This is a genomic window from Marinomonas gallaica (assembly GCF_049821165.1).
Classification (GTDB): domain Bacteria; phylum Pseudomonadota; class Gammaproteobacteria; order Pseudomonadales; family Marinomonadaceae; genus Marinomonas; species Marinomonas gallaica.
The window spans coordinates 1-115,343 of record NZ_CP187511.1 but is presented as its reverse complement, the minus strand read 5'-3'; the positions used below and the strand labels follow the sequence as shown (position 1 = coordinate 115,343).

Here is a 115,343-nt window from a genome sequence, read left to right as displayed (position 1 = left end):
ATGTGGGCGGGCAAGAACATTTTTATTTAGAGGGACAAGTAGCATTGGTGATACCGGCGGAAGACGGCGGTATGTTGGTGTACAGCTCGACTCAACATCCGAGTGAAGTGCAAAAGTTGGTCGCAGAAGTGCTCGGTGTGCCAGCTAACCGTATTACCGTTGATATGCGCCGTATGGGCGGAGGGTTTGGCGGCAAAGAAAGCCAAGCGGCGGCGTGGGCGTGTATGGCGGCGGTGCTGGTAAGTAAAACCAAACGCCCAGTAAAGCTACGATTGCCTCGAACAGACGACATGACCATGACGGGTAAGCGCCACCCGTTTTATAACACCTATGATATTGGCTTTGATAAAGATGGCTTAATTCAAGCAGCGGACATTATGGTAGCCGGAAACTGTGGCCATTCTGCTGACTTATCAGACGCGATTGTGGATCGCGCGATGTTCCACGCTGACAACGCGTATTACTTAGCCAATGTCAGCATTGCGGGTCATCGCTGTATGACTAACACCGTCTCACACACCGCTTTTCGTGGTTTTGGTGGCCCACAAGGGATGATGATCATCGAGCGAGCGATGGACGATATCGCTCGCGCTGTAGGCAAAGATCCGCTTGATGTACGTAAGCTCAATTTATACGGTGATGCCGGCCGTGATACGACGCCGTATCATCAACTCGTTGAGCACAATGTGCTCAACGAGTTGATTGAACAATTAGAGCTCAGCAGTGATTATCGTGCGCGTCGATCAGACATCAATGAATGGAATAAAAACAGCCGGATTCTGAAACGCGGTTTGGCATTGACGCCAGTGAAATTCGGGATTTCTTTTACCTTACAGCATCTCAATCAAGCGGGCGCCCTGATTCATATTTACACCGATGGCAGTATTCAAGTGAATCATGGTGGTACTGAAATGGGCCAAGGCCTGCATACCAAGATTATTCAGATCGTTGCCGAAGCGCTAGCCATCGATGCAAACGAGATTCACATTACTGCGACGCGGACGGACAAAGTTCCCAATACGTCACCAACCGCCGCGTCCAGTGGCACCGATCTCAATGGACAAGCGGCTAAAAATGCGGCCTTGACCTTGAAGCAACGTATGTGTGAATGCGTTGCGGAGCATAAGCAATGTGATCTTGATACAGTGCACTTTGCTGACGGTCGCGTGTATTGGGGTGACCAAAGCGAATCCATGAGCTTTACCGATGCGGCATTATTTGCCTATGAAAACCGGGTTTCCCTCTCAGCAACAGGATACTACAAAACCCCAAAAATTTGGTATGACCGAGACAACGCGAAAGGTCGTCCATTTTTCTATTTTGCCAACGGCGCCGCGGTCTCGGAGGTTGTCGTCGATATCTTGACAGGCGAGTATCGCGTCATAGGCGTGGACATCTTGCACGATGTAGGACGCAGCTTAAATCCCGCAGTCGACCTAGGCCAGATTGAAGGCGGTTTTATTCAAGGCATGGGCTGGCTAACAACGGAAGAGTTGAAATGGAACCATCAGGGCGCGTTGATCAGCAATGGCCCAGCCACGTATAAAATCCCCGCTATCAGTGATACGCCAGAGCGTTTTAATGTAGCGTTGTTTGAGCGAGACAACGATGAAGAAACGGTCTATCACTCTAAGGCCGTAGGTGAGCCGCCGTTTATGTTAGCGATTTCGGTTTGGTCGGCTTTGCGCGATGCGATATCCTCACTGTCGGACTACGCCATCAGTCCACCATTAGACACCCCAGCAACGCCAGAGCGAATGCTTAATGCCATTGAAGCAACACGCCAGCAGGCGCAAGAGATAAAAGAGAGCGCCTTATGATGAAGTCTTGGACGGACGTTGTTGCAACGCTTCAGCGTACCGGAGAAGCGTATGTACTCGTCACGGTTATTGGCACGCGTGGATCATCCCCTAGAGAAACAGGTAGCAAAATGGTGGTCACCGCTGAGCACAGTGATGACACTATCGGCGGCGGGCACCTAGAGTATAAATCGATTGCCAAAGCCCGAGAGCTATTATTGACACAACAGGATTGTCAGCATATCGAAGAGTACCCGCTTGGGGCCACATTGGGCCAATGCTGTGGTGGAAAAGTGACGGTGTTATTCGAGCACTTTGCTGAGCGTGGTAAAGATGTTTGGGTATTTGGCGCTGGCCACGTATCCAAAGCGATGGTGCCATTATTAGCCGAGCTGCCTTTGCGTGTGCATTGGGTGGACAGCCGTGAAGAACAGTTTCCAGAGTACATTCCGAGTAATGTTGAGCGATGTCTTACCGATGACCCTGTTGGAGAATTAAAGCGCGCCACCGCAGGCAGCTACATGCTGGTGCTGACGCATAATCATCAACTGGACTATGAATTGACTGAAGCCGCGTTAAGACGCGGTGACTTAGGTTTTTTGGGGGTGATCGGATCTGACACGAAAGCGTTGCGTTTTCGTCAGCGTCTATCGCATCGTCAATTTGATGAGACAGCCATTGACAAAATGACCTGCCCAGTAGGTCTTGAGCAAGTGCCTGGCAAGCGTCCGATGGAAGTTGCCGTCTCTATCACAGGTCAGCTTATCGCTCTCTATCAGGCCGAACAACCAGCCTCTTTGGTGCAAAAAGCCATTGATTGGCAGCAACTTAAGCGCTCCTTAGAAACAGAAGAAGTATAGATTATGTCGGCTTTCACTAAGGTTGCGTCTTTCTTGCAGGAAATAGACAGGGCATGGTGGTTATTATTAAAGCCTATTAATTCATGACATAGACAGCTAATGACAGTGAAAAGGAGAGCTTTATGAAAATGCCAAATTTAGGTATGGGGACATTTCGTTTAGAAGGTGACGAAGGGTATCACTCTGTAAAAATGGCGCTTGAAGAAGGTTTTCGACACATTGATACGGCGCAAATGTATGGTAATGAAGCCGAAGTAGGCCGAGCAATCGCTGACAGTGGTATTCCTCGCGATGAATTATTTGTCACTACTAAAGTACATATGAAGAACTTTGCCCAGCCAGACTTTTTGCCAAGTGTTAAAGAAAGCTTAGATAAATTGCAATTAGAGTATGTCGACATGCTTTTAATCCATTGGCCGTCACCGGCTAATGGCGACAACATGGATGTCTATCTCGGTGAGCTAATGAAAGCGCAAGAACATGGTTTGACGAAAAGTATTGGCGTTTCTAACTTCACCATAGAGCTATTAGAAAAAGCACAAGCTTTATTACCTAATGGTATTTTGGCCAACAACCAAGTAGAGATTCATCCTTATTTACAGAACAATAAGTTGCGGTCTTACTGTAACCAAATGGGCATTCATGTGACGGCTTATATGCCATTTGCAGTAGGCAAAGTGCTTAAAGATGAATCGTTGCAAGCCATTGCTGATAAACATAATGCAAGTGTCGCTCAAGTCATCATTGCGTGGGCTTTGCAACAAGGTATCACGGTGATTCCATCTTCCACTAAACGTAAAAACCTGCAAGATAATCTGGCTGGACCGCTGCTTGCACTGGATACAGAGGACATCGCTAAGATTGCGACGTTAGATTGTGATGATCGTCAGGTCGACCCTGATTTTGCGCCGCAGTGGGACGAATAAGGAAGAAAAAAAAGAGCAGCCAATCAGGGCTGCTCAAAACAGAAAGAAAACGGTTTGCTAACCAGAGTGAATCTAGAAGCGGTAGTTTAGGCCTAGTTTGATATTTCGGCCTGTATTTAGGCTTGGCTCTGTTGTTTCGCCGTTGCTTAAATTCGTGCTGTATGAGCCTTTGCTGTAAGCTTTATCGGTAATGTTACCGATGCGAGCTTGGACATAAAAGTTCTCAGTGAAGGCGTATGAAGTGAATAGACCGTACACGGTGTAGCCTTTATATTCGGTACGGCTAGCGCCACCACGTCCTTGGGATTCGTAGCGGCGACCCTTACGGTGCTGCATATCAATCCCAACACGGCCTTTTTGATCATCAAAATAGGTACCCAAAGTTGTGCTGACAGAACGTGGTACGAGGTTGTTATTCTGTGATTTTGAACCATCGTCTTCGACAGAGTAGCCGGCCATGTCCTGCATAGAGAAATTAGCAAACAAGACATTACTGTTGTAAGACGCAGAGAGTTCCCAGCCATAGACTGCTGCCTCGTCGTTGTTGATGTATTGTTTAACAGGATGATTAATGTCGTCGACTTCGTTGTACCAAGTTCCCAAATCACTGTTGTAAAGTTGGTCTTTCAAATCGTTGTGAATGTAGTTCACTTTCGAGGTGAGGTGGTCGTTGGCGGTGAAAACATTGGCCCGCTCAAACACCACGCCGAGCTCGGTATTTAAAGAGGTTTCCCCCGTCAGATCTGTATTCGGAATCGTACACCAGCTGCCATGGCCGATCATACAGCCAGAGGCGTTGCCTGTTTCGTAGATGCCGTCGCCATTGGCATCGTTACCGCGAAAGACATCTTGTAGAAAGCCCTTACCATATACCTCATAAATGGCCGGTGAGCGATAGCCTGTGCCGACTAATGCGGTCAAGCCTAAACCTCGCGCTGCGGTGTTTTCAAAAGGTTTCCATAGGGCGGATACTTTCGAGTTGAATGAGTCTTCGGATTCAAAGTCATCGTCGCGCATTTTGGCTTCAAACGTATCGTAACGCAGGCTGCCAGAAAGCTGTAAATTGTCACCAATTTCAATGGTGTCGCTGGCATAGGCACCGATTGAGGTGCGTTCCGCTTTATTTGGGTTGCCTTGCTCATCTGTATAGGCTAGGCGAATGTCGTCAAATGTATAATCTGCGCCATAGCGGACAGAGTGGGTAGTATTAGAGGTTGGGAAGAAAACGCTGGTGTTTTCTATTTCGGCATACGTGGTGGTCACGCCGCCGGTATTGCGCCAATCCCCCGTCCCCTGATCGCTTTTTAAATCGCTTTTTGCTCGGCTAATACGTGCTTTCAAATCGACTAAATCATTGCTGGCTGGGTTGTAAGCGTACTCGGTCGCAAGTGTTTGATCTTTGAGTTTTTTGTTAGGGTAGGTGATTTCGCCGCTACCGCTGGTGCTCGTTTCGTCGAATTTCTTGTTGTTTTCCATGAAACTGGCTTCGATGCGCGTTGCTTCATTTGGGGTGGCTACGCCTTTGATTAAATAGCTCAGATCTTCCGCACCGGTGTCCGCTTCAGTGATGCCGTTGCCGTTTTCATAATTGTCCGTATCGCGCGCCGAAATTGTGGCATTGGCGGAGAACTTATCACTAAAACGGCGAGCCACGTCGGCGCTGATGCCATCCGATTGCCCATTCGTTTCGTGGCGGTAGCGTAGATTGGCGCCCCAATCACGACCGTCACGAATAATGCTTTCAGGGTCTTTGGTTTCTAGCAGAACAATACCGCCGGTTGAACCGTTACCATAGGTCGTGCCTGCCGCACCTGGGATAACCGTAACGGACTGATACATATCCATATTTAGCCAAATGGTGTCGCGGTCATTACTGGGCTTGTGCATGATTTGACTGCGGTTATTAGGCGCGCCTTCAACACGAACACTGACGTTGTTACCTGACTGACCGCGGATGGTAATGCTACTGCCTCGAGCCCCGTTTACTTCGTCTACGATAACACTTGCATCGCCCGCTAATGCCTCAGCCAATGTTGACGCTTGGCGTGCCTGAATATCCTCGGCTGTAATGGTACGAGCGCCTTCAACGGCTGTGACTCGTGGCGCAGCTGTCGTTTGAATTTCCGTATTCGCTTTACCTTCCACTATTAAGGTATCAAGCTTTTCATCCGCATAAATTGTGCCTGAAGCAAGCGCAACAGCGATGGCAACCAACGAGCGTTTCATGTTCGTTTTATCTCCATTATCAAGGTGGTTTGTAAGCTAAGTGCTTACAAATGTCATAATGCAGAGATAATGTCATATTGATAATGATATTTAAATGCTTTCGATAGTCATTATCATTTAATGCAAGGAACGCTTCGTTTACAAAACCGGAACACTGCCGTTTGCTTGATATAAAGCAGTGATGGCCTGTAAGACCGTAAGCTTATTGGCAACGAGAGATTCTTCGGCACTGTAGAGACTGCGTTGAGCACTGATTAGGTCGGATTTATCGCTGACACCTTCCTGCCATTCGAATTCAATAATGTCGGTTTGTTGCTCAAGGTTCTGGTAAGACGCCTGTTGGTAACGATAGCTGATCAGGCTTTGTTGATAGCTGCTTAGATTATCTTTTACCTCTTCAAGGGCTGTGCGCACAGTATTTTGGTAATTAAACCGAGCGATGATCTCATTAATGGCCGCACGCTGTTCGTTCAAAGAACGTGCGCCACCATCATACAAAGTCATACCGATGGATTCGGATAAGGCAACCGCCCATTGCTCTGCTAAATCATACAAATCCGACGGTCGTAGACTGAGGCTAATGGACAGATTCGGCCAGCGATCTAGCTCGGTAATGGTAGTGCTTAAAAACGCTTGGCGGACACTGGCCTCAGCCGCTTTTAGATCAGGCCGTTGACGAATCAGTTGTGCTGGTTGGTTCAGAGCCACTTGTGGTACGTTGATATCTGATAGCAATGTATTGGGGGCGTACTCAATCCATTGGTCGATGCCACTCAGCAGCGCTATGGTTCGAGCTTGATCCGCTTGCTGTAGCACTAAGGTTTCGGTGCGCTCTTCAAGACTTAGAATGGTACTCTGTTGGCGTAATAGGTCACTCTTGGATACGACGCCTGCATCGTGTTGTAGCGTGTACAGTTCTAAACTTTCCCGAGCTGAAGCGAGGTTTTTTTGCGCGATGGCCAAACGCTCTTTGGTGGCTAAGTAACTAAAATACTGACGAATAATGTTCGCTGTTAGACTGATCTGGGCGGCCTCCAAATCCCATTGGCTGACTTTGGCAGAGAGCGCGGTCTGATCTTCTTGGGCTTGTAGTTTGCCCCATAGATCCCACTCATAACGTGCCGAGAAGGACAGCCCTTCGGAGCTTTGATAGTGCGGTAAATCATCAGTAGATGTGGATTGGGATGCACTGAGGCTCCCACTGGCACTCACGCCTTGGTTAGCGCGTTCAAGGTCTAAGGCGAGTTGGGCGCTGCGTAAACGCTGTGTGGCGATCTTAAGATTCCAATTATTGGTAAACGCCTGTTCTAGTAAAAGGGCTAAGTCAGGGGAGCCAAAGCTCAGCCACTGATCTGGGGTAAACGCACTGTAGGCATATTGTGTATCTGCCATCGCGGGTGTTTCCGGCGTTTGATAGAGCTTTTGGCTGGCGCAGCCGGTTAATAGCAACGCGCAGCAGGTGCAGATTAAAAACTTCATTTACTCCTCCGCCAGAGCATCAATAGGATTGAGGCGTGACGCCTTGCGAGCTGGGGCGTGGCCAAAAATGAGGCCGACTAAAAATGCTGAGGCGAACGCTAACACTGCTGGCTGCCATGACAGTGCAATGGCAATATTAAAACGTGCGATCAGTAGGGCAGCACCAACACCCAGTAAAACGCCAATGATGCCGCCGCTGCAGCATACAACCAGTGCTTCAATATTGAACTGGCGCAAGATGTCTTTGGGCTTGGCGCCCGTCGCCAGTCGTAAGCCGATCTCACGCCGGCGTTCGGTAACGCTCACCAACATAATGTTCATGACCCCAATGCCACCGACTAACAAGGAGATCGCCGCGATGGAACCAAGTAGCATGGTCATGGTATTTTGTGTTTCTGACACCGCTTCGATTAGTGAGGCAGTATTAAAAATACCGAAATCTTCCTTGCCGTGGCGCTGGATTAATCGTTGACGAATGCTTTCCTCTACAGCAGAAAGGTCTTCACCGCTTTGCACTTTTATGGTTAAACCGCCAAGGTAGCGTCCGGAAAAAACACGGGTTAAACCTGTTTGGAGTGGAATCAAGACCACTTCATCGTTGTTCATCCCCCCGGAAGACGCCCCTTGTTCAGTGAGTATGCCAATGACTTGATAGAGCGAGTTTTTCATCATGACATAGCGACCGATGGCGGTTTCATTTGGGAACAAAGAGTCGGCAATGGTCGCGCCAATGACAATCACAGGCGCTTTTTCTTGATTGTCTTGTTCGTTGAACATGACGCCTTGAGCAATTTCCCAGTCTCGTACTTGTAGATAGTTGGGAGTGGTTGCCATGATTTTACTGCGATAGTCGCGATTGAGGTAACGAATGGTCGAGCGTCCTTCACGTTCTGGAGCAATACCGACCAGCTCTGGAAGCAACGCTAACGCGTCGACATCTGCCAATGTTAGGGTCGCAATGTCTCCCGAGTTGCGCATGTTTGCACCGCCAGGGCGTAGTAGTAATAAGTTAGTTCCCATTGATTCAATGCGGTCTATGACTTGCTGTTTACCGCCTTCACCTATAGCCATCATGGCAACGACAGCCGCGACGCCGATCACCACGCCTAGAAGCGTTAGTAGGGTACGAAACCAGTTGGCATACAAGGCTCGAAACGAAATGCTGACCGCTTCGCTGATCGCAATGGACGGCAGGTCGCTTAATGTTTCGTTGTTAGTCTGTGTACTGTATTCACGGCTGCAACCATTATCAGAAAGGATTTTGCCATCCTGAATGTGAATCTGACGCTTGGCTTTAGCAGCGACCTCGGCGTCATGGGTGATCAAGATAATAGTCACCCCCTGCTGGTTAAGGTCACCGAGCAGTTCTAATACCTGTTCACTGCTTTTTGAGTCCAGAGCGCCTGTTGGTTCGTCAGCTAAAATAACCTCGGCGCCATTAATGAGCGCTCGAGCAATAGAGACTCTTTGTTGTTGACCACCTGATAGCTCAGTAGGCTTATGATGTTCACGGCCTTCTAGCCCCAGTTTTTGCAGTAACGCTATAGCATTCTGATAACGCTCGGATCTTGATGTATTAGCATAAAGTGCAGGCAGAGCGACGTTTTCTTGGGCGCTGAGTGCGGGTAACAGTTGATAGCGTTGAAAGACGAAACCGAAAGTTTTCAAACGTAAGGCGGCTAGCTGATCGACGTTCAGCTGACTGACGTCGTGGCCATTGATGAAATAGCGCCCTTCGCTGGCGGTGTCCAGACAACCGATGATATTCATCAACGTGGATTTGCCAGAGCCGGACTGGCCCATAATAGCGACAAACTCTCCTTCCTCAATGGTAAGTGAGACGTCGTCTAGCGCTTTGATTTGCGCATCACCGTTGTGGTAGCTGCGATGGATGTGTTCAACAGCAAGTAATGGGTGTTTAGATGCCACGCGGACCTCCCATGCGTGGACGGTTGTTCGTTAATGACGAGGCAGACCCCTGGTGAGCTCTATTGCTCTTTCCGGCAATGACGTCATCACCTTCACGCAGGCCTGAAATGAGTTCGATATGGGTACGGTTTTGAATGCCAGTCTTGACGGCGACAGTCTGACGTTCCCCTTTGGGGCCTGGAACAAATGCCACGGCGCTGTGCGGGCGTTTTGCGATGCTGGCTAATGGTGCCATGAGAACATCGTTGGCGGCCGCTTCAATGAAAAACACCTGTGTACTCATGCCATCCATTAGCTTGCCTGTGCGATTATCGACGTCGACTAACACTTGGTATAACACCACATCGTTGTTTACCAGTGGGGTTGGTAAAATAGTATTAACGGTAGAGTGGAAGTAGCTATTAGGATTACCCAGTGTCGAAAAGCGTACAGGCATTTCTTCACTGAGTTTATGAATGTCCGCTTCAGATACCGCGGCTCTGAGTGTCATCTGTTTTAAATTCGAAATGGTCATGAGCGTTGGCGCACTTTGGTTAGCGTTCAGAGTTTGTCCAACGCGTACTTTAATGCTGGTCACCGTGCCATCAATGGGCGCATAAATACGGCTGTATGACAGTGTGGCAATATCGCCATCTAAAGCCGCTTTGCTGGCTTTTATTTGCGCCTCAATCGCGGCGATTCGTGCTTTTAAAATCACAATGTCGGTTTCAGCGGATTGCAAGGCATCATCACTGACGGCACCACGATTATGAAGGCGTCGGTCGCGCTCGATACGGGTATTGGACAGTGTTAATTGTGCTTCCAGCTGGGCCAACTGAGCTTTTTGGTTTTCCAAGCTGGCTTGAGAGCGATTGACATCAATTTCAAATACGGTGGCATCGATCTCGGCCAAGAGCTGTCCCTGCTTTACCTCGTCACCTTCTTTGACGTACAGCTTTTCAATCTGCCCTGATACCTGCGCGCCAACATCGACATAATTAGACGGCTCTAGTGTTCCTGTTCCTGCGACGCTGATTTCAATATTGCCTCGGGTGACTTGCTCTTTTAACCAGTTTTGATCCTCCCCTTGTTGGTCTTGGTAATACCACCAAGCCGTTGCGGCAGGGATGCTAAATGCAATGAGCAAAATGCACAGTTTTAGCAAAGGGCGAAGTCGTATCATAAGTATTCACTCACGTTTGATTAGGCAGATAGTAGGTGTTTGACGAGGAAGTAATAGCGCGAAGTATGGTTACAAAATATCAAGATTATGTAAATACAAATGATAATGGTTATTGGTAAATCTATGTAAATCTTGTACTTTACAGTGGGCTTTTATGAATAATGGGCGGCGTCTGGTGCGCTTGCTTATAAGATGACAAAAAAACGGACGCATTAGCGTCCGTAAAAGGCTTTTGTCTATCAGGAATCTCGCAGCAAAATGCTTAAGAGATGATGTGCTGTTTCAAACACAAGATCTATCGTAACGCTTTACAATTGATTTTGTAAATAGTAATTATTATCATCTATTGGCTTTGAGTTGCTTGTTTTGTGTGCAATCTGCTGTTTTGACAGTTCAGTTGAGCGTGCTTCATTTTATGGAAAATCATTATTAAGGCGACAGTGTTATGTCGAATTGGATGCATGGGCGTCTCCCATGGCCACGTTTATTAGTCGTGGCGCGCGTGGTGATTGCTTTAGTTGGCGGTTATAGTTTGGCGGCGATATTGAGTATGGTCGCAGCAAAGTACTCAAATTTAGAAGGACGTGAATTGCGCTCGTTGATCTACTTGGTGTTTTTCTTGCTTTATCCTATCGCTATCATTTGGTTGTTTTCGATTAACAGTCATCGAAAAGCTTTACTCACTACTTTGATTGCAAATGCTTGTGCTTGGATGAGCTTATATGCGTTGGATGGTTTATCGTGAAAGGTCCATTACGTAAAACCATGACGTGGCTGCATACTTGGAGCAGCATTTTATTAGGATGGTTGCTGTTTGCTATTTTTCTGACGGGCACCTTGTCTTATTTTCGCATGGAAATCAGCCACTGGATGACACCCGAAGCACATATGTCCGTGCCATCAGAACAGAGTATGAGTATTGCCGCCAAGCGTTTAGCAGAAGTCGCCCCTGACGCCGAGAGTTGGAACATTAGCCTACCGAGTGAACGCAGTAATACATTAGATTTAAGTTGGCGTAACCCTGGTGATAGTCAGCGTCGTCGTGGTCCGATGGAGGTGCTAGATGCAAGTACAGGGGAGCAGATCAACGTAAGAGAAACCCGCGGCGGTGACTTTCTCTATCGTTTTCACTTTGAACTGTATCACTTACCGCGAGGGGTCTCGCGAACACTCGTTGAAATCGCTACCTTGGCGATGTTCATTGCGCTGATCTCCGGCATTATTATGCACCGCAAGATTTTCAGTGATTTCTTTATGTTTCGGACCAAAAATCGTTCATTAGGTTGGTCGGATGCGCATGCGGTCACGGCAGTATTAGCACTACCATTTCACCTGATGATTACCTTCTCTGGTTTGATTTTGCTGGCGTCGACCTTGGTGTTTTGGGGTGGCGATATAAACCGAGGTGGCAACGGTGGAAATCAAGGGCGCACTACCGATGTTGTCGAAGCGATGCCTGTTGAGCGTTTGCCGCTGCCGGATTTAACTCGAATGTTAGATACCGTTGAGCATGAGCTAGGCGCTAAAGTAAGCTTTTTATTCGCGAACAATCCCATGACACGTGACGCTGAATATCTTTTCTACTCATCTGAGCGAACATCTCTTTTAGGCAATCGCTTTGGTCAAACCATTGCCTTGGATTACGATGGCAATGTTCGCGAGGCGACGGGGATGTTTGCTCCGACGGACGCAAACGTCAGTGCGGTTAGTGCCATCAATGGCGTGCTGAGAACACTTCACGAAGCGCGTTTTGCCGATACCTTTGTGCGCTGGCTATTTTTCATTGCGGGCGTGTCTGGCACTTTAATGGTCGGCACGGGCTCGATTCTTTGGGCAACCAAGCGCGCTAAACGCCAAGCAGGGCAGTTTGGATTTGAGCTGGTGCATACACTGAATATTGCCAGCATTGCTGGCCTTTGTGGCGCTGTCGCAAGTTATTTCTGGTTAAACCGTGTGCTACCGGCGGATATGTTGACGCGTCAAAGCTGGGAGATTAATGGCTTTTTTATTGTCTGGTTGATTGCTTTGTTGCACGCGGCGATTTTCCGTCATCGAAATGCTTGGCAATGGCAACTTTGGGTCTTTGGTGGGCTATTTGCTTTGCTGCCAGTGTTAGATCAATTTACCTCCCCTGTTGGGCTTTGGGGTGCCATTGTAGACGGTGATGTGTTGCGCTTGAGTTTTGATGGGATGTGCCTAGTAATTGGGGGGATCTTGTTGTCATCTGCGGCGTACTTGCGGAAAAAGAGTCAGTTAGTCATGGCACCTAACACGTCTTCATCTAAGACAATCACAGAGCAGAAGGCGAACACCTCATGATGATAGCGTTGTCATTTTTACTCAGCTTTTATGGCTTTCTGCATTTCGCTATGTCGGTTAAGAAGCATCATATGGACATTTATAAAGGCTGGTACCAAGCCAAACCTTTAAGTCAGCGCGAATATTGGGTCATGCAAGCCATTGCTTGGTTGGCGATGACGGCATCCTTTTATTGTGCCGTCGTCATATGGGGCATCGGCATTGGTTCGATGGCTTGGCTTATGTTGATCACGGTATCCGCTCTGTTAGTGGTTGCGCTGTTTGGCTATCGTTTACAATGGTTTAAATGGCTATGGCGCTATACCTGCTTAGGGCACAAGGTTGCACCGCCTGAGTTAAAGTCATCCATCGATCATCGGTCCCGTTAACAAGAGTTGTAGTATGAATCAAATTCCAACAGATGTGTGCTGCCTTGCTGATTACGAACGTCATGCGCAGACCATTTTGTCTGAGCCAACTTGGGCCTATCTATCTGGGTATTCGATGGATGGCTTCACTCATCAACGTAACCGGACAAAGTTAGACGAAGTGCTTGTGCAGCAACGTATTCTGACGGAAAGTCTAGGGCAAGGTGACTGTCGTCAGACCCTATTCGGCACCGAGCTGAGTATGCCACTGCTGATCGCACCATTAGCGTACCAAAAATTAGCCAGCTCGATGGGCGAGTTAGGTAGTGTGCAAGCAGCGGCAGCTCAAGAGGTAGGCTTTTGTTTATCGACTTTGGCAAGTTCGACGATTGAACAGGTTGCCGATGTGGCGCCGCAGTCAAAGCGATGGTTTCAGTTATACTGCCAACCCAGTTTAGACGACACGCTGACACTCATACGACGCGCAGAGTCGTCAGGTTATCAGGCCATTGTTGTGACGGCCGATGCGCCGATTAATGGTGTACGCAACGCGGAACAAAGGGCAGGATTTGAACTGCCCGATGGAGTGCGTGCGGTGAATCTTGATTGCTTACCGCAGGCAGCGCAAGGCGATTCAGTGTTTGCCTGTTGGATGGGGCAAGCACCGGACTGGCAAACGCTCGCTTGGCTGCGAGAACAAACAACCCTGCCGATTTTACTGAAAGGCGTCATGCATCCTGCAGACGCGAAACGTGCTGTAGAGCTTGGCATCGACGGTTTGATTGTGTCGAATCATGGTGGTCGAGTTCTGGACAGTCAGCCTGCGACCATTGAGGTGTTGCCCGCCATTCGTGCGGCTGTGGGGGCGACGCTTCCTGTGCTGCTCGACAGTGGAATTCGCCGTGGTAGTGATATTTTTAAAGCAATCGCGTTGGGGGCTGACGCTGTCTTATTAGGGCGTCCAGTATTTTATGCTCAAGCCGTTGCTGGGCCGTTGGGCGTTGCTCACTGTTTGCGTATTCTTCGAGATGAGCTAGAAGCAACCATGGCGTTGTGTGGTTGTGCGACCGTTCAGGACATCAACCAAGACTGTCTTTACACGCCTTTTTAGCCTACTTCTTTTCCTATGATGTGTGGTGTCAGACCCTAGTTGGTCTGGCTCCATTGACGCAGCAAATTGTGGTACACCCAGATCAAGTTTTGAATGCGTTCGTCGTCAGGCATGTCTGTTCTAAGTGATTGAATGGTTTGGTCTAACTGATGCAAGGTACGGCGCTGTTCGTTATCGCCAACCAGACTTTGTAACCAAAAGAACGAACTCACACGGGCGCCTTTTGTCACCGGGTTGACCCGATGGATACTGGTTGATGGATAAAGCACCATATCGCCTGCCGGAAGCTTTATTTGCTGTGCGCCAAACGTGTCTTCAATGATCAGTTCACCGCCTTCATATTCATCTGGATCGCTGAAAAACAAGGTCATTGAAAGATCTGTGCGAATCTTGACGGGCGTATTGGGCACCTGGCGAATGGCATTGTCCACATGAAAGCCAAACTGGCCGCCGCCTTCGTAGCGATTGAACATGGGCGGAAAAATTTTGGCCGGTAACGCGCTGCTCATAAAATCTTCCCGTTGGCCAAGCGTCTGTAAAATAAAATCTCCGAGCTTGCGTCCGAGCGGGTCCTCTTGGCTCAGTTGCAAGTTGGACTTTTGCTGGTGTGAAGCATTGCCAGCGGTCAACTTACCGTCTTGCCAATTGGCCTGGTCCAGCGCATGACGAATGTCTTTCACTTGCTCTGGTGTCAGAACATTTTTTAGGTGCAATAGCATGATGTCGAACTCATATTGAAGGCGTTATAAAGTGTAGAAACGGCAAAACAGCCGTGTAAAAGTAACACGACTGCTTTGCAAGAACGAAGAAAGGGGAGTGACTTCGCTCTTATTTGATGCCGAGAATGCGACTTAGAAGTCGTATTTCACAGACACTTTTACATTACGAGGATTGCCAGGTTTAAAGTGCCCTTTGGCGCTGTAATCGGTCGCGTAACGTTCGTCAGTTAAGTTGCTGACGTTTAGTTGAGCCGACAGGTTTTCTGTAAAGGCATAACCTGCCATAGCGTTCACTAGCGTGATATCACCGGTGGTGAAGTAAACTGTGTTACGACGCCAGAAATCGTTGCCAGATTGGTATTCTGCACCTGCACCGAGTGTCAGTGGGCCAGAGGCATAGGTCATCCATAGGGCCGCCGAGTCATCTGGTGCAGCCGTAAGACCGTTACCTTCGGCTTCTGGATTACTGTAGTTCTCCGTTACTTTTGCATCTTGGCGCGTGTAACTTGCAGTAATGGCCAGTGAGTCCGTGAGTTGACCGGTGGCGGACAGCTCGAAGCCTTTGCTTTCTTGCTCACCTGATGTAGCGAGCTGCTCGTCGATGGTGTCATAGACGTCTTTCGTTGTTCTGAACACAGCGGCGCTCAACAATAGGCGGTCGTCCAGTAGTTCCCATTTTGTACCCAGTTCAGTGGTCATCGACTCAAGTGGATCAAGCGATGTGTATTCGCTCACTTGTTCAGCGTTACGGCCATTTAATGATAGGTTGTTACCATTAGGTTCTTGGTTGTTAGCTACCGATAGGTAGATACTTCCATTGCGTGTCGGTTTGAAGTTGATCGATGTATTCCAGCTGAATAAGTTGGCATCAGACGACGCACTGACTGAGGTAGCGCTGTCACCACGACCAACGTTTTGCGTGCTGTCGACGTCGTAGTTTTCAAGACGCGCGCCAGCGGCAACTTGCCAATGTTCATTTAACGTAACGGTATCGTGGAGGTAGGCGGCTAGGCCATTGGCGGTCGCATCTTTTGAGTAGCCATCGATACTGTAGTTACCAGTCGCTGTAATCTCACCTGGATTCAGTGGGTTATACGACTCTTTTGAGTAGCTGTAACCGGATAAATCCACGTTCGGTGTCTTCTGGCTTTCGCGATACGCTTCAGCGCCAATGACGATGTCATGGCGCACATTCCCCATGTATTTTTCGCCAATGAAATCAAGTTGAGTCACTAACAGTTGGTTTTTGCTGAAATCTGTTTTTGGGAAAACTAAGCCGTAATTCCCCGTATAATCTGGGTTGTTACGGTCGCCTAAGTTCTCAGGCCAAGGGCGGTGAATGATGGATTTTGTTTCGGTCTCGCCAAAGCGTGTTTGACTGCGTAGGTTCCACTCTTGGCTCAACTTATGATTGATAATAGCGGTTACAACGGTGGCATCGAGCTCTTCAAAGTCACGACCTTTTACGCCGTAGTAGTTGCTCCAGTATTCTTCGGGCAACGTGCCTTCTGGAATACCCAGTGCTGCACTGGTTTGTTCGGTGATGAAAGGCAAGCCGATGACAGGCGTGTTGTCCTGTTTTGTGTGTAGAAAGTTAATCGTGAAATCCGTATCTTCACTCAGTCGTTCAAAGTAAGACGGTGCAATGGCGTAGCTTTTGTATTCTTCTTCGCCATTATCCCAGTAGTCGCCACCTTGTTCTGCCATGAGGTTTAAACGAATCGCACTGTCTTCAGACAAAACTTTGTTAAAGTCACCTGTTAAGCGTTTGGTATCACCTTCGTCGTATGAGGCGTTGATGCTGTTTTTGTCGCCTCGAAGATGCGCGGCTTTAGAAACTAGGTTTACCGAGCCCCCAGCAGAACCTTTGCCATAGATCGAGCCATTAGCGCCTTTTGCTACTTCAACTTGTTCGATGTTGAACGTATCGCGGCTGTAGCCCGCGACATCACGGATGCCATCAGAGTAAATGCTGCCGTTGGCATCGAAACCACGAATGGTGACATTGTCAGAGGTATTGACGTTACCGCCACCGCCTTCACCTGCACCAAAGGTTGAAACACCAGACACATTACGCAGTGCGTCTTCTAATGAAGTGACTCCTTGGTCTTCCAATACTTGCTCGTTCACAACGTTAATGGTTTTTGGTGTATTGACCATTTCTTGAGTGAACTTAGGGCTTGATGGCGCTTCTGCTTTGTAGCCTTTTTCAGAGCTATCAATGACTTGGATACGATCCAATGCAACTTGGTTATCGGCAGCAAATGCTGGCGCGCTCATTAATGCTAGAGCGGAACCTACAGCGATTGCGATCGGAGCCACTTTGAATGGCGTAGTATTGTAAGAGTTTGAGTTCTTCATCGAGTTATTCACACCAGTAATGTTTTAAAAATAGAGGCTATATATAATTGAGAAGCAAATGCTAAATGATAATTGTTATTATTGGTAGGTATTTCTTACAATTTCTTTGTGTAATCTGCATAAAAAAGACGATTTTGACAGAGGAAACGAGAGTAACCTCTGTCAAAGAGGGGGGAAGTAAGGTTAAGGAGTCGGTAGCTGAGTCAAATTGTCTTGCCAGCGACGGATAAAGTCGCGTTTGCTATAGCGACTAAAATCATCGATTTGCCAAGTATTTTCACCCGCTTTGGTATCGATGATAAGAGTTTTCAAGTTGTCTACTTCATCCAAATCAAGCGTTGGTAGCATCAAGCCTTGGCTAAACGGCGAGACGGACGCTTTAGCATCAATTAGCGCATCAAAGCCCGACATTAGTAGCGCGTCGTCGATATCCAACGCCAGTTGACGCAAAGCGGTGCTAGTGGCTCGGAAATTACGGTTAATTTGCTCGGCTTCATCTGGCCACAGAGCAATCAAGTCGCGCTTTAAAATCCCCAGCATAAGCAGGGCATTATTCGTGTTTAGCCAAAAGTACTCATCAGGCTGTTGAGTCGCCACGCGCTCGCCAGCGGGGATCAGAGCTTGGGCAATATCGATTGGCACAATGTGTATATTACGACTGCGTAAGGGCTTGTAGAACGCCAGTTCAGGTCGAAGTGAACTAATATTCACAATGGCATCGAAGTGGGGCATTGGCTCGGTCTCATTACGGTTGAGCCAGCTAGGGATACGGTTAATCGGCAGTCGTGTTGGCGGTAGGTAAGTGACTTCAATTTCCGTATTTTGCAATAATGCTTGGCTCATGCTGTGAGTGATGGGCGCTACCGTTGCGACGTTAGCGGCCACAGCCCAATGAGTCATTAACAGTAAAAAACTAGAGAGTATTACGCGCATGCGGTGGAGCCTCCTTTACGCAGAGAGTAAATAGAAATAGCGACGATGAACCAAACACAAGCGACTAAAATAATCGCAGGACCGGTGCCAATGGCCCATTTCATATGCATGGGCAGCAGCACACCGACTAACGCGCTGGTGGTGGCAATCAAAACAGAGAGTCCCACCATGCCGCGTAAATCCTGAGCAATGAGGCGAGCACTGGCCGCAGGTATCAACAGTAAGGCACCCACTAAAATCGCACCGATGATTTTTACAGCGGCAACCGTTACTAAGGCAATTAACAGAACAAAGCCGTAATCGTGCAGGGTGACTGATATACGTCGAGACTGGGCAATATCAGGGCTTAAGGCGTTTAAAAAAGCATGGTTGGCGCTAAACCATGCCAACCCCATGACGACCAGAGTAATGACGGATAAGATAATTAAGTCGTAAGCAGAAGCGGTCAAAATGGAGCCAAACAACACTTGCTCGACTAAGTGTGCATTGATTTTTTTCGCGACGAACATCAGCAGAGCGGCCCCCAGCGCTAACGCAAACGCCAAAAATACGCCGATGAGCGCATCATAAGGTACAGTCGTTCGGCCTCGCACCCATTGAAGAGTCAGTGCAAATAAAATCGAAAAAGCAAACAGGCTAATCCAAGGTTCGGTTACAGGCTCTCCCATTAAGATGCCAATAGAGACGCCAGTCAACGCGCTGTGGCCGACCGCTTCGGATAAAAAGGCAAGGCGCTTTACCACCACTAAAGTGCCTAATAACCCAAGCAACGGGCCGATCATCAGACAAGCTAGAAACGCATTGACCACGAAGCCATAGCCAAACATGCTTGGTAATAAACCACTGTCTACGAGATGGGAAAATGCCGAATGAATACTAGCTAGCATGACGAAGACCTATCATCGGCACTTGTAGGGACTGTAAAACGGAATTGGGTTCGCCGTGCGCCTGAAGTGTGCCATCTATCCAAGACAAGCTATCGCAGTATTGTTGTAAGATTTGCCAATCGTGTTCGATCATAATAATGGTGCCGCCGTCGGCTTTAAAATTCATCAGGATTTCTAAAATCTGCTCGCGACCGTATTTATCCACACCGGCGAGAGGTTCATCGAGCAGTAAAACATGGGGGCGATTAAGCAGAGCACAGGCCAATAAAACGCGTTGTCGTTCACCTGAAGATAAGGTGCCGAGACGCTTACCGAGTAACCCTTGAATGCGTACTTTTTCAACTACGGCCGCGATTTTTGGATCCCCTTTAAAGCGAAGCCACACTGGACGCTTGTCACAATGCATACGTAAAAAATCGAGAGCAGTCACGGGTAACGAGGCATCAAAGGGAGACAGTTGCGGCATATAGCCAATGGCATCACGACCTTCTGGCCAATGCAGCTCAATAGTGCCTGAATGATTGTGTAAACCTGCGATGGCTTTAAGTAACGTGCTTTTACCGCCGCCGTTGGGGCCCGCAATGCCATGCCAAAGTCCGCCTTCTAATGACAAGTCCATAGCGCTGAGTAATGTCATACCTTTTACGGCTACCGTTAGGTTAGCCAGATGTAAGCTTGGGCCTTTGATCATTGCAGTGCCTCGGCAAGCTTGGCGAGGTTGTTGCCCATCTCACGTTCGACTTGGTCTTTGCTGTAGTCGCCGTGTGTCATGTGGCTAAAGTAATAAACCTTTATGCCGGTTTCCCGTTCGATCAAATCGACATAGCGGTTTTCCATGTTCAGCTCGGTAAATAACACATCAATGTTTTGTTTACGGATGGTATCGATGGTGTCTTCTAACTGAGAGGCTGTCGGTGACACACCGTGTGCCGGTTCAATGACGGCCGATACCGTCAACCCGAACTCTTGCAGTAAATAGGCGTACGCCCCATGGGTACTGGCAATTCGAAGATTGCTAACGTCTTTATCCAGTAGGGCTTGTTGCACGGGCGTTTTCAGCGCACGCAGCGTCTTGGCGTAAGCCAATGCATTTTTGAGGAAGTAGGTTTTATTATCAGGGTCCAACTCACCTAAGGCTTTGGCAATGGTGTAGACCTGACGAATGCCGGCGTCGATAGAGACAAAAGAATGTGGGTTTACTTTTTCACCGTGACCAATCAAGGGCACATCTTTATTGGCATAGATTACGGTTAGATTGTCAGGTTGAAGACGGTCAACGGTATTGGTAGCAAATAGATCATGTCCAATGCCGTTCACGACCAGCGCATCAAGGCTGTTTAAGCGCTCGATATCGGCGGGACTGAGCTGATAATTATGTGGATTGAAACCAGCTTCAACTAACGGTAGCACATCGCCACGATCGCCAAGAATGTGGCTAACATAGGAATAGTAAGGGTGCAAAGTGATGCCCACTTGCAGTCGAGCGCTTGCGTGTGTGCTGATCAAGACAAGTAGGCTGAGCAGTAAATATCGCATGGAAAGTCCTATTGGTTAAGCGAGTGCCAAGTAAGCGGTGCATGACAGTCTGCGGGCTGGTCTGTTACGGCCCAATGAGCATCCCAAGTGTCGTCATGGCGTTCGATGATAAACAGGTATTGTCCCTGTAAAAGCGTGAAACAGCGCTCTTCTTGTTGCTGAAAACGTTGCCCGTTGAGTGCGGGCAGAGGCAGATCACCTAGCTGATAAGGCTCTGACAGCATGCCCGCTTCTTCAAGTAGGGTGATTTCTTCGATAGCATTACTGATTTGTGTGGCCATATTGCTTAGTGACGTGGGCAATTCAGGCACGGTTTGTCCGTCGACTTTTTGAATAAGCGACAATAGAGTCATTGCTGTCGCTATGATGGCCGCGCAGATCAGCAGAAAATTGCGCGTTTCCCCGCGGCCATTGGCAGGCAAAATTACTTCAATCTCAGAACTCGGCATAGTCAAACTCTGCCGGATCTTCGTGCCCTGGATCGAACATTAGATAATATTCGCCGTCAGGTTGTGGCAAGCGAATTTGTCCTGCTTTATCGGTTGTGAGTTGCGTCAGCAGCTCTTCATCGTAGCTGCGTACTTCAACGGTTTCACCGTAAGCAAGCGAACCATCGCTGTAGGCTGCGGTGCATTGCACTTCTTGCTGTAGCAGTACACAATCGAGTGTTGGGTAGTGGGCCATGGCTTTGCTCGAAAGCAAAGCCACTAGGCTACCCATGAGTAAGGTAGCTTTGGTCATTATTCGTATACCACTTCAAAGGTGTAAAACACGGTGTAAAAGGCTTTATCTGCGTTGTCGCCTGCTTCGTCACTTTGGTAACCAAAAGTAGCGGCGTAACGCCCGGCGTTTTCAAATTCGACACTGGCCATGCCTTTAGCGTCAGTTTTAAGTGTAATAGGCTCTAATTCACCATTATAGAGACCGGCTTCAGCTTTAATGGTGATGTCCACGCCCTCTACGGCTTTGCCATCTAACATGGCTTGAAACTCAATTTCTTCACCATTGATGTAATCGGCTGGATGCGTCACAGGAATGATTTCGAACCCTTCATTTGATGGCTCTAGTACTGCATTAGTAGGCATTTTTGCCGTTACGAATGACATGCCATAACGGTTCATTTTCACCGTTTCGATGTTTTTCGCATCCGCTGGAATTTGGTCTTGTACTTCCGCTCGAGTACCACGTAGGCGTTTGTGAGTGTCACGTTTACCAATGGTGTAGCTTGTCATGTACATCGGCTCAGTGCTGCCGTAGACGATTTTGTAAGTGCCATCGGTTTGCATCGGCAAATCAAAAGAGGTACGAGAAGCACTTTTGACGACGGTACCAATGTTGCGAATAGGTTTGCCATCTGCGCCGTATACATTGATGTTATCTACGCCAACAGGCTTATCAAAGCGAAACACACCGTGGGAAGCGGAGATATCGACTGCAACCGTCGCAGGTGCTTTTGTGATTATGGATTTTGATGGCATGATCATCAGTTCGTGAGCCATTGCACCGCTTGCTGCTAATAAACCTAGAGCGCATAAAGTCGCTTTAAACATAAGTATTCCTTAAATGTGTTTAGTTAATCGTAATGAGAATGTCGCCCAGCTCATCTTCGGCGGGAATGCGGTACTGTTGGTGGCCATCCGTTGTATCAATTTGGGTTTTCATTAAAGAGCGGCCTCCGTTTTCGCGGGCCGCTTCGAAATATAAGGTGAAAGTGTCCCATTCATCGTTGATCTCAAAGGTTTGGCTGTATTGTCCTGGCCCTTTTGTCGCGCCGGTTAAACCGTCCATTTGATGATCGTAGCGGCCGATCTTGCGCCACCAGCGGCGTAGGTCGGATAACCATTTGTCTTTCTCACCCTGTAGGTGCCAGACCAATAGGTGCTCAGCATTACGACCATTTTCGGCCCAGATCGCCACGTAAGGTTTGGCGTAACGCTCGGCATCAGGTTGTGGAATGTTGAAAGTCACATCCACTGTGGTGGCGTGCGTGATGCTCGCCATACCGAGTGTGGCCGCAAGCAGTGTTTTATTAACTAATGAGCGCATAAAGCTCTCCTTTAATGCATCAAATAAACAGCCATCACCATGACCACAGAACCCAAACTCACCCAACTAAGGGTGGTGGTTCGTTGCAAGGTGTTGGCCAATAAAAGCCACAGGCCAGACAGACAAAAGACCAGCATACACAGGCCGGCAATGTCGGATAACCAAAGCCAAAACCCATTAACATGTTTGCCGCGGTGCAAATTGTTGAGCATTTCCAAAAAGGGCAGGTGACGTATAAACACCTCTGCAACAGCCTCTTCGGGATACACTTCTACGGCATAGCTGCCTTGAGGTCCGTCTAAATGCAGTAGTAATAACTGCTCATCCAATGCCCACGTGATTTCTATGTCTACGCCATGAATCGCATATGTTTGATCTAGCCACGTCAACACGCTCAATGCGGTATAAGTAGATTCATGGTCCCACTCTAACTCTGACAACGTGCTCGGTAAGTCCAGAGTTTGGCTGGATTGATCTGTGGCGCCTAAATTCCAATTGCCGTGATTCAGTAGCACTCCCGTTAACGCAAAAAAAATCATCAGCAGTAATACAGGCGCTGCGCTGTAAATATGTAGCCAGCGAGCCCAGCGATTTAGTGCAATAAAAGGGCGTGTCATAAACGGAAGTAATCTTATTTGTAAATTATTCGCCAATGATAATCGCTACCATTAATAATATGCAATATAATACGAATAATTATCAGATAGATTTACATAGGTTTACGGAGAGAACGGTGTCTTGGTGGTTTACAAAACTTATTCAGCAGTTAAATCGCATGATGTATATGGCCGGTGGGGTAGCATTGTTTATCTTGCTGTATGTGTGGAGCGTGCTCAGTGCCAGCAAGACGGTTGAGGTTCCGCTAGAGGCTCGTATTCCCGAGCATCCGCTCTTTTCGTTAGCTGAGCACTCGGTCTATCGGTTTAGTCATGATTTGGTGGCACAAGTGGATCATGATGTATTGGGGTATGTTTTCTCGACGCAAGAGTGGTATTGGTTAAAAGGACTTTCGTTAATCAGTCAGTGCCTGTTATGGGGAGTGGTTGTCATAGGTCTGCTGGCATTAACGTCAGCCCCCATACGACGTTATGGCTTTTCCATGGTGCTTATGGCGGCTGTAGTATTGAATTCCCGTGTGTTTGACTTAGATAATCAGGCTTCCATTCACCCTTGGTGGGCATTATTTCTCATTATAATGCCGATGCTCGCCGTGTACGTTGATATTAAAAAGCAGTTGCCAATGCGGCCAGGTCAGCGACTGGCACTGATTGCCTATGCCAGCCAAACCGGCAGCGCGAAACGCTTGGCTGAGCAGTTGCATGAAACGGCTCAGTCTTTGTTGGACGTGCGTTGTGTGTCGCAGTTAACAACACAGCAGTTATTGAGTTATCAAAAAGTCTTCTTTGTGGTGAGCACTCAGGGCAATGGCGATGCGCCCGATACCGCACATAGCTTTTTACGAGACATAAAGAAACAGACAAAGAGCAACATCGACACCGAGTTCAGTGTATTGGCACTGGGTGATCGTACCTATAATACGTTTTGCGCCTTTGGTCACCAGCTCACTGACTTGTTGCGTCAAAAGGGTTTTAAATTAGCCTTGCCGACGCAAGAAGTGGATCGAATGGATGTGTCGGCTGTCGATCACTGGTGGCAGCAAATTTGTGGCCGATTTGGGATTGTGAGTGATACCGTTTCAATGCAGTACGACACGTTTACGGTGGTGAGCAATGAATGCTTGAACCCCATGCAGACACATCGTCATGTTCATCGAATTAGGCTGTATTGTTCAGGTGCTCGCTATCGCGCAGGAGATCTGCTGGCGGTACAGGCAGATGAGACGAATGAGCCTGAACGCCTCTATTCGATAGCCTCTTATGAAAAAGACTATGTGGAGTTATTAGTACGACGGCATTTGCGCCCAGATGGTCACGTTGGTCTAGTTTCCGGTAGATTGAGTGCCATGGAATCAGGCGATTTTGTTAAGGCCAGTATTCGGGAGCATGAAGCGTTTCATCTGGTGGATGATGTGCCCTTGATCATGATTGGTGCAGGAACAGGATTAGCGCCGTTCGTGGGCTTTTTAAAACAGAAACAAGCATGGCAAAGTCAGACGCCTAGTTGGTTGATCTTTGGTGAACAATACGCGCAATATGATGACTATTTTTCCCACGATCTTAAAGCACTGAAGCATTCTGGTGTTCTCACCCGAATGGACTCAGCGTGGTCTCGATCAGATGGCGACTATGTACAAACACTTTTGAAAAGGCATCAAGCAGAAGTTCGTCAATGGTTAGCGCAGGGGGCGCATATTTATGTCTGCGGCAGTCGTGAAGGGTTTGGTAATGAAGTCTGTCATACGTTACAGCAGATCCTTTCAGACACCTATTTTGAAACGCGTTTGCACACGGATTTGTATTGATCGACGAAGAAAGACTGACATATTGCAAAAAAAAGCGGATGACAAAGCATCCGCGCAAACTCGGTTTTGTATTACCTAATCGGTTACAGATCAAATCTCTTCATCGAACAGGTAAGATCGGAGCAATGCGTCCGACAAGCCAATTATAAACGATTATTTGAAAAAGTTAATGTAAAAACAAGAATTGTTCTCATTAGAATAATTTATAGGTCTAACTGAATTGATCCTAGACCTAAATCGGCAACAGGCTAATCCTGTTGCCAAGCCCCTTGATAGAATCGACTGATGCTTTGTTCATCCCACTGGAATACATAAAGCCACTGATTGTCGATCAGCTGCTGCAGTAATTCATGTTTGGCGACGATGGACTCGATGAACGGCTTGGGGGCACGGATGTACACGGCTAAGCGTTGCGGTGTATGCATCCATTGTTGGCCATCGTGCAACGACTGCATGGCAAGACCGACGCGTAGGTCGCCGCCATTGCCCTCAAACACACCAATATGATCGCCCACGGCGTTATGCAGAACTTTATTACCACTGCCAAACTTAAAGTTATCGGTGGTGGATAAGTTGTATTGCATATTAATCCAATGCGTCACCAGCATCGGTGCTGTCATAAGACGCTCTAAGATATCAGCGTCAGAGTCTTGTTCGAAATCATAATCATGCAAAAAGCTACGGCCGTTTAAATCCAGGTTTCGAGTGTACTGACGCGGTGCGATGATAAAGGCGTTGTTGTCCGCCAACCCCCATTCAGGGCGTGTTTGTGACCAGTCTTTGGCACGGCGCAAATACGCAGCATTACGCTCTTCTCTATCCATGTTGAGTAACGCTTGATCCACTTTTACCGCGCGTTCTTGTTGCGCTAAGTAAGTCGCTTGCATGAGCCAGTCAACGACCGTTGGATCGTTGACCTCGTTGTAGCAGGTAATATGATCTGTAATAGTATTGTGCAGCGCAGCCACAAACTGGGTTTGATCCGGAATGGAATAGCCCATCGGTTTCAGCGCCTCGCGCACTTTGAGATTGTTCAGTAACTGAGCCAAAACACGGACGTTGATTTCACCGGTTTGACCGCCACATGCGCCGCATTCCAAACCAGCACTTTGTAAGTTATTACAGCTGTGACTCCCGTGGCCCACAAGGAGAATTGTACTGGAAAAATGACGCAACCCCATGGTATCCAGCACACCTTTGGCGAGTTCGGCTTGGTCTTGAATGTCCAGTGTTCGACCTTGGCGAGTCAGGGTCCAATGGCTGCCGTGCGTCGGTGATAAAGCATGAGAGGTATCGCCTTTTAGGTTTTTCTTAAACAACTTAAAGGCGTACCACCAGCCCATGGACTCCACCATAGAGAACGTTCCAGCGGCGGCGTTGCCCCAACGGTTCCAGCTAGCAGACCGGTTGTCTTGGGCCAGTTTTTCTTCGTCTGCCTGGCTTTCAACGACTCGAATAGCAGGGGGTAAAAGTCCTGGCAACTGTGGGCGTGCGACTTGCGTGCCGGCTTGCTCGTATTCGATAGGCAGACCAAAAAAGCCAGCAAAACCATATGTTTCAATGCTGCTACTTTGTTGTTCCAGTGCTCGACGATACACTTCTGAGCGTACATCAATGCAAAAGATCGCCTGCATAGCTGGCGTATCAGGAAGGTTGGCATTGACGTCGATTAACTGCTGTTGAAGTGCTTGTTGCTCACTGAGTTCTAATGCTCGTGCCCAAATACGTGGGATCGCCAGCGCTTCGCTATGTTGTTCACGCAGTTCATTTAAATGGTGCGTTTGTTGTTTCCAACGTTCCGCTAGGAGGCCAAAGTCTACAGGGCTGCGTTTTTCTAAATAGCGCCAAACGACTAATTCCCATGCGAGTTTAATGGCTAGCAAGGAGCGTACATCATCCTGTTGTTGTCCTACTTTTTCTGCTTCAAAAGCGCGATACGCCAAATAAGAGCCCCAGCCATTAATGTCGAGCAATAAGGCTTGTCCGTATTCAGCTAAGGTACTTTGAGGAATATGGAGTGTAGTAATTGCTTCAAAAAAGAGTGCTTCTTGATCTTCTGGAAGTGCCGCGAATTCTTGTTCTAATTTGGCTTCCGACATAATAATCGCCAAACCACGATCCAAGCGCGATACCTGTAACCAATGCTGGTAAAGATTGAGTGACTGCTGGCGATATTGACGCTGTAGCATGGGGCGCTGCTGTTGGTAATGGGCGGCACAGAACTGACTGATTTGGTGCGTGATCTCATCGTGCCATGACATTTTATGATGGCTACGGGTCAAGTCGGCCCAATCAGCAATGTTACGCCAACTCTGAACACGAGCAGTCTCTTTACTCAAATACATGATCAGCGCTTCAGCCGACATGTGGACCCCGTATTCACTGGCTGCTTGCAGTAAACAATCATTTTGAATGCGACCTTGCTCATACCATTCTAAGTAGGTAGAGACAGGCATATGGCAGCGAATTCCTGCCAAAGTGGATACTTCGGTTGCCACCTTATCAAATGGCTGGCCAACGTTGTTCCACAGGGGATTAACCGCAATCATTCGATCCAGAGGCCAATTAGGTGCCAAGCATTGCGTCGCTTTTGTAATGGCTGCTTGTTGCGACTGAGTTAAAGAAGAGTGCGTCGTCATCATTATTTTTTCCAGCCTTTTGACAGATTAGGGAACAGCAACGCTACGCCATGGTGCTTGGCTTTAGAGTGTGCTGGGAGGGTCACAGGCCAGATTTTTAACGTGACTTTGGTAAACCACTCATCTAAATAAAGGCCTGCGAATAAGGTGATCGAGAAGCGACGTGTCCAACCTAAATGGGCGTAGTACCGAAGGCCGACGGCTAAGACGAACAATATGATAAACAAAGCGCATGCCCAGATATCTGCCAAGCTAAATGCCTGATTGGTGTGCTCAGCGACGTGACCAGATAGAAGCCAGCCAGTGGCTGTTTTTAATCCGCCATATAAGATCGACAGTGCTAACGCAATCCCCGCTAAGCGTAATAAAGACGAAGGCTGTGGTACGCTGCGCCATTGAGCAATCAGCAAGGTCAATGCTATTGCCATTAATAACCAAGGGCTAAAGGGGCCTTGATATTCCCAAAGCCAAATAGACAGGCCGACAGCGACCCCACTAAATACGAGCCCCGCTCCCCAAGCCAAGGCGTTAGGCGTTTCATCCGGCGCAATTTTGCGTAACAAATATTCGTGTACCGCGTTGCTTGAATTTAAAAAGGCATGAGCTTTATAGACCGAGTGCGTCATTAAATGTAGAACGGCTAATTCGTACAGGCCGAGAGCGCACTCTAAAAGCATCAAGCCCATTTGCGCACTGGTAGACCAAGCGAGACGCACTTTGACACTGATTCGGGTGGTCATGATCAAGGCACTAAATAAAGTCGTTAACCCCGCAACAATCAGTAATAACCAAATCGCAGCGTTGCTTAGATGAAGCAGTGGGTAAAATGCTAATACAAGGTAGCCGCCTAAATTAATGATGCCTGCGTGCAGCAAGGCGCTGACGGGCGTTGGGGCCTCAACGACTTGCATTAACCAGCCATGCACTGGTAACTGGGCACATTTCATCAGTGCCGCCATGGCAATTAAGCAGGCTGCGATCTGCTCTGTGAGTGACAGCGTTCCCTGCACCTGACTCATTAGTTGAGTTAAATACCAAGTGCCATGTTCAAGATAAAGTAGCGAAAAAGCCGTCAACAGGGACAGTTCAGCGATACGCGCAAGGATAAACTTCTTATGGGCAGCAAGAATGGCGCGAGGACGTTCTGGATAGAAGGTAAGTAGGAAGTGCAGCCCTAAACTAATGCCTACCCAGCCAGCCCAAAACGTTAATAAATGGTTACTGCTTAAGGTCAGCGTGACGGCCGATAACGTTAGCATCAGCCAGCGATAATATTGCGCCACACGGGGCTCACCGGCCATGTAATGTTGTGAAAACTGCACTAAAATCCACGCCATAAATACGACTAAAACCAGCATTAAGGCGCTTAATAGTGAACCATGAAATGGGGCGTCGGGGCTTGGTGTAATGAACAACCAGGAGGTAAGAATAGCGATGAGCAAACATGGCGCAAGACGAGCGCCCCAAAGTGCAATGCTTGCCGCATGATCACGTAGTTTGGGTAAACCACATAAAACCCCTGTTACAGCAAACAGAGCAGGCAGTAAAAAAGTCATGAAGGTCATTTTTTCGTCTTACCTAGCCAATAAATGAAAGTTGGCGTCAGTATGCAGAGAGTTTAAAGTTAATAAAAATACATATATTCTAATAAAACGTTCTTTTTTGGTTATGTATTTGCAACGCCTAAGAGGAAGCTTCATGGCGCGTCTTAATTATCATCACCTGTATTATTTTTGGCGTGTCGCCAGCATCGGCCATTTAACACAGGCCGCTGAGCAGTTACACGTTTCTCAATCCGCTTTGTCTGCTCAAATCAAACAGTTGGAAAGCAAAATAGGCCAACCGTTGTTTGAGCGCGAGGGACGTCGTTTAGTGCTAACGGATGTGGGAAAACGGGTGCAACTTTATGCCCAAGATATTTTCTCCACTGGTGAGGAACTAGAGCAGTTTTTGAAAAGTGGTAATACCCATCACACGCACCTGAATATCGGGGTTGAAACCCACTTGTCGCGTAACTTTATCGAAGCGTTTATAACGCCTTTATTTGATGACCCAACGGTGACGTTTTCATTGTATGCACGCACCATGGGGGATTTGATGGATGGCTTAATTAACCACGAGCTAGACATCGCTTTAACCAACCGCGCAATCGCTAACGATGTGCACGGCGTGCTGTGGCAAAATCAATTGGTGGCGCGCCAGTCTGTGGCCATTGTTGGACCTTATGGTGAGCAGCCCAAACAGTCTTTTCCCCAAGGCTATGAAGATAAGAAGTGGATCCTTCCTGGGCGCAATATGGGCATACGCTCGATGTTTGAGTCGTTTTGTGCCACTCAACAATACCGTGCAGACATCAAAGCGGAAGTGGACGATATGGCGATGATGCGTTTGTTGGCGCGCGATAGTGGTTTTTTATCCGTCATGCCACCTGTGGTGGTAAAAGATGAGATCGAAGCTAAAAAACTTCAAGTGTATCAGGCGCTTCCACAGGCCTATGAACATTTCTATGCGATCTTATTACCGCGTAAATTCATTCCGGAAGTGCTGCTGCATTTGCTACGCAGCCAACAATTAGAATGACAAACTCACTGATACTTTGATACGTGCACTGTATATTGCAAGAGTATGGCTGTGATAATGCGAGCCTGGTAAATTCGGAGAACGTGTATGGATACCTTGGTTGCTGTTTTTCCAGTGGTTTTCCTTGTCTGGAGTATGACAAAGAAGCACCCATTGGCGGCGCACGTGGCGTTGCCATTAACCGCGTTGATTGTTGCGCTACTGCAAGCGTTTTATTTTAATGCCGAGTTACTGACGCTTGCAGCCAATGCTGTGGCAGGCAGCATGGCGGTGCTAACGCCGATTTCAATTGTCGCAGGTGCGATTTTGTTAAACCGTGTATTGGTGCTGTCTGGGGCGGAAGATGTGTTGCGACAATGGCTTGAAAGCATCAGCCAAAATGCTGTGGCGCAGATTATGATCATCGGCTGGGCGTTTGCTTTTATGCTTGAAGGCGCCTCGGGTTTTGGAACGCCTGCCGCCATTGCAGCGCCGATTTTAGTCGGCTTGGGGTTTCCCGCCATGCCTGTGGCTTTGTTAGCACTGGTTATGAACAGTGTGCCAGTCTCTTTTGGTGCGGTTGGAACACCTGCGTGGTTTGGTTTTGCTGCGCTCAATCTGAGCGAGTCAGAGCTGCTGGAAACGTCCCAGTGGACAGCTTTGATTCATCTCGTAGCAAGTCTGTTTATTCCCGTTATTGCACTGCGTTTTCTAGTCAGTTGGCAAACCATTCGCGCTAATCTTCTGTTTGTTCTGATCAGTGCGTTGAGTTGTACACTGCCTTATTATTTATTGGCGCAGGTGAATTATGAGTTTCCGTCGTTAATTGGGGGCGCGATAGGGTTATGCGGTTCGATCATAGCGGCGAAATATCGTATTGGATTGCAGTCTGAACCCAATGAATCGACCCTAACTTCTGCCGAGCCTTTGGCTACAAGCGCCATTCTTAAAGCATTGTCACCGTTTTTGTTATTAATCGTGATTTTGGTGGTGACACGCATTCAGCAGCTGGGTTTGAAAGGCTGGTTAAACGTGGGCAGTCCATGGCTTACTTTCGGAGATGTTCAGATCAGCCAAGCGTTGATCGTCACTTGGTCTTCGATCCTTGGGACGGATGTGTCATGGTCTTATAAAACCCTATATGTGCCCGCCTTGATTCCATTTGTCCTGACGGTGCTGGTGTTAGTCCCCGTCTTATCGTTGAGCCAACGTCATCTATTTCAGGCCGTCGAAGAAACATGGCAGCGTATCAAGTTCCCCATTTTGGCACTGATGGGCGCGCTGATGATGGTGAACTTCATGATGCAAGGAGGAGATCAAGCACCGATTTTTATCATTGCCAATACGTTAGCCAGTACGATGGGGGCGAATTGGAGTTATGTTGCAGCGCTGCTGGGGGCATTGGGCTCGTTCTTTTCGGGCTCAGCAACGGTATCGAATCTTACCTTTGGTGGTATTCAATACAGCATTGCCGAGCAAACTCGTTTGCCGATTACACTGGTGCTGGCTTTACAGTCGGTGGGGGCATCCATGGGCAATATGATTTGTCTGAATAATATCATCGCGGTCTCGACGATCTTGGGTATTAAGAATCAAGAGGGCGCTATGATTAAACGCACCATCGTGCCGATGCTGGTGTATGCCGCTATTGCTGCGGTGATGGGTAAGCTGATTCTTATCTCTCTAATATAGAAAGCGAGTCGCTTTGTCGCTATGCTGTCGGCAAAGTACGTTGGGTACTGTTTCGTAGTAGGAAAGTGTTTGTCGTTATGGAATTTATTTGGATACTGTTTGCGTTCATATGTGGCTTAGCCGTTAAGCTGGTCAATTTACCACCGCTGATTGGTTTTTTGGCGGCCGGTTTTATTCTGAACTTTATGCAGGTGCAGCCTTCGAGTGTGTTGGAGCATTTGTCAGACCTAGGCATCACCTTGATGCTGTTTTGTATCGGTCTGAAGCTGCATGTTAAGGACTTGTTGAAGCGAGAAGTGTGGGCATCGACCTTAGGTCATATGGGCGCTTGGACAATTCTATTAATTGGCTTAGTGTCGCTACTGGGACTGGCTGGCTTACAAGCGTTTGAAGTGTTGTCATTGCGAACGGCAGCGCTGATCGGCTTTGCGCTTAGCTTCTCTAGTACGGTATGTATCGTTAAGTTGTTAGAAGACGCGGGTGAGATGAAAACACGCCATGGGCAACTGGCGCTGGGCATCTTGGTCATGCAAGACATCGTTGCGGTGGTGTTCCTCGTCTTGGCAACGGGTCAAGTGCCGTCTCTTTGGGCGATTCTGTTGTTCGCGCTGATTCCACTGCGTCCGGTATTGGGCCGCTTACTGGATCTATCTGGTCACGGAGAAATGCTGCCACTGACTGGGCTTTTCTTTGCATTAGGGGGTTATGAGCTATTTTACTTGGTGGGTGTCAAAGGTGACTTGGGTGCCTTAATTTTGGGGATCTTATTAGCGTCTCACAGTAAATCATCGGAGCTGAATAAATCGTTGATGAACTTCAAAGATTTATTTTTGATCGGCTTCTTTTTGTCGATCGGTTTCAGTGCGTTACCGACATGGGAAATGGTTGGACTAAGCTTGATCCTTACCGTTCTCCTGCTCGCAAAGTTTGTCTTGTTCTTCTATTTTTTCAGCAGTTTACGCTTACGCGGCCGTACCTCATTCCTTGGCGCTTTGGCGCTGTCAAACTACAGCGAGTTCGGTTTGATCGTTGTCGCGTTGAGTGTCGAAGCAGGCTGGATTGTAAAAGATTGGTTGGTGATTTTAGCGCTTGCTGTGTCGTTCTCATTTGTCATTACCAGCGTGCTCTATCGCAAGGCACACAGCTACTTCCGTCGTTATAAAGATACCGTGCGTCGTTTCGAACATACCGTGCCGTTGCCTGAGGATTGCTTTGCGCAGCCCAAAAATATGCAGGTGCTGGTTGTCGGTTTAGGTCGAGTGGGACGCGGCGCTTATGAATCGTTAACGGGCATGATGGAAAATGGTGTTGTTGCCGGTATGGATGCGGATCAGTTCCGTATTAAGAAGATGCAAGGTGAAGAGCACAACGTATTCTTCGGCGACGGTGAAGACGTGGATCTATGGGAGCATTTAGATCTGAGCAATGTACGATTGATTTTGCTGGCATTGCCGTCTGCGGATGACAGCGTTAACGTCGTTAAACAGCTACGCAGTACGGGCTTTAATGGCCAAGTGGCGGCGATTGCCCGTTATCAAGATGAACGTGAATACATGCTAAATGCAGGTATTGATAACGTGTTTAACTTCTACACCGAAGCCGGTACGGGGTTTGCGGAAGAAAGCTTGGCGTTGATTCGCTAGGCTTCGTCTTTTTATTGCTATGCATAAGAAGGTTCATTTACCTACAAAGGTTTGTCCTGTTTGTCAGCGGCCGTTCACTTGGCGTAAAAAGTGGGCGTCTTGCTGGGAGGATGTAAAGTACTGCTCTGAGCGTTGCCGCCGTCAGCGAGTCAACCTAGCAAAAAGCGGGGAAAGTTCGTCGTAGTGTCACGCTTATTTCGTATAATGTGGCGCTGATCCCCTGTCATCTTCCAAGGAGTCCCATGCAATCCTCTGCGCACTTAGCGAAACAACTCTTCTCAATGACCTGGCCGATGCTGTTTGGCATTTTGTCGATCATGAGTTTTCAGCTTGTCGACAGCGCTTTTATTGGTCAGCTTGGGGTGTTGCCATTGGCAGCTCAGGGGTTTACCGCGCCGATTGCGATGATCTTTATCGGGCTGCAAGTGGGGCTAGGCATTGCTACAACCTCTTTAATTGCACGGGCGTTAGGTGCCTCTGAAACACGTTTTGCGAAGCAACTTGGCGGCCTTGTGATTGTGCTGGGGGCAGCAGGAATCTTCATTGTCTCGTTGTTCGTTTGGTTCTTTCGTGACGCCGTCTTGGCTATGTTAAGTGCTCCGGAAAGTGTTTCACCTATTATTGATGCTTATTGGGGCTGGTGGCTGTTTAGTACATGGCTAGGGGCGATGATCTATTTCTTCTACAGCATTTGTCGTTCTAACGGTAATACCATGTTGCCAGGGATCGTCATGGTGGTCACTAGCTTATTAAATATTGCCTTAGACCCCGTATTTATTTTTGTGTTGGACATGGGCATTGTGGGCGCAGCTATCGCTACCATTGTCTCGTTTACAATAGGCATTCTGATCATTGTGCCAAAATGTATGTCGAGTCATTGGCTTACGTTTGAGTTTGATGATCTGCATATTGCGCAAACCCTCGCTAAAATCGGTCATATTATGGGGCCAGCAATGGTCAGCCAGCTATTACCACCGCTGTCCTCGGTACTGGCAACGAAATTGTTGGCGGGCTTTGGTACCGCGGCGGTTGCGGCTTGGGCGGTCAGTTCTCGCTTTGAGTTTTTTGCCATCGTAACTGTACTTGCATTGACTATGACATTGCCGCCAATGGTCGGTCGTTTTTACGGTGCGGGTAAGTTTGAAGAAATCAAAAAGGTGATCCGTATTGCCGTTGTGTATGTGTTGGCGTTTCAAACGTTAGTCGCGCTATTGGTGTGGTTCACGGCCAGTGGTATTGCAGGTTTGATGTCGAGTGATGAGCAGGTCATCGAGATTGTGACTTGGCATTTATATTGGGTCCCAATCAGCCTTGGCCCATTGGGGATTTGCATGATGATGGTGTCAGCCTCCAATGCCTTAGGTAAGCCTTACAAGGCATTATGGATGTCAGCGCTGCGTTTGTTCGCGTTCTTCCTACCCTGCTTGTGGATCGGCGGTCAGATTGGTGGCTTATGGGGACTGTTCATTGGCGCTACGCTTGCTAATGTCTTTGCGGGTATCACCGCATGGTGGATTTATCAGTCAATGTTCAAAACCGCGTGTGAAGCCAAGGCGGCCTAAGACCTCTGGATGAATATTGAGCCACTGTTATTACAGTGACTCAATATTGTCTAAACACCATTGAGCACGTTCCATGGTGTCGTCTTGTAGGGCTTTGTCTTGTTTATCCCAGTTTCCGTAAATCATGCCGATGCGTGGGTTGTTAAGCAGACGGTCGCGGTGTTTAAGCATGAAACGCCAGTACAGACTATTAAGCGGACAAGACTGTTCGCCCACTTTTTCTTTGACGTTGTAATGGCATGAAGCGCAGTAATCACTCATTTTTTGAATGTAACTACCACTGGCAGCATACGGCTTAGAAGCCACCCAGCCGCCGTCGGCAAATTGACTCATGCTGCGTGTATTGGGTAACTCAACCCATTCAATGGCATCTACATAAATGCCCAAGTACCATTCGTCGACTTGATCCGGTTCGATGCCTGTCAGCATGCAGAAATTGCCCGTGACCATCAATCGCTGAATATGGTGGGCGTAGCCATACTCCAGTGACTGGCCAATCGCTTGAGCCAAGCAATTCATCTTGGTGTCACCGGTCCAGAAATACTCTGGCAAGTCTCGATCTGCGCCGAGGGCATTCTGCTCATGATAGTCGGGCATGTTGATCCAATACATGCCGCGTACGTATTCTCGCCATCCCAATATCTGCCGAACAAACCCTTCTACTTGCGCTATGTCGATGTCTTTACGATAGCGGTAACTTAAGACGGCGGCTTTGATGACATGATTGGGGTGCAGCATTTTCGTATTGAGTGCAAACGACAAGCGGGAGTGATAAAGGCTCCAACTATGAGGTGTTTTGTCGGTCATCGCATCTTGAAAACGGCCGAAGTTTGGGAGCAAGTGATCACAGAAATACTGCAACAGGGTCAAGGCATCATGACGGCTCACGGGCCACAGTAGTTTTTCGTGGGCCTTGCCGATGTAAGCAATGTTATGACGATCAATGCGTTCTAAAAGGTGTGTGACATCGTGACTGAACAGCAAAGGTTCTGGAATGTGTGCCATATCTTTTTGTTTGAGTTTTTGTCGATTGGCGTTGTCATAATTCCATGTGCCGCCTTCTGGTGAGTGATCATCGTCCATCAATACATTAAAGCGCTGGCGCATTTTGCGGTAGAAGTGCTCCATGCGAATGATGCTTTTGGCTTTGAAATGCTTCGGAATCTCATCAAATGGCAGCATAAAATGCTCAGTATCGGTCAGCGATACTGACATCGGTGCGTGAGTCGCAATGCTTTGATATTGCATCATTATGCGATATTCATCAGGACGTAAAAGCTCGATTCGACGCACGCCTCGTTCTTTAGCCAAGCCTAAGATAAGCGACTCTAAGGTTTGCCCTTGTGTGTCATCAAGGGTTAAATATTGTACATGATGGCCCGCATCCATAAGGGCATTGGCGAAGTTCTCCATGGCCAAAAAGAACGCACATAGCTTCTGAATATGGTGCTTCACGTAAGTGGCTTCGGGGTGCAGCTCGGCGATTAAATGCAGTACCCCGGGTTCGGGTTTACGGAACCAGCGGTGAGCCGCATTGAGTTGATCGCCTAAGATAACGCGTAACGTATGGTATTCGCTCATGATGGACGGCCTTTACGACGGGAAGAAGTTCGGACATGAGTATTGAGAATGCGTTGCTTCTCTTGTTGTACGAATGTGGACTTACGAAATCCCCATAAACGATCACGGGCTGCTTTAGCCGCCTCCGCTAACGGGACGATTGGGCTAGGGTAATCGTGGCCAATTTGGCATTGATACAAGGTTTCCTCCATTGCGGTCATTTCCCAAGGTGTATGAATCAGCGGGTTTGGAATCTGCGCAAGTTCAGGTAGCCAGCGGCGTAAAAATAGGCCGTCAGGATCTTGGTCTTGCGACTGCTTCACTGGATTATAAATGCGTATCGTATTGGCGCCAGTGATGCCGGCTTGCATTTGAAACTGAGGGTAATGAATCCCTGGTTCAAAATCCAAAAATAATCGCGCCAAATGATGTACGCCTAGGCGCCAATCGATGTTGAGATGATGGCATAAAAAGCTCACCAGCATAGCGCGCATGCGAAAGTTAATATAGCCAGTAGAGTGTAAAGCACGCATACACGCATCCACCATAGGAACGCCTGTCTGTCCTGTCTGCCAAGCAACCAAATCCTGCTCTACCTGTGCGTCTTGGCGATAGGGAAAGGCATCATAACCACGATTTACCGGACGCCATTCCATAGCATGCTCGCTTTCAAATTTCTGCATAAAGTGACAATGCCAATGCAGCCTGGAACTGAGTGCAATTAATGTGCGTCGCCAGCCTTTGGTATGCCAACGAGCCAATACGTCCTGATAGACCTCTCGCAAGCTGATATTGCCCCAAGTGAGATAGGGGGATAAACGTGTGCAGGCATTGCGACTGGTGAGAGGACTGGATAGTTGACGGTAATAATCCTGTCCACGGCCTTCATAAAAGCTGCGCAATGTTTGCCAAGCGAGGGTTTGGCCTCCCGTTTGAACGCCTCTTTGCGGTGTTTGCCATGTGCTGTTCGGCGTAAAAATAGGGTCTGAAGTGACTGGGTACCAATCTACGTTTTCAAGATCCGGTGATTCTATCGGTGCACGCATCACTTGCTGCCAAGCTTTATCCCAATGTTGGCGATTGTTTAAAGTGCGAATCACCGCGCCCGATGGGCTTTCATGCCATGTGACATCGTGCGCTTGGCACCAAGCATTAACAGCTTTATCCCGTTCAAAAGTGAGGTTAATGCCAATTTCTTGTGAACTGTAGAGCTGAGTGAAACCGGTAATTTTATGTAAAGCAGAGAATGCGTTTAAGGCATTCTCTTGTTTGATCAAAAGGCTTGCCCCGTACACTGACAGCTGCTCTTGTAGGTCTTGCAGTGACTGCCATACAAAGCGCCAATGGCGTTCATCGTAATGGGGATCGTTAATGAGTTCAGGCTCAAACAAATACAGCAAAATCAGTGGTTGTCCACTGCGACACGCTTGATTGAGAGGCGAGTGGTCGGTTAAGCGTAGGTCACGCTTGAACCAGACCACAACTGGAGAAGGCGAGGTGCTCATTGTTTCGGCGCAATGGGCCAATCCGCCGCATCAACGGAGTCGAGTTGTTGATCACATTGATGACCGCCCCAGCGCTCAATAAAGTGATGTTCAGGATCGTACATTTGGGTTTGTTTATTTAGATTGAAATGGCGACCACCACGCGGGTCGGCTCCTACACCTGCAATGTATTGCCAATTTCCCCAGTTGGATGCCACATCAAAGTCGACTAATTGAGATTCAAAATAAGCAGCACCATAGCGCCAGTCGATACCAAGATCATAGATTAAACAGCTGGCAACGAGTTGACGACCACGATTACTCATATAGCCCGTGCTATTAAGCTGTTTCATGCAAGCATTCACGATCGGATATGGGGTATTACCTTGGCACCATTTCTGAAACCGTTCTGCGTAAAAGCTGCCTTTTGATCCCTGTCCGCGGATGCCTTGCCCACGGAACAGGTCTTTACCGTAGCGCGTGCCATACCAGTGAAAATATTCTCGCCATAACAGTTCAAAGAATATCCAGTAGGTTGAGTCGTTGGCGCAGTGGTCGCGCTCGTACACATCTAAGCAGGCTTTGATCTGACTGGGGGATATACTGCCTTGGGCAAGCCATGGCGAAAATTTAGTGGAATGCTCCCAGCCGTCTAACGCATTACGTGTTTCTTTATAATGACTTGCCAATTCAGTGGCGAAGTAATCACTGAGCTGAGTCAGTGCGGCCAACTCGCCGCCATTGAATAAAAGCTGTTCTTCACGTTGGCGTACCACCCAAGGCGTGAGGCCGGGCAGTACGAAAGACACCTGCGGGGGTAAAAATTGCACTTCGGGGGCAGGTGGTAGTAATTCACTCAATTCGACGGCTTTACGGAATTTTGAAAACGAATCAGGCAGTTCCTTTGGTGTAAATGGCAGCTCCTTGGGTTCAAATAACGTCAAGCCATGGTGCAATTGGAATTGAATATCAGGGAAATCAAATATAAGCTGATTGAGTGATTTTTGTTCATACCAGCCCGGATGATGATTGCGATATACATGAGTAATAGGTAACTCATTGAAAAGTATTGGAAAAATCTTAAGGGCTTGTTGTTCACTGACAAATAGGCTGTGGCCCATTTCCGCCAGACTGGATGCGAGGTCGTCGAGCCCATCTTGAAGAAAGCGTTGACGCTTGTGAGAAGGGGCTGCAAAGTTATTTAACGGAGTGTGGCCTGGCAGCGGTGTATTACAATAAATACAGATCAATTGCTCCACTTCGTGGCTGGCTTGCCATAGCATGGCTTGATCTGAAGTGCGTAAATCGTTACCAAACCAAACGACACCAATGCTCATAATGCTCTCCTTTTATCGATAGCTTTTGTACGCAAAAAACGCGGATTTGGATTGCAACAAATTATCGAGTAAATTCTTGTAAATGTAGGTGAGAATGAATATCATTGTCTAATTACTGTTATTTCTTCTCTGGAGCGTGCAATGAATAGCACAATGGAACAAATCAAAGACTTCCTAATCGTAGGCGGCCCTGTTGTATGGATTTTATTAGGGTTCTCTACAATCGCTGTGACGATTTTCTTCGTCAAGCTTTGGCAACTAGCCATGCTTCGCGCGGAAAGTCGTAAAACGGTCGATAAAGCCTTAGATGCTTGGCGTGCGCGTGACATCGATGGTGCGTTAGCGATGCTCTCTGACAAGCGTCCAGTAGAAAGTATAGTTGCTTACAGTATGGACGCCATGCGTCAGGCAAACCGTGAAGTAGCGACCATTCGTGAAGAAGCGGAGCGTCGAGCACTGAACACATTGCACGATCTGCGCTCATTTTTGCGTCCATTGGAAATCATTGGCTCGTTGAGCCCATTGTTGGGCTTATTGGGTACGGTATTGGGTATGATTACTGCCTTCCAGCAAATGGAAGGGGCAGGCGCTCAAGTCGATCCATCGGTGTTATCAGGTGGTATCTGGCAAGCCTTGCTAACAACCGCTGTCGGTATTGCTGTCGCGATCCCTGTTGTGGCAATGCATGCATGGTTGGAGCGAAAAGTTGAGCGTGTTGCGCACAACATGAACGATGCCGTGACTCAGGTTTTTACATCAAAGGAAGGTGAGCGCCTTGCAGCAGTCGCTGCGCGCGAGGTGTTGCATGCCGCTTAAGCTCGATCAGCCTCGTAAGAAGCAGCTGATCAGCCTGACACCGCTTATTGATGTCGTTTTTATCTTGTTATTATTCTTTATGTTAACGTCTTCGTTTGTCGCATGGCGAGTCTTGGACACGCCACTCTCTGCGCCCCAAGCGGAGGTGATTCCCGAGCAAGATCGACAGGACCCTGCAATGTTTGAGTTGCGTGCCAACGATGGTTTAGTCTGGTTCGATGGGCAGTCTATCGCCGTTGAAAACAGTGAGCGTATTCGTTCAATCGTTCAAGATAATCAAGGCCGCTTATTTGTGCTACAAGCCGAAGACAGCGTTTCGTTGCAGTCTTTGATGACATTAGCCGATCAACTTAAGCTTCAGGGAGCAGAGAAACTCTCCATTGCCAATGCGTTTAGCGAAACTCAACCATGAATATCGATCAAAAATTTATTGCCCAGCGAAACCGCCAAGGGGGGGATGATGGTGTCATACCTCTAATCAACGTTGTCTTTTTAATGTTGATCTTTTTTATGGTCGCTGGACAAATTCAAAAATCGGATCCGATCAAAATAATCCCACCAGATTCGATTAATGAACAGCGCGCAGAGTCCGAGCCAAATGTGTTGTTAGTGGTCGGTCAAGAGGGTGACATATACTTAAATGATGAGTCTGTGTTGCTAGATCAGATTGAACCGCGCTTAACGGATCTGTTTGATCGCGCGCCAGCGCCAGACTCGTTTTGGGTACAAATTAAAGCCGACGGTGATCTGAGTATTGAAACACTGCGACCTATTTTTTCTAAAATCCGTGCATCAGGCTTAACGAAAGTCAGCGTTGCAACGCAACTTGGTCACGGAGATGAGGAATGAAGAAAAGTCATTGGATCGTTGCTAGCAGCTTAGCCGTATCGTTACACGCTGGGGCTTTTTACGGTGTTTTCCTGCATAACCAAGATGAGTCAGGTAGCCTTGCTGCAGGCGAGCAAGGGGTTGAGTTTGATCTCGGCATGCTAGGTGACATGGGAGTTAAGCAAAAGACTGTGGTAGCGCAGGCAGAAATGCCACCAGAACCAGAGATCGAACCCGAACCGGAGGTTGAGCCAGAGCCAGAAGTCGAGCCTGAGCCAGAAGTTAAACCTGAACCTGAAGTAGAGCCAGAGCCTGAAATTAAACCGGAGCCCAAGCCGCTTCCAAAGCCTGAGCCTAAGGTTGAGGTAAAGCAAAAAAGTGAGATCATCGCGCCTAAGTCTGAGCCGAAACCGAAACCGAAACCGAAACCAAAACCAAAACCAAAACCAAAACCGAAACCAGAACCGAAACCAGAACCTAAGCCTGTTGTTGCCAAACAAGTAACAGCAGATAAAACGGTGGTGCAACAAAAAGCCACGACAGGTCGAGCCAAAGCCGCATCGAATGGTGGCGCGGCGGGTGCTACCGCCGATTATTACGCTAAATTGGCCGCCAAACTTGCCAGCAATAAACGTTACCCGCGAGCGTCCAGACGTCGTGGGGAAGAAGGTGTTGTAACCGTCTCCTTTACTGCGTTTCCAAATGGTGATGCGCGTCGCATTGCGATTGCCCAAAGCTCAGGGTCGAAACGATTGGATAAAGCAGCCATTGAAATGGTGAAACGCTCGCAACCTCTGCCAGCGTTTACCTTAGAAATGGGAGGTGAGCCCCTTGATATCACGCTCCCAGTACAATTCCAGTTGCGTGACTAATCAGTGTTTGGCCGAGCGTGGTAGTAACAGCCACACTCGGCCAAAATGCTTAAGTTGACCCGCATGGAAGTGAGCGGCTTCGCCGATCCCTTGATACCAATCGATGTGCCCTGGCCCTTTAATCGCACCGCCTTTGTCTTGAGCTAACAGCAACCGAAACTCATGGCCGACTAACTCGCCTTGTTCGTCTAATGTTGGCACTTCGCCCAAGAGAATACTGCCGAGAGGTATTACACGGGGGTCGACCGCGACTGAATATAAAGGGGTTAAAGGCACATTTGCAGCCCCTACCGGAAGCGTTAATCCTTCACTAAAGAAAAGATAGCTTGGATTAGTCGACATGACTTCACGCATTTTGTCTGGGTGTTGCGCGAGCCAATCACGGATGGCTTGAGCGGACATGTCTTCTCGCGCTATTTCATTTCGCTCAATGAGGACTTTGCCAATACTGCGATAAGCATGGCCGTTAACGCCTCCCCAAGACAATAGGCGGCGCTCACCGTCTTCGAACTCCACCATGCCCGAACCCTGCACGTGCAAAAAGAAGTTATCCACTAGGCTTGAGGTGTAAGCGATTTCAAGATTCTGATTGTCCAACGCGCCTTCAAAGTCGATCTCTTCACGGGAGGGTAGAGGCTCTCCTTTGGCTCGGTTTGGTTTGCGATACAGTGGGAAACGATAATGCTCATCAGGCTGATGACGTACTTCCATTACGGGCACGTAATAACCTGTGATTTGCACGTTGCCACGCTGGTCTTGTCCCGAAATTTGGTGCGCTGTTAACGCGGGCGAGTAAGTCGGGTGATTTAGCCACGTGTCGATTTCTTCGGCGGTGGCACGTAAATCATCTCGGCTAACGGTCAAATTATCCAGTTCATAGTTTTGTGCTGAAATACGATCTAAGTAACGAATCTGTTGCTGCAGGCCATTAATAAATGTGGCGTCAGGGTAGGGAAGGCCCGGAGGTAAACGTTCGCTTAGGTACAGCTCGTCACGCTTAGGCGCCTGTTCATTACGGCCGTTATTTGGGAAATCATTCGACGAATCAATTTCACGATTGCTACAAGCCGATAAAATTAACAGAGGTAGCAGTAAAAGTAAGAATTTTGGTGTCATAGTAACAACGCGTTGGGTGTAAGAACGATAAGACAGAAGAAGTGCGTTATTAGTTCACTCAAGTTAATGCATTAAGCATTCATAGGCTTGGCGCAGACTAATAAATAGCTCGGGGTCGCCGCCATGATCAGGGTGAGCATCATGGGCTAGCTTACGATATTGACGTTTAATCGCGTCCTTATCATCAATCAAGTCGCTGTCTAATGCCAGCGTCTTTAAGGCATCTTTACGCTCATCCGCGTTTACGATGCCGTTGTAGAAGCTGTCTAATAAACGCTCGACATCTTCTTTTTCGGTGCTGACGTATTCGTCCCAATCAGAGTAATAGGCCGCTAACTTAGCATCTGCACTTTGAGTGAGAGTAGTGGCGTTTGAACTGGCCTGCGCGGGTGGGTCATAGAGTAGATTAATGCGCATGCCGGTGATGATCAGTGAGACTTGCTCTTCTTGCCATAGACTTGTTTGTAACTGATAGAGTGCATTCATAATCAAGAAGTGCTGGCGAAACAGCTGTAAGTTAGGATCGTCAGCCAATTTATTCAGCATGGTGTGTTTGTTTTTTAACGCTTTTAGCAGATCGTATTCGGAGATACCGTCAGAATGCTCGCGTAATAGCGCTAGAATATCGGGAATAAGTGGATTTCTCATAGCGTTGCTCCATGCTTTGCTTACTAGTGTAGGCGACGCCATTTGCATGGGTCAAAGTGAGACTTGTAATTAAGAGGTTAAAATACGAATGATAGTTTACATTCTGTTACTTCTGGTGTTGATCGCCATTTTTTTTGGTCCCCAGCTATGGGTCAAAAAAGTACTGAAACAACATCAGGCACCCCGTCTAGATCTCCCCGGTACAGGTGGGGAGCTGGCACGACATTTATTAAAACGTTATGAATTACAAGATGTTAAGGTCGAGGCAGCCGAAGAAGGTAAAGACCATTACGATATCCAAGCGAAAGTCGTACGCCTTAGCCCTTATGTGTTAAACGAACGATCACTGACTGCTGTGGCGGTGGCAGCGCACGAAGTCGGTCATGCCATTGCCCATCATCGCCAAGAAACCGTTGCCCATCTCAGAACACGTTATTTGCCTTATGCCATGATGATCCAGCGTCTGGCCGTGATTATGTTGTTTGCATGGCCGATTGTCAGCGCCGCGTTACGTCTACCTTACACGCCAGTGCTGCACGGTTTAGTGATCGTGACGTTGGGGCTTGTAACGGTTTTTGTACAGTTAGCAATTTTGCCAGAGGAATGGGACGCCAGCTTTAACAAAGCTTTACCGATGCTGACCAAAGGCCGCTACTTGCCAAGCCAAGACATTCCTAAAGTACGTCGTATCTTGACGGCCTGCGCCATGACGTATGTGGCTTCAGCGTTGATGAATATCTTATTGTTCTGGCGTTTACCAAGGCGCTGAATTATGGAAGATAAGTGTCACTGCCCAATTCCTCTGCACTTGTCTATTTAGGTAATGTGATATCCATGGGTTGGTAAACCAACCCCGCGATTTCGTTTATGTCACCGCAGTGAATAAAACCGTATTTTTGATACGCGGCGATGGAGGAGAGCGAAGCGCTGACCGTTACTTTTGGGCTGCGGGCCAGTAATAACAAAGCATCGAGTAACTGAGTGCCAATGCCATGTCTTTGATGATCAGGCCTGACAAACAGCATGGACACGTGATGACCTTCGCGTAACTCCGCGACACCGACTATTTCATCGTCACTCAACGCCACCAGCATATTGGTATCTTTGCTCATCCGCTCGAAGAAAGCGTCAGACGCTGCCACCTTGGTAAACGTCGCGATGCCTTCCTCTGACAGGGACTCAGCAACCGATGCCATAAACGCTTCCATGCAGACCGCACTAACGGCTTCTAAATCCTGTACCTGTAATGTCCTTATCTGCATCAAATGGCTCCTTTAAAAGTGATGTTCTAATCATTACAGCTTTCTAAGCAGACGCCAAAGTATTTTCAGTATGTGCGTAAAGTAAAAATTGGCTTTGGTTGTAGGGCAAAACCTCAGAGGTAGTTCTAGGCATTAATCCCCAACCGGAGTTGGGTTTAACTATGTTAGGCCGATGGGAGTCGTGGCGAAAAAAAGGCCTCCGAGGAGGCCTAAAAAGGAGTAACGCTGGGTTCAACAACTAGCGTTGTTGAGTTTGGTACTCAGGGTGAATCCATACTGGCACGTTGGCTGATGGCAGTAGGGTTTTTCCTAAGATCATGTCGGCTGCCCGTTCTGCGACCATGATGGTCGGTGCATTAAGGTTGCCGTTTGGAATGGTTGGAAAGATTGACGAGTCGACCACGCGTAAAGACTCGACACCACGCACGCGACACTCGTCATCCAGCACGGCCATGGCATCGTCATCCGCGCCCATCTTACAAGTACAAGATGGGTGATAAGCACTTTCCACGTTGTCTTTTACCCAACGATCAATCTGTTCGTCGGTTTGAACATGGGCGCCAGGTTGAATCTCTTCACCACGATAACGATCCAATGCTGGTTGATGCAGTAGCTCACGCGTTAAGCGAATCGTATCGCGCCAGTCCTGTTTATCCTGCTCGGTGCTGATGTAATTAAACTGAATGCGAGGGTTTGCTTCAGGATCCTTGCTTTCAATCCAAATTTTACCACGGCTTTCTGGCTTGTTTGGCCCCACGTGTACTTGGAATCCGTGGCCGTCCACCGCCGCTTGTCCATCGTAGCGCATCGCTGCAGGTAAGAAATGGTATTGAATGTTTGGCCACTTCAAGCCAGCACGAGAGCGGATAAAACCACAGGATTCGAAATGGTTTGTTGCGCCGAGGCCATCTTTAAACAGAATCCAGCGTGTGCCGATTAAACCTTTACTGATTAAGCCGAGTTTGCTGTTCAGGGACACTGGCTCTTTACACCAGTATTGGAAGTAGACTTCCAAGTGATCCTGAAGGTTTTCACCTACGCCCGGTAGGTTATGAACAACCGGAACATGAGCGTTGTCGAGAACAGTTTTCGGACCAATACCAGAGCGTTGTAAAATGGTTGGTGAACCAACAGAACCGGCACTGAGAATCACTTCTTTGCTGGCTTTGCTATGAACGGTGTTGCCGTTATAACGGTACTCTAAGCCGACAGCACGTTTACCTTCGAATGTGACACGCTTGGTCAATACACCAGTAAGTAGTGTTAAGTTCGGACGTTTCATAGCACGGCGAAGGTAGGCATTTGAAGTCGATGCACGTACACCATCTTTGACGGTCATGTGCATGGGGCCAAAGCCTTCTTGACGGTAACCATTGTAATCGTCAGTGGTGCCGTATCCCGCTTCTGCACCCGCATCAATAAAGGCTTGGTACAGCGGGTTCATGGACATGTCGTTACCGTTGTTGGTCGACAATGGGCCATCACCACCGCGGTATGTATCAGCGCCTCCTTTCCATGTTTCAGCACGCTTGAAATACGGTAGAACGGTTTGATAATTCCAGCCTTTGGCACCGTGCTCTTCCCACTCATCGAAATCGCAAGCGTGGCCACGTACGTAAACCATGCCGTTAATTGACGATGAGCCACCTAACACTTTACCGCGAGGGCAATGCATTTCACGCCCGTCTAAAGCCGTTTCTTTATCGGTGTGGAACTGCCAAGCGTATTTGTCGGTATTCATAGGGTAAGACAAAGCCGTTGGCATCTGAATAAAGATGCTTTTATCTGAGCCGCCCATTTCGACGAGCAACACTTTATGTTCACCGCTTTCTGTCAAACGATCTGCTAAGACACAACCAGCAGAGCCGGCGCCAACAATGATGTAATCGTATAAATCGTTCATGTTACCTCCCGCTCGTTAGTAAGGGCTTGGAATATCCGTCATTGAAACCAGCACGCTCTTGACTTGAGTATAAGCATGCAGAGTCGCTAGACCGTTTTCACGACCGATACCAGACTCTTTGTAACCACCGACCGGCATTTCAGCCGGCGAAGCGCCCCATGTGTTGATCCAACAAATACCTGCTTCAAGCTGTTTGATTACGCGGTGTGCACGGCTGATGTCTTTGGTGAAGACGCCTGCGGCTAAACCGTATTTTGTGTTGTTAGCGCGTTGAATGACTTCTTCTTCGTCTTTGAAGCTCAAGACTGACATCACTGGGCCGAAGATTTCGTCACGTACTTGTGGCATGTCGTCAGTACATCCGGTAAAGACGGTTGGTTTTACAAAAGCACCGTTTTCACAGCCATTCTCAGTGTAGCGTTCACCGCCGCACAAAAGGGTCGCGCCAGCTTCTTTTGCAGCGGCCACATAGCCCAATACTTTTTCCATGTGGTCTTTGTGAATCAATGAACCTACTTGTGTGTCCATATCCATTGGATTGCCAATAATCATGGCTTCTGTGCGTTGTTTTAGCTCAGCGTTAAAGGCTTCTAACATGTCTTCATGGACAAATACTCGAGTACCATTGGTGCAGACTTCGCCTTGGGTATAGAAGTTCGCCAACATAGCGCCTGAGACAGCTTGATCAACCGGCATATCAGGGAAAACGATCAGAGGTGATTTGCCGCCCAACTCCATTGTGACTTCTTTAAGCGAAGAGGCTGCAGCAGCCATGACTTTTTTACCGGTTCCGACTTCACCCGTGAAAGACACTTTGTCTATCTCCGGATGGTTGGTAATCAGTTGGCCTGTGCGTGCATCGCCTTGAACCACATTGAATACACCGTCAGGAAGACCTGCTTGAGTGAACACTTCTGCCAGTTTATAAGCGGTCAGTGGAGTTTCTTCGGACGGTTTGAAAATCATCGCATTACCCGCTGCTAATGCGGGGCCTGATTTCCAGCAGGCGATTTGAATCGGATAGTTCCAAGCACCGATACCTGCACAGATGCCAAGAGGTTCTCGACGCGTGTAATAGAAGCTGTCTGCATCAAGATCTTGGAAGTCGCCTTGGATCTTATCGGCCAGACCTGCGTAATATTCGATCACGTCGGCCCCCGTTTGAATATCAACCACAAGTGCTTCTTGCAGTGGCTTACCTGTGTCTAACACTTCTAATTTGGCGATGTCGTCGTTTTGTTCGCGTAACAAATCTGCTGCACGTTTCAAGATACGACCACGTTCAATACCACTCATGGCAGCCCAAACACGTTGTCCTTCTTTGGCAGAATCAATGGCAGCCTGCAGCTCTTTTTCCCCCGCAAGATCAACCGTTGCCAGCAACTCACCCGTTGCTGGGTTGTAAGTGTCAAACGTTTCTCCTGTCGTTGAAGTAACGTAGCGGCCATGAATGTATTGTTGCTTATGTGCCATGTTTCACCTCTCAAAGTCTGAAAATCGTGTCCATAAATGGATGTAAATGAGATGCTCGATGTTACATAGCGTATGGCTATGTTTTTATTAAATGAGCGTTTAATAAAAACATTGTACATAAATTGAGTGATTTTGAAATCCATAGAAGAAAAAAAAGTATGGGAATAGGCAAAAGGGAAGGTTCTGAAGCGATTAAGGCCACAAAAAAGGGCCACTGTTTTGTAAACAGTGGCCCTTAGGAACTGTTGAAAGTGCGATTATATGTCTAATACACAATTATGATCTGGACCGATAGGACTTTGTGCATAAGCATCCGCGTTGTCATCGTTTAACCAGATGGTGCCATCTATCAAATAGCGGAATTGATATTGCTTGTCTTTTTCAAGGTTTACGGTGGAGGCAAACACACCTGATTTTTGTTTACGCATTGGCGTTGCTAATTCATCCCAACCATTAAAGTCCCCGACAAGATAGACTTTTTTGGCGCCGCGCAATTGTTCGGCGGGCAGGGCAAACTTTACTTTGCATTGAGGTTTGGTCTTTAAATAGGTTTTTTCGATCATCTTCAGCTCCTTGAGTCCGCGACAGGGTTCTCGTGACTTATGCACATCCGGCTTGTTTGCAAGCAAGTCTTACGCCAATGGGGACAAATATAGGCGTTATCCCCAGCTTACCTTGTTTTTACGCTCCTATAACCGATTGTACATAACTTGAGCGCTAAAAATGAGGGCATATTGTTCAAACTGTGCACAATTTTTTGGCCCTGGCGACTAATCTTAAATGAGTAAGGCAACAATAAGAGGAGGTCTTTATGGAATTCGCTCACATTGTTTTACTGGTACTCGCCGCTGCCTTGGTAATTAAACTTGGTTACTTGTGGCACATTAAGCATCGACGTCAAAGTCATCGACATTCAAATCATCATGACTCTTAAGCAATGTTATTGGCTTCCAAATAACGCTTACGCTTACTGTCTTTTATTTTTTCTAGATCGACTAACACAAGACCATCAACACAGTAGCCAAAGCTAGCATCGACGCCAAAGTCTAGGAATCGAACGCCGTCGTCCTCGCACAGTTCACTGTACTGTTTGAACAGTGTTGGGACGGCTGCGCCAAGATTCCCCAACTGTTCTTTTAAACTACGAAAATCTTCTTCATAGCAGTCACCATTAAAATAACTCTCTACCAGTTGCTTGTGCTCAGTAGGGATAGTGTATCGATTATAGGACGCGGCAAGGTGCTCCTTATCGGCGAAGTACGTACGGTAAAAATGCACGATCATATCTTTGGCAAGCGGTGGGAAGTTACCACTCAAGCTCACTGGACCAAACATGTAACGTACTTCTGGATGTTTAACCAGATAAGCACCAATGCCATACCATAGGTAATCGAGGCTACGTTTGCCCCAGTATTTGGGCTGCACAAAGCTGCGACCGAGTTCGATGCCTTGCTCAAAATATGGCTCCATGTCACAGCTGTAGCTGAATAAAGTGCTGCTGTAAATGCTATGATCTGTGCCTGATTTTAAGTAACGGTAAACCTCTCCAATACGATAAGCGCCCACAATTTCCAATGCTTCTTCGTCCCATAGGACTAAGTGGCGATAGTATTGATCGTATTTATCTAAATCTTTTTGCTCGCCAGTCCCTTCGCCTACTTTACGGAAAGCGATTTCACGTAGGCGGCCAATTTCTTGCATCAAGCTGGATTCATGCTCGTATTCGACCAAGTAAATTTGCTTACTGTCTTTGGTCGAGCCTAAGTGTTCGGCACGTTTTAGCTCCAGTTTTAACTGCTGACGATTCTGTGGATGTGAGATGGTTTTCTCTGTCTTCAGCAGAGGCTTACGGCCTTTGGCGATGCGATACAGGTGTCGCTTCACAAGTTTGTTTTTTTCTTTAGTACTAAGGGGGAGTTTCGCGAGCTCCTGAATCGGAATCGGTTCACCTACTTGAATAGGGATGCGACGGTTGCGCTGGCGAAACATTTCGTTTGCGAGTTGCATCGTAGATAACGGACGATATACCCATGAACTGGTGTAAAACATCATGGAGTTACGGCCGCCGATGTGGACTGGCAGAATTGGGCTGTTAGTTTTTTCAGCGATCTTAAGGTAGCTGGAGTTCCATTTTAGATCTTTGATGCCACTTGGCGATAAGCGCGAGACTTCCCCAGCTGGGAAGATAATCACGCATTCTTCTCGGTGTAAGCAATCCATGATGGCTTTGAGTTGCTTACGGCCCGTTTTGCCACCCATGTTATCAACCGGTAGAACTAATCCTGTTAAAGCGTCAAAGCCAAGCAGTAGATCATTTGCAATGATTTTAACATCACTGCGGATTTCACCGATTAAACGCAAGATAGCCAAACCGTCTAATGCACCAAGAGGGTGGTTCGCGACAATTAAAGAACGGCCAATGGCAGGAATGTTGCGGCGGTCAACTTGGCTGGCTTGATAGCCAAAGTTAAAGTGATCCAAAACTCGGTCAATGAACTCAAAGCCTACGCAGTTACCGTTCTGCTCAAGGAATTGGTTGACTTCATTCTCGTGAAAAAGACGTTTTAAAAAGCTTAATGTAGGCTTCGTGATAAGAGGGCTCTTATCTAGAAAACCGGGTGCTTTGTTAGAAATGATTTGTTCGACTTGTAACACGATATAGCTCCGCTAACCTTTTGATGTCTCTTAGTCAGGCTAGGGAGTGATGGTGACAGCAGGGTGACGATTTTGTGTCTGGTTGATGACAAAGTGATCAGTCAAACAGCAAAAAGCCGATCAGGGACCGGCTTTTAAGAAGTGTTACGCTTTTGGCTTACTGTTGCCAAGCGTAATATGGCGTGAGCCTTTGTAGTTCGCTTGACCGCTTACGCCTTGGTCAATTTGTTCGATGTGGCCACCACGAGCCAAAAACTCTTCCATTTGTTTTTCGATTGTCGCAGATGTTTCCATTGGAACATCGGCTTGTTTCTTTTTCGCAGCCATGGTGTATTCCTTTTTTTAATTAGATTAAGTTGTAATCATATCAAATTTCAGCTACGAAGGCTTTAGTTAATTTTTTCGACGAACTTAGGCTCCATTTAGCGCATTATTTGGATGAAAATGGCGCATTATTGGATTTAGCAAACGTGTCACCCAACCCGTAAATTCGATGGGGGAATCAAGTATAATCAAGCAGATACACTCTTCATCTTTGGTCACACGAGGCTGATGCTTGTGATTATGGTCGCGACTAATGAAGTCGCCTTCACGGTATAAACCATCTTCATCTGAGAACGCGCCTTTCAATACGATGGTCACTTCGTTACCCGTATGAGTGTGGCTTGGCAGGCGAGCACCTGCTTTGATTCTAGACAAAGCAATCTGAGGCCCACCCGCTTCGTTACTAAGCGTTGCCAATTTGAAAGAGGGCGTCAGATACATCCAATTAAGTGCATTGAACCCTTTTGGTATCAAGCGGCGCAATGAAGCAGGGATGTGAGAAAATACATCCTTATCTTCTTGTTGCTTGGCTTGGGTAACGTCGGCTTGGTTGATCGCCGCCATCACATTGCTTTTTAGCTGTGCCATATGATCTTTGCTGACCGTGTCAGTTTGGCTAGCAAACAACTCGGCGCCAACCATGTTTAGGCGTTTAACTTGTTCACGACACTTTGGGCATTGATCAAGGTGCACGGAAACACCCAGAGCGTGAGCTAGGGAAAGTGAACCTGAAGAATAATCGGTCAAAATGTCGATAGTTGGGTGGCAGCTAAGCATAAACGACTACCTCTTAATAATTACGGATAACTTGTTCAACGCAAGGCGAACACGAGACTTCACAGTACCTAAAGGTAGACCGAGTTCTTCAGAGGCTTCTGAGTGGCTTTTCCCCTCTAAATAAACCTTTGCAAGCACTTGTTGCTGATCATTAGGAAGCTGCTTTAAACCGTCACGAACTCGTACTTGGTCGCGTTGCTGTTGTGCTTCTCGAAATGGGTCCGCATTTTCATCGGCCATTTCACTCCAGAATTCTTCTGGATCAATGTCGCTTTGGTAGCGACCATTTTTACGCATGTAATCAATTCGTGCGTTGCGGGCGATGGTGAAAATCCATGTATTTAATGACGCCGTCGCAGGGTTGTATAAATGCGCTTTGTTCCAAATTCGGATCATCACTTCTTGCGCGATATCATCCGCCATTAAGTTTGCACCCGGCTGTGCTGACAAGCAAAAAGCTCGTATGCGCGGGGCATAATGATCAAATAGCCTCTCTAGAGCTCGCGTATCGCGGGCGACGGCTACTTGTGTCATATCTTCTAACAAAGCATTTTTGCTATCGTTAATCGTTTCTGAAACTGTGTTCATCCTAGGGCTCCAAACGTGCACGTGGGTCAGTCTGGGTGTGGCGAAAGAATCTCGCAAAATTGTTATACGGTTAGATCTTTGTACTGGATCAGTGATCTGAAGTTTTTTTCATAACGTATCTGTTTATATCGGACACAATTCAATCACTAATGGTAAAGCTCTTAGGTGCATCTGTATGCAAGCAAACGACACAAATTCAAAACAAGCTTTAATCGAACGCTTTAAGGCGTTTTATAAAGACGTAAAACATCCCAAACTGGATGCTATTGGAGATGTGTATGCAAGCAATATCAAGTTCCGTGATCCGATCCATCAGGTGCAAGGGCTTGCTGAACTTCATGCTTATCTTTCTGAAACGTGTGAAAGTGTGGAAAGCGGTCGGTTTGAATTTCTCGACCAACTTGTTGGGCAAGATAAAGCCTATATCAAATGGAACATGTATTTTTGTCATCCCAAATTGGGGAAAGAAACCCATGTCGTGCGTGGTATGTCGCAAATACAGTTTGACGATCGTATCTACTATCATGAAGACGTCTACGACATGGGGCAAATGATTTACGAGCACGTACCGGTTGTCGGTTGGGCCGTCAAACGCTTACGTCAGCGATTAGCCACGGAGGGATAATATGAGCGCACAAGACGAACATAAGAAAACGATTTGGATTACTGGCGCAAGCTCTGGTCTTGGACTCGCCCTTGCCAAACACTACTTGTTATCAGGCAATAAAGTCATTGTATCAGCACGTCGAGAAGGATCATTAAAGCAATTAGAGCGACTCTATCCTGATGAGTTATCGTTCATCGCGTTTGATGTAACGAAAGAGTCGGATGTTGAGTCTGTTAAAGAAGCTTTAGAGGCCAAAACGCAGCATTTGGATTTGGCGATTTTAAATGCCGGTACTTGTGAATACTTAGACATTGATGAGCCAGATTGGGGCTTGTTTGAACGTGTCAATCAAGTGAATTACATGGGCATGGTGCGATCAATTCAAGTGTGTTTGCCGCTACTCAAAGCCACATCAAATTCCCATCTGGTTGGGGTGAGTTCTCAAGCGGTGCAGGCTCCGTTTATTCGTTCTGAAGCCTATGGTGCGAGTAAAGCCGCGGTACGTTACTTACTAGAATCATTGCGTTTGGATTTAGCGCCTGACGATGTGGCGGTTAGTTGTATCTTACCGGGCTTTATTGATACCCCTCTGACCCAACGTAATGATTTTGATATGCCCTTTATTATGTCGCCAGAACAGGCGGCCCAACGTATTGAAAAAGCCATTGCTAAGCGCGTTTATGAATATGCATTTCCGAAGCGTCTATCCGCTGTACTGGCAATGGCTCGACTCTTCCCTAAACTTTGGTTTAAGTACAATTCGCGTGAGCGCTCCGAATAAGGATTAAGGTATGAAGGTTGCCATTATTGGTAGCGGTATTTCAGGTTTAACGGCCGCCTATTTGTTACGCAGTGAACATGATATTACAGTCTTCGAGCGAGACAGCCGTATTGGCGGACACACGGCTACGAAGGTGGTCGATGATCAAGGGATTGAGCGCCATATCGATACCGGCTTTATTGTGTACAACGATTGGACCTATCCAAACTTTATTCGTCTGATGAAAGAATTGGGTGTGGCGACTAAACCCACTGAGATGAGCTTCAGTGTGAGCTGTGAACGCACCGGATTAGAGTATGGCGGTAATAATTTAAATACGCTGTTTGCTCAACGTAAAAACCTTATCAATTGGTCTTTTCTGAGCATGCTCAAAGACATTATGCGGTTCAATAAAGAGTCTGTGGCAGATCTTGAGTCAGGTCGAATCGATGCCAGTATTACCTTGGGCGACTATTTGAAGCGTCAAGGCTACGGCGATACATTCGCTAGTCACTATTTGATTCCGATGGGCAGCGCTATTTGGTCGGCGACACTGCAGGAAATGATGCAGTTTCCGTTGTTATTCTTTGTACGTTTCTTTAAAAATCATGGCTTATTAAGTGTCAGTAACCGCCCTCAATGGCATGTGATTAAAGGCGGTTCCAGTGCCTATTTAGAGCCGTTGACGAAAACGTTTAAGAATAAAATCCGTTTAAACAGTGATATTCAAAAAGTCGTGCGCACGCCGGGCAACGTTACCTTGCACTTTGAAGACGGCAGTGCAGAGACGTTCGATCATGTTGTATTTGCTTGTCATAGTGACCAAGCGTTGGCGTTATTAGGGGATGATGCATCGCAAAACGAGCGTGACATTCTTGGCGCGATTCCTTACCGCAACAACGAAGTCGTGTTGCACACGGATACTCGATTATTGCCGAAGGCCAAGTTAGCCTGGTCAAGCTGGAACTATCATTTGGGATCAGACCAAAGCAAACCAGCGACCTTAAGTTACAACATGAATATCTTGCAAGACATTGAAGGTGCTAGCCAAACGTACGTTGTGACGTTAAATCATACGGATGCCATCGATCCAACGAGTATCAAAGGTCGCTATCAATATGCTCACCCAACGTTTACGTTAGAGGGAATTCGAGCACAAGAGCGTTGGAAAGACATCAACTTCGGTAACACATGGTTCTGTGGCGCGTATTGGCGCAATGGTTTTCATGAAGATGGCTGTTGGAGTGGTGTGCGGGTCGCGCAAGCCTTAGGAGTAAACTGGTAATGTCTGACCATTGGGCGAGTGCACTGTATACGGGGCAAGTCCGTCATCGACGCTTCTCGCCTAAAACGCATGCATTTACTTACACGGTGAGCATGATTTACTTTGACCTTGATGAAGTTGATCAATTGCTCTCTTTGACCCCTTGGTGGTCGGCTAAACGTTGGCGCCCAGCTCGCTTTGTCAGAAGGGATTACTTTGGTGATGCCAAAAAGCCCCTTAAGCAAGCGGTGTTAGACGAAGTGAACGGTCGTCTGGGGTTAGCGCTCGATGGCCCCGTACGTTTGCTTACTAATGCACGTTATTTCGGTTATTTAATTAATCCCATTTCTGTTTATTACTGCTTTGATGAGCAAGAGAAGTTACAGGCAATGATGCTTGAAGTGACGAACACACCTTGGCAAGAAAAGGTGGCTTACGTTATTTCTTGTGATCCGAAGCGCGCTGTTCAGCGTACTCATATAGACAAAACAATGCATGTGTCGCCATTTCACCCGATGGATCATTTTTACGATTGGCGTAGTAATGTTCCGGGTAAGAAACTGGCCATCCATATGCAAAACAAAGAACATCACGGTGAACAGAATTGTGTGTTTGACGCCACCCTAGCTTTGCGCCGAGAGCCCATTAATCAGGCCAGTCTCAATGCTAATTTATATCGTTACCCATGGATGACTGCGAAAGTCGCATGGGGAATATATTGGCAAGCACTCAAGCTGTTTATAAAGCGTGTCCCTGTACAAGATCACCCAAAGCACACCTTGGGGCATTCTTCAGATTAAGGAGTTTTCAATGGGTAACTCAGTTAGCGTCGGTTTACGAAAAAAGGCTACAAGCCGCCAAGGCTTTGTTGAGAAAGCAGCGAAAAAAGCCGTTCTGAAATTACTGCAACGTCTAGAAGTAGGGCACCTTGTTCTAGAAGACGGTGAAGATAGCTACACTTTTGGTCAAAACCTCGCTGAAGCTGAGTACCATGCTCACATTACAGTATATGACCCGCAGGTCTACCGAGATGTGTTTACCAACACCAGTATCGGCGCGGCAGAAGCGTATATGAAAGGTTATTGGGGGACGCAAGATCTAACTGGCGTTATTCGATTAATGGTCGCAAATTTGAACCTCATTAACGAAGCAGATGCTAAAAGCCCAATTTGGAAACGTTTGGCTACTAAAGCGTTTCACAGCTTAAATGCCAACACCAAGGAAGGCTCGCGCAAGAATATTTCAGCGCACTATGATTTGGGTAACGACTTCTTCAAACTGTTTCTTGATCCAACCATGATGTATTCGGCAGCCATTTACCCGTCGGAAGAAGCATCGCTTGAAGAAGCAGCGGTGCATAAATTAGATCGTATTTGTCAGAAATTAGACCTAGGTCCAGACGACCATCTACTCGAGATTGGTACTGGTTGGGGGGGCATGGCGATTCACGCCGCCCAGCATTATGGTTGTCATGTGACGACCACGACGATTTCACAAGAGCAATACGACTACGCTAATGCGAAAGTGAAGCAGTTAGGCCTGCAAGATCGCATAACCCTGTTGTTAGAAGACTATCGAGATCTGTCTGGCCAATACGACAAATTAGTGTCTATTGAGATGATTGAAGCCGTAGGTCATGAGTACTACGACAGCTACTTTGAAAAGTGCAGTTCATTACTTAAGCCTAATGGGCTTATGGCGATTCAGGCCATTACGATTGCCGATCAACGTTATGACTATGCGCGTAAATCCGTTGATTTTATCCAGCGTTATATTTTTCCTGGTGGGTGTCTGCCGTCGAATGCAGTGATCGCCGATAAAATTGCCCGTAAAACCGATATGCAAATTGTTGCGATTGAAGACATCACCGAGCATTACGCCGACACTCTGGCCGATTGGCGTGAGCGTTTTCATAACGCAATGGACAGTATCAAGCAGCAAGGCTTTGATGATGTGTTTTGTCGAATGTGGGACTACTACTTCGCTTACTGTGAAGGTGGGTTCCGCGAACGTGCGATCAGTACTGGGCAGTTTGTTTTTGCCAAGCCTAGCTATCGCTTCCCTCGCCGTTAGTTGATGTTTCAACGGAGGCCAAAGCCATGATGAAGTCTCTGCTGAATGCCGCTAATTTCCAGTTGTTATGGTTTGCCTGCATATTAGGGGGCGACAACTGGGCTGTGGCGGCCATTGTGTTGTATTTGGTCGTCCATCATTACTTCTTTGTTGAGTCCGTATCAGAATGGTGGGTCATACTGCTATTTGTGGTTTTAGGCGTATTCATCGACGGCGCGTTGATCTTTGATGGATGGCTTGTTATGCCTCCCTCGATTTGGACATTCCCTATTCCACCACCATGGCTTCTGGGGCTTTGGGCGGGGGTAGGCTCATTATTCTTTCATTGTTTAAGTTGGGGGCTTACGCGTCCTTGGCTATTGAGTATTGGTGCTGCTGTCTTTGCCCCGCTCAGTTACTTTCTGGGTGCAGATTTAGCAGAAGTGTCATTAGGACGCTCTAGTATCGCAACCTGGGCATTAATGGCGTTTATCTGGTTCTGGTTAATGCAGGTAGGCGTTTTTGCAACGCGATTAACGATACGACGAAATGGACGAACACATCATGTTTAAACAATACGCAGTCATTGCGTTGACGTTATGCTGTACGCAAGTCATCGCACAAGACTCTAAAACAGTCATCGGTGAAGCCTTTGATACGCAATCAAACGAGCTATTGTACGTTGAAAAGCATCGTTATGTGCAGGGTGATAAGCACGAAGTAAAGTATTACGATCCGCAAGGCAAATTGTTTGCTCAGAAGCTTTTAAACTACGGTGATTACGAACAAGCGCCCGAGTTTGAGCAAACCAATGATCTACGTGGTGAGTGGATAAGAGTCACCGAACAAGGCTCAAAAATCAAAGTCGAATACCGTGAAACATCCGATGCGGTCGTGTTTGATAAGCGTTTTGATGTGAGCGATGACTTATTGGTGGATGCGGGCTTTGATCGCTATGTCAAAAAGCATTGGAACGAGCTGGTAAATTTAAAGCAGAAGCGTTCGATCGATTATCTTGTGCCGAGTCGGCTGACGACAGTGGGATTTGACGTCAGTAAAGTGGATTGCTTGGCAGGGACCGTTGAGCCTGCTGTGTGTTTCCAAATTGCGCCAACGTCATGGTGGGTTTCCTTAGCGGTGGATCCTATTACAGTAGCCTACGACCCAGACAGCCATAATTTATTGCGCTTTAATGGTCGCGGCAACATCGCCAGTGCCTCAGGCAGTTATCAAACCGTAGACATACATTATCAATATCCAAACGCTGAATAATTTATAGGAAGGTCCCATGTTACGACTGTTTGCCATGCTGTTTACATTGGTTTTATTGAGTGGTTGTTCATCAACCGCAGTAGAGGAATACGCAGCGAATGAACCTGAGTTCGATGTGCAAGAATTTTTCCAAGGTGACTTAGTTGCTCATGGGGTGTTGAAAGATCGTGGTGGCAAAGTCACGCGTTACTTTACGGCCGACTTAAAAGGCAGTTGGGATGACGGTGTCGGTACGTTAGAAGAATGGTTCGTTTTTGACGATGGTGAAAAACAAGAACGTATCTGGACATTGGTGCACAACAACGATGGCAGTTATACCGCAACAGCGGGCGATGTGATTGGTGAGGGCAAGTTGGTTACCTCAGGTAATGCGTTGTTTATGAAATACGTTCTTCGAGTGCCGTACGATGGCGATACGATTGATCTGAATGTGGATGATCGTATGTATTTAGTGACGCCCGATCATTTGATAAATGAATCGGTCTTGACCAAGTTTGGCTTTGAAGTGGGGTCATTAACCCTAAGTATCCGCCAACGTGCTCATGCAATGGAATAACGACTTTGGAATAACGACTTTTAAACGACGATCTGCTAGTCTTCGCGCTTTAAGGATCTGAGTTGAGGGTAGCTTGTGGCGCAGTTGGTTTTTCGTTTAAAGAATGTTCCTGAGCAAGAGGCGGACGATGTTCGTGAGCTTCTTGAAGAGCATGGCATTGACTTCTACGAGACCAGTGCTGGCCGTTGGCAAATCTCTATGGCGGGCATTTGGGTGCGCGACAAAGAGCAAGCCGCGACCGCTAAAATGCTGATCGCTGAAGATCAAGCAAATCGAGCATCACGTGCGACACCGATTAGCGCGCGTGATTGGATTGCTGGTTTTTTAACGCATGCACGACAAAACCCAGTAGAGTTCCTTTTCACGCTAGTGGCTTTGCTGCTGGTATTGTCGCTGAGCTTGATTCCCTTTTATGTTGGCAAACACTTAGCAGGCTAAACCTTTTCAAACAGGGATACAGGTCTTTTGAGCTTTAAGCAGAGTCTGCATCACAATCCGACGAGTGATCACGCCGATGAGACGACCGTCTTCCACCACCGGGAAAATTTTCGGTTTGTCTTCCATCATCAGTTTGGCAACTTGCATGACCTGCATGCTCGGTGAAACGGACAATACTTGTTCGTGCATCACGCTTTCCACATCCGCAAGGCTATGGCAGTAATAGACAGCTTGGCTGAGCGGTTCGAGCAGATCTTGTTCTGACACAAAACCAATAACGTGATCATATCGATCAGTGACCGGTGCACCGCTGAGCTTATGACGTGCCAGTTGTTCGGCGCAGTCGTCAATGCGGGTGTTTGAATAAACATGAAACGTGTCACGCGACATGACGTCGCGTACACATAAAACATCGAATTTCATAAGCGATCCCCCAATTAACAATGACTATACCTTCAGTGTAGTGGGGGATTTTCGTTTTGCGAGTTAGGCTGTCGAGGTTTCTAGTGGTTCGAGTTTGGCTTGACGTTTATTCAATGCGGCGGTGATAAATTGCACACTAATGGCCGCTCCAACAACTAACGCCATACCAAACAAACTTAGTGCATCGGCGTGGGCAGATTGGATCACACCTTGCCATAATCCAATCTGCACACATGCCTCTGTGATAATAAACGCAATCACAGGCGTTAGGGCAATGGCGGCACTGACTTGCACCGTTTGCCAGTAGCCCATGGCTTTGGCCAGAGACCCGTACGCCACTAATGTATTCAAACAACAAAATGCTGCAACCCAGAATTCGAACTGGTTCATAGAAAGTAATTCGGATGGCTGACTAAAGGGCAACATCACCAACATAGCGTAGACATAGATGCCTAATAAAATGTTTGTGGGCGACAGCTTGCTGAACAAAGCTTTTTGCAATAACGCATACAGACACCATGCCATGGCCGACATCATAACGATTAAGAAGCCAGTCAAAATGGTATTAGGGTCGCCAACGGCCTTACCTTCTAAAACAGGGTGAAAGAAGGTCAGCATACCGACTGCTAACACGGCGAAACATGCCCATTGTTGCAAACGCACTTTTTCTTTAAAGAAAACCAAACCACCTAATGCCAAAAATAGCGGCGCTACTTGGAAACTAAGCTGAGCGGTACCAGGATGCAGGTAGTCCAAACTCCATGCAAAGCTACTGTAGTTGATGATCAATAAACTGCCTGCGGCGAGCAGTGTTACCCAGTCTTTACGGGATAGAGTGAGGAACTCTTTGAGCTTGCCTTGCTGAATTTGCCACGCGAGTAAGACTAAAGCTGCCACAGAGAAACGCAGCCACGTTAGCGTCACGGGGTCAGAGAAGTCACCAGAAAGTTTTAGAGCAATAGGCAATGTGCTCCAAAACAGCACGCAGAGGCTACAAAAGAAGAGCCCGTATAAAAACTGTTGGCGGCTGGTGAGTGGCATGACCTGATCCTTCTGTGAAGCAAAACAATAAGGATTAAAGAGTGGGCTAGTTTTGGATTTTTATCCAATGCATAATACTTTTAATTATTATTCGTTTTATGGAAAATGCTATGCTGTCATCCGCGATGATGCACTTAGATATCAAAACGCTAACCGCTCTGTTGTACTTACTTGAAGAGCGAAATGTAGGGCGAGTGGCTACCAAACTGTATCTAAGTCAGCCTGCCATGAGCCGTACGTTGAGTCGTTTGCGTGAAGCATTCGACGACCCTTTGTTCATACGAACCAATAAGGGCATGTTGCCGACGACGAAAGCGCTGGCGCTAGAAATGCCATTACGTCAAATACTCGAACAAATGAATGGCTTAAACAATGAACGTGAGTTTGATCCGCGTAAGTCGGAGCGTGTGTTTCGTTTGCAGACGTCCCATTATCAAGCCCAGGCTTACATGCCTACCATCGCGGAGCGGTTTTATCAGCTGGCGCCGAATGCGTCGCTTGAAACCAGCTTGGTAACCGAAAACAGTTTATTGCGAACTGAAAACCAGACCGTCGATGCGGTATTGTGCAGTGAGTATGTGCAGCTGCCATCACGCTTCGATAAGCACGTGTTAGGGCAGGAAAAGTTCGGCTGTATTATGTCTAATCATCATCCTTTAGCAGATCAAGAGCAGATCAGCTTGGACGAGTTTTTGTCGTATAATCACGTTCTTGTCACTTTAGGTGGCAGTACCCAAGTCTACAGCGAATCGGCGTTAGGTGAGCGAGCAAAAGAGCGTTGTTATACATTGCGCACGCCGTATTTTATGTCGGCTTTAGAAGCGGTTGGTAAAACTGAGCTATTGTTTAGCACTAGCCAGTTACTCGCATTGCGCTTTCAGGATCAGTTTGGTTTGATGATTAAGCCATTGCCTTATGATTTCCCCCCAGTGAACTATTATTTGTCATGGCCTTCAGAGCAAAGCCAAGATCCTGGCGGAATTTGGCTCAGAAACCTGTGTTCTGGTGTCGTTCAAGATATGATCCCGTACCCTGTTGCGCAGTAGTATTTGTTAGTTCGTGTGAAAAGCCTTTAAAATAGAGCTCTTAACGCAATGTATACACCAATTGGCTAACATAACGCATGTCGAAAAAAGAGCATAAGCTAAAGCTACATCCTCGTAACCCTCACCGCGCGCGCTACAACTTCTCGTTGTTGGCTGATTCGTGCCCTGAGCTTGCGCCTTATATTCAGCTAAACCAATACGACAGTCAGACGATTAACTTTGCCGACCCGAATGCGGTAAAAGCGCTAAATAGAGCATTACTGAATCATTTTTACGGGGTTCTGTTTTGGGATATTCCTGAAGGGTACTTGTGCCCACCCATCCCTGGTCGTGCTGACTACATTCATTACCTCGCTGATTTGTTAGCGGACAGCAATGAAGGCCAAATACCACGTGGACGCAATGTGCGAGCATTAGATGTCGGTGCTGGGGCTAATTGCGTGTATCCGATTGTTGGCTCACAAGAATACGGCTGGCAGTTTGTTGGTACAGATGTAAATCCGATTGCTATTAGTGCCGCACAAGCAGTTGTCACTGCAAACCCTTGCCTTAAAAAGCGCATTGTTTTACGTCAGCAGATCGATGCGCAGAAGATTTTTGATGGCATTTGGCAAACAGAAGATCTGTTTGATGTGACATTATGCAACCCGCCGTTTCACAGCAGTGAAAGTGCGATGGCGTCTGAGAATAAGCGCAAGTGGCGTGGTTTAAAAGGCGAGTCGAATAAAAGTACGCTGAATTTTGGTGGACATGGACCTGAATTATGGTGCGAAGGTGGCGAAGCCGGCTTTATCACTCGCATGATCAAGGAGAGCATGTCTTATAAAGATCGTTGTTTCTGGTTCACCAGCCTGGTCGCTCGTAAAGAAAATCTGCCCGTAATCTACCGTGCCTTAGAATCAGCTGGTGCGGTACAAGTGAAAACCATAGAAATGGCGCAAGGACAGAAGATCAGTCGATTTGTTGCGTGGAGCTTTTTAGAGCCCGCGCAAGTGGATTTTTGGCGTGACACACGCTGGCGCAAATAATCGTCTCATTGTTTCGTTAGACGTACAGTCTATGAACTAAAATAAAAAGGTTGGCGCGATAAAAAGGTGTACTTATGATCGCATTAGTCCGGTTAGTGGTTTTGTTTTTTTTAATCCTGCTGGTCACCGCAGGTGGTTTAATCATGTGTCTATTTTTAGGGCGTTCAAAAGACCGCGTGTATTTCATCGCCAAAGCGTTTGCGCCGGTTGCTCGACTGTTTGGGTTGCGTGTTCAGAAGCATGTTTCATACAAAACCCTAGATGTGAAACAAGGGGTTTATATTGCGAATCATCAGAATAACTTTGATTTGTTTACGTTTTCTCATGTGGTGCCGCATGGCACGGTTACTGTCGGTAAAAGTTCGCTTAAATGGCTGCCATTTTTTGGTTGGTTGTATTGGGCGACGGGTAATTTCTTAATTCAGCGCAATGATCGTCACAAAGCCATCGCGACGATAGGTCAAATCGTTGAGAAAATGAGCGACACAGGGTTATCTATTTGGATGTTTCCAGAAGGAACACGCAGTCGTGGTCGTGGCTGGTTACCTTTTAAACGTGGTGCCTTTTATGCTGCGATACAAGCGGGCGTTCCAATCATCCCTGTTGTTTGCAGTTCCACCCACAATAAGGTCAAACTCAATCGCTTTGATAACGGCCATGCCAAAGTAGAGGTCATGGATCCGATATATACAGATGGCTTGACAGAGCAGGACATTCCTCAACTAGTCAGTCGTTGCGAAGCTCTTATGCAGGCAAAGCAACAAGAGCTCGATGATGAGTTAGCGCTGCTTTAATCCGCCTTTGCATCGTTGGGAATAGCGTGTTCTATCTCTTGTTGTAACTCAGTGATCAGGGGGTGGTTTGGGAGCGGTTGCTGCTGGTGCCATTCGGTTCTTTGAAGCAAGCGACGAAACAGCTTTTCTAGGCGCGCGACTTCTTTTGTATTAACTATGGTTTCGGCTTCGCCACGGTAAGCTTGCTGTGCAGCATGACCACGATGATGCAAATGCGAAATAAGCTGACAACCGCGCCACATCATGGCCGTTAAACTATTGGGTGTGAGAGCGAGAACAGAACGCTTACGTAATTTGTTAAGTAGGGTGGTTTTAAACGAGCGCCCAGTTTGCACGCCAGCGCCTAAAATGGCCCCAAGTGTGGTCGCCGTTCCTAGGGTAAGTCCTGCACTCAATATATCAATACCCGCACCTATCGCAGCACCTGTGACGGCACTTGTGCCGGTATTGATGCCCCAGCTTTTTAGTGTGTCGGCATCAAAAAGATCTTGTTGCCATTGGCCTTCTTGCAACGCTAAATCATCCAATGCGACATCTTGGTCACGAAAATCGTAAAGTGCTAAGCAGTGGGCGATGAACGCTTGCTCTTGTTGTCGAATACTATTTTCAAACTGTTGGGTTTCTTTATTGGTGGGTGTTTGGGCTTGGCATATGTATTGCGAGGTCGCGCAATGCAACAGCATTTTAGCGAGCGCCTCTTGTGCCGATTGTAGGCGCTGTGCCGCATCCTGCTCGCGTTGCTTCATTAGCGCTTGTAATGTGTTGTAATGATCGGGTGCTAAGCTTTGCAGGGTTTGATAGAGCTTACGCTCATCGGCCAAGTAAAACGCCACGGTATCGTAACGTACATGGGCATGAAGTTGTCGCTCTGCCAAGCATTGGCGCCAAGCTTGCTCATGGTTGTGTTCGGCGTCACAGAAATTCAATATCGGTACGATGGGCTTGTTGGCACACGCCAGAATGGACAGTTCATCAAGATACTTACCTAAAGGCGCTTGGCGCAGATCTATCACATAAAGAATGATGTCACACTGTTTCAGTTGATTGAGGATTTTAAATTCTTGATCAAAGTCTGCTTGTAAAGCAGCGTCTTGTGTAACGTTTGTTAACCATTGATCGGGAGTAAGCGTCTTATAACTGGGGGCGGAACGAGTCATCCAAAGACCAATGGAATCTTCAAATCCTGGTGTGTCGATCAGATCCAACACTGGCGCCTGATTCAGCGTCAGCGCAATTTTCTCCACATGGCGTGTGGTACCGGAATAGTTTTGGATATCACCAAAACCATGATCGCGAATCATGGTCCTTATCAATGATGTTTTACCGGTATTCGCGTGCCCCACGATAAGCAATGAAATAGGCATCGGTTAATCCTTTAAATGAATGATCTTATGTGGCGCAATTGCTCGTTCTTGTAATGCTTGGTTCCACACTTGAACGAATGCATTGCCATGTAAGTAAAACGATTCAGTTGTCGCATTGGCCTGACGTAAAAAACGTAAACTGCCGCGGTCAGGACTGATGTCTGCATCAATGATAATGGCACGATGATCACTTGGATGCTGGAGGTATGCCTGTTGTTGTTCTGCATTGTTAAGCGAAGCGGCATTACATCCGTTTAATGCATCAGTGGGAACACTCTTACTCCATTCAAACAAATAACAAATCTGATCAAGCGTTGTTAAGCGCTGTTCGGCGGACTCCAGCGGTCGAGGTGGCGCTATTTGTGAGTCAGACTGATTTGTAGGTGCTGGATCGACAATTTGGCTGCTTACTTGAGCCGTGAGTGGTTTATTCGAAGTGTATGAATGCCATACTGCGGTGCGTTTTTGGTGGTATAGGATGTGACTAAGAACAGCCAACATGAGGCGAAGTAAAACGCCATAAATAAACACGCAGGCCAGTACCCAAATGGCCCAAGTTTTTCGCGTATCCTCTGGTTGTTGGTCAATGCCTACTTGGCTGAAAGCGATATCGGCGGCACTTGGTGCAGGGAAGCCAAGCCAACTGGGGAGCGTGCTAATGCTTTGAGTTAGACTATGAAAATCCTGTTGCGTCAGCAATGTAGTTTCCCAGATAAAATGTACTTGATGGGTCATTAGGAACAATACAGCACTGAGTAAGCCGCCCAATAGGTAGCTTGTCCAGCAACAATGCAGCAAGCGAGCGACGCCCCACGTTCCAGCAGAGGAGCCAAAGCGCAGCGTTAAAAATGCCTCAATGACCTCTTTGGGGAGACGCATTGTCCGCCCCAGTTTACTTAATAAAACATTGAACCAATGGTGGTTCGCAGAAACGTTAGTTCTTTTTAAACAACCGATTAGCCAAATAAACAGGCTGAGGAAATGTGTCCCTAGCAGTATAAGTAACAACCAAAAAATATTGAGTTGTTGCTGATCGTTGCTATTAAAGGCAATCGGGGCGGCCATAGCGCCGAGTAAACCAAACAACACTATGAGCGCAATTTGCAAAGAATTGGCGAGACTTACGACTTTAGTGTAGCTTTCTAAGAGAGAAGTACTTGTTATCTTAGCCGAGGTATTTTGCTTTAGGCTCTGCAAAATCGCCTGTTGTTCTCTTTTTTTCAGTGTCATTAACAGATATCCCAAACAAGTGCATTCACGACTTGGCTCTTTTTTGTTAGTGATGTGTATCAGCGGAGTCTAACAATGTGTGTAACGGTTTGGCGAATTGTTACTTATAAAGCGTAAACTGTATGCAATTGTTAAAGAGAATTGCTCCTTTAATTGGCGCTACATTACTATCAAGCTATTCAGGTGATTAGATAAGGTTGGATCCGTTATGCGTTTAAACTCCATTCGTACCAAAGTGACCGCGCCGATAGCGTTGCTGGCCATTATACTGATAACCGTGTTTTTCTCATCTATGTCAATCATTGATATAGGTAAAAATCATATGGAAAAGCAGGCTGAAGCTTACTTTGCTGCAAGCAGTTTAGTGTTAAATGCTGACCGCGATATTTATCAAGCGTTAGTGGCACGTAAAAATCTAATCAATGGTCAAGGTAGTGCCGCCGATAACTTGGCGGATTTCAAAGACAACGCGCAACAGGTAGCGGATCGCTTCCAAGCCTATCGTAAAACGCTCGCCAGTGAACCTCAGCTTGTTAAACAGTTTTCCAATTTTGATGCTCTGTTTAAAAAGTGGAAAGCGGATGAAGCAACATTGCTCAATCAGGCACAGTCTGGTCAAGACTTCAGTACCGCGATGGCTACAGCGGATGCGAGCTTTTCAGCGATTCGTGATGTGTTAGATGTGGCGGGTGAAGCGGTTGATAACCGAGCACAAGAGGCCCAATTACAAGCCGAAGAAAAAATTGACAGCCTTAAATTTATAGAGATGATTTTTATTATTATCGCGCTACTGATTGCTGCGGGCTTTGGTTATGTTGTGCCAAAACGTTTACATTATCGCGTGTCGAACTTAGCGGCTCGTATCAAAGAAATTTCCGAAGGTGATGGTGATTTAACACAGCGTATTAACTCGACAGCAAAAGACGAATTAGGTGATTTGGCGCAGGAATTTGATGCCTTTGTTGAGCAACTACGTGGCATCATTAGCAGTATTCGTGAGCAGGCGCATTCACTTGGCGGCATGACCTCGGATCTTAATCACGCCTCAGATCGCACCGCTAGCGTAACCACTACGCTTGTCAACGCGTCTAACTCTATTGTCAGTGCTGCTCATGAAATGAGTATGTCAAACCAACAAATGGCAGGTGTAGCACACGATACAGCCAGTGAAGCACAGAATTCCAGTGAGTTGACGAATCAGGGTATTAAAGCGGTAAATAACTCCCAGTCGGCGATCGACAGTTTGGTCGGTGATATTGAGCAAGCCCTTTCACGTGCAACGGAACTTGAGAAAAGCTCGGAAGCCATTGCATCGGTGCTTGAAGTCATTCGCAATATTGCAGAGCAAACCAACTTGTTGGCATTGAATGCAGCGATTGAGGCGGCGCGTGCAGGTGAGCAAGGTCGAGGATTCGCTGTGGTTGCCGATGAGGTACGTACACTGGCAACTCGTACTCAAGACAGCACCAATGAAATTGAATCCATGATTGATCAGTTGAAAGTCAACGTGCAGGATTCATCGCGTGCGATCCAAAACAGCCGTAACAATGCCGATACTACGGTATCGAACTTCGACGAAGTGATTCGAATCTTTGGTTCCCTTGAAGAGTCGTTTGCTAAAGTTCAAGAGATGGCAGCGCAAACAGCGCAAGCCACCCAAGAGCAGTCCACTGTCTCTGGCGAAATCAATGAAAACCTATCTTCTATGCAAACGCAGACAGATGAAGTGCAGGCGGTTTCTGACTTGGTTCAATCGCAATCTAAGCAAATCAGTGATTTGTTCGAAGAATTAGATCGTCAAGTTGGTAGCTTCAAAGTGTAACCTTCATTAATGCTTTATCGATCTAACAAGAGCCGTCTATTGAATAGACGGCTTTTTTATTTTGCCAGCAAGAGAGCTAAAACACTTAAATAATATAATAAGGGATGACATATACGACAACTATTCTCCTCACATACCCTTGCCTTGTGGGGGCGTTGACATCAGTTGGCGCATTTGTTCAATAATCCAGTCGGTGAGTTTGGATGTAGGACTTTCAATCAAAGTAACAATGCCGACGTCCATATGGTGTTCGGGGAGTGCATTGCTCGTAACCATTTTTATTTTTTCAGAAAACCAATGCGCACTGGCGATGTGCTCCGGCACAATGGCCCAGCCTTGATTCTGTGTGACCAGCTCGCAAATCAGATAGTAGCTGTCGATGTCCCAATGATCGGGGCTCAAGGCTTGCTCGCGATTTTCCCCTGACCGATTACATAAGACGAATTGCCGGTATTGCTGTAATTGCGCCAAACTCAAGGTGTCTCTTCCTGCTAAAGGGTGCGCTTTACCGACAATGAGTACCTTTTTTAACGCGCCAAGCGGGTGCAGCTGTAATTTAGTAGGCAATGCATGGTTACTGATCATTAGGCCTATGTCTGCATTACGTTGTGAGATAGCGATGGCGATATCATCTTGAGAGCCACTGGTGATGACCAGGTGTGTGTTGGGAAAGGTGTCTCCAAATTGTGGGAAAATCGTGTGAATGGTTTCTAAAGGCAATGCTTCGTCTATGGCAATACGCAATGAGATTGGCTCTTGGCCTGCGGCCGTTAACGCCCTTGACTCCAAGCGTAAGCATTGAATCAGAATGACCTGTGCTTCGGGGAGCATTTCCTTTCCTAAAGGCGTGAGCACGGGGAACTTCGAGCGCCGATCAAATAGCTCAAACCCTAAATCCAATTCTAAATTAGCAATGGCGCTGCTGATGCGTGACTGTGCCTTGTTTAGCTTTCTTGCTGCTGCAGAAAAAGAGCCTAATTCGGCGGCGGTGACAAACGCCAGCAGTTGATCGAGCGTCCAGTTCATATGCTTCTCCAAATCAGCCTTCTGAGGGTTAAATCTATCCGAAAACCGGATGGTAACTGACTTTCTTATATCTCAATTTGTCATATTATTCGCCTACTTTTACATAAAGGAGAGGGCGTAATGTCAGCAGAAACATCAAGCGAGATGCCCAAATCAGTCGCGCGAGCCTTTTGGCGCTTCGCTATACCTTCTATCGTCGCTATGTTAGCCAGTGGTTTATATCAGGTTATTGATGGCGTCTTCGTCGGGCAGTATGTCGGCAGTGAAGGCCTAGCCGGTATCAATATGGCGATTCCATTATTAGGCTTGATCATGGGTTTTGGCCTAATGATTGGTATGGGTGGCGGCAGTGTGTTGTCCCAATACCGTGGTGAAAAGAATCTTCTTGCCACTCAAACGACGCTAACCACAGCTTTGTATTTAGTCGTCGGCATAGGACTGTTAGCGTGCGTGTTGTTTATTATTTTTGGTGAGCGCGGCCTGCACCTACAAGGAGCAACGGGAAACACCTTGACGCTCAGTTGGCAGTACGTTGAGATCATGTCTTATGGTGCTTTTATTTCGATTGGCGCCAGCGCCATGCCTATGTTGGTGCGCAATGACGACAGCCCTAATTTATCTACGCTGTTTATTGTGGTGGGTGCGCTTTTAAATATCGTCTTGGACTACGTCTTTTTGGGGCCGTTAGGTATGGGATTGAAAGGCGCTGCAATCGCGTCTTTGATCGCTCAGTTCGCAACCTGCGTTTTGTGTTTAAGGTATTTCACATCGCCAAACGCAAAAACCGTTTTATCGTTTGGCCAGTTTGATTTCTCTATTGCGAAGCGTGTAGTGCAACTTGGCTCATCGAACTTGGTTATGTTCGTCTATCTGAGTTTTATCATCGCTCTGCATAACTGGATGTTTTTGGAGTATGGCAATACCACTCAGCTTGCAGCGTTTGCCATTGTTGGTTATTTGGCCGGTTGTTATTACTTCTTTGCTGAAGGTCTCGTCAGTGGCTTGCAACCGCCTGTTAGCTTTTATTTAGGGGCGAAACAATACCAACGAATCATCCAAACAGTGACGTTAGCGTTCTCTGTGACGGTCGGCTCCGGTGTGCTTGTCGTCATGGTGTTAAATCTATTCCCTGAATTCTTTATTGGTTTTTTTGCCAATGCCGATGACGCATTGATTGACGCGACTAAAGTTGGAATTCGTTTGCATTTGATGGCGCTGTTTCTAGACGGCTTCTTATTTATGGCATCGATTTACTTTGTCGCCGTGGGGAAAAGTGCCCAAGCTTTGTTTGTCTCAGTCGGCAACATGATCGTGCAGCTACCGTTTTTGTTAATCTTGCCGCATTTTTGGGGAATCGAAGGCGTATGGTTGGCCGTACCGTTATCAAATGTTGCCTTCACTGCAATCGTATTGCCAATGCTATTGACGAACTTGAAAAGCTTAAAGGCGCAGCATCACAATGAAAACGTAAACGACATGACGCTGACGAATCATCTTAGTTAGCCTACGTGCTTCTGTGTAATAAAAAAGCCGCTTCAAATGAAGCGGCTTTTTTCTGTCTATACATTGAGAATAGAATATCAGCTGTAAAAGAATTAAGCTGGAATTTTAGGGTTATTGGGGTTATATTTAAAATATAATGGATCAAAGGAATGATCTAATAAAGAGTCGAGAAGTGATTCAGATGTTGCTAAATGATGGATGGCAACAAGTACGAGTAAAAGGAAGTCATATGCAGTTCAGGCACCCAGTAAAGAAAGGTACGGTCACTGTACCGCATCCTAAGAAAGATTTGCCGCTAGGCACGTTCAACAGCATCAAAAAGCAAGCTCAGTTAGGTTAACAGGTGAAAGACGATGAAATATCCCATTGTATTGCATACAGATAATGGCGTGAGTTATGGCGTTACCGTGCCTGATATTCCGGGCTGTTTCTCAGCGGGTGATACCTTTGACGAGGCGCTCGAAATGGCTGAAGAAGCGATCTTTTGCCATTTAGAGCTGATGCTTGAAGAGGGTGAAGACGTTCCTGTCGCCAGTCCTATCGCAGCTCTTAAAGAAAATCCTGATTACCACGACGGTGTATGGGCCATTGTAAATGTGGATATCACCCCACTGCTGGGCAAAAGCGAAAAGATCAATGTCACCCTGCCACATTTATTGATTACCAAGATTGATAAAGTCGTGGCTGCCAACCCCAAGTATAAATCCCGTTCAGGATTCTTGGCTGAGGCATCGAAAAAAGTGTTGAATTTGATTTGAACTTACAAATGAAATGGAATTTTTATGATTTATAGAATTATTTTAGATACTAATATTTATCATAGTGAGCGGACTGATTCCTCAAGAATGCAAATGCTGCTGAGACTCGTAAAATCGGGAGATGTGAAAATAATAGTTCCGGAAGTAGTGGCTAAAGAATATTTGACTAAAAGGGTGCTTGAGGCGGAAGCACTGCGTGAAAGTATTCAGTCTGATTTTAGGAAGTTAAGAAATACTAAGGTGTGTGGGGACGAATTCGTATTTTCTTCAACTGATATTCGTATAAAAAATGCTATAAGTGATATTGGGTTAAGCTTAGAGAATTTTCTTAATTCTGAAGGCGTTGAATTATATAAGATTGAAAACACATCTATTGCTGAGATTTTTGATGATTACTTTTCTGGAAGAGGGGCGTTTAAAGAGAAAAAAAGACGACAGGATTTTCCTGATGCAGTTATTTTTGATTGTATAAAAAAAGTCTCAAAGGAATATCCTGTTATCGTGATAACTGAAGACAAACATTTGGCTAGTGTTTGTAGTGAAATAGAACAATGTTCAGTTAAAAATTCATTGAATGATCTTTTTTCTGACCCTGTTTTTAGCCAAAAGTTAGAAGATTTAAATAGTAAAGATAAAAAAACAAATGAGATTTTGCATCTCCTTTCAACGACAAAATCTGCTGTATGTTTAGAGAATTATATTAGTGAATATCAAAAAGAAGATATTCTTAATTATGAGTTCTATTATGATCGGATTGAACTTCCTTATGAAATTGAAGATGTTTTTTCTGAATTTAAAGAGGAAGCCGTTCAAGCTAAAATTTTGTATTTTGAGAATGGTGGCGATTTATTCATAAAGTCATCTGAATATCTAGGTAATAATAACTATAGTGTATCTTTCTCGATCGAGTGTTGTTCTGAGCTTCATGCTTTTGGGGGTGAAGAAGACTATGAAAAACTAAGTTATGAATATGGAAAAGAAATTTCATTTGAAAATAATCATTTGAATTATTCAGAGATTCATATGAAGGGGGTTTTTCAAAGTGAGATATCTTGTACTCTAATAATAAGAGGGATACGGGAAGGGCAAGAGGCTGCTGTGATAGCTACTCATTTAGAGTATTTAGGAGCTAATAAGTGTGAACTTAGTGCTGAATTAGAAGTGTCAAAGTTATCTTTTAAATATTTATAAAAAAAGCCGCTTCGTTTGAAGCGGCTTTTTGGTATCTAAACGGATAACCCTGAAGATTAGGCGTCGATACGTTTGTATTTGATACGTGTTGGTGTCGCGTCTTTACCAGTACGGGACTTGTAGTCGGCTTCGTATTCTTGGTAGTTACCTTCGAAGAATACGGCTTTCGAGTCACCTTCGTACGCCAAGATGTGTGTTGCGACACGGTCAAGGAACCAACGGTCATGGGAAATCACAATCGCTGCACCTGGGAATGCCAATAGAGCTTCCTCTAGGGCGCGCAGTGTTTCAATGTCCAAGTCGTTGGTCGGTTCGTCCAATAGCAAGACGTTGCCGCCTTCTTTCAGAAGTTTGGCTAAGTGCAGACGGTTACGCTCACCACCAGACAAGTGTTTCACAAGCTTCTGTTGATCAGAGCCTTTGAAGTTAAAACGGCCGATGTAAGCGCGTGATGGCACTTTCCAGTTGTGAACGGTGATGATGTCCTGACCGTCTGAAATTTCTTCAAACACAGTATTATCACCGTTTAGTTCGCGCATTTGGTCAACGTATGCCAGCTGTACGGTATCACCCAAGGTCACGCTACCAGAATCCGGTTGTTCCGCGCCTGAGATCATTTTGAACAGTGTTGATTTACCTGCACCGTTACCGCCGATAACCCCGACGATCGCGCCTGGTGGTAGTGTCATGTTTAGGTCTTCGATCAACATGCGACCATCAAAGCCTTTCGAGACGTTTTCGATCTCAATGACTTTGTTACCAAGACGAGGTCCTGGCGGAATGTACAATTCGTTGGTTTCGTTACGCTCTTGGAATTCTTTCGAGTTCATTTCTTCGAAACGCGCTAGACGTGCTTTGGACTTAGACTGACGACCTTTCGCATTTTGGCGCACCCACTCAAGCTCAGACTTGATGGCTTTGTTGTGCGAGGCTTGCTGCTTCGCTTCCATCTCAAGACGCGCGTTCTTTTGATCCAGCCAAGACGAATAGTTGCCTTCGTATGGAATACCGTGACCACGGTCGAGCTCAAGGATCCAGCCGGCGGCGTTATCAAGGAAGTAACGGTCGTGGGTGATCGCTACCACAGTACCTGGGTAATCCTTCAAGAAGCGTTCTAACCACGCCACAGATTCGGCATCCAAGTGGTTGGTTGGCTCGTCGAGAAGGATCATGTCAGGCTTGTCTAGCAATAGACGACATAGGGCCACACGACGACGCTCACCACCGGATAGATGCGCTACGCTTGATTCCCATGGTGGTAGACGCAATGCATCGGCCGCCACTTCTAAAGCGCGCTCAAGGTTGTGGCCGTCTTTGGCTGTAATCAGGTTTTCAAGTTCGGCTTGCTCTGCCGCCAGCGCATCAAAATCGGCATCTGGGTCAGCGTAGGCAGCGTATACTTCATCAAGGCGAACCAAGGCATCTTTTACGTCTGCAACAGACTCTTCCACGATACCACGAACGTCTTTTGTCTCATCTAGCTCAGGTTCTTGAGGCAAGTAGCCGACTTTCAAACCTGGCATAGGACGTGCTTCACCAATGTATTCTTGGTCAACGCCGGCCATGATGCGAAGCAGTGTCGATTTACCTGAGCCATTTAAGCCAAGTACACCAATTTTTGCGCCAGGGAAAAAAGACAGAGAGATGTCTTTTAGAATCTCGCGTTTTGGCGGTACGACTTTGCCAACGCGGTTCATGCTGTATACAAACTGTGCCATAAGGTTATGTCTGTCCTAAGTTGTTAAGTGAAAAAGAGAACGCTTTACCAACGCTTCGATCGGGGGCGATAACACCCGAGAAGGTGGTGTAAAATTGGAGCTAAGCATAGCACAACAACGCTTAATGCAGAATAATTCCCATCGCGCCAAATACAACTAACAAGGCACCTAACCACGCACCCGGCGCGGGGCGTTGTTTGGTCGTCAACCATAGTCCGGGCAATATTAAGACAGGAACGGTAGCTGATAATGTTGTTACTAGGCCGACGTCCGCATTTGCGACGCCCCATACTAAAACGCTCATACCAATGACCATGCCAATGGTCGCCACCACCGCTAAACGTAGCCAAAGATTAAGAGGGAATTGTTGCAAAGGAGTGTTGCCTTGAGGCATCCGTTTGGAAAAGTACAAACGATAGGCGATTAACAGGCATAGGGCGCTGGCGCTGACACGAGCGGCAGATGCCACCACAGGATCAACGCCAGCTAATAGTGCAGGTTTAGCGAGTAATGCGCCACTTGCCTGGCACAAGGCCGCGATCAGAGCTATGCTGACGGCTAGGCCAAGTGACCCCTTGGTGCTTTCCCACGCGTGGGTCTGGCCGCGTTTGCCAAATAAAATGGCAATCATGACGCCAATTAATACGACACCACAACAGAGCAATTCGACAATAGATAATGTCTCATCTAAGAAAAGCCACGCCAACAAAATAGAGAAAGGTGCGTTCATGGCAAAGAGAATGCCCGCACGTCTCGGCCCAATTCTGTTAACGGCGCTAAACAAGCAGTTATCGCCAATGAAGATACCAATGACGCCGGATAAAATGAGAAGTGGTAGGTAGTCCCCCAGCGTGTCCCAAGAAACAAAACGCCACAGACTTATTGAGCACAATAGTATGGCGGCAAGGGTGATACGACAGGTATTAAATCGAAACGTGCCCATGCTTTCGATTAAGCGGGGGGCCATTAAACTGGAAATGGTCCAGCAGAGTGCAGCAACGAGACCGGATAACTCTGCAAAAGGCATTCAAAGGCTCCGTTTTGAAAATATTAAGCGAGTGGGCTAAGTCAGTTAAACAGGTCGATGAGTAGCCAATAAGTGTCGGGATTGGTATTATTTGTTGTCACTACCAGCCATTTAAAACTGGCATCCATCGTACGAAATTTTCCCAATCATTGGAACCAGTATGCGTTGTCCTTTTTGTGGTACTCAAGATACCAAAGTCCTAGACTCTCGATTAGTCTCTGAGGGTGCACAAGTCCGCCGTCGTCGTACTTGTGGCCACTGCCAAGAGCGTTTTACCACCTTTGAAGTGGCCGAACTTCAAATGCCGAGGTTGATCAAAAGTGATGGCAGCCGTGAGTCGTTTGATGAAGATAAATTACGCTCCGGTATTGTTAAAGCCATTGAAAAACGCCCTGTCAGTGTTGAAGCGATCGAAACTGCGATCACCCGAATCAAAGAGAAGCTACAAGCCACAGGCGAACGTGAATTACCGTCTCGCATTATTGGTGAAGCGGTAATGGAAGAGTTAAAGCGCCTTGATCAAGTGGCGTATGTGCGTTTTGCTTCTGTTTATCGAAGTTTTAAAGATATCAGTGAATTCCGTGAAGAAATTGAGCGCTTAGAAAACAGCGCCACCACCCCCTCTGAGGAGAAATAAATGGCACAGCAAAATCATCAAACGTATATGGCTCGTGCTGTGCAATTGGCGCGTAAAGGGTTATACACGACCCACCCAAATCCTCGAGTCGGATGCGTCATTGTTAAAAATGATCAAGTGATCGGTGAAGGCTTTCACCTGAAAACCGGAGAGGGGCATGCCGAAGTTCAAGCGTTGGCGAATCTGACGGAATCTGCTTCAGGTGCCACAGCGTATGTCACATTAGAGCCATGCAGTCATCACGGTCGCACACCGCCTTGCGCCGAAGCGTTAATTAAAGCGGGCGTGACGTCTGTTGTGTATGGCATGCAGGATCCTAACCCTGAAGTTGCAGGCAATGGACTGAAAATGCTTGAACAAGCCAGTATCGAAGTCATTGGACCCGTTATGGAAGCGGAGTGTCGTGGCTTGAATCCAGGTTTTATCAAACGCATGGAAGAAGGCTTGCCGTTTATTCGGGTGAAGTTGGCCATGAGTGTTGATGGTCGTACAGCGATGGAATCCGGCGAAAGTCAATGGATCACGGGCCCTGCGGCGCGCCAAGACGTACAACGTTTGCGAGCGCAAAGCTCTGCGATTGTCACGGGCATTGGTTCGGTCATTGTGGATAACCCAAGCATGACGGTACGCATCGATCCTAACGACCAAGAGGCCGATACAAAAACAGTACGTCAACCACTTCGCGTTATTTTAGACACCGCGCTGTCGATTCCGCCGGAATCGAAGATTCTCTACCCAACCAACGAAGTGTTGGTGTTTTGTGATGAAGAAGAAATTGAACCGGATCATCTGAAAACGTTACAAAAGAAAAAAGTCGATGTGCGCTTTTTGCCGCTTGCAGACGATGGGCGTTTAGACCTTGTTGAAGCGATGGGGCAACTAGCCGATGACGGAATCAATGAAGTACTGGTTGAAACTGGTGCGGTCTTGGCTGGTGCATTCTTAGATGCTGGTCTAGTCGACGAACTTGTCATTTATATGGCGCCAAAGTTACTGGGCTCTGAAGCTCGTCCTTTGGTCAGCTTGCCGTTAGAAAGCATGTCGGATGCTGTTGACCTACACTTGTTAGATATGACGAAAGTTGGTCAAGACATCAAGTTAGTGTACCAGCCTCAATACCGTGATGAGGGTGAAGACGCGTAATGTTTACAGGCATCATTGAAGGGTTTGGGCGAGTCGCTCAGTTGCAGCGAAAAGGTGGTGATTTAACGCTCAAGATTCACGCCGAGTCATTAGACATGAGTGATGTGAAGCTAGGCGATAGCATTGCAACGAATGGCGTGTGTTTAACGGTGACGCGTTTGGAAGGTGCCAGCTATTGGGCGGACGTATCCTCAGAAACGTTGGCCCATACTACATTAGGGCATTGGCAGGTTGGTCAAACAGTTAACTTAGAAAAAGCACTGCAGCCGATATCGCGTTTAGGTGGTCACTTGGTGAGTGGGCATGTGGATACGATTGGGGAAATTTGTGCAATTTGGCCTGATGCACGCAGTATCCGTTATCGTGTCAAAGTAATGCCTGAATTAATGCGCTATATTGCACTTAAAGGGTCAATTTGTGTGGACGGTATCAGTCTAACTGTGACAGCGCTCGAGGCACATGAGTTTGAACTCAGTATTGTGCCTCATACCGCGGATGGAACAATTATGTCGGCTTATACTGTTGGAACAAAGGTTAACGTGGAGGTGGATCAAATCGCACGCTATTTAGAGCGATTGATTGCACTACAATCCGCACCTGCGCCCAGCAAAGAATCGACGCTGAGCGAGGCGTTTTTGGCTGAACATGGGTTTATGGGGCGTCGATAAGGACGCTCTAAATCGAATTTAAAGGTGAAGTAGCATGGCAATCAATACCATTGAAGAAATCTTGGCAGACATGCGTCAAGGCAAAATGGTCATCCTGATGGACGACGAAGATCGTGAAAATGAAGGTGACCTGATTGTACCAGCGGAATGTATTACTCCTGAAATCATTAACTTCATGGCGGTTCATGCCCGTGGTTTAATTTGCCTAACGTTAATGCCAGAGCGTTGTGCACAGCTGAACTTACCCTTGATGGTTAACCAAAATGGTGCGGCGTTCAGTACCAATTTTACATTGTCTATTGAAGCCTCTGAGGGTGTGACAACGGGGATTTCCGCAGCGGATCGTGCCTTGACAGTGAAGCGTGCGGTTGCCGCCAATGCGAAGCCGTCTGATATTGTCCAGCCTGGGCACGTTTTCCCGTTAATGGCGAAGCCTGGTGGCGTATTATCGAGAGCGGGTCACACGGAAGCAGGTTGTGATTTAGCGCGTATGGCAGGCTATGAAGCCGCGTCAGTGATTATTGAAGTGATCAATGATGATGGCACCATGGCACGTCGTCCAGATTTAGAAAAGTTTGCCGAGAAACATGGCATAAAAATTGGTACAATTGCCGACCTGATTCATTACCGCACACTGAACGAAGCGACTGTCCAGCGTGAAGCTGAACAAACGATCAAGACGGAAGTGGGCGAGTTTAATCTGATCACCTACCGTGACACGGTACAGGGCCTAAGCCATATGGCTTTTGTGAAAGGTGATATCTCTCCTGACACTCCGACTGTGGTACGTGTACACGTGCGTGACCCTGCCCGTGATATTGCTGGGATCATCTCAGATGAAACTGAGCAAAAGTGGTCAATGTCAGGGGCGTTAGAATATGTAGCCAAAGAAGGCTCAGGTGTCGTGGTATTAGTCGATACGTTAGATCGCCCGAGTGATTTAGCGGAGAGTTTTGCGGCGACACTGAACCCGCCTGCGGGCAAAGGTTCGGATAAAAGCGGCTCAGGTACGTACTTGACCGTTGGGACGGGGTCTCAAATTCTACGTGATCTAGGTGTGGGCAAAATGCGCTTACTTAGTTCACCACGAAAATTCTCTGTCACAGGATTTGATTTAGAAGCCGTGGAATTTATTCCATACAAGGGCACGCCTGTTAGTGCCGATCTAGTTTAAAGTTTAGAGGCAAAAAATGAGCGATATTAAGACTTACGAAGGTCATTTCGCAGCACCTGGAGCAAAGTTTGCTCTTGTCGTTGGCCGTTTTAACAGCTTCATCGTTGAAAGCTTAAAAGAAGGCGCCATCGATACCCTAGTTCGCCATGGTATCAAGAAAGAAGATATCACAGTGATTTACGCACCTGGTGCGTTTGAAATTCCTGTTGTTGTGAAGAAAGTCGCAGAACAAAATCAATACGATGCTATCGTCGCATTGGGAGCCGTGATTCGCGGCGGCACACCTCATTTCGAATACGTTGCGGGTGAATGTGTGAAAGGTTTAGGCCAATTGGCACTGCAATTCGGTATTCCTGTATCGTTTGGTGTGTTGACGGTTGATACAATTGAACAAGCGATTGAGCGTGCTGGTACAAAAGCTGGTAACAAAGGCGGTGAAGCTGCCTTGTCTGCTCTAGAAACTGTTGCTGTATTACGTAATTTGGAAGAGAAATAATGAGTGATCAAGAACAGGCTAAAAAGCCTAAAAAACCTTCTCGCTCACAAATGCGTAGCGCGTCTCGTTCTTTTGCTTTACAGGCGCTTTATCAGTGGCAAATGAACCAGTCTCCTGTGAACGAGATCGAAGCTCAGTTCGCTGTGGATCATGAAATGTCTACGTGCGATAAAACGTATTTCCGTGAGTTGGTCTACGGCGTATCGTCTAAAGCCAAAGCGCTGGATGAGCTATTTGAGCCGTTCTTAGATCGTTCTCTTTCTGAGTTGGATGCCATCGAGTTGGCGACCTTGCGAATTGGTAGCTTTGAATTGTCTGAGCGCTTAGATGTGCCTTACCGAGTAGCGATCAACGAAGGTGTTGAGTTAGCTAAATCGTTCGGTGCAACCGAAAGTCATAAGTACGTAAACGGTATTTTGGACAAATTGGCACAACGAGTGCGCCGCGAAGAAATCGCAGCACGTCGGAACGCTAACAAGTAAGCCAATTACTGTATCGAGAAAAGCCATCCTTTGATGGCTTTTCTTTTATATAGCCTAGGAAATGCTATGCAAGAGTTTGAGTTAATTCGCTCGATCTTTCAGTCCTCAATGATGGCCAATACGGAAGGGCGTCACGATATCCTTCTGGGGATAGGTGATGACTGTGCTCAGGTGCAGGTGCCGGAAGGTCAGAGTCTCGTTTTTTCTATGGATACCTTGGTTGAAGGGCGTCATTTTCCATTTGATGCTGACCCTGTCGATATTGGTTATCGTGCTGTCGCGACCTGCGTTAGTGACCTTGCGGCGATGGGCGCTAAACCCGCCTTTTTTACGCTTGGCTTAACCTTGCCAGAATCTGACCCTCAATGGTTGGCTGGGTTTGCTGAAGGTATGGCGGAATTAGCGGAGCCAATCGGCTTGTTATTAGTCGGTGGAGATACGACCAAAGGGCCATTAACGATTACCTTGCAAGTGCATGGCTATGTAGAACAAGACTTAACGCCGCGTCGTAGCCAGGCTCAAGTGGGCGATGATATATACGTCACAGGAACATTAGGTGATGCGGCCGCTGCAGTGCCTATTGTGACGGGGGAGCTGCATGTGAATGCCGATCGTTTTGATCATTTCTATGAGCATTATTGGCGTCCGACGCCACGCTTAATTGCTGGCATGGCGCTCAAACGAGTAGTGCACAGTATGCTGGATGTTTCTGATGGTATTGGACAAGATCTACAGCATATTACGCGAGCATCAGGTGTAGGGGCTCGAATTGATATCAATGCGTTGCCGATATCGGATGTACTGTTAGCATGGCAACCTGAGAATGCACGCGTATTAGCCTTAACGGGCGGCGACGACTACGAGCTGTGTTTTACTGCACCGCAAAGCGCACGCGATGAGGTTCAGTTAATCTTGCAGACCTTGCATTTACCTTGCACGCGTATTGGTGAAATAACCGAATCAGGTTTTGATGTAGAAGGCTTTGACGGTGAAGCGTCTGGTTGGCAACATTTTTAATATTCAGAGAATCGTTATGGCTGATAAGCATCCTGTGCCGGATACAGTTTGGCGCAACCCCATACATTTTTTAGCATTTGGCTGTGGCTCAGGCACTGTTGACAAAGCGCCAGGCACCTTTGGTACGTTGGCGGCCATTCCTTTGTATTTGTTGATGCAGGATTTGGCCGTTGGTGATTACTTTATTATGCTGATGGTAACCGCATTGGCAGGCATCTATATCTGTGGCAAAACATCCTCAGATCTTGGTGTACATGATCATGCCGGTATTGTATGGGATGAATTTGTTGGTTTTTGGATCACCATGTGGATGGCACCAGAGGGGTGGAGCTACATCATTTTAGGCTTCATCTTATTCCGCATTTTTGATATTTGGAAACCTTGGCCAATTTTACTTGCAGACAAGCATATTCATGGTGGCTTTGGCATTATGTTTGATGACATATTGGCCGGTATCATGGCGTTCTTTGCGCTGCAGGGTATTGTTAAGCTTATCGGCTAGTACCTATATAAAGCATGAAGAGCCAACGTTATGTTGGCTTTCTTTGTTTGGCACCCTTCACTGCAAGTGCGTATAATTCCCTTCATTATTGATCTATTAAGGTGCTATGAACTTGTCCCGTGAATTGTCACATCATCAAGCCTTCCAAACGCACAGCCTAAATGAGTTAGGAGTGGTGAGTTGGATGCATGGCACATCACCTGTTCATGGCGAGGTTTTTCGCTCGCCGCAGCCTTGGCTGCGTGCTGACGGTGTGCAAACGATTGCGCCTGCTGTCGACGATGGGGCTTCTTTTAGAGCCGTTGAGCCGCCTGCACTGGCCGTTGCGCCGCAGCAGAAAGACGCATCAGTCGCAGATTTACGTCGTCAGCTCGGTGCGGCGCCTGAAGTGATTGTAGAAGATCTTCAGCCCATAGAAGAGACGATAGCTATTCCTACTGTGGCGTTGCCTGAAACGGTACAAGGCTTGCCTACTTCCGTTCAATTAAATGGGTATTTGTTGGCGGGACGACTGTTGCTGTTGACGGATTTGCCGCGCTCATTTAACGAGCCTGAAGCATTAGACAAACTGGCGATAAGCCTTGCTAAGGCATTGTTGAAACAAGATATTAGTGATTGGAGCAGTGGACAGTTTGTTTGGCCTGGGAAGTTAAAAAACCGTTATCTAATTGGGCGAAAAGATTGGGCTCTTGGTGGGTTTGAGCAATTCTTGAGTAATCAGCTTGCAGGACAAACCCCGCAATGGATCATTTTAGCGGGTGAGCAATGTAGTCAGTTCTTTGAGACCTTGCCTGATGATCATGCTTTAAAACTGATGCCAAACGCTAAAGTAGACAGTCTACCGCAGATGTTGCGCATTCCTGAGTTGCGTAAAGAGGCTTGGAAGATCATGCAATCGAGCTTTCGCTAAGGTGTATATGACGAATTCATATGTGTTGCGCGAGGCAACGTTATCTGATGCTGAGGCGATTTGTGCGTTAGAGCGCTCATCTGACCCGCATCCTTGGAGTGATAGCTTGATTAGGGAGGCGCTCCAGAGTCGACAGAACTGGGTGTTGGCGTGTACTGAAAGACCGCATCTTGTGGGCTGGTTAACGGCTTCTGTTCTGTTTGACCAATCTGAACTAGAGTTAGTAGTCACCGATGCCTCGAGACGCCGCCAAGGATTAGGTAAACGATTGTTGCAGCAATGGTTAGCTTGGGCGCGAGAACAAGAATGTGTAGAAGGTTTGTTAGAAGTGCGTGAATCGAACCAAGGCGCGATCGCTTTATATCAGCAGTTTGGCTTTGAACAGGTTGGTTCACGTAAAAACTATTACCCATTAGCTGAGGGCGGTCATGAACATGCCGTGCTCATGACATGCAAACTGAAAGAAGAGAGATAGTTCATGACGACAGTACTGGTACCGATTGCCAACGGCAGCGAAGACATTGAAGCGATCACCATTATCGATGTGCTACGTCGTGGTGGTGTCGATTTGACCGTAGCAAGCGTACATGAAGAGAAGCAGGTCAAGGCCGCCAATGGAACGAATATCGTTGCTGATGTGTTGTTGACGGATGTAGCTGAGCAAATGTTTGATGCTATTGTTCTGCCTGGCGGTATGCCGGGTGCTGAGCATCTACGAGACAGTCAGTTATTAATTGATATGCTGGAAAAACATGATATCCAAGATGCCCTTTTAGCCGCTATCTGTGCATCACCAGCCGTTGTTTTTGGAACACATGGTTTTGTCGTAGATAAACAAGCGACTTGTTATCCTGGGTTTGAAGAGGGTTTGACGGGGGCAGAATACATTGCCGACCAACCTGTGGTAATGGATGGTAATGTGATCACTGGGCAAGGTCCCGCAATGGCAATGGCGTTTTCTCTGGCGGTTCTAGCGAACTTAGAAGGAATTGAGAAAACACAAGAAGTGGCGCAAGGCTTGTTGTGTTAAAACACTTAATCTTGTCTAAATGGTCAATTGAAAAGTCGTAAATATCGACAAACTTTATAGTTTGCGGTTGTGTTTTGTCTGGACGAAAATACCATATCAGAGTAAAATTGATCAGATTTATTTAGTCGCGGCAACTCATAAAAAGCAGTAGTTATGGCGACGACATCAGCGAAATTTTATGAAAGCGAGGTGGGCCACGAGTTTACCTCGCTTTTTTGCAACCTAAAATAGGCTTTAACGGGAGGTTCCTTTGGCAACATCAGCGATTCTTGCTCTGGAAGACGGCACGATATTCAGAGGGGTGTCGATCGGGGCAGATGGCTCCTCAACCGCAGAGGTTGTATTTAACACCTCTATGACCGGTTATCAAGAAATTCTTACCGACCCTTCCTATGCTCGACAAATGGTCACGTTGACCTACCCACATATTGGTAACACTGGCGTTAACGCCGAAGACGAAGAGTCTAACCAAATTTGGTGTTCGGGCCTGATTATCCGTGATTTACCTCTACGCTCTAGCAGCTGGCGTCAACAAGAGACGTTAGATGACTACCTTAAACGTAAAGGCGTTGTAGGTATTGCGGACATTGATACACGTAAACTTACGCGTATTCTACGTGAGAAAGGTGCTCTAGCTGGCTGTATTATGGCTGGTGATAGCATTAACGAAGAGGAAGCTGTTGCACAAGCACAAGCTTTCCCTGGTTTGAAAGGCATGGATTTAGCCAAAGAAGTGACCACTGAAAAATCTTACGAGTGGACTGAGTCTACGTGGGATTTAGTAAAGGGTCACACAACACCTAGCGAATTCCCATTCCACGTTGTGGCGTATGATTTTGGTGTTAAAACGAACATTTTGCGTATGCTGGTTGAGCGTGGTTGCCGCTTGACAGTGGTACCTGCGAAAACACCGGCGAGCGACGTGCTAGCCATGAATCCAGATGGTGTTTTCTTGTCAAATGGCCCAGGTGACCCAGAGCCATGTGATTACGCAATCAATACGATCAAAGAAATCCTAGAAACTGAAATCCCCGTTTTCGGTATTTGTCTAGGGCACCAACTGCTTGCATTGGCAAGCGGTGCTCAAACCGTAAAAATGAAGTTTGGTCACCATGGTGCAAACCATCCGGTGCAAGACATCAAGTCTGGCCGTGTCATGATTACCAGCCAGAACCACGGTTTCGCAGTCGATGAAGCGACGTTGCCAGCGAATCTTGAAGCGACTCACAAATCTTTGTTCGACAGCTCTCTTCAAGGTATTGCGCGTACTGATAAAAAAGCGTTCAGCTTCCAGGGTCACCCTGAAGCGAGCCCTGGTCCACATGATGTGGCACCATTGTTTGATCAGTTCATTGACAACATCAAAGCAACGAAAGCCTGAGCGAGAACGAGAAGACTATGCCAAAACGTACTGACATAAAAAGCGTCTTAATCTTGGGTGCTGGCCCGATTGTTATCGGTCAGGCCTGTGAATTTGACTACTCAGGTGCACAAGCCTGTAAAGCCCTTCGTGAAGAAGGCTTCCGAGTGATTCTAGTTAACTCGAACCCTGCGACCATCATGACAGACCCTGTTATGGCGGATGCAACGTACATCGAGCCTATTGAATGGCAAACGGTTGAGAAAATCATCGAAAAAGAGCGTCCAGATGCGGTTCTTCCGACAATGGGTGGTCAAACAGCATTGAACTGTGCGCTGGATCTTGAGCGTCACGGTGTTTTGGAAAAATACAATGTTGAGATGATTGGTGCGACAGCGGATGCGATTGATAAAGCAGAAGACCGTCACCGTTTTGATGAAGCAATGAAAGCCATTGGTCTGGAATGTCCACGTGCTGGCATTGCACACAACATGGAAGAAGCGCTGAAAGTACAAAGTGAAGTCGGTCTTCCTTGTATTATTCGTCCTTCTTTCACCATGGGTGGTACCGGTGGTGGTATCGCTTACAACATGGAAGAGTTTGAAGAAATCTGTACGCGTGGTTTGGATCTTTCGCCAACCAACGAACTTCTAATCGACGAATCTTTGATCGGTTGGAAAGAGTACGAGATGGAAGTTGTTCGTGACAAAAACGACAACTGTATCATTGTCTGTGCCATCGAAAACTTCGATGCCATGGGTGTTCACACCGGTGACTCGATCACAGTTGCGCCTGCACAAACGTTGACAGACAAAGAATACCAAATCATGCGTAACGCCTCTTTGGCGGTATTGCGTGAGATCGGTGTCGAAACAGGCGGTTCGAACGTACAGTTCGGTATGGACCCAGAAACAGGTCGTCTTGTCGTGATTGAGATGAACCCTCGTGTATCACGTTCATCTGCATTGGCTTCGAAAGCAACGGGCTTCCCAATTGCAAAAATCGCTGCGAAATTGGCGATTGGTTACACTCTTGATGAGCTGCAAAACGATATTACCGGTGGTCTTACACCAGCAAGCTTCGAGCCTTCAATCGACTACGTTGTAACGAAAATTCCTCGTTTCACATTCGAAAAATTCCCAACAGCAAACGATCGCCTAACGACGCAAATGAAGTCGGTTGGTGAGGTTATGGCGATTGGCCGTACGTTCCAAGAGTCGATGCAGAAAGCATTGCGTGGTCTTGAAACAGGCTCTGACGGCTTCAATCCACAGCTTGATCTTGAAGATGATGCAAGCAAAGAAATTTTGCAGCGTGAGCTGAAAGCACCAGGTGCCGATCGTATTTGGTACATCGGTGATGCTTTCCGTGCTGGTATGAGCATGGAAGAGATTTACGAGCTTACGGGTGTTGATCCATGGTTCTTGGTGCAAATCGAAGATCTGATTAAAGAAGAGCAAGCGCTGAAAGTGACGGGTCTTGCGGAGCTTGATTACGACTACATGCGCCGCCTAAAGCGCAAAGGTTTCTCTGATGCACGTCTAGCAGCATTGCTAGATGTAACCGAGAAGTCTCTTCGTGAACGTCGTTACCTTGTAAACGTACATCCAGTGTACAAGCGTGTTGATACTTGTGCCGCAGAGTTTGCCTCTAACACGGCTTACATGTATTCCACATACGAAGACGAATGTGAAGCTGCGCCGAGTGATAAAGAGAAAATCATTATCCTAGGTGGCGGTCCAAACCGTATCGGTCAAGGTATCGAGTTTGACTACTGTTGTGTACACGCAGCGCTAGGTTTACGCGAAGACGGCTTCGAGACCATCATGGTGAACTGTAACCCTGAAACGGTATCGACTGACTACGATACGTCTGATCGCTTGTACTTTGAGCCAGTAACGCTTGAAGACGTACTTGAGATCGTTCGTAAAGAGAAGCCAACAGGTGTGATTGTACAGTTTGGTGGCCAAACGCCGCTTAAAATTGCGCGTGCTCTACAAAACGAAGGCGTGCCAATCATCGGTACCACACCAGAAGCGATTGACCGTGCCGAAGACCGTGAACGCTTCCAAAGCATGATCCAGCGTTTAGGTTATAAGCAACCTAAAAACGCGACGGTTCGTTCTACGGAGCAAGCGATTGTGAAAGCGGCTGAGATTGGTTACCCACTGGTTGTACGTCCATCGTACGTACTGGGTGGTCGTGCCATGGAGATCGTTTATAACGAGAAAGAGCTGACGCGCTACATGACGTCGGCAGTGAAAGTGTCTAACGACAGCCCAGTATTGCTTGATCACTTCCTTAACTCAGCGATCGAGATCGATATCGATTGTATCTCTGACGGTAAAGAAGTCGTGATTGGCGGCATTATGCAGCACATTGAGCAAGCGGGTGTTCACTCTGGTGACTCAGCTTGTTCATTGCCGCCTTACTCATTGCCTGCGGATGTTCAAGATGACATTCGTGCGATGATTAAGAACATGGCGCTTGAGCTAGGCGTTATTGGTCTGATGAATACACAACTTGCTGTGCAAGACGGTGAAATCTACGTGATCGAGGTGAACCCTCGTGCATCTCGTACGGTTCCATTTGTTTCTAAGTGTATCGGTCGTTCACTTGCACAAGTAGCGGCATTGGTTATGGCAGGTAAATCACTTGCTGAACTAGGCTTTACGGAAGAAATTATTCCTAGCTACTACAGTGTGAAAGAAGCAGTCTTCCCATTCAACAAGTTCCAAGGTGTTGACCCAATTCTTGGCCCTGAGATGAAATCTACGGGTGAAGTGATGGGGGTTGGCGATACGTTTGCTGAAGCCTTTGGTAAAGCTGTGTTGGGTGGCGGTACGGTGTTACCGACGTCTGGGAATGCGTTTATCTCAGTACGTGACCAAGACAAGCCGGGCTCTGTGGATGTGGCAAAACGCCTTGTTGGATTAGGCTTCAAACTGATTGCAACGGGTGGTACAGCTAAGTACCTAACGGAGCACGGTGTCGAAGTTAAGAAAGTAAACAAGGTAAATGAAGGTCGCCCACATGTTGTCGATATGTTGAAAAACGGCGATATCAGCTACATCATTAATACAACTTCTGGTACGCAAGCGATTGCGGACTCTTCGGTTATTCGTCGCACAGCATTGCAAGGTAAGGTGTGTTACACCACAACCCTAGCGGGTGCAGAAGCAACTAGCTTGGCGATCAGTAGCCAAGGCGAAGAGATCAAAGTCAGAAGATTACAAGATTTGCATACGGGGAAATAATGAAAAAAGTACCTATGACGGTTGAAGGCGAAGCGCGTTTACGCGCTGAGCTTAACCATCTTAAATCAGTTGTTCGTCCACGTGTGATTGCTGACATCGCGTCTGCACGTGAACATGGCGACTTGAAAGAAAATGCTGAATATCACGCAGCTCGTGAAGAGCAAGGTTTTTGTGAAGGTCGTATTTCTGAGATTGAAGGTAAGCTATCGGATTCTCAAGTCATCGATGTGAAAGCGATTGCCCATACTGGCAAAGTGATTTTCGGTACAACGGTAACCTTGTTTAACGTTGATACAGAAGAAACCGTTACTTACAAAATCGTTGGTGATGACGAGTCAGATGTGAAAGCGAAGATGATTTCTTATGCATCACCTATCGCAAAAGCGATCATTGGCAAAATGGAAGGCGACGAAGTTGTTGTAAAAATTCCAGCTGGTGAAGTGGTTTATGAAATTGAAACGGTAAAACACATCTAATTTAGATGTGTTTTCGCATAATCAAAAAACGCTAAGAGGGAGACTTCTTAGCGTTTTTTTGTTTTTATAAGTCAATATATCGTAAGATTCGCCGTTAAGTTGTATCACTGGCAATCTCAATTTACTCAATACGGAAGCGTCCTATGCAGCGACTATTTCTAACTTTATTTTGTGTGATCGCGCTCTCTGGTTGTGGCGAAGCAGAGGAGGGTGGTGATACCGGTGATGGCGGCGATGTTGAAACGCCTACGACACCGACAACCCCAACGACACCAGAAGAACCTACAACACCAGAGGAGCCTACGACACCAGAGGAGCCTACAACACCAGAGGAGCCTACAACACCAGAAGAGCCTACAACGCCAGAAGAGCCTGTAGATCCTGTTGATTATACCGTCGATACAGACTTGCAAGCACCGGTGTCATTGGTTGCGATCGCAGCAAATCAGCAAGTTGTACTGCGTTGGAATGAAACACCGAATGCTGGCGCTTATACGGTTTATTACTCTACCAATGAAATTACCGCGGACAGTAATTTGGCGGACTTGTTGATCGCCGTAGACAGTCTAGAGGCGACGACCTACACCTCTCCTGAGGCGTATTTATCCAATGGCACGCCTTATTATGTTGCGGTGGTTGCTAAGGAATCATTGGCTTCCACGACTGTGAGCGGCTTTAGTCCGATTAAGGTGGTTACTCCTCAAGATAATGGCGTGAATGTGGCTGATTTAGCTCAGGTGCGAGAGTTAAACGATACAGGGTCTCGTTTTGCGGTAAGTTCAGACACTCATCAAGAGACATGCGAAGGGGGGGATCGGTTAGCATCGGGTCAAGATTGTAGTTTTGGCCGTGATGTAGACTCCATGGCAAATGGTGATGAGGATGGTATTGCAGGGTTTAGTTTCAGTAAGATCGGAGATGATGGCAGCGTATTAACGGCCGATTCTGAAGAGTGGCATTGCGTATTGGATAACGTAACGGGTCTTATGTGGGAAGTGAAAGAAGCAGGAGACAGTGCTCGTGGTGGCACTCTTAGCTCTGGTTTACACGATGCCGATGATGCATTTACTTGGTACGAGCCGTCGTTGAGTGGCTCAGGTGTAACCGAAGGGACGCAAAGTAATTTAAATTCACCAGATACTTGTTTCGGCTATAACGATGTAGATGGCTTCTGCAATACTTCTGACTTTGTGGCTCGCGTGAATCTTGAGAATCTATGTGGTTTCAGTGATTGGCGTTTACCTACTTCAAATGAATTGTTGAGTATTGTTTATTATGGTCACAACTTTGCTCGTCGTTCAACGATTGCATTAGATACAAATTACTTCCCAATGTCGGATGACACACTAGTTGATAGTTTTTGGACCACGTCGCCTTATTACGATGATTCCAGTCGAGCATGGCGTGTTTATTTACGAGATTTTCGTTCGAATGGACAGCTGCTTGGTGTAGTGGATGGCTTGTCTAAAGGAACCAGTGTTGGTGTCATGTTAGTAAGGACGGCCCATGAATAAGTTAACGTTACTCTTAATCAGCTTTTTTTTAGGAAGTGCTTACGCGGCTTGCAGTACCTCAACCATCGATCCAACAGCGCCTGCTTCGCGTTTCACGGTTAACGAAGAGCAAGGTGTTGTGACGGATCATGCTACGGGGCTTATGTGGAAGCGTTGTGTGGAGGGATTTTCTGGAGCGGATTGTCGCACAGGAAGTCCTTTGCAAACGACTTTTGTTGGTGCCGTAGAGCATATCGACTCGATTAACGAGAGCGATGGCTTTGCTGGTTTTGATGACTGGCGTTTGCCGAATGTAAAAGAGTTACGCAGTATTGTCGAAGAGCAATGTACTCGTCCGTCTCAAAATGAAGATGTTTTTCCGTTAAAAAATACTGAGGCGGCGGATGACTCGGCAACACTTAATAGTATGGTGCTCTTTACTTCAACGCCAACGTCTTATTACGATGCCGACGATACCTATGTTTGGGCGGTGAGTTTTTCAACGGGGATTTTGGAGAGAACCTCAGTTGGCGAATATAACTACGTCCGTTTCTTCCGGTTGGTGCGAGACGCTCGTTAAGGTTAGGCATATGCGCAAAAAAGCATTACTTCTTGCGGTTTAGTGTGTGAGAAGTCGTGCTTTTTAAGGTCAATAATGGGTGTCTGAATGCAAATTAATAAAATTTAAGCAGAGGACACTGTTATGCGCCAATCACTTCTCGGTAAAAATGCGGCGATTACTGGCGCTGCATCTGGCATCGGCTGGGCCAGTGCAAAAGCAATGTTGGAGTATGGTGCCACGGTTGTGTTAGTGGATCGTGATGCAGGCGCTTTAGAGCGGGTTTGCAAGGATTACGATAAGGCAAAGCCTTTAGTTATGGATTTGCTTGATAGAGATGCCTGTAAAACGTTGATGCCCCAAATTATAAGTTTGATCGAAGGGCCTCTTGATATTTTTCATGCTAATGCGGGTTTATATGTTGGAGGGGATCTGGTGGACTCGGATCCCGATATGATCGACAGAATGCTGCATCTAAACATTAATGTGGTCATGAAAAACGTGCGCGATGTCATTCGCCATATGGCCCCTCAAAAAACGGGTGACATTATCGTTACTAGTTCCTTGGCGGCGCATTTCCCAACACCATGGGAGCCGGTTTATGCGTCTTCAAAATGGGCAATTGATTGCTTTGTGCAAACAACGCGTCGACAGGTATTTAAAGATGGTTTGCGGATTGGATCTGTGTCACCAGGCCCTGTGATTACCTCTTTATTGGATGATTGGCCTGAAGAGCAGTTAGAGGCAGCGAAAGCGTCTGGAAGTTTGGTTGAAGCCAGCGAGATCGCTGAGATTATTTTATTTATGTTAACGCGGCCTCGAGGAATGACCATTCGAGATGTGGTTGTCATGCCAACAAACTTTGATTTATAGGAAGACATTGATGAGAAAAGGGCCGTCATAAAATGACGGCCCTTTTTAATTTATAGCGTTTAAATACATTTATTGTGCGTCTTTAAAGGCCATGATCAAGGCTTGAGTGGAGGCATCTAATTGCTGATTGTCAGTTTCATTAACAAGGCGATTATAGATGTCTGTGCCCAATACTTTGCCTAGCTCAACGCCCCACTGGTCGAACGAGTTAATGCCCCAAATTGTACCTTGAACAAAGGTACGGTGTTCGTATAGGGCTATTAACGAACCCGTTGTGAACGGAGTAAGTTGCTCGGTAAGTAGAGTGTTACTTGGGCGGTTACCCGGAATCACTTTGTGCGGTGCAATCTCTTCGACTTGAGTTTCACTTGCGCCCGCATCACGTAACTCTTGCTTTGCCTGCTCCAAGCTTTTGCCGACCATTAAGGCTTGCGCTTGGCTGACGCAGTTTGCAAACAGCTGTGCGTGGTGATCAGCAACGGGGTTATGTGTTTTCAAGGGCGCAATAAAATCGACTGGAACAAGACGTGTGCCTTGATGTAATAACTGATGATAAGCATGCTGACCATTTGTACCAGCGCCACCCCAAATAATGGGGCCTGTATCGGTCGCCACGCCTGAACCATCGACTAAGTTCGCTTTGCCGTTACTTTCCATATCCAGCTGCTGAATATGCGCAGGCATGGCGCGTAAGTAATGATCATAAGGGATCAAGGCGTGAGTTTGAGCGTTGTGAAAGTTACTGTACCAAACGCCTAATGCGCCCATGATTACCGGAAGGTTTTGATCAAAAGGTGCTGTTTCAAAGTGCTTGTCCATGGCGTGAGCGCCATCCAGTAACTCATAAAAATGATCCATGCCGACGGCGACAGCAATTGGCAGTCCGATCGCAGACCAAAGTGAGTAGCGTCCACCCACCCAGTCCCACATAGGGAAGATGTTTTCTTCAGCCATACCAAAGTTAACGGCTTTTTCGACATTCGAACTTACCGCAGCAAAGTGCTTTTTAATATCCGTTTCAGGTACGCCCTGATCAAGACACCACGCACGTGCCGCATTGGCATTGTGTAAGGTTTCGAGCGTGCCAAAAGACTTAGATGAGACGATGAATACAGTGGTTTCAGCATTCAGTCGTTTGAGCTTATCTGTGATGTCTGAGCCATCGATATTGGCGACAAAGTGTACATCGATATCATCGTGTTTGTAGGGTGTTAACGCTTCAGCAACGACCTTGGGTCCAAGATAGGAGCCGCCAATGCCGATGGATACGACGTCGGTGATTTTCTTGTCACTGTAGCCGCGCCATTTACCACTGTGTAGCTGAGAAACGAATGTCTCCATTTGTTTCAATGTACTGCGCACTTCATCCAGTACGTTCACACCATCAACCATTAGAGTCTCTTGAGCTTTACTAGCACGAAGGGCGACATGCAACACAGAACGGTTCTCTGTGTTGTTAATAGGCTCGCCATTAAACATGCCTTCAATGGCTGGTTTCATACCTGCTTGCTCTACCAATTGTAGTAGCAGTTTTATGGTGTCGGTGTTTGCTCGGTTTTTAGAGTAGTCTAATGTCCACCCTGCAGCGGATGTTTTGAAAGACTTGGCACGTGTCGCGTCGTCAGCAAATAGCTCAGTCATATGTACCGAAGCCATGTCCTGCTGATGTTGTGCCAGTGCTTGCCACGCGGTTAGTTGCGTTGGTGAGCTCATGACAATCTCCCTAGGTTGAGTGTAAGAGTATTACGGCAGTTCAACAGTTATATTGTCGATCAACCGTGCTTTGCCCAAATAGGCGGCAACTAGGATCACTAGTTGCTTCTCTTTCTCTGATGGTGTTAGTAAATCGTGTTGTGCACGTATTTCAAAGTAGTCACGCTCAAATCCCACTGCTTCAAGCTTCTGTAGAGCTTGTTCGCAAATGTCAGCGTAGCTTACGTGACCTTCTAAGATGCTTTGCTTTGCCCATAGAAGGGTTTGGTAAATGGTCGGCGCGATGCTGAGTTCTTCAGCGCTTAAGTAACCATTGCGTGAGCTCATAGCAAGACCTGATTCAGCTCGTGCAATGTTTACACCAATGACTTTGACATTTGAGCTTAAGTCGCGAGCCATGTCTTCAATGATTTTTAATTGTTGAAAATCTTTGTTACCAAATATCGCACAATCAGGCATGACGATGTTAAAAAGTTTTGTGACGACGGTAGCGACACCCACAAAGTGTCCCGGGCGTGTTGCACCACATAGAATATCAGATAAACCAGTCACTTCGATTTGAGTTTGGCTGCGTTTCCCGTCAGGGTACATTTCCAATGCCGAGGGCGCGAATAAATAGTCGCAAGTATTGCTCTCTAGCAATGCCTGATCTTCTGTTAGCGTACGAGGGTAGCGTTCGAGGTCTTCATTCGCTGAAAATTGCATCGGGTTAACGAAGATAGAAGCGACGACGACATCTCCTTCTTGACGAGCTCGACGAACTAAATCCATGTGCCCTTCATGAAGATTCCCCATGGTAGGAACAAAGGCAATACGTTTGTCTTGTAGGCGTTCGCTTTTTAAAGCTGTGCGAAGTTCAGCAATCGTGTGAAATGTTTTCATGCGTCAAATGTATGCTCAGATGCAGGGAATGAACCGTTTTTAACCTCTTCAACGTAAGCTGAAAAAGCTTGCTCGATGGTACGACCGTTGGTTAAAAAGTTTTTTACGAAACGTGCCGGACGGCCAATATTAATCCCCAGCATATCGTGCATAACCAATACTTGGCCATCTGTATCAGCGCCTGCGCCAATGCCAATAACGGGGACGCTAATGGCATCCGTTAGGATTTTACCGAGTGCGGCAGGGATGCATTCGTACAGCAAGATATCTGCGCCAGCCTCTACTAATTCTAACGACTCTTTCAGGATAAGATCGGCAGCGGCTTGGTCTTGGCCTTGAACCTTATAGCCTCCCAGCTTGTGCACGGCTTGCGGCGTTAAGCCAAGGTGTGAGCAAACCGGAATGCCGCGTTCAGACAGTAAGCGCACTGTATCTGCGAGCCAGCTACCGCCTTCAAGCTTAACCATATTAGCACCTGCTTGCATCAGTTTAGCGGCGTTGTCGAGTGCTTGATTTGGGGAGCTATAACTCATAAAAGGCATGTCGGTCAGTATGAAAGCATGGCTGTTACCGCGTTTTACGGCGGCTGTGTGATAACACATGTCGTCAATGGAAACCGGAAGCGTGCTGTCTTGGCCCTGTACTACCATGCCTAATGAGTCACCCACTAAAATCGTTTCTACACCCGCTTGATTCATGGCATGGGTGAAGGTGGCATCGTAGCAAGTAAGGCAGGTGAATTTTTCACCGTCCTGTTTCATTCGTTGTAGTTTAGAAAGGGTGATAGGGCGAGTGGGTTTCTTCACTGACGTGTCTGAGTACATAACTTACGCTTCTTTTATTGCTACCAAGTCACTGGTATCAAGTTGACTGACATGCTCTGCAACAGTTTTGCCATTATGCAGTAGCAGCTCTGGCGCTAGATCCAGCAAGGGACGGATCACGAACCCGCGTTCTAGCATAAAAGGATGGGGTACGGTCAGGCGTGGAAGCTCTATGGCGTCCTGGTTGAATAGTAGTATATCCAAATCGAGGGTACGAGGCCCCCAATGGCGCTCGCGAATGCGGCGATGTGCTTGTTCTATGCTTTGCAATAAATCGAGCGTAGCAATGCCATCGAGCTCCGTATTGAAATAGGCGACGGCATTAATGTAATCGGGTTGGTCTTGGGGACCAACTGGCTTGCTTGAGTACAATGATGAGCATGTGAAATTGTGAATATCACTGTGCTTTTGTAGATCCTCTAATGCGCTTTTCAGCTGCGCCAATGGGTTGTCTAAATTGCTTCCCAGTCCGATGTATACATGGTTCATTTCGCTGATTTACTCTTCCGGTGTTTGCTTTGCATTATTTTTACGACGGCGCGGGCGACGGCGTTTCGGTTTTACACCATCGGTTTTGCGTTCGTCGGCTTTGTTAATGAGGTCGCGTTGCTGATTTTCGGGTGCTTGCTGAAAGTTGGTCCACCAGTCGCCCAATCCACCCATTTCTGTTCCGCTTTGTTCGCGAATTAATAGAAAATCGTAAGCGGCACGGAAGCGAGGATGGTGCAAAAGTGTTAAGGCACGCTTGCCATAGCGTTTAGGTAAGCGGAACTGCAAATCCCAAATTTCACGCATCGGGGTAGAAAAGCGACGCGGTATCGCCGTCGAGGCCACCTGATTATCTAACACCATGGTGGCAGCTTGATGCAGTGCAGGCATTTCAGGCAAACCTTGCTTTTCAAACTCTTCGTGACGAAGTGACACACTTGGCCATAATAGGATAGCGTATAAGAAGTAAGGTGCCGTACTGCGACCACTTTGGATACGCTGATCAGTATTGTTTAGACCTTGTAAGATAAAGGCTTCAGGATCGATGTCTTTACGGTGCCAGCCACTCTTGAGTAGAGCATCCGTGTCAGGAAATAAATATTTGAATAAACCGTATTCACGCAGCAAGGTGTATGTAGCGGCGCCATAGCCGCTGCCTAATAACTTCAGCACTTCTTCAAATAAACGAGCGGGTGGGATGTGATCCAATAGGTGCGCCATTTCTTTGATTGGCGCGGCTGTTTCCGCTTCAATCTCAAAGTTTAGCTTGGCGGCAAATCGGATCGCGCGCAACATACGCACGGGATCTTCTTGATAGCGCTGGCGAGGATCCCCAATGATGCGTATTTGACGATTAGCAATGTCTTCTAGGCCACCGCAGTAATCGTTAATCGAGAAATCTGCGATGTTGTAGTACAAGGCATTGAATGTAAAATCACGACGCTCAGCATCTTCTTCGATGCTGCCGTAAACATTGTCTCTTAGGATGATGCCATGTGACGATTTGGCCGTATCTTTGTCTTTCAAAGACTTTTTCTGGTCCATCTCTGCTGGCTGTTGTGCAGCAGTATTGGCGCGGAAAGTAGATACTTCGATCATTTCCCGTCCATAGGTGACATGGACAAGTTTAAAGCGGCGACCAATTAGGCGTGAATTCGAAAACAATGCATGAGCTTGTTCTGGGGTGGCGTTAGTCACCACATCGAAATCTTTAGGCTCAATGTCTATGAGATGGTCTCGGATACAGCCACCCACGAGGTAGGCATCGAATCCTGCTTCATGTAATCGGTAAAGAACTTTCAGCGCGTTGGGGCTGATGTTCTTTCTCGAGAACGTGTGTTTGTCTCTGGGAATTTCCAGAGGTAGTTTTCGAGACTCGTCTGAGCCAAAAAGGGAAGTCGCTTTACGAACCAAAGACTTAAAACCTGCAAGCATTATATAAATAATTCAACTATTGATGGGTTTGAATATTCTACACGGGTGAGATGGAAGTTACACGATAAACAAAGAAGGAATACAAAGGAATACGATAAGAGGGGGTAATAATAAGAAAGGGTATTGCAGAAAAAAGCGAAAATAAAATAATCGCTTTGGATACATGAAGATACTAGTTCCGAAAACAAAGTTCGTGCTGCTTCTGCAGTTCTACTCAAGTTTTATTTTTATTATTGCAATGTCTTCATCGCCTAAACGGCTTGCATATCTAAAAAAATCAATTATCCAAAGCGATTTTTCCATCCGTAGTCTCAAATTTTATTTTTGTTTTAAGAGACTACGGTGTTCCTTATGTTTTATTTTTATTTGAAGGAACGTTTACAATGATTAACTTATTTTTATTATCGTCAATCTTGTTATCGTTGTGTCATATATAAGGCATTTGTTGTGCCACTTTTTACAATATACTGAAAAGTAAGGATTTTTTCGTAAAATTGTGCACTTTGTTTACGATTTTAGTCGGGTTTTGTGGGTAGCATGGTATCAAGTGTTACTTTTGTTCTGTTACTTTTCGTGGTATTTTGAGTTTTTGACGCCGTTCCCAAAGACTTTTTCGGGATATGCCCAGAGATTGTGCAAGCTGTGTTTCGGTCATTTTATGTTGGTGCGTCAAGACAAAATGCTTGAAGTAATCATCAAGAGTGGAACCTTCGATCACGAACGCTGAAGGGGTATCGGAAGCGGCGTCATTATGCTCTGTCTTTGTTACGATTGCATGACCTTCCCTGTTCTTTAACTTGAGGTTGTGAGCATCCAATTTTCCCTCGGGGCTAAGAATGACTGCACGCTCTAAGGCGTTTTCTAATTCGCGTACATTGCCGGGCCATTGATGTGAACGTATTGCTGCATCAAATGTTTTGGTGTATCGCGGTAGCGCTTTGTCATGCTTCTTGCAGGCTTTTTCAAGCAGTACCTTAGCGATGAGGGAAATGTCTTCACCACGCTCCCTTAGAGCGGGCACGGATAGCTCCATCACGTACAGGCGGTAATATAAATCTTCACGGAACATGCCGTTTTGCACCATCTGCAAAAGGTTTCGGTGTGTTGCGGTCACTAAGCGGATGTCGACATGGCTTGACGTTACCGCGCCGACTCGACGAATTTCGCCTTCCTGTAATACTCGTAATAGCCGTGCTTGGGCTTCAAGTGGTAACTCACCGATTTCATCTAAGAATAGAGTCCCTTCATCGGCGGCCATAATAAGCCCATCTCGTGCTGATACCGCGCCAGTAAAGGCGCCCTTTTCATGACCAAAAAGCTCTGATTCGATAAGATTTTCGGGGATGGCAGCACAGTTGACACTGATGAGTGCGTTATTTTTGCGCTTAGATAAATTATGGATCGACTTGGCCACCAGTTCTTTACCCGTACCAGACTCACCATGAACTAGGACTGTGGCATCTGTTTTGGCAACTTTTACAAGTTCATCAAACAAAGTGTGCATGGCGGGACTGTTGCCAATAATGCCGCTTTCTGGAGAGCCGAGTTTAGGGGTGCTAGGCGAAGTTTCACTCGACGCGAATAAGCTGATGTTCTCCGGTGTGGTTGGCGATTGAATACTTTTGTCTTGTTTAGGTTTTTCCAGTGCTGCGATCACTTGCGCTAAGACGGTGTCCGAATCGGTAGGCAGTGGAATAAAGTAGTTCGCGCCCTTTGACATGTATTCAATGGCGGCATTTAAGCTTGGGCGTTGATCAAAAATAATAAACGTTTGATGTTTTATTTTAGTTAAGGCGTCGTCTGGGGCAACGTCTGCATCAATCAGAAGTAGCTCGAAGTCATCTAATTCGTAATGCTTAATGGCTTGGTCGATTGATTGGCTAATATTGACGTGAAAACCATTTCGGCTTAACCAGCGATCCACTTCTTTTAGTGGTGAGTGATCACCGCAAATCACCATAACATGATACATTTTTGTCACCCCTTGTAACTTGGTGTCACGATTATACTCACTTTTAGCAGGGGTGCGAGTGCGGCTATTGGATGAGGTGTTGGTCTGTATCAAGCAATGCAAGGTTTGCTTGGGATAGTTGTGTAGGTTGCCAGTGCTCAGTTGCCCAAGATAGCAATTGTAGCAACGAGTAGTCCCGAGGGGCGTCTTTAAAACCTAGATAATACAATACCCGTAGTAGAACCTGTCGCTCCCCATTTGGAATGGCTTTAGCATGATTTTGTTTACTTATTTTATCGCCGAATTCATTCACAATAAGGGGTAAGTGCATCATAGCTGGTGCTTGCCAACCAAATTGTTGGTAAAGCCAGAGTTGTTGACCGGTGGTGTCTAATAAATCGGCACCGCGTACGATATGGCTAATGTGTTGTAGGTGGTCGTCTACCACTACCGCTAACTGGTAAGAAAAGTAGCCATCTTTGCGTTTTAATACTGGGTGATTCGATGGTTGGCTAATATCAAAATATTGTTTGCCTTGTATAGGGTCACAATATTCGTAGCGGCCGACTTCACAGAATGCGCGCCATGAGTGAGGATGGTTCATATCACATTGGCATTGATTTGGGTGTAGTCCGCTATTGGCCTTTAAAGACGCGCGGGTGCACTGACAAGGGTAGGCTAGGTTTGATGTAATGAGTTGTTCTAAGAAGTGTTGATAAAGGCTTTGGCGGTCGGATTGACGCACTACATCCTCATCAGAAATAAGATGATAACTGGCTAATGTATCGAGAATAGCTTGCTGAAAAGAGTCTTGGCAGCGAGTGCCGTCGACATCTTCTAGGCGAATTAACCAAGTACCTTGTTGTTGGCGAGCATCTAAGTAACTCGCAACGGCACTGAGCAAAGAGCCGAAATGAAGCGGGCCGGTAGGCGATGGTGCGAACCGGCCGCGATAAGCATTGGGCATGGTTTAGTTGCCGATTTGCTTCTCTTTTATTTCAGCAAGTGTTTTGCAATCGATACACATGCTTGCAGTAGGGCGAGCTTCAAGTCGACGGATGCCGATATCAATGCCACACTCATCACAGAAGCCGTAGTCGTCTTCGTTGATACGCTCGATGGTTTGGTTGATTTTTTTAACCAATTTACGCTCACGATCTCGAGCGCGTAACTCTAGGCTAAACTCTTCTTCTTGGCTGGCGCGATCGTTTGGATCAGCGTAGTTCACCGCTTCTTCTTGTAAGTTGTGAACGGTGCGATCAACCTCTTCCATCAGGTTTTGCTTCCAGTTGAGAAGGATGCTTTTGAAATGCGCCAATTGTTTTTCGTTCATGTACTCTTCACCGTCCGCCGCAACGTAAGGTGTAAAGTCTTTCATCAATGATTCAGGATTTTTACTTGGCATAGTCTTGCCTCACTTCCCAGGTGTTCCTTGTGGTAACCTGTTTACATTAAGTTAAAGTGGTTTAATTTTTCGGGCGGAAAGTTATCAGATAATCCGAGTTATAACCACATTTTTTGCGCAAAAAACGTTATTCTTTTCCAAGCATATTTACGGACGTTAGAGATTTAGTATGCAGACATTAGCAAAACGCGTCGAACAAATAGCCCCATTTCAAGTGATGGCAGTGATGGCGCGAGCAAAGCAATTACAGGCCGCGGGTCAGGATGTTATCCACCTAGAAGTTGGTGAGCCTGATTTCAGTGCTCCGCAAGCGGTCAATGAAGCGGGCATTGCGGCGATCAACGCAGGCAAAACCGGTTATACCTCTGCGACAGGGTTGCCTGAGTTGAGGCAATCGATCAGTGAGTTTTATTTACAGCGTTATGGCGTTGACGTGAGCTCAGAGCGTATCGTCGTGACGCCAGGCGCGTCAGGCGCTTTGTTATTGCTTAGTTCGCTGATGGCGGAAGTGGGTTCAGAAGTGCTCATGCCAGACCCTTGCTACCCTTGTAATCGCCATTTTTTATTACAAGTGGGTGCGACTGCTCGTATGTTGGAATGTTTCAGTAAGAACAACTTCGAGATTGATCTTGAGCAGTTGCAAAGCGAATGGCGTGATCAGACAACAGGGTTGTGGTTAGCGTCTCCGGCTAACCCAACCGGCTCAGTGTTGTCTCAGGAATACGTACAGCAAGCGTGGTCGATTGTTCAGCAACAGGGTGGCCATTTGTTGGTGGATGAAATTTATCAAGGATTGGTATTTGAAGGGCGCGATTTTACCGCGTTAAGCATCAGTGATGATATTTTTGTCGTGAACAGCTTTTCAAAATACTTCGCGATGACGGGTTGGCGCTTAGGCTGGATTGTGGTGCCAGAGTGGGCCATCGAAGGCGCAACAAAACTGGCGCAAAATTTATTCATCTCTGCGTCATCTGTTGCGCAATATGCGGCACTTCGAGCCTTTGAGCCAGATGTGCTGGCAGAGTGTGAAAGTCGTCGTCAGACCTTAGCGAAACGTCGCCTTACCTTAATAGATGGTTTGAAGCGATTGGGATTGCCTGTTGCGTCAGCGCCACAAGGCGCGTTCTATGTCTATGTTGATGTGTCGTCGATTACGACAGATGCAATGCAATGGTGTTTAGATTTGTTGCAACAAGAGTATGTTGCACTGACGCCAGGTGCGGATTTTGGGCACAAAGAGGCGCATAAATATGTGCGTTTTGCCTATACCTGTGATTGTGATCGAATTGAACAAGCCTTGCTGCGGATTGAGCGATTCATGGCCTCTTAAAGTGCTTTTTATTGACCTTAATCGTGTTCTTTTTAGGTTTTGGAAAACCTCCTTTTAAAGCGCGTTATTACTCTGCATTATAGTTGACATCAAAATTTGTGTGTTTGGGTATAGGGTTGGTATGCGTAAAGTTCAGCTTTGGCGTCGTTTGGCGGCCGCTTTTTATGATGCTCTTTTATTGATCGCGTTGTATTTCATCGTAGGTTGGATTGCGGTGATGTCTAACGATGGTGAAGCGGTGGAGAGTTTCTGGATGTTTTGGTTGTTGCTATTGATTGCGTGGGGTTTTTTCTTCAAATTTTGGCGGTATCCTGGTCAAACTTTGGGAATGCAGGTTTGGAAATTTCGTGTTGTACAAGAGAGCGGCGCGCCAATTACTGCACGTCAAGCGACAGCACGTTATGTCTTTGCGTTAGTGTCTTGGGCATGTTGTGGGTTAGGGTTTCTGTGGGCGCTAATTGATAAGAACCAACAAACATGGCATGACAAAATGTCACAGACGCGGTTGGAATTTATTGACCACAAGCAGCGCAGCCAAGATTCTTAATGGCTGCGCTGAGCGTCATTACTAATGGCGACGTTTGAGCAGATATAAACCGATCATAAAGCAAATAAGGATCGGGATTAGGATACCCAAAAGGGGTGGCAACGAGCTTACAAGGCTAAACCGTCCCGTGATGTAAAGGCTGTTTTGGAAGGCCAATCCAATCAATACGCCAGAGAAAATACGCCCCCCCATAGTAGATGAACGCAGAGGTCCAAATACCGTAGAAATGGCCACGATCACTAGTGCTAACGATGATAAAGGTCTAAAGACTTTGCTCCAGAAGGCGAGCTCATAATTCCCCGCGTTAAGTCCTTGTTCCTTTAAAAAGGCTGAATACTGATACAGCTGAGTAAGTGAAAGACTGTCCGGTTCTTGTGTGGATAAGTACAAGAAATCGGCCTTTAGCGAAGAGGTCCACTCTTGGCTTTTTGTGTTGCTTACTTCAACGTTAGTATCGGTAAACGTTGAAGTCTGGATGTTTTGTAGTTGCCAAGTGTCATCAGAGACTTGAGTAGCACGCTTCGCCGCATGGATGGCACGTAGCTGATCATCTTCACGATCGTAAATGGTAATGTTGTATAAATTACCTTCGCGATCTGCGGCATCAATATAGATATAGTCGCCATTGGTTTTAAGCCAGCTACCGCCTGTGATGGCGAAATCTTGGTTGACGCCAACTTGAAGCTTATCCACAAGGTTGGCTTTTTGTTCTGCGATAGGTGATACAAACTCCGCAACCAATAACCCTAGTACAGCCAGTAGTAAGACGGGCTTACAGGCGGCAAAACCTAGACGCCATAATGGGATGCCCGCGGCGCGCATAACGGTAATTTCAGAGGTGGACGCTAAAGCTCCGAGTCCGACTAAGGTGCCAATTAGAGAGGAAACAGGTAAGTATTCCGCTAGCTTTCCTGGGATACGCAGTCCAAGTACTTGGATTAAAGTGCCGGCAGTGTATTGATCATTTATCTTTTTTACTTCTTCGATAAAGGTAATCGCAAAGTCCAGTCCTAGTAAAACAAACGCCACCAAGCAGACGGCCAGTAATACGCTCATGCCAACGTAGTGGTCAAGTTTACGCATGGCGGCTCTCCTTGTTCTTAGGCAGTTTCGCGGACTTGCGCGAGAAGGCTTGGTTGAAGAGCAGGAAGGTGTAGGTGCCTATCAGCAAGAAGATGGCGTGCACCCACCATAAACCTAATTGTGCTGGAATAATCTGTTTTTCTAACGCCGTGCGTCCCCAGATGAGCAGGCCCAAATATGTGATAAGCAGAATAATAGCGGGCAGCATTTTAAAGAAACGTCCTTGTCTTGGGTTCACTTGACTGAGCGATAAACCAATAATGGCCAGTATCGGCACAATGATGACGAGGCTGATGCGCCATTGTAATTCTGCAATTAATTTTGGGTCGCTGGACTGCAACAAAGACAGCGTTGGCTGAGCTTCCTCTGCCGTAATATCTTGCATCGGGCGGTCTTCAATGCGGATAGCATAGGTATCGAAGGTCGTTAAGCTGTAGTTTCCGGTGCCGGGTGTGCCTTCATAACGTACGCCATCTTTAAGAACCAAGTACTGTAATCCGTCGTGTTCAGCAAAACGCACTAACTCACCGTAGCGTGCTAAGGTTTGAGTTGGGATGCGCTGATTTGATTTGATGGTCGTGTCTGAAATAAACAGATTTTCCATCCAGCCTTCATCGGCGGTAAAATTTTCGATGTAAGTGGCTTTTTGTCCTGAGCCCTCAAACTTTCCCGGCTGTAAAAAGTCGAAAGCGGTGAGCTGGCTTTGGGAGCGAGTCATTTCTTGAGCTTTATACTCAAACGTTGGAGACACCCAAAAGTTTATGGTGGCCGAGATGGCTGTCACAAAAAGTGCAATACCTAAGGTGTAGACTCCAAGCTTTACTTTGCTGACGCCACTGGCGAATAGAATCGACATTTCATTTTCGATGTACAGTCGGCCGTAAGCCAAGAGTAAAGAAAGGAAAAAAGCTAATGGCAAAATGACTTGAATAAAACTTGGCACATGGAGTCCCAAGATAATGAACAGAAAGTCAAAGCTCATTTTTCCTTCTGCGACACGTCCCAAGTAATTGACGATGCGTCCACTTAAAATGACAAGAAGTAAGATGAGCGTCACCGCTGCGGTTGACACCAACACTTCTTTAGCCAAGTATCTGAATAGTTTCAAAGGAACCTCTACTGGAGTTCTAGCGTGACTTCAGGCGATCGCTACTGTTTTAAAGCGGCCAATATTATCTCGATAGTTGCCGCAGGTAGCCAGTATTTTAGAAAGATTATTGAATTGGATGGGAAATATGAAAACACAATTGTTCAACAATGCTGCTGATGTGCAAGCTGACCTGCTTGTTGTATTCGTTCCGAGTGAAGGTGAATTACCAGCAGCAACCGCACAGGCAGATGAAAAAGTACAAGGCCAGATTACAGCGCTGCGCGAACAAACCGTTTTCAAAGGCTCTGTGGCACAAACGTTGCTGCTGCCAAGCGTTGTAGAAGGTCAGCCAGCTCTGTTGTTGGTTGGTACTGGTAAAGATGCGTTGTCGGATATGAATGTTAAAAAAGTGGCGGCTGCAGTAGGTACTCAAATCAAGTCCCTGCCATATGCTAACGTCGCGGTCGCTGCGAGCGGCTTGTCAGTTAAAGATCGTGATGCTGACAATATGACGACTTTGTTGGCGCAGTGGCTAAATGAAGCATTTTATGAGTTCCTTGGCTTTAAGCAATCGGATGCTGAGAAAGTGAGTAAAGTGGAAACTTTGCAAATCGAAGGTACGAACGAAGATGCCTTGAAAGTGGGCGTAGCGACAGCGTCAGGTTCTGCGTTCACTCGCCAATTGGGTAACTTGCCGGGTAATGTGTGTACGCCAGCTTACTTGGCCTCCAAAGCGCAGCATCTTGGTGAAGAATTCGGTATTGATATCGAATTGCTAGATGAAACCAAAATGGATGAGCTTGGTATGCACTGTTTGCTGTCGGTTGGACGCGGCAGTGATCAGCCAAGCTACTTGATCGTGATGCACTACCGTGGTGGCAAAGAAGATGAAGCGCCGCATGTCTTGCTAGGTAAAGGTATTACCTTTGATACGGGTGGTATCTCATTGAAGCCTGGTGCGAAAATGGACGAAATGAAATACGACATGTGTGGTGCGGCCAGTGTATTTGGCACGATGAAGGCGATTTGTGAACTCAAACCCGCATTGAACTTTACCGCAGTGATTGCGGCAGCGGAAAACATGCCAAGTGCACGTGCTACGAAGCCTGGCGATGTAGTACGTACAATGTCGGGTAAAACAGTGGAAGTATTGAACACCGATGCGGAAGGGCGCTTAGTGTTATGTGATGCATTGACTTACATTGAGCGCTTCAAGCCTCAGTCAGTGGTTGACATTGCGACATTGACGGGAGCTTGTATTGTGGCCCTTGGTAGTGTCAATTCAGGTATGTACGCTAATAAGCAAGACGTAGCGGATGCTTTGAAAGCGGCTGGCAGCGACGCCGCAGACAAACTTTGGCAGATGCCATTGGATGAAGAGTATCAGCAGCAGTTAGATAGCAACTTCGCCGATATGGGGAACATTGGTGGACCGGAGGCCGGTTCGGTAACGGCGGCTTGCTTCCTTTCGCGTTTTACAGAAAGTTACCCTTGGGCGCACTTGGATATTGCTGGCACAGCTTGGACAGGCGGGGCAGCGAAAGGTGCGAGCGGTCGCCCTGTAGGTCTGTTGACTCAATATTTATTAAGTAAAGCGAACTAGAGCTTCTTAGTGAATAAAGCCCTGTAAGTCGTCTTGCTTACAGGGCTTTTTGTTTGTTAGTTGATTTGAGTTTCGCTTAAGGGATGAAAAGTGATGAAATCGCCAAACTGTATCTTGTTAGGTTTTATTGGCGGGTATAGTTTAGTGTGATTGTCGGCGCGTATCGTTAGGGTGGACTTTTGCCCAGTTCAGTGCGAAAGTTGTACAACTTGAACGTTTCCTATCGGAAAAATTTAGACTGAAATCAGTCTGGATTTAGTACGATACACTTAGGTTTGGTTGTGATTTTTTATGTCTGATGTGCTTTCTGATGCTCAAATGTTTCTGTCTGAGCCGGACGAAACAGTCCTAACAGCTGCGTTACGCAATAAAGATGATATTCCTATCTTGATGGATATCGTCGGTGCAGACGATGCAGTAACTCCCATTAGTCAGGAAATGCACCTGAAGAAATCTCTATTCTCTGATGAGGCGGAGACGCAAAAGCCGACGCCTACCTTTAAGTACGAAGCGCCTGAGAAAAAGACCAAATTCCAATACGAACCACCTGAAAAAGGTGCTGAGTTTAACTACGAGCCGCCCGAAGCGATAACTGAGACTGTCTCCGACTCTGTCAGTCAAACGGTTGAGCATGTGGCCACTGCCGTGCAACCCAATACGGCAGGTAAAGATCAATCTCAACTTATTGCGGATGCTGTTAAAAGTGTACTCGAGCGCAGATTGCCAGAATTGGTTGCAGAAGTAATGATGGAAATCTCAAGACACGATGATCCTTAGGTGTTACGTGACTTTCTCGACCACTGTGTAAACGTTATAATCCCCTCAACTTTATTTTGCCATCCAAGAGCTTTAAGACACCATAATGGAAAAGACTTACCAACCTCAAAGTATCGAACAGCCTATTTACACTCGCTGGGAAGAAAACAACTATTTCGCACCAAGCGGTGATGGCACGCCATTCTCCATCATGATTCCACCGCCGAACGTCACCGGTAGCCTGCATATGGGGCACGCATTCCAGCACAGTTTAATGGATGCCATGATTCGTCGTGCACGTATGCAAGGCAAGCGCACTTTGTGGCAGCCAGGTAGTGACCACGCGGGCATCGCGACACAAATGGTTGTTGAGCGCCAATTGGCTGCGCAAAACCAAACACGTACTGAATTAGGTCGTGAGAAGTTCCTTGAAAAAGTATGGGAATGGAAAGGTCAGTCAGGCGGCACGATCTCTGATCAAATGCGTGTATTAGGTGACTCTGTCGATTGGACTAAAGAACGTTTTACGATGGACCCAGGCATGTCTGCTGCGGTTCAAGAAGTGTTTGTACGTCTTTATGACGAAGGCATTATTTACCGTGGTCAGCGCTTGGTAAACTGGGACCCTAAACTGCACACGGCCATTTCTGACCTAGAGGTATTGTCAGAAGAAGAAAATGGCTTCATGTGGCACTTCCGTTACCCTCTAGCGGATGGCGTAAAAACCGCAGATGGCAAAGATTACATTGTTGTTGCGACGACGCGTCCTGAGACCATGCTAGGTGACTCCGCCGTGGCGGTTGCGCATGATGATGAGCGTTACTCTGACTTAGTTGGTAAAGAGATTGTGTTACCGCTTGTTGGTCGCCGTATTCCAATTATCGTAGATGAATACGTTGATAAAGAATTTGGTACAGGTTGTGTGAAAATCACACCTGCCCATGACTTCAATGACTATGAAGTAGGTAAACGCCACGATCTGCCAATGCTTAACATCTTTACAGACGATGCGGCGATCAACAATGAGGCACCAGAGAAATACCGTGGCTTAGATCGCTTCGAAGCACGTAAAGTGATTGTGAAAGATTTCGAAGCGCTAGGTCTGTTAGAGAAAATTGCCGACCACAAACTGAAAGTACCGCGCAGTGAGCGCGGTAACACGGTCGTTGAGCCGTACCTAACCAAGCAGTGGTATGTGGCGGTTGAAACGTTGGCGAAACCCGCGATTGAAGCCGTTGAAAATGGTGATATCCAATTTGTACCAAAGCAATGGGAGAACACTTACTTCTCTTGGATGCGTGATCTACAAGATTGGTGTATCTCACGCCAACTTTGGTGGGGTCATCAAATCCCAGCTTGGTATGATGCTGATGGTAAGTTCTACGTTGGTCAAAGCGAAGAAGATGTACGCCAAAAATACGACTTAGCAGCGGATATAGAGCTGGTTCAAGACGAAGACGTACTGGATACATGGTTCTCTTCCGCATTGTGGACGTTTGCCACACAAGGCTGGCCAGAAAAAACAGAAGACTTTGAGCAGTTTGCGGAATCAGATGTTCTGGTAACAGGCTTTGATATTATCTTCTTCTGGGTCGCACGTATGATCATGATGACCCTGAAGTTTACCGATAAAGTACCTTTCAAAACCGTGTACATCACGGGTCTTATCCGTGATGAGCGTGGCGACAAAATGTCCAAGTCTAAGGGCAATGTGATCGATCCGTTGGATCTGATTAACGGTATTGACCTTGAGTCGCTGGTTGCTAAACGTACTTATGGCATGATGCAGCCTCGTTTGGCTGAGAAAGTTGAAAAGAATACTCGCGAAACGTACCCAGAAGGCATGCCTTCTTACGGTACTGACGCACTGCGTTTTACGTTGTGTTCATTGGCGTCTGGTGGTCGTGATATCAAGTTCGATTTGAACCGTCTGGAAGGCTACCGTAATTTCTGTAACAAAATTTGGAACGCAACACGTTACGTATTGATGAATACGGAAGACCAAGATTGTGCGCAAAATGGTGCAGAAGTTGAGCTTTCATTAGCCGATAAATGGATCATTTCGCGCTTACAGCACGCAGAAGAGGCGGTGAACAAAGCGTACGACACGCATCGTTTTGATCTAGCAGCTCAAGCTATTTATGAGTTCATGTGGCACGAGTACTGTGATTGGTATCTAGAGTTGTCTAAGCCTGTGCTGTGGGATGAGAACTCAACGCCAGCACAATTGGCCGGTACGCGTCGTACACTGGTTCGCGTTCTGGAAGCCTTCATGCGTTTGGCGCACCCGATGATGCCATTTATTACCGAAGAAATTTGGCAGCGTATTGCGCCATTGGCGGGTCAAACGGGCGAAACCGTTATGACGCAGGCGTACCCTGAAACGGATGAAGCGAAGAAAAATGCCGAAGCCGAAGCCGATGTTGAATGGCTAAAAGGGGTTATCGAAGGTGTTCGTAACATTCGTGGTGAAATGAACATCGCTCCGTCTAAGCCTCTAGAAGTGTTTTTCCGTAATGGTTCTGAGCAAGACAAAGTGCGTATGGAAGCGAACTTAGCGTTCCTACAGAAGCTTGCGAAAATCGAATCCGTCACTTGGCTTGAGGCCGGTGCTGAGGCGCCGATGTCAGCGACAGCCTTAGTCGGTGAGATGGAAGTGTTGGTGCCTATGGCTGGTCTGATTGATAAAGAGGCCGAGCTTGCTCGTCTACAAAAAGAAATCGATAAAGCCAGTAAAGATCTACAGCGCATTGAAGGTAAGTTAGGTAACGAGTCATTTGTTGCTAAAGCTCCTGAAGCGGTCGTAGAGAAAGAGAAAGCAAAGTGTGAAGACTTGAAGTTGGTTGTTGCTCGACTTGAAGAGCAAAAGGCTAGCATCGAATCTCTATAAGGTGACAGTTGCCTCACTGTGACCAGTGGGGCAACTGGCTAAAGTAGCAAGAGGTGGTCAATGGCAGAACGGTTATTTGGCAAAGTGCGATGGTTTAACGACACCAAAGGTGTGGGTTTTATTAAGCGTGATGGTTTTCCAGATGTATTTGTTCACTATAAAGCCATTCTGTCAGATGGGCATAAAACGTTGAAGAAAGGCCAGTCGGTGAGTTTTGATGTCATCCAGACGGACTTTGGGACACAAGCGACCGAGGTGAAACTCGAGAAACGGCCACTCTAGCCTCTTATAAAAAACCAGCTGATTCAGCTGGTTTTTTTATGTCTGTTTAAAGCATGCTATGAGCCAGTTTGACAAAGTCGACAGGGCTTAAGATGCCGACCAACTTGCCGTTCTCGACTACCGGCAGGCTGCCATATTTATTTTCAATAAAGAATTCAGCTGCGGTTTTTAGTGTCATGCTAGGGTCAATGGACAAGGTGTCCTTATTCATGGCATTGCGAACGGGTGTTTGCTCTTCTTTTTTATGCAGCTGCTGAGTACCAAATTGGCTGACAAGGTAAAACGCATGTTTAAGATATTCTCGTTGTGTCAGCATACCTAGGCAATGACCGTCATCGTCAATAACGGGTAGGTTGCGGATATTTTTTTCTGACATCAAGGCCTTCGCGGTGGCGAGGGAGTCACTCTCTTTTAGAGTGACTAAATTTGTAATCATTAAGTCGGCGACAGTTTGCACGCTTCGAACTCCTTGTATAATAGTTGTTATGAGTCTAGGAGATAATAAATGCCAAGCGCAATAGATAATAGTCAGTGCTTACTAGAGAAAGATGAATTTTGGATGGCTAAAGCGTTGGAATTAGCGCAAGAGGCGGCCGCTGAAAGCGAAATTCCAGTGGGTGCGTTGGTTGTATTGAATGATGAAATCATTGGTCAAGGTTTTAACTCCCCGATTCACACCTGCGATCCAACGGCGCACGCGGAGATCCAAGCTATTCGTGATGCTTGTCAAAAAATGAATAACTACCGCCTACCCGGTGCGACGTTATACGTCACTTTAGAGCCATGTTCCATGTGCGCAGGAGCCATTATTCACAGTCGAGTGGCGCGAGTTGTTTACGGAGCGACTGAACCAAAGAGTGGTGTGGTGGAAAGTCAGCTGTCTTTTTTTGACAGCAGTTACCTAAATCATCGTGTGGAAAGTCTGGGTGGGGTGCTGGCTGATCAAGCCGGTGAGCAGCTTTCAAACTTTTTTCAGTACCGTCGTGAGCAAAAAAAGCGGTTAAAACAACAGGCTAGGGAGCAAAGTGTACGTGATGAGTGAGGAAAGTGTTGATAATGCAAAGTCTGTACTGGCTTAAAAACACTTCAATGATTTAAAATGTGCGCAAATTTTTCCCCAAAACCACCATATGAGGCAAAACTCGACATGCTGACTCTGCATGGTTCCGCAGCGCTTTCTGCGTTTCGCAAAGCTAAGCTTTTAGCCGGTCTAAAAGATCTGTATCCATCTATCACAGATATCGATGCCCAATTTCTACATTTTGTTGAATTGAAATCAGAACAGGCGCTGACTTCAGATCAACAAAACGTGCTAGAACAGGCTCTGACTTACGGGGCTAAGTCTGCGCCGATTCAAGTATCTGATCACTACGTATTAGTAGTTCCACGTCTTGGTACCATCTCTCCTTGGTCTTCAAAAGCAACAGATATCTTGCATAACTGTGGTCTTGAGCAAGTTGAGCGAGTAGAGCGTGGTGTTCAATATTTTATTCACACGAATGCCGCATTGACTGATGGCCAACGTCATGAGGTTGCTGCTTTACTGCATGACCGCATGACCGAAAGTGTTTTGTTAGATTTAAACGCTGCACAAAACATGTTTGCTCACGCAACCCCAAAGCCAATGACCAGTGTTGATGTTTTAGGTGGTGGTCGTGCTGCATTGGCTGACGCCAATCAGAAGCTTGGTTTGGCGTTGGCGGAAGACGAGATTGACTACTTAGTTGAATCTTTCCAAGAGCTAGGCCGTAACCCTAACGATATTGAGTTAATGATGTTTGCCCAAGCAAACTCTGAGCACTGTCGTCATAAAATTTTCAATGCGTCTTGGACGATCGATGGCGAAGAGCAAGAACGTTCTTTGTTTAAAATGATCAAAAATACCCACGAGCATAATCCAGATGGCACCTTGTCTGCATACAAAGACAACGCGGCTGTTATGGAAGGCCACAAAGCAGGTCGCTTCTTCCCTAACCCAGAATCGAAAGAATACGACTTCTCACAAGAGAACATCGATATTCTGATGAAAGTGGAAACGCATAACCACCCAACAGCGATTGCGCCTTTCTCTGGTGCTGCAACAGGGTCAGGTGGTGAAATTCGTGATGAAGGTGCAACGGGTATTGGTTCAAAACCCAAAGCAGGTTTATCTGGTTACACGGTGTCGGATTTGAAGCTTCCTGGCTTTGAACAGCCATGGGAAAGTCATTACGGCAAACCAAGTCGTATCGTTACACCATTGGACATCATGATCGAAGGCCCTATTGGTGGCGCGGCGTTTAACAACGAGTTTGGCCGTCCTAACCTGCTAGGTTACTTCCGTACCTTTGAGCAAAAAGTTCAAGGTCCAACAGGTGACGAGGTACGTGGTTACCACAAGCCGATCATGTTGGCCGGTGGTCTTGGTAACATCCGTCGTGAGCACGTTGAGAAAGATGAGATCCAAGTTGGCTCGAAACTGGTTGTGCTAGGCGGTCCAGCGATGTTGATTGGTCTTGGGGGTGGTGCTGCCTCATCGATGGCTTCTGCGGACGGTAACGAAGACTTAGATTTTGCATCGGTACAGCGTGGCAACCCAGAAATGGAGCGTCGTTGTCAGGAAGTGATCGACCGTTGTTGGCAACTTGGCGACAAAAATCCGATCAGCTTTATTCATGACGTGGGCGCGGGTGGTTTGTCAAACGCTTTGCCAGAACTTGTTAAAGATGGCGAGCGTGGTGGTAAGTTCGATCTACGTAAAGTATTAAACGATGAACTGGGTATGTCACCACTGGAAATCTGGTGTAACGAATCGCAAGAGCGCTACGTGATGGCAATCCCTGCTGACCGCATTGATGAGTTCGCAGCGATCTGTGAGCGCGAGCGTTGTCCGTTTGCTGTGGTGGGTGAAGCGAAAGAAGAGTTACATCTAGAAGTAGAAGACCCTCACTTCAACAACAGCCCTGTCGATCTTCCGATGTCTGTTCTATTTGGTAAAGCACCAAAAATGCATCGTGAAGCCACTAAAGCTGATGTGAAAGGCGATGACTTTGATGGTTCTGAACTGGAGCTGGCGGAAGCGGCTAAACGCGTACTAACCCTACCAACGGTGGCATCAAAGAGTTTCTTGATTACCATTGGTGATCGTACCATTACTGGTATGGTGGCGCGTGATCAAATGGTCGGGCCTTGGCAAGTGCCTGTGGCAGATGTTGCGGTTACGACGTCATCGCTAGACACCTATAAAGGTGAAGCAATGACGATGGGTGAGCGCACGCCTGCGGCGCTATTGAATGCTCCTGCTTCAGGGCGCATGGCCGTTGGTGAAGCGCTAACGAACTTAGCCGCAGCGAAAGTGACAAAGCGTAGCCACATTAAGTTGTCGGCAAATTGGATGGCCGCTGCAGGCCATGCAGGTGAAGATGAGAAACTGTATCAAACTGTGAGAGCAGTCGGTATGGAGCTTTGTCCAGCATTGGATGTCGCCATACCAGTGGGTAAAGACTCGATGTCGATGAAGACAGTATGGAAAGAAGATGGCGAAGAAAAAGCCGTTACCTCGCCATTGTCTTTGGTGATTTCTGCGTTTGCGCCAGTAGAAGATGTTCGTAAGACTCTAACACCTGAGCTTAAGCAAGCAGAGAGCCAATTGATCTTGCTAGATCTTGGTGCTGGCCAAAACCGTTTAGGTGGTTCGGTACTTGCGCAAGTCTTTAACAAAGTCAGTAACGCAACACCTGACGTAGACAGTGCAGCTGCGCTTGCTGGTTTCTTTGATACCACTCAAGCACTTAATGGTGAAGGTAAATTGCTTGCCTATCATGACCGTTCCGACGGTGGTCTATTTGCAACCTTGACGGAAATGTCGTTTGCGAGCCACATCGGTCTAGATGTAGATCTAACCAATGTTGCAAAAGACAAAGCGTCTCTAGCGGCTTCTTTGTTCAACGAAGAGCTAGGTGCCGTGATTCAGGTAGCCAGCTCTGATGTTGATGCCGTACTAGCGGCTTACCAAGGCGCAGGCGTTTCAGCAACTGTCGTAGCAACACTAAACGATAGCGATACGTTGAACTTTGCGTTCCAAGGTGAGCAAGTGTTGTCGCAAGATCGTGTGACGTGGCAGCGTACTTGGTCTGAAACCAGCTACCGCATCCAAGCTCTACGTGATAACCCAGAATCTGCTCAGCAAGAGTTCGATAACTTACTGGATGCGAAAGACCCAGGTCTATCAGCTAAGCTAAGCTTTGATATTAATGCCGACGTTGCAGCGCCTTACATCAATACGGGTGCGAAGCCTCGTATGGCGGTTTTGCGTGAGCAGGGTGTAAACGGACAAGTGGAAATGGCGGCAGCCTTCCATAAAGCGGGCTTTAACCCAGTTGACGTTCACATGAGTGATATCTTGTCAGGCCGTACATCACTTGAAGAGTTCCAAGGTCTAGTGGCGTGTGGTGGTTTCTCTTACGGTGACGTATTGGGTGCCGGTGAAGGTTGGGCGAAGTCCATCTTATTCAACAGCCGTGCTCGCGAGCAGTTTGAAGCCTTCTTTAACCGCCAAGAGACGTTCTCTCTGGGAGTGTGCAATGGCTGTCAGATGCTGTCTAACTTGCATGACTTGATTCCAGGTGCGCAAAATTGGCCTAAATTTGTTCGTAACCAATCGGCTCAGTTTGAGGCGCGTTTTGTTCAGGTAGAAGTGAAAGAGTCTAACTCTATCTTGCTAGCTGATATGGCGGGTTCAGTCATGCCGATCGCGGTTGCGCACGGTGAAGGGCATACAGAATACCGCGATGATGCACACAAAGCGATTCTTCAAGCCAATGGTCAAGTGGCTCTGCAATATGTAGATCACTATGGTCAAGCAACTGAACGCTACCCATTCAACCCGAATGGTTCTGCGGAAGGCATTACCGGTCTAACGTCTGAAGATGGTCGTGTGACTATCATGATGCCTCACCCAGAACGTGTTTACCGTGCGGTACAACACAGCTGGAAGCCAGAAGGCTGGGAAGAGCAAGGCCCTTGGTTACGTCTATTCCAAAATGCACGTAAGTTCCTTGGCTAATCTTTGGATTGGTTAGGTGTTCTAAAGCCCGCTGCTTTTATAAGCAGCGGGCTTTTTCGTTTCTAGCGCAATGTTATGAGCGATGACGTGATAAAAGCGACGGCTAGTTAACTATATAGGTCAAGGTTGATTGATATTTGATCGTTTAGGTGTTTTTTTAGTGTGTTTTTTGATCTATTTTGGCGTTATTTAAAAGAATAGCGCATTTTTATTAATTTAACTC

109 protein-coding genes (1 of these 109 running past the window's edge) are annotated in these 115,343 nt (G+C 47.0%); 61 read left to right on the top strand and 48 right to left on the bottom strand.

Annotated elements, in window-relative coordinates:
• The 3 genes from xdhB to dkgB all read left to right on the top strand — a co-directional run.
• A protein-coding gene (gene xdhB / locus ACPUEK_RS00545) for a xanthine dehydrogenase molybdopterin binding subunit (protein WP_425641907.1) crosses the window boundary here: on the top strand, positions 1–1,820 show its 3' portion. The gene continues 541 nt to the left of window position 1, outside the view; only the last 1,820 of its 2,361 coding nucleotides appear in the window; the start codon falls outside the window, past its left edge; its stop codon occupies positions 1,818–1,820.
• On the top strand, positions 1,817–2,659 hold the full coding sequence (gene xdhC / locus ACPUEK_RS00540) for a xanthine dehydrogenase accessory protein XdhC (protein WP_425641906.1): 843 nt from the start codon (positions 1,817–1,819) through the stop codon (positions 2,657–2,659). Before xdhB ends, xdhC begins: the two co-directional genes overlap by 4 nt.
• 122 nt (positions 2,660–2,781) lie before the next feature.
• The gene (dkgB, locus tag ACPUEK_RS00535; protein ID WP_425641905.1) at positions 2,782–3,585 is read left to right on the top strand and encodes a 2,5-didehydrogluconate reductase DkgB; all 804 of its coding nucleotides are present in this window, start codon (positions 2,782–2,784) and stop codon (positions 3,583–3,585) included.
• Between the two features lie 72 nt (positions 3,586–3,657).
• Here dkgB and ACPUEK_RS00530 read toward each other — a convergent pair whose 3' ends face one another.
• From ACPUEK_RS00530 to ACPUEK_RS00515, 4 genes are all read right to left on the bottom strand, one after another.
• Positions 3,658–5,811 carry a TonB-dependent receptor domain-containing protein gene (locus tag ACPUEK_RS00530; RefSeq protein WP_425641904.1) on the bottom strand — a complete coding sequence of 718 codons (2,154 nt, stop codon included), beginning with the start codon at positions 5,809–5,811 and terminating at the stop codon, positions 3,658–3,660.
• A 138-nt stretch (positions 5,812–5,949) separates the two neighbouring features.
• Positions 5,950–7,290 (bottom strand): efflux transporter outer membrane subunit, encoded by a 1,341-nt coding sequence (locus ACPUEK_RS00525; RefSeq protein ID WP_425641903.1) that lies wholly within the window; start codon positions 7,288–7,290, stop codon positions 5,950–5,952.
• On the bottom strand, positions 7,291–9,219 hold the full coding sequence (locus ACPUEK_RS00520) for a MacB family efflux pump subunit (RefSeq protein ID WP_425641902.1): 1,929 nt from the start codon (positions 9,217–9,219) through the stop codon (positions 7,291–7,293). It lies immediately after the preceding gene.
• Positions 9,209–10,381 carry an efflux RND transporter periplasmic adaptor subunit gene (locus ACPUEK_RS00515; protein ID WP_425641901.1) on the bottom strand — a complete coding sequence of 391 codons (1,173 nt, stop codon included), beginning with the start codon at positions 10,379–10,381 and terminating at the stop codon, positions 9,209–9,211. The genes ACPUEK_RS00520 and ACPUEK_RS00515 overlap by 11 nt, the downstream gene beginning before the upstream one ends.
• A gap of 445 nt (positions 10,382–10,826) precedes the next feature.
• On the opposite strand from ACPUEK_RS00515, the gene ACPUEK_RS00510 reads away from it, so the two are divergent.
• Genes ACPUEK_RS00510 through ACPUEK_RS00495 form a run of 4 tightly spaced genes read left to right on the top strand, consistent with a single transcriptional unit; the run spans position 10,827 to position 14,158 of the window.
• A complete protein-coding gene (locus ACPUEK_RS00510) occupies positions 10,827–11,126 on the top strand; it encodes a hypothetical protein (RefSeq protein ID WP_425641900.1) in 300 nt (99 codons plus the stop codon).
• Positions 11,123–12,700, top strand: coding sequence for a PepSY-associated TM helix domain-containing protein (locus ACPUEK_RS00505; RefSeq protein WP_425641899.1), 1,578 nt, complete (start codon positions 11,123–11,125; stop codon positions 12,698–12,700). Before ACPUEK_RS00510 ends, ACPUEK_RS00505 begins: the two co-directional genes overlap by 4 nt.
• Entirely contained in the window at positions 12,697–13,068 is a 372-nt protein-coding gene (locus ACPUEK_RS00500) for a DUF3325 domain-containing protein (protein ID WP_425641898.1), read from the top strand. Before ACPUEK_RS00505 ends, ACPUEK_RS00500 begins: the two co-directional genes overlap by 4 nt.
• 13 nt (positions 13,069–13,081) lie before the next feature.
• The gene (locus tag ACPUEK_RS00495) at positions 13,082–14,158 is read left to right on the top strand and encodes an alpha-hydroxy acid oxidase (protein WP_425641897.1); all 1,077 of its coding nucleotides are present in this window, start codon (positions 13,082–13,084) and stop codon (positions 14,156–14,158) included.
• Between the two features lie 35 nt (positions 14,159–14,193).
• On the opposite strand, the gene ACPUEK_RS00490 is transcribed toward ACPUEK_RS00495, so the two are convergent.
• The 11 genes from ACPUEK_RS00490 to ACPUEK_RS00440 all read right to left on the bottom strand — a co-directional run bounded on the left by ACPUEK_RS00490 (position 14,194) and on the right by ACPUEK_RS00440 (position 23,257).
• Complete coding sequence (locus tag ACPUEK_RS00490) at positions 14,194–14,877, bottom strand: Fe2+-dependent dioxygenase (RefSeq protein ID WP_425641896.1); 684 nt, start codon at positions 14,875–14,877, stop codon at positions 14,194–14,196.
• 132 nt (positions 14,878–15,009) lie between these two features.
• On the bottom strand, positions 15,010–17,238 hold the full coding sequence (locus ACPUEK_RS00485; protein WP_425641895.1) for a TonB-dependent receptor: 2,229 nt from the start codon (positions 17,236–17,238) through the stop codon (positions 15,010–15,012).
• 183 nt (positions 17,239–17,421) lie between these two features.
• Positions 17,422–18,171: a hypothetical protein gene (locus ACPUEK_RS00480; protein ID WP_067215385.1), complete on the bottom strand. Its 750-nt coding sequence runs from the start codon at positions 18,169–18,171 to the stop codon at positions 17,422–17,424.
• Entirely contained in the window at positions 18,162–19,058 is an 897-nt protein-coding gene (locus ACPUEK_RS00475) for a metal ABC transporter permease (protein WP_425641894.1), read from the bottom strand. The genes ACPUEK_RS00480 and ACPUEK_RS00475 overlap by 10 nt, the downstream gene beginning before the upstream one ends.
• On the bottom strand, positions 19,048–19,749 hold the full coding sequence (locus ACPUEK_RS00470) for a metal ABC transporter ATP-binding protein (RefSeq protein ID WP_425641893.1): 702 nt from the start codon (positions 19,747–19,749) through the stop codon (positions 19,048–19,050). The genes ACPUEK_RS00475 and ACPUEK_RS00470 overlap by 11 nt, the downstream gene beginning before the upstream one ends.
• On the bottom strand, positions 19,746–20,594 hold the full coding sequence (locus ACPUEK_RS00465; protein ID WP_425641892.1) for a metal ABC transporter solute-binding protein, Zn/Mn family: 849 nt from the start codon (positions 20,592–20,594) through the stop codon (positions 19,746–19,748). The genes ACPUEK_RS00470 and ACPUEK_RS00465 overlap by 4 nt, the downstream gene beginning before the upstream one ends.
• Before the next feature lie 8 nt (positions 20,595–20,602).
• Positions 20,603–21,043: a hypothetical protein gene (locus ACPUEK_RS00460; protein WP_425641891.1), complete on the bottom strand. Its 441-nt coding sequence runs from the start codon at positions 21,041–21,043 to the stop codon at positions 20,603–20,605.
• On the bottom strand, positions 21,030–21,335 hold the full coding sequence (locus ACPUEK_RS00455; RefSeq protein ID WP_425641890.1) for a hypothetical protein: 306 nt from the start codon (positions 21,333–21,335) through the stop codon (positions 21,030–21,032). The genes ACPUEK_RS00460 and ACPUEK_RS00455 overlap by 14 nt, the downstream gene beginning before the upstream one ends.
• Entirely contained in the window at positions 21,335–22,144 is an 810-nt protein-coding gene (locus tag ACPUEK_RS00450) for a DUF4198 domain-containing protein (protein WP_067215372.1), read from the bottom strand. The genes ACPUEK_RS00455 and ACPUEK_RS00450 overlap by 1 nt, the downstream gene beginning before the upstream one ends.
• A 19-nt stretch (positions 22,145–22,163) precedes the next feature.
• On the bottom strand, positions 22,164–22,640 hold the full coding sequence (locus ACPUEK_RS00445; protein ID WP_067030144.1) for a DUF2271 domain-containing protein: 477 nt from the start codon (positions 22,638–22,640) through the stop codon (positions 22,164–22,166).
• Between the two features lie 11 nt (positions 22,641–22,651).
• Entirely contained in the window at positions 22,652–23,257 is a 606-nt protein-coding gene (locus ACPUEK_RS00440; RefSeq protein WP_067215365.1) for a PepSY-associated TM helix domain-containing protein, read from the bottom strand.
• A gap of 116 nt (positions 23,258–23,373) precedes the next feature.
• On the opposite strand from ACPUEK_RS00440, the gene ACPUEK_RS00435 reads away from it, so the two are divergent.
• Entirely contained in the window at positions 23,374–25,062 is a 1,689-nt protein-coding gene (locus ACPUEK_RS00435) for a flavodoxin domain-containing protein (protein WP_425641889.1), read from the top strand.
• Between the two features lie 248 nt (positions 25,063–25,310).
• Here ACPUEK_RS00435 and ACPUEK_RS00430 read toward each other — a convergent pair whose 3' ends face one another.
• Both ACPUEK_RS00430 and ACPUEK_RS00425 read right to left on the bottom strand, forming a co-directional pair.
• Positions 25,311–27,704, bottom strand: a complete 2,394-nt coding sequence (locus ACPUEK_RS00430; RefSeq protein ID WP_425641887.1) for a YbcC family protein — start codon at positions 27,702–27,704, stop codon at positions 25,311–25,313.
• Positions 27,704–29,266 (bottom strand): NADH-quinone oxidoreductase subunit L, encoded by a 1,563-nt coding sequence (locus ACPUEK_RS00425; protein WP_425641886.1) that lies wholly within the window; start codon positions 29,264–29,266, stop codon positions 27,704–27,706. The genes ACPUEK_RS00430 and ACPUEK_RS00425 overlap by 1 nt, the downstream gene beginning before the upstream one ends.
• 133 nt (positions 29,267–29,399) lie before the next feature.
• Here ACPUEK_RS00425 and ACPUEK_RS00420 point away from each other — a divergent pair, with 133 nt between their 5' ends.
• The 5 genes from ACPUEK_RS00420 to ACPUEK_RS00400 all read left to right on the top strand — a co-directional run bounded on the left by ACPUEK_RS00420 (position 29,400) and on the right by ACPUEK_RS00400 (position 35,157).
• Positions 29,400–30,281: a LysR family transcriptional regulator gene (locus ACPUEK_RS00420; protein ID WP_067215356.1), complete on the top strand. Its 882-nt coding sequence runs from the start codon at positions 29,400–29,402 to the stop codon at positions 30,279–30,281.
• An 87-nt stretch (positions 30,282–30,368) separates the two neighbouring features.
• Positions 30,369–31,952 (top strand): L-lactate permease, encoded by a 1,584-nt coding sequence (locus ACPUEK_RS00415; protein WP_425641885.1) that lies wholly within the window; start codon positions 30,369–30,371, stop codon positions 31,950–31,952.
• Positions 31,953–32,029: 77 nt separating this feature from the next.
• Positions 32,030–33,595 carry a cation:proton antiporter family protein gene (locus tag ACPUEK_RS00410; RefSeq protein WP_067215350.1) on the top strand — a complete coding sequence of 522 codons (1,566 nt, stop codon included), beginning with the start codon at positions 32,030–32,032 and terminating at the stop codon, positions 33,593–33,595.
• A 19-nt stretch (positions 33,596–33,614) separates the two neighbouring features.
• On the top strand, positions 33,615–33,779 hold the full coding sequence (locus ACPUEK_RS00405) for a DUF2256 domain-containing protein (RefSeq protein ID WP_082866070.1): 165 nt from the start codon (positions 33,615–33,617) through the stop codon (positions 33,777–33,779).
• 58 nt (positions 33,780–33,837) lie between these two features.
• Positions 33,838–35,157, top strand: coding sequence for an MATE family efflux transporter (locus ACPUEK_RS00400; protein WP_425641884.1), 1,320 nt, complete (start codon positions 33,838–33,840; stop codon positions 35,155–35,157).
• A gap of 30 nt (positions 35,158–35,187) precedes the next feature.
• Here the strand turns inward: ACPUEK_RS00400 and ACPUEK_RS00395 are convergent, their stop codons facing one another.
• From ACPUEK_RS00395 to ACPUEK_RS00385, 3 genes are read right to left on the bottom strand one after another with little or no spacing between them, the layout of a single operon-like run.
• A complete protein-coding gene (locus tag ACPUEK_RS00395) occupies positions 35,188–36,738 on the bottom strand; it encodes a cryptochrome/photolyase family protein (protein WP_067030168.1) in 1,551 nt (516 codons plus the stop codon).
• Positions 36,735–38,222 carry an FAD-binding domain-containing protein gene (locus ACPUEK_RS00390; protein WP_425641883.1) on the bottom strand — a complete coding sequence of 496 codons (1,488 nt, stop codon included), beginning with the start codon at positions 38,220–38,222 and terminating at the stop codon, positions 36,735–36,737. The genes ACPUEK_RS00395 and ACPUEK_RS00390 overlap by 4 nt, the downstream gene beginning before the upstream one ends.
• Entirely contained in the window at positions 38,219–39,538 is a 1,320-nt protein-coding gene (locus ACPUEK_RS00385; protein WP_425641882.1) for a DASH family cryptochrome, read from the bottom strand. The genes ACPUEK_RS00390 and ACPUEK_RS00385 overlap by 4 nt, the downstream gene beginning before the upstream one ends.
• Before the next feature lie 141 nt (positions 39,539–39,679).
• Here ACPUEK_RS00385 and ACPUEK_RS00380 point away from each other — a divergent pair, with 141 nt between their 5' ends.
• The 4 genes from ACPUEK_RS00380 to ACPUEK_RS00365 are packed head-to-tail and all read left to right on the top strand — an operon-like array spanning position 39,680 to position 42,054.
• A complete protein-coding gene (locus ACPUEK_RS00380) occupies positions 39,680–40,354 on the top strand; it encodes a MotA/TolQ/ExbB proton channel family protein (protein WP_067030177.1) in 675 nt (224 codons plus the stop codon).
• Positions 40,344–40,766, top strand: a complete 423-nt coding sequence (locus ACPUEK_RS00375; RefSeq protein ID WP_067030180.1) for an ExbD/TolR family protein — start codon at positions 40,344–40,346, stop codon at positions 40,764–40,766. The genes ACPUEK_RS00380 and ACPUEK_RS00375 overlap by 11 nt, the downstream gene beginning before the upstream one ends.
• Complete coding sequence (locus ACPUEK_RS00370) at positions 40,763–41,203, top strand: ExbD/TolR family protein (RefSeq protein ID WP_067215340.1); 441 nt, start codon at positions 40,763–40,765, stop codon at positions 41,201–41,203. The genes ACPUEK_RS00375 and ACPUEK_RS00370 overlap by 4 nt, the downstream gene beginning before the upstream one ends.
• Positions 41,200–42,054 carry an energy transducer TonB gene (locus ACPUEK_RS00365; RefSeq protein ID WP_425641881.1) on the top strand — a complete coding sequence of 285 codons (855 nt, stop codon included), beginning with the start codon at positions 41,200–41,202 and terminating at the stop codon, positions 42,052–42,054. The genes ACPUEK_RS00370 and ACPUEK_RS00365 overlap by 4 nt, the downstream gene beginning before the upstream one ends.
• Here ACPUEK_RS00365 and mltA read toward each other — a convergent pair whose 3' ends face one another.
• Positions 42,055–43,170, bottom strand: a complete 1,116-nt coding sequence (mltA, locus tag ACPUEK_RS00360; RefSeq protein WP_067215333.1) for a murein transglycosylase A — start codon at positions 43,168–43,170, stop codon at positions 42,055–42,057.
• A 63-nt stretch (positions 43,171–43,233) separates the two neighbouring features.
• Positions 43,234–43,818 (bottom strand): DNA-J related domain-containing protein, encoded by a 585-nt coding sequence (locus ACPUEK_RS00355; RefSeq protein ID WP_425641880.1) that lies wholly within the window; start codon positions 43,816–43,818, stop codon positions 43,234–43,236.
• A gap of 88 nt (positions 43,819–43,906) precedes the next feature.
• On the opposite strand from ACPUEK_RS00355, the gene ACPUEK_RS00350 reads away from it, so the two are divergent.
• Positions 43,907–44,587, top strand: coding sequence for a zinc metallopeptidase (locus tag ACPUEK_RS00350; RefSeq protein ID WP_425641879.1), 681 nt, complete (start codon positions 43,907–43,909; stop codon positions 44,585–44,587).
• 43 nt (positions 44,588–44,630) lie between these two features.
• Here ACPUEK_RS00350 and ACPUEK_RS00345 read toward each other — a convergent pair whose 3' ends face one another.
• The 4 genes from ACPUEK_RS00345 to ACPUEK_RS00330 form a co-directional block, all read right to left on the bottom strand.
• Positions 44,631–45,080, bottom strand: coding sequence for a GNAT family N-acetyltransferase (locus ACPUEK_RS00345; RefSeq protein WP_425641878.1), 450 nt, complete (start codon positions 45,078–45,080; stop codon positions 44,631–44,633).
• Between the two features lie 238 nt (positions 45,081–45,318).
• Entirely contained in the window at positions 45,319–46,983 is a 1,665-nt protein-coding gene (betA, locus tag ACPUEK_RS00340) for a choline dehydrogenase (RefSeq protein ID WP_425641877.1), read from the bottom strand.
• A 15-nt stretch (positions 46,984–46,998) separates the two neighbouring features.
• Positions 46,999–48,456: a betaine-aldehyde dehydrogenase gene (gene betB, locus ACPUEK_RS00335; RefSeq protein WP_425641876.1), complete on the bottom strand. Its 1,458-nt coding sequence runs from the start codon at positions 48,454–48,456 to the stop codon at positions 46,999–47,001.
• 257 nt (positions 48,457–48,713) lie between these two features.
• Entirely contained in the window at positions 48,714–49,019 is a 306-nt protein-coding gene (locus ACPUEK_RS00330; RefSeq protein ID WP_067030215.1) for an isoamylase early set domain-containing protein, read from the bottom strand.
• 248 nt (positions 49,020–49,267) lie between these two features.
• Here ACPUEK_RS00330 and ACPUEK_RS00325 point away from each other — a divergent pair, with 248 nt between their 5' ends.
• Entirely contained in the window at positions 49,268–49,390 is a 123-nt protein-coding gene (locus ACPUEK_RS00325; RefSeq protein WP_269448090.1) for a hypothetical protein, read from the top strand.
• Here ACPUEK_RS00325 and ACPUEK_RS00320 read toward each other — a convergent pair.
• The 4 genes from ACPUEK_RS00320 to ACPUEK_RS00305 all read right to left on the bottom strand — a co-directional run bounded on the left by ACPUEK_RS00320 (position 49,387) and on the right by ACPUEK_RS00305 (position 52,800).
• Positions 49,387–51,111, bottom strand: a complete 1,725-nt coding sequence (locus tag ACPUEK_RS00320; protein WP_417506675.1) for a GNAT family N-acyltransferase — start codon at positions 51,109–51,111, stop codon at positions 49,387–49,389. The two genes, ACPUEK_RS00325 and ACPUEK_RS00320, sit on opposite strands and share 4 nt — an antisense overlap.
• Before the next feature lie 144 nt (positions 51,112–51,255).
• A complete protein-coding gene (locus ACPUEK_RS00315) occupies positions 51,256–51,438 on the bottom strand; it encodes a hypothetical protein (protein ID WP_067215314.1) in 183 nt (60 codons plus the stop codon).
• A gap of 84 nt (positions 51,439–51,522) precedes the next feature.
• Positions 51,523–52,212: a ChrR family anti-sigma-E factor gene (locus ACPUEK_RS00310; protein WP_067030225.1), complete on the bottom strand. Its 690-nt coding sequence runs from the start codon at positions 52,210–52,212 to the stop codon at positions 51,523–51,525.
• Between the two features lie 6 nt (positions 52,213–52,218).
• Positions 52,219–52,800 carry a sigma-70 family RNA polymerase sigma factor gene (locus tag ACPUEK_RS00305; RefSeq protein ID WP_425641874.1) on the bottom strand — a complete coding sequence of 194 codons (582 nt, stop codon included), beginning with the start codon at positions 52,798–52,800 and terminating at the stop codon, positions 52,219–52,221.
• Between the two features lie 175 nt (positions 52,801–52,975).
• Between ACPUEK_RS00305 and ACPUEK_RS00300 the strand changes: the two genes are divergently transcribed.
• From ACPUEK_RS00300 to ACPUEK_RS00260, 9 genes are all read left to right on the top strand, one after another.
• The gene (locus ACPUEK_RS00300; protein WP_067030231.1) at positions 52,976–53,425 is read left to right on the top strand and encodes a nuclear transport factor 2 family protein; all 450 of its coding nucleotides are present in this window, start codon (positions 52,976–52,978) and stop codon (positions 53,423–53,425) included.
• Position 53,426: 1 nt separating this feature from the next.
• Positions 53,427–54,188 (top strand): SDR family NAD(P)-dependent oxidoreductase, encoded by a 762-nt coding sequence (locus ACPUEK_RS00295; protein WP_067030234.1) that lies wholly within the window; start codon positions 53,427–53,429, stop codon positions 54,186–54,188.
• Positions 54,189–54,198: 10 nt separating this feature from the next.
• Positions 54,199–55,452: an NAD(P)/FAD-dependent oxidoreductase gene (locus tag ACPUEK_RS00290; protein ID WP_425641873.1), complete on the top strand. Its 1,254-nt coding sequence runs from the start codon at positions 54,199–54,201 to the stop codon at positions 55,450–55,452.
• Positions 55,452–56,231 carry a DUF1365 domain-containing protein gene (locus ACPUEK_RS00285; protein WP_425641872.1) on the top strand — a complete coding sequence of 260 codons (780 nt, stop codon included), beginning with the start codon at positions 55,452–55,454 and terminating at the stop codon, positions 56,229–56,231. The genes ACPUEK_RS00290 and ACPUEK_RS00285 overlap by 1 nt, the downstream gene beginning before the upstream one ends.
• Before the next feature lie 10 nt (positions 56,232–56,241).
• Positions 56,242–57,504 (top strand): SAM-dependent methyltransferase, encoded by a 1,263-nt coding sequence (locus tag ACPUEK_RS00280; protein ID WP_067215303.1) that lies wholly within the window; start codon positions 56,242–56,244, stop codon positions 57,502–57,504.
• Between the two features lie 26 nt (positions 57,505–57,530).
• Positions 57,531–58,055: a DUF2878 domain-containing protein gene (locus ACPUEK_RS00275; RefSeq protein WP_067215301.1), complete on the top strand. Its 525-nt coding sequence runs from the start codon at positions 57,531–57,533 to the stop codon at positions 58,053–58,055.
• Positions 58,048–58,755 (top strand): hypothetical protein, encoded by a 708-nt coding sequence (locus ACPUEK_RS00270; protein WP_417506666.1) that lies wholly within the window; start codon positions 58,048–58,050, stop codon positions 58,753–58,755. Before ACPUEK_RS00275 ends, ACPUEK_RS00270 begins: the two co-directional genes overlap by 8 nt.
• A gap of 16 nt (positions 58,756–58,771) precedes the next feature.
• A complete protein-coding gene (locus ACPUEK_RS00265; protein ID WP_425641871.1) occupies positions 58,772–59,311 on the top strand; it encodes a DUF3833 domain-containing protein in 540 nt (179 codons plus the stop codon).
• A gap of 75 nt (positions 59,312–59,386) precedes the next feature.
• Positions 59,387–59,749: a DUF6164 family protein gene (locus tag ACPUEK_RS00260; RefSeq protein ID WP_067215292.1), complete on the top strand. Its 363-nt coding sequence runs from the start codon at positions 59,387–59,389 to the stop codon at positions 59,747–59,749.
• Positions 59,750–59,755: 6 nt separating this feature from the next.
• On the opposite strand, the gene ACPUEK_RS00255 is transcribed toward ACPUEK_RS00260, so the two are convergent.
• Complete coding sequence (locus ACPUEK_RS00255; RefSeq protein WP_231872531.1) at positions 59,756–60,139, bottom strand: CBS domain-containing protein; 384 nt, start codon at positions 60,137–60,139, stop codon at positions 59,756–59,758.
• A gap of 96 nt (positions 60,140–60,235) precedes the next feature.
• Entirely contained in the window at positions 60,236–61,213 is a 978-nt protein-coding gene (locus ACPUEK_RS00250; protein ID WP_425641870.1) for a DMT family transporter, read from the bottom strand.
• A gap of 110 nt (positions 61,214–61,323) precedes the next feature.
• Between ACPUEK_RS00250 and ACPUEK_RS00245 the strand changes: the two genes are divergently transcribed.
• The 3 genes from ACPUEK_RS00245 (at position 61,324) to ACPUEK_RS00235 (ending at position 64,081) form a co-directional block, all read left to right on the top strand.
• A complete protein-coding gene (locus ACPUEK_RS00245) occupies positions 61,324–62,259 on the top strand; it encodes a LysR family transcriptional regulator (RefSeq protein ID WP_067215283.1) in 936 nt (311 codons plus the stop codon).
• Positions 62,260–62,336: 77 nt separating this feature from the next.
• Entirely contained in the window at positions 62,337–63,287 is a 951-nt protein-coding gene (gene rlmF / locus ACPUEK_RS00240; RefSeq protein WP_425641868.1) for a 23S rRNA (adenine(1618)-N(6))-methyltransferase RlmF, read from the top strand.
• Between the two features lie 74 nt (positions 63,288–63,361).
• Positions 63,362–64,081: a 1-acylglycerol-3-phosphate O-acyltransferase gene (locus ACPUEK_RS00235; protein ID WP_425641867.1), complete on the top strand. Its 720-nt coding sequence runs from the start codon at positions 63,362–63,364 to the stop codon at positions 64,079–64,081.
• Here the strand turns inward: ACPUEK_RS00235 and ACPUEK_RS00230 are convergent.
• On the bottom strand, positions 64,078–65,445 hold the full coding sequence (locus ACPUEK_RS00230; protein WP_425641865.1) for a DUF3482 domain-containing protein: 1,368 nt from the start codon (positions 65,443–65,445) through the stop codon (positions 64,078–64,080). The genes ACPUEK_RS00235 and ACPUEK_RS00230 overlap by 4 nt on opposite strands.
• A 3-nt stretch (positions 65,446–65,448) precedes the next feature.
• A complete protein-coding gene (locus ACPUEK_RS00225) occupies positions 65,449–66,675 on the bottom strand; it encodes a DUF2868 domain-containing protein (protein WP_425641863.1) in 1,227 nt (408 codons plus the stop codon).
• 208 nt (positions 66,676–66,883) lie between these two features.
• On the opposite strand from ACPUEK_RS00225, the gene ACPUEK_RS00220 reads away from it, so the two are divergent.
• Positions 66,884–68,497 (top strand): methyl-accepting chemotaxis protein, encoded by a 1,614-nt coding sequence (locus ACPUEK_RS00220; protein WP_425641862.1) that lies wholly within the window; start codon positions 66,884–66,886, stop codon positions 68,495–68,497.
• A 129-nt stretch (positions 68,498–68,626) separates the two neighbouring features.
• On the opposite strand, the gene ACPUEK_RS00215 is transcribed toward ACPUEK_RS00220, so the two are convergent.
• Complete coding sequence (locus ACPUEK_RS00215) at positions 68,627–69,523, bottom strand: LysR family transcriptional regulator (RefSeq protein ID WP_067030285.1); 897 nt, start codon at positions 69,521–69,523, stop codon at positions 68,627–68,629.
• Between the two features lie 120 nt (positions 69,524–69,643).
• Here ACPUEK_RS00215 and ACPUEK_RS00210 point away from each other — a divergent pair, with 120 nt between their 5' ends.
• From ACPUEK_RS00210 to ACPUEK_RS00195, 4 genes are all read left to right on the top strand, one after another.
• Positions 69,644–71,026, top strand: a complete 1,383-nt coding sequence (locus ACPUEK_RS00210; protein ID WP_425641861.1) for an MATE family efflux transporter — start codon at positions 69,644–69,646, stop codon at positions 71,024–71,026.
• Between the two features lie 136 nt (positions 71,027–71,162).
• The gene (locus ACPUEK_RS00205; RefSeq protein WP_425641860.1) at positions 71,163–71,366 is read left to right on the top strand and encodes a type II toxin-antitoxin system HicA family toxin; all 204 of its coding nucleotides are present in this window, start codon (positions 71,163–71,165) and stop codon (positions 71,364–71,366) included.
• Positions 71,367–71,379: 13 nt separating this feature from the next.
• Positions 71,380–71,784 carry a type II toxin-antitoxin system HicB family antitoxin gene (locus ACPUEK_RS00200; RefSeq protein WP_425641859.1) on the top strand — a complete coding sequence of 135 codons (405 nt, stop codon included), beginning with the start codon at positions 71,380–71,382 and terminating at the stop codon, positions 71,782–71,784.
• 24 nt (positions 71,785–71,808) lie between these two features.
• The gene (locus ACPUEK_RS00195) at positions 71,809–72,975 is read left to right on the top strand and encodes a PIN domain-containing protein (protein WP_425641858.1); all 1,167 of its coding nucleotides are present in this window, start codon (positions 71,809–71,811) and stop codon (positions 72,973–72,975) included.
• Positions 72,976–73,031: 56 nt separating this feature from the next.
• On the opposite strand, the gene ettA is transcribed toward ACPUEK_RS00195, so the two are convergent.
• Together ettA and ACPUEK_RS00185 are read right to left on the bottom strand one after the other, a co-directional pair.
• Complete coding sequence (ettA, locus tag ACPUEK_RS00190; protein WP_425641857.1) at positions 73,032–74,693, bottom strand: energy-dependent translational throttle protein EttA; 1,662 nt, start codon at positions 74,691–74,693, stop codon at positions 73,032–73,034.
• A gap of 121 nt (positions 74,694–74,814) precedes the next feature.
• Complete coding sequence (locus ACPUEK_RS00185) at positions 74,815–75,720, bottom strand: DMT family transporter (RefSeq protein ID WP_067215261.1); 906 nt, start codon at positions 75,718–75,720, stop codon at positions 74,815–74,817.
• A gap of 160 nt (positions 75,721–75,880) precedes the next feature.
• Between ACPUEK_RS00185 and nrdR the strand changes: the two genes are divergently transcribed.
• The 17 genes from nrdR to ACPUEK_RS00100 all read left to right on the top strand — a co-directional run bounded on the left by nrdR (position 75,881) and on the right by ACPUEK_RS00100 (position 91,797).
• The gene (nrdR, locus tag ACPUEK_RS00180; RefSeq protein WP_067030298.1) at positions 75,881–76,357 is read left to right on the top strand and encodes a transcriptional regulator NrdR; all 477 of its coding nucleotides are present in this window, start codon (positions 75,881–75,883) and stop codon (positions 76,355–76,357) included.
• Positions 76,358–77,500, top strand: coding sequence for a bifunctional diaminohydroxyphosphoribosylaminopyrimidine deaminase/5-amino-6-(5-phosphoribosylamino)uracil reductase RibD (ribD, locus tag ACPUEK_RS00175; protein WP_425641856.1), 1,143 nt, complete (start codon positions 76,358–76,360; stop codon positions 77,498–77,500).
• The gene (locus ACPUEK_RS00170; RefSeq protein WP_425641855.1) at positions 77,500–78,168 is read left to right on the top strand and encodes a riboflavin synthase; all 669 of its coding nucleotides are present in this window, start codon (positions 77,500–77,502) and stop codon (positions 78,166–78,168) included. The genes ribD and ACPUEK_RS00170 overlap by 1 nt, the downstream gene beginning before the upstream one ends.
• 34 nt (positions 78,169–78,202) lie before the next feature.
• Positions 78,203–79,342, top strand: coding sequence for a bifunctional 3,4-dihydroxy-2-butanone-4-phosphate synthase/GTP cyclohydrolase II (gene ribBA / locus ACPUEK_RS00165; protein ID WP_067030310.1), 1,140 nt, complete (start codon positions 78,203–78,205; stop codon positions 79,340–79,342).
• Between the two features lie 16 nt (positions 79,343–79,358).
• Entirely contained in the window at positions 79,359–79,838 is a 480-nt protein-coding gene (ribH, locus tag ACPUEK_RS00160) for a 6,7-dimethyl-8-ribityllumazine synthase (protein ID WP_067094894.1), read from the top strand.
• Complete coding sequence (gene nusB / locus ACPUEK_RS00155) at positions 79,838–80,320, top strand: transcription antitermination factor NusB (RefSeq protein WP_425641854.1); 483 nt, start codon at positions 79,838–79,840, stop codon at positions 80,318–80,320. Before ribH ends, nusB begins: the two co-directional genes overlap by 1 nt.
• 66 nt (positions 80,321–80,386) lie before the next feature.
• Positions 80,387–81,337 carry a thiamine-phosphate kinase gene (gene thiL / locus ACPUEK_RS00150; RefSeq protein WP_417506644.1) on the top strand — a complete coding sequence of 317 codons (951 nt, stop codon included), beginning with the start codon at positions 80,387–80,389 and terminating at the stop codon, positions 81,335–81,337.
• 16 nt (positions 81,338–81,353) lie between these two features.
• The gene (locus ACPUEK_RS00145; protein WP_067215249.1) at positions 81,354–81,839 is read left to right on the top strand and encodes a phosphatidylglycerophosphatase A family protein; all 486 of its coding nucleotides are present in this window, start codon (positions 81,354–81,356) and stop codon (positions 81,837–81,839) included.
• Positions 81,840–81,945: 106 nt separating this feature from the next.
• Positions 81,946–82,749, top strand: coding sequence for a hypothetical protein (locus ACPUEK_RS00140; RefSeq protein WP_425641853.1), 804 nt, complete (start codon positions 81,946–81,948; stop codon positions 82,747–82,749).
• 7 nt (positions 82,750–82,756) lie between these two features.
• Positions 82,757–83,224, top strand: coding sequence for a ribosomal protein S18-alanine N-acetyltransferase (gene rimI / locus ACPUEK_RS00135; RefSeq protein WP_425641852.1), 468 nt, complete (start codon positions 82,757–82,759; stop codon positions 83,222–83,224).
• Between the two features lie 3 nt (positions 83,225–83,227).
• Positions 83,228–83,779, top strand: a complete 552-nt coding sequence (locus ACPUEK_RS00130) for a DJ-1 family glyoxalase III (RefSeq protein ID WP_067030325.1) — start codon at positions 83,228–83,230, stop codon at positions 83,777–83,779.
• Positions 83,780–84,029: 250 nt separating this feature from the next.
• Positions 84,030–85,160, top strand: coding sequence for a glutamine-hydrolyzing carbamoyl-phosphate synthase small subunit (carA, locus tag ACPUEK_RS00125; RefSeq protein ID WP_425641851.1), 1,131 nt, complete (start codon positions 84,030–84,032; stop codon positions 85,158–85,160).
• 17 nt (positions 85,161–85,177) lie between these two features.
• Positions 85,178–88,396, top strand: a complete 3,219-nt coding sequence (gene carB / locus ACPUEK_RS00120) for a carbamoyl-phosphate synthase large subunit (protein ID WP_067215245.1) — start codon at positions 85,178–85,180, stop codon at positions 88,394–88,396.
• Positions 88,396–88,872 carry a transcription elongation factor GreA gene (greA, locus tag ACPUEK_RS00115; RefSeq protein ID WP_067030337.1) on the top strand — a complete coding sequence of 159 codons (477 nt, stop codon included), beginning with the start codon at positions 88,396–88,398 and terminating at the stop codon, positions 88,870–88,872. Before carB ends, greA begins: the two co-directional genes overlap by 1 nt.
• A gap of 143 nt (positions 88,873–89,015) precedes the next feature.
• Entirely contained in the window at positions 89,016–90,386 is a 1,371-nt protein-coding gene (locus tag ACPUEK_RS00110; protein ID WP_425641850.1) for a DUF1566 domain-containing protein, read from the top strand.
• Entirely contained in the window at positions 90,379–90,945 is a 567-nt protein-coding gene (locus ACPUEK_RS00105) for a DUF1566 domain-containing protein (RefSeq protein WP_067215240.1), read from the top strand. Before ACPUEK_RS00110 ends, ACPUEK_RS00105 begins: the two co-directional genes overlap by 8 nt.
• A gap of 123 nt (positions 90,946–91,068) precedes the next feature.
• Positions 91,069–91,797, top strand: coding sequence for an SDR family oxidoreductase (locus ACPUEK_RS00100; protein ID WP_425641849.1), 729 nt, complete (start codon positions 91,069–91,071; stop codon positions 91,795–91,797).
• A gap of 69 nt (positions 91,798–91,866) precedes the next feature.
• On the opposite strand, the gene pgi is transcribed toward ACPUEK_RS00100, so the two are convergent.
• The 8 genes from pgi to dksA form a co-directional block, all read right to left on the bottom strand.
• Complete coding sequence (gene pgi / locus ACPUEK_RS00095; protein WP_067215234.1) at positions 91,867–93,510, bottom strand: glucose-6-phosphate isomerase; 1,644 nt, start codon at positions 93,508–93,510, stop codon at positions 91,867–91,869.
• A 30-nt stretch (positions 93,511–93,540) separates the two neighbouring features.
• Entirely contained in the window at positions 93,541–94,392 is an 852-nt protein-coding gene (panC, locus tag ACPUEK_RS00090) for a pantoate--beta-alanine ligase (RefSeq protein ID WP_425641848.1), read from the bottom strand.
• Positions 94,389–95,216, bottom strand: a complete 828-nt coding sequence (gene panB / locus ACPUEK_RS00085; protein ID WP_425641847.1) for a 3-methyl-2-oxobutanoate hydroxymethyltransferase — start codon at positions 95,214–95,216, stop codon at positions 94,389–94,391. Before panB ends, panC begins: the two co-directional genes overlap by 4 nt.
• A 3-nt stretch (positions 95,217–95,219) precedes the next feature.
• Positions 95,220–95,705, bottom strand: coding sequence for a 2-amino-4-hydroxy-6-hydroxymethyldihydropteridine diphosphokinase (gene folK, locus ACPUEK_RS00080; RefSeq protein WP_067030358.1), 486 nt, complete (start codon positions 95,703–95,705; stop codon positions 95,220–95,222).
• 9 nt (positions 95,706–95,714) lie between these two features.
• Positions 95,715–97,139 (bottom strand): polynucleotide adenylyltransferase PcnB, encoded by a 1,425-nt coding sequence (gene pcnB / locus ACPUEK_RS00075; protein WP_417506628.1) that lies wholly within the window; start codon positions 97,137–97,139, stop codon positions 95,715–95,717.
• A 550-nt stretch (positions 97,140–97,689) separates the two neighbouring features.
• Positions 97,690–99,111, bottom strand: a complete 1,422-nt coding sequence (locus ACPUEK_RS00070; protein ID WP_067215222.1) for a sigma-54-dependent transcriptional regulator — start codon at positions 99,109–99,111, stop codon at positions 97,690–97,692.
• A 64-nt stretch (positions 99,112–99,175) separates the two neighbouring features.
• The gene (gluQRS, locus tag ACPUEK_RS00065; RefSeq protein ID WP_067215218.1) at positions 99,176–100,057 is read right to left on the bottom strand and encodes a tRNA glutamyl-Q(34) synthetase GluQRS; all 882 of its coding nucleotides are present in this window, start codon (positions 100,055–100,057) and stop codon (positions 99,176–99,178) included.
• Between the two features lie 3 nt (positions 100,058–100,060).
• Positions 100,061–100,495, bottom strand: a complete 435-nt coding sequence (gene dksA, locus ACPUEK_RS00060; RefSeq protein ID WP_067094957.1) for an RNA polymerase-binding protein DksA — start codon at positions 100,493–100,495, stop codon at positions 100,061–100,063.
• A gap of 169 nt (positions 100,496–100,664) precedes the next feature.
• Between dksA and ACPUEK_RS00055 the strand changes: the two genes are divergently transcribed.
• Positions 100,665–101,825 carry an aminotransferase class I/II-fold pyridoxal phosphate-dependent enzyme gene (locus ACPUEK_RS00055; RefSeq protein WP_425641844.1) on the top strand — a complete coding sequence of 387 codons (1,161 nt, stop codon included), beginning with the start codon at positions 100,665–100,667 and terminating at the stop codon, positions 101,823–101,825.
• Positions 101,826–101,946: 121 nt separating this feature from the next.
• Entirely contained in the window at positions 101,947–102,372 is a 426-nt protein-coding gene (locus ACPUEK_RS00050; RefSeq protein WP_067030378.1) for an RDD family protein, read from the top strand.
• Between the two features lie 21 nt (positions 102,373–102,393).
• Here the strand turns inward: ACPUEK_RS00050 and lptG are convergent, their stop codons facing one another.
• On the bottom strand, positions 102,394–103,455 hold the full coding sequence (gene lptG, locus ACPUEK_RS00045; protein ID WP_425641843.1) for an LPS export ABC transporter permease LptG: 1,062 nt from the start codon (positions 103,453–103,455) through the stop codon (positions 102,394–102,396).
• Positions 103,448–104,545, bottom strand: a complete 1,098-nt coding sequence (gene lptF, locus ACPUEK_RS00040; RefSeq protein ID WP_269448091.1) for an LPS export ABC transporter permease LptF — start codon at positions 104,543–104,545, stop codon at positions 103,448–103,450. The genes lptG and lptF overlap by 8 nt, the downstream gene beginning before the upstream one ends.
• Before the next feature lie 145 nt (positions 104,546–104,690).
• Here lptF and ACPUEK_RS00035 point away from each other — a divergent pair, with 145 nt between their 5' ends.
• The 4 genes from ACPUEK_RS00035 (at position 104,691) to ACPUEK_RS00020 (ending at position 110,076) form a co-directional block, all read left to right on the top strand.
• Positions 104,691–106,148: a leucyl aminopeptidase gene (locus tag ACPUEK_RS00035; RefSeq protein ID WP_067215212.1), complete on the top strand. Its 1,458-nt coding sequence runs from the start codon at positions 104,691–104,693 to the stop codon at positions 106,146–106,148.
• A 291-nt stretch (positions 106,149–106,439) separates the two neighbouring features.
• Positions 106,440–106,925, top strand: a complete 486-nt coding sequence (locus tag ACPUEK_RS00030) for a hypothetical protein (RefSeq protein WP_067215208.1) — start codon at positions 106,440–106,442, stop codon at positions 106,923–106,925.
• Positions 106,926–107,010: 85 nt separating this feature from the next.
• Positions 107,011–109,794 carry a valine--tRNA ligase gene (locus tag ACPUEK_RS00025; protein WP_067030396.1) on the top strand — a complete coding sequence of 928 codons (2,784 nt, stop codon included), beginning with the start codon at positions 107,011–107,013 and terminating at the stop codon, positions 109,792–109,794.
• A 60-nt stretch (positions 109,795–109,854) separates the two neighbouring features.
• Positions 109,855–110,076 carry a cold-shock protein gene (locus ACPUEK_RS00020; protein ID WP_067094978.1) on the top strand — a complete coding sequence of 74 codons (222 nt, stop codon included), beginning with the start codon at positions 109,855–109,857 and terminating at the stop codon, positions 110,074–110,076.
• 46 nt (positions 110,077–110,122) lie between these two features.
• Here the strand turns inward: ACPUEK_RS00020 and ACPUEK_RS00015 are convergent, their stop codons facing one another.
• A complete protein-coding gene (locus tag ACPUEK_RS00015) occupies positions 110,123–110,533 on the bottom strand; it encodes a CBS domain-containing protein (protein WP_417506612.1) in 411 nt (136 codons plus the stop codon).
• Between the two features lie 48 nt (positions 110,534–110,581).
• Between ACPUEK_RS00015 and tadA the strand changes: the two genes are divergently transcribed.
• Entirely contained in the window at positions 110,582–111,118 is a 537-nt protein-coding gene (gene tadA, locus ACPUEK_RS00010) for a tRNA adenosine(34) deaminase TadA (RefSeq protein ID WP_425641842.1), read from the top strand.
• A gap of 105 nt (positions 111,119–111,223) precedes the next feature.
• On the top strand, positions 111,224–115,120 hold the full coding sequence (gene purL, locus ACPUEK_RS00005; RefSeq protein WP_425641841.1) for a phosphoribosylformylglycinamidine synthase: 3,897 nt from the start codon (positions 111,224–111,226) through the stop codon (positions 115,118–115,120).
• Positions 115,121–115,343 lie beyond the last annotated feature (223 nt).

Excerpts from the sequence above, each read along its gene's own strand:
- xdhC (WP_425641906.1), top strand. The coding sequence starts at position 1,817 with ATGATGAAGTCTTGGACGGACGTTGTTGCAACGCTTCAGCGTACCGGA.
- dkgB (WP_425641905.1), top strand. The coding sequence starts at position 2,782 with ATGAAAATGCCAAATTTAGGTATGGGGACATTTCGTTTAGAAGGTGAC.
- ACPUEK_RS00530 (WP_425641904.1), bottom strand. The coding sequence starts at position 5,811 with ATGAAACGCTCGTTGGTTGCCATCGCTGTTGCGCTTGCTTCAGGCACA.
- ACPUEK_RS00525 (WP_425641903.1), bottom strand. The coding sequence starts at position 7,290 with ATGAAGTTTTTAATCTGCACCTGCTGCGCGTTGCTATTAACCGGCTGC.
- ACPUEK_RS00515 (WP_425641901.1), bottom strand. The coding sequence starts at position 10,381 with ATGATACGACTTCGCCCTTTGCTAAAACTGTGCATTTTGCTCATTGCA.
- ACPUEK_RS00510 (WP_425641900.1), top strand. The coding sequence starts at position 10,827 with ATGTCGAATTGGATGCATGGGCGTCTCCCATGGCCACGTTTATTAGTC.
- ACPUEK_RS00500 (WP_425641898.1), top strand. The coding sequence starts at position 12,697 with ATGATGATAGCGTTGTCATTTTTACTCAGCTTTTATGGCTTTCTGCAT.
- ACPUEK_RS00495 (WP_425641897.1), top strand. The coding sequence starts at position 13,082 with ATGAATCAAATTCCAACAGATGTGTGCTGCCTTGCTGATTACGAACGT.
- ACPUEK_RS00490 (WP_425641896.1), bottom strand. The coding sequence starts at position 14,877 with ATGCTATTGCACCTAAAAAATGTTCTGACACCAGAGCAAGTGAAAGAC.
- ACPUEK_RS00485 (WP_425641895.1), bottom strand. The coding sequence starts at position 17,238 with ATGAAGAACTCAAACTCTTACAATACTACGCCATTCAAAGTGGCTCCG.
- ACPUEK_RS00480 (WP_067215385.1), bottom strand. The coding sequence starts at position 18,171 with ATGCGCGTAATACTCTCTAGTTTTTTACTGTTAATGACTCATTGGGCT.
- ACPUEK_RS00475 (WP_425641894.1), bottom strand. The coding sequence starts at position 19,058 with ATGCTAGCTAGTATTCATTCGGCATTTTCCCATCTCGTAGACAGTGGT.
- ACPUEK_RS00470 (WP_425641893.1), bottom strand. The coding sequence starts at position 19,749 with ATGATCAAAGGCCCAAGCTTACATCTGGCTAACCTAACGGTAGCCGTA.
- ACPUEK_RS00465 (WP_425641892.1), bottom strand. The coding sequence starts at position 20,594 with ATGCGATATTTACTGCTCAGCCTACTTGTCTTGATCAGCACACACGCA.
- ACPUEK_RS00460 (WP_425641891.1), bottom strand. The coding sequence starts at position 21,043 with ATGCCGAGTTCTGAGATTGAAGTAATTTTGCCTGCCAATGGCCGCGGG.
- ACPUEK_RS00455 (WP_425641890.1), bottom strand. The coding sequence starts at position 21,335 with ATGACCAAAGCTACCTTACTCATGGGTAGCCTAGTGGCTTTGCTTTCG.
- ACPUEK_RS00450 (WP_067215372.1), bottom strand. The coding sequence starts at position 22,144 with ATGTTTAAAGCGACTTTATGCGCTCTAGGTTTATTAGCAGCAAGCGGT.
- ACPUEK_RS00445 (WP_067030144.1), bottom strand. The coding sequence starts at position 22,640 with ATGCGCTCATTAGTTAATAAAACACTGCTTGCGGCCACACTCGGTATG.
- ACPUEK_RS00440 (WP_067215365.1), bottom strand. The coding sequence starts at position 23,257 with ATGACACGCCCTTTTATTGCACTAAATCGCTGGGCTCGCTGGCTACAT.
- ACPUEK_RS00430 (WP_425641887.1), bottom strand. The coding sequence starts at position 27,704 with ATGATGACGACGCACTCTTCTTTAACTCAGTCGCAACAAGCAGCCATT.
- ACPUEK_RS00425 (WP_425641886.1), bottom strand. The coding sequence starts at position 29,266 with ATGACCTTCATGACTTTTTTACTGCCTGCTCTGTTTGCTGTAACAGGG.
- ACPUEK_RS00420 (WP_067215356.1), top strand. The coding sequence starts at position 29,400 with ATGGCGCGTCTTAATTATCATCACCTGTATTATTTTTGGCGTGTCGCC.
- ACPUEK_RS00415 (WP_425641885.1), top strand. The coding sequence starts at position 30,369 with ATGGATACCTTGGTTGCTGTTTTTCCAGTGGTTTTCCTTGTCTGGAGT.
- ACPUEK_RS00410 (WP_067215350.1), top strand. The coding sequence starts at position 32,030 with ATGGAATTTATTTGGATACTGTTTGCGTTCATATGTGGCTTAGCCGTT.
- ACPUEK_RS00405 (WP_082866070.1), top strand. The coding sequence starts at position 33,615 with ATGCATAAGAAGGTTCATTTACCTACAAAGGTTTGTCCTGTTTGTCAG.
- ACPUEK_RS00400 (WP_425641884.1), top strand. The coding sequence starts at position 33,838 with ATGCAATCCTCTGCGCACTTAGCGAAACAACTCTTCTCAATGACCTGG.
- ACPUEK_RS00395 (WP_067030168.1), bottom strand. The coding sequence starts at position 36,738 with ATGAGCGAATACCATACGTTACGCGTTATCTTAGGCGATCAACTCAAT.
- ACPUEK_RS00390 (WP_425641883.1), bottom strand. The coding sequence starts at position 38,222 with ATGAGCACCTCGCCTTCTCCAGTTGTGGTCTGGTTCAAGCGTGACCTA.
- ACPUEK_RS00385 (WP_425641882.1), bottom strand. The coding sequence starts at position 39,538 with ATGAGCATTGGTGTCGTTTGGTTTGGTAACGATTTACGCACTTCAGAT.
- ACPUEK_RS00380 (WP_067030177.1), top strand. The coding sequence starts at position 39,680 with ATGAATAGCACAATGGAACAAATCAAAGACTTCCTAATCGTAGGCGGC.
- ACPUEK_RS00375 (WP_067030180.1), top strand. The coding sequence starts at position 40,344 with ATGCCGCTTAAGCTCGATCAGCCTCGTAAGAAGCAGCTGATCAGCCTG.
- ACPUEK_RS00370 (WP_067215340.1), top strand. The coding sequence starts at position 40,763 with ATGAATATCGATCAAAAATTTATTGCCCAGCGAAACCGCCAAGGGGGG.
- ACPUEK_RS00365 (WP_425641881.1), top strand. The coding sequence starts at position 41,200 with ATGAAGAAAAGTCATTGGATCGTTGCTAGCAGCTTAGCCGTATCGTTA.
- mltA (WP_067215333.1), bottom strand. The coding sequence starts at position 43,170 with ATGACACCAAAATTCTTACTTTTACTGCTACCTCTGTTAATTTTATCG.
- ACPUEK_RS00355 (WP_425641880.1), bottom strand. The coding sequence starts at position 43,818 with ATGAGAAATCCACTTATTCCCGATATTCTAGCGCTATTACGCGAGCAT.
- ACPUEK_RS00350 (WP_425641879.1), top strand. The coding sequence starts at position 43,907 with ATGATAGTTTACATTCTGTTACTTCTGGTGTTGATCGCCATTTTTTTT.
- ACPUEK_RS00345 (WP_425641878.1), bottom strand. The coding sequence starts at position 45,080 with ATGCAGATAAGGACATTACAGGTACAGGATTTAGAAGCCGTTAGTGCG.
- betA (WP_425641877.1), bottom strand. The coding sequence starts at position 46,983 with ATGAACGATTTATACGATTACATCATTGTTGGCGCCGGCTCTGCTGGT.
- betB (WP_425641876.1), bottom strand. The coding sequence starts at position 48,456 with ATGGCACATAAGCAACAATACATTCATGGCCGCTACGTTACTTCAACG.
- ACPUEK_RS00330 (WP_067030215.1), bottom strand. The coding sequence starts at position 49,019 with ATGATCGAAAAAACCTATTTAAAGACCAAACCTCAATGCAAAGTAAAG.
- ACPUEK_RS00325 (WP_269448090.1), top strand. The coding sequence starts at position 49,268 with ATGGAATTCGCTCACATTGTTTTACTGGTACTCGCCGCTGCCTTGGTA.
- ACPUEK_RS00315 (WP_067215314.1), bottom strand. The coding sequence starts at position 51,438 with ATGGCTGCGAAAAAGAAACAAGCCGATGTTCCAATGGAAACATCTGCG.
- ACPUEK_RS00310 (WP_067030225.1), bottom strand. The coding sequence starts at position 52,212 with ATGCTTAGCTGCCACCCAACTATCGACATTTTGACCGATTATTCTTCA.
- ACPUEK_RS00305 (WP_425641874.1), bottom strand. The coding sequence starts at position 52,800 with ATGAACACAGTTTCAGAAACGATTAACGATAGCAAAAATGCTTTGTTA.
- ACPUEK_RS00300 (WP_067030231.1), top strand. The coding sequence starts at position 52,976 with ATGCAAGCAAACGACACAAATTCAAAACAAGCTTTAATCGAACGCTTT.
- ACPUEK_RS00295 (WP_067030234.1), top strand. The coding sequence starts at position 53,427 with ATGAGCGCACAAGACGAACATAAGAAAACGATTTGGATTACTGGCGCA.
- ACPUEK_RS00290 (WP_425641873.1), top strand. The coding sequence starts at position 54,199 with ATGAAGGTTGCCATTATTGGTAGCGGTATTTCAGGTTTAACGGCCGCC.
- ACPUEK_RS00285 (WP_425641872.1), top strand. The coding sequence starts at position 55,452 with ATGTCTGACCATTGGGCGAGTGCACTGTATACGGGGCAAGTCCGTCAT.
- ACPUEK_RS00280 (WP_067215303.1), top strand. The coding sequence starts at position 56,242 with ATGGGTAACTCAGTTAGCGTCGGTTTACGAAAAAAGGCTACAAGCCGC.
- ACPUEK_RS00275 (WP_067215301.1), top strand. The coding sequence starts at position 57,531 with ATGATGAAGTCTCTGCTGAATGCCGCTAATTTCCAGTTGTTATGGTTT.
- ACPUEK_RS00270 (WP_417506666.1), top strand. The coding sequence starts at position 58,048 with ATGTTTAAACAATACGCAGTCATTGCGTTGACGTTATGCTGTACGCAA.
- ACPUEK_RS00265 (WP_425641871.1), top strand. The coding sequence starts at position 58,772 with ATGTTACGACTGTTTGCCATGCTGTTTACATTGGTTTTATTGAGTGGT.
- ACPUEK_RS00255 (WP_231872531.1), bottom strand. The coding sequence starts at position 60,139 with ATGTCGCGTGACACGTTTCATGTTTATTCAAACACCCGCATTGACGAC.
- ACPUEK_RS00250 (WP_425641870.1), bottom strand. The coding sequence starts at position 61,213 with ATGCCACTCACCAGCCGCCAACAGTTTTTATACGGGCTCTTCTTTTGT.
- ACPUEK_RS00245 (WP_067215283.1), top strand. The coding sequence starts at position 61,324 with ATGCTGTCATCCGCGATGATGCACTTAGATATCAAAACGCTAACCGCT.
- rlmF (WP_425641868.1), top strand. The coding sequence starts at position 62,337 with ATGTCGAAAAAAGAGCATAAGCTAAAGCTACATCCTCGTAACCCTCAC.
- ACPUEK_RS00235 (WP_425641867.1), top strand. The coding sequence starts at position 63,362 with ATGATCGCATTAGTCCGGTTAGTGGTTTTGTTTTTTTTAATCCTGCTG.
- ACPUEK_RS00230 (WP_425641865.1), bottom strand. The coding sequence starts at position 65,445 with ATGCCTATTTCATTGCTTATCGTGGGGCACGCGAATACCGGTAAAACA.
- ACPUEK_RS00225 (WP_425641863.1), bottom strand. The coding sequence starts at position 66,675 with ATGACACTGAAAAAAAGAGAACAACAGGCGATTTTGCAGAGCCTAAAG.
- ACPUEK_RS00220 (WP_425641862.1), top strand. The coding sequence starts at position 66,884 with ATGCGTTTAAACTCCATTCGTACCAAAGTGACCGCGCCGATAGCGTTG.
- ACPUEK_RS00215 (WP_067030285.1), bottom strand. The coding sequence starts at position 69,523 with ATGAACTGGACGCTCGATCAACTGCTGGCGTTTGTCACCGCCGCCGAA.
- ACPUEK_RS00210 (WP_425641861.1), top strand. The coding sequence starts at position 69,644 with ATGTCAGCAGAAACATCAAGCGAGATGCCCAAATCAGTCGCGCGAGCC.
- ACPUEK_RS00205 (WP_425641860.1), top strand. The coding sequence starts at position 71,163 with ATGGATCAAAGGAATGATCTAATAAAGAGTCGAGAAGTGATTCAGATG.
- ACPUEK_RS00200 (WP_425641859.1), top strand. The coding sequence starts at position 71,380 with ATGAAATATCCCATTGTATTGCATACAGATAATGGCGTGAGTTATGGC.
- ACPUEK_RS00195 (WP_425641858.1), top strand. The coding sequence starts at position 71,809 with ATGATTTATAGAATTATTTTAGATACTAATATTTATCATAGTGAGCGG.
- ettA (WP_425641857.1), bottom strand. The coding sequence starts at position 74,693 with ATGGCACAGTTTGTATACAGCATGAACCGCGTTGGCAAAGTCGTACCG.
- ACPUEK_RS00185 (WP_067215261.1), bottom strand. The coding sequence starts at position 75,720 with ATGCCTTTTGCAGAGTTATCCGGTCTCGTTGCTGCACTCTGCTGGACC.
- nrdR (WP_067030298.1), top strand. The coding sequence starts at position 75,881 with ATGCGTTGTCCTTTTTGTGGTACTCAAGATACCAAAGTCCTAGACTCT.
- ribD (WP_425641856.1), top strand. The coding sequence starts at position 76,358 with ATGGCACAGCAAAATCATCAAACGTATATGGCTCGTGCTGTGCAATTG.
- ACPUEK_RS00170 (WP_425641855.1), top strand. The coding sequence starts at position 77,500 with ATGTTTACAGGCATCATTGAAGGGTTTGGGCGAGTCGCTCAGTTGCAG.
- ribBA (WP_067030310.1), top strand. The coding sequence starts at position 78,203 with ATGGCAATCAATACCATTGAAGAAATCTTGGCAGACATGCGTCAAGGC.
- ribH (WP_067094894.1), top strand. The coding sequence starts at position 79,359 with ATGAGCGATATTAAGACTTACGAAGGTCATTTCGCAGCACCTGGAGCA.
- nusB (WP_425641854.1), top strand. The coding sequence starts at position 79,838 with ATGAGTGATCAAGAACAGGCTAAAAAGCCTAAAAAACCTTCTCGCTCA.
- thiL (WP_417506644.1), top strand. The coding sequence starts at position 80,387 with ATGCAAGAGTTTGAGTTAATTCGCTCGATCTTTCAGTCCTCAATGATG.
- ACPUEK_RS00145 (WP_067215249.1), top strand. The coding sequence starts at position 81,354 with ATGGCTGATAAGCATCCTGTGCCGGATACAGTTTGGCGCAACCCCATA.
- ACPUEK_RS00140 (WP_425641853.1), top strand. The coding sequence starts at position 81,946 with ATGAACTTGTCCCGTGAATTGTCACATCATCAAGCCTTCCAAACGCAC.
- rimI (WP_425641852.1), top strand. The coding sequence starts at position 82,757 with ATGACGAATTCATATGTGTTGCGCGAGGCAACGTTATCTGATGCTGAG.
- ACPUEK_RS00130 (WP_067030325.1), top strand. The coding sequence starts at position 83,228 with ATGACGACAGTACTGGTACCGATTGCCAACGGCAGCGAAGACATTGAA.
- carB (WP_067215245.1), top strand. The coding sequence starts at position 85,178 with ATGCCAAAACGTACTGACATAAAAAGCGTCTTAATCTTGGGTGCTGGC.
- greA (WP_067030337.1), top strand. The coding sequence starts at position 88,396 with ATGAAAAAAGTACCTATGACGGTTGAAGGCGAAGCGCGTTTACGCGCT.
- ACPUEK_RS00110 (WP_425641850.1), top strand. The coding sequence starts at position 89,016 with ATGCAGCGACTATTTCTAACTTTATTTTGTGTGATCGCGCTCTCTGGT.
- ACPUEK_RS00105 (WP_067215240.1), top strand. The coding sequence starts at position 90,379 with ATGAATAAGTTAACGTTACTCTTAATCAGCTTTTTTTTAGGAAGTGCT.
- ACPUEK_RS00100 (WP_425641849.1), top strand. The coding sequence starts at position 91,069 with ATGCGCCAATCACTTCTCGGTAAAAATGCGGCGATTACTGGCGCTGCA.
- pgi (WP_067215234.1), bottom strand. The coding sequence starts at position 93,510 with ATGAGCTCACCAACGCAACTAACCGCGTGGCAAGCACTGGCACAACAT.
- panC (WP_425641848.1), bottom strand. The coding sequence starts at position 94,392 with ATGAAAACATTTCACACGATTGCTGAACTTCGCACAGCTTTAAAAAGC.
- panB (WP_425641847.1), bottom strand. The coding sequence starts at position 95,216 with ATGTACTCAGACACGTCAGTGAAGAAACCCACTCGCCCTATCACCCTT.
- folK (WP_067030358.1), bottom strand. The coding sequence starts at position 95,705 with ATGAACCATGTATACATCGGACTGGGAAGCAATTTAGACAACCCATTG.
- pcnB (WP_417506628.1), bottom strand. The coding sequence starts at position 97,139 with ATGCTTGCAGGTTTTAAGTCTTTGGTTCGTAAAGCGACTTCCCTTTTT.
- ACPUEK_RS00070 (WP_067215222.1), bottom strand. The coding sequence starts at position 99,111 with ATGTATCATGTTATGGTGATTTGCGGTGATCACTCACCACTAAAAGAA.
- gluQRS (WP_067215218.1), bottom strand. The coding sequence starts at position 100,057 with ATGCCCAATGCTTATCGCGGCCGGTTCGCACCATCGCCTACCGGCCCG.
- dksA (WP_067094957.1), bottom strand. The coding sequence starts at position 100,495 with ATGCCAAGTAAAAATCCTGAATCATTGATGAAAGACTTTACACCTTAC.
- ACPUEK_RS00055 (WP_425641844.1), top strand. The coding sequence starts at position 100,665 with ATGCAGACATTAGCAAAACGCGTCGAACAAATAGCCCCATTTCAAGTG.
- ACPUEK_RS00050 (WP_067030378.1), top strand. The coding sequence starts at position 101,947 with ATGCGTAAAGTTCAGCTTTGGCGTCGTTTGGCGGCCGCTTTTTATGAT.
- lptG (WP_425641843.1), bottom strand. The coding sequence starts at position 103,455 with ATGCGTAAACTTGACCACTACGTTGGCATGAGCGTATTACTGGCCGTC.
- ACPUEK_RS00035 (WP_067215212.1), top strand. The coding sequence starts at position 104,691 with ATGAAAACACAATTGTTCAACAATGCTGCTGATGTGCAAGCTGACCTG.
- ACPUEK_RS00030 (WP_067215208.1), top strand. The coding sequence starts at position 106,440 with ATGTCTGATGTGCTTTCTGATGCTCAAATGTTTCTGTCTGAGCCGGAC.
- ACPUEK_RS00025 (WP_067030396.1), top strand. The coding sequence starts at position 107,011 with ATGGAAAAGACTTACCAACCTCAAAGTATCGAACAGCCTATTTACACT.
- ACPUEK_RS00020 (WP_067094978.1), top strand. The coding sequence starts at position 109,855 with ATGGCAGAACGGTTATTTGGCAAAGTGCGATGGTTTAACGACACCAAA.
- tadA (WP_425641842.1), top strand. The coding sequence starts at position 110,582 with ATGCCAAGCGCAATAGATAATAGTCAGTGCTTACTAGAGAAAGATGAA.
- purL (WP_425641841.1), top strand. The coding sequence starts at position 111,224 with ATGCTGACTCTGCATGGTTCCGCAGCGCTTTCTGCGTTTCGCAAAGCT.